General features: G+C 67.2%; 100 protein-coding genes, 1 pseudogene and 1 riboswitch (2 of these 102 running past the window's edge). Of the genes and pseudogenes, 52 read left to right on the top strand and 49 right to left on the bottom strand.

Translation table 11 applies throughout. From position 1 onward, the window contains the following. The 5 genes in view from hpaH to AC4EEV_RS09600 are tightly spaced (at most 30 nt apart) and all read right to left on the bottom strand, a layout consistent with a single transcriptional unit that may run on beyond the window. Window positions 1-344, bottom strand: the 5' end (the start) of a protein-coding gene (hpaH, locus tag AC4EEV_RS09620) for a 2-oxo-hept-4-ene-1,7-dioate hydratase (protein ID WP_109045524.1). Its footprint begins 442 nt before the window's first position; only the first 344 of its 786 coding nucleotides appear in the window; its start codon is at window positions 342-344; its stop codon lies beyond the left edge, outside the window. Window positions 345-346: 2 nt separating this feature from the next. Then, window positions 347-1,432, bottom strand: a complete 1,086-nt coding sequence (gene hpaD, locus AC4EEV_RS09615; protein ID WP_285320250.1) for a 3,4-dihydroxyphenylacetate 2,3-dioxygenase — start codon at window positions 1,430-1,432, stop codon at window positions 347-349. Window positions 1,433-1,462: 30 nt separating this feature from the next. Further along, window positions 1,463-2,974 (bottom strand): 5-carboxymethyl-2-hydroxymuconate semialdehyde dehydrogenase, encoded by a 1,512-nt coding sequence (hpaE, locus tag AC4EEV_RS09610; RefSeq protein ID WP_491330772.1) that lies wholly within the window; start codon window positions 2,972-2,974, stop codon window positions 1,463-1,465. A gap of 21 nt (window positions 2,975-2,995) precedes the next feature. Continuing rightward, window positions 2,996-3,676 carry a GntR family transcriptional regulator gene (locus AC4EEV_RS09605; RefSeq protein ID WP_491330771.1) on the bottom strand — a complete coding sequence of 227 codons (681 nt, stop codon included), beginning with the start codon at window positions 3,674-3,676 and terminating at the stop codon, window positions 2,996-2,998. Beyond that, window positions 3,669-5,132, bottom strand: coding sequence for a fumarylacetoacetate hydrolase family protein (locus AC4EEV_RS09600; protein ID WP_056391897.1), 1,464 nt, complete (start codon window positions 5,130-5,132; stop codon window positions 3,669-3,671). The genes AC4EEV_RS09605 and AC4EEV_RS09600 overlap by 8 nt, the downstream gene beginning before the upstream one ends. A gap of 231 nt (window positions 5,133-5,363) precedes the next feature. On the opposite strand from AC4EEV_RS09600, the gene AC4EEV_RS09595 reads away from it, so the two are divergent. Then, entirely contained in the window at window positions 5,364-7,286 is a 1,923-nt protein-coding gene (locus AC4EEV_RS09595) for an FAD-binding monooxygenase (protein ID WP_491330770.1), read from the top strand. On the opposite strand, the gene AC4EEV_RS09590 is transcribed toward AC4EEV_RS09595, so the two are convergent. From AC4EEV_RS09590 to AC4EEV_RS09560, 7 genes are all read right to left on the bottom strand, one after another. Further along, window positions 7,259-8,113 carry a prephenate dehydratase gene (locus AC4EEV_RS09590; RefSeq protein WP_491330769.1) on the bottom strand — a complete coding sequence of 285 codons (855 nt, stop codon included), beginning with the start codon at window positions 8,111-8,113 and terminating at the stop codon, window positions 7,259-7,261. The genes AC4EEV_RS09595 and AC4EEV_RS09590 overlap by 28 nt on opposite strands. A 53-nt stretch (window positions 8,114-8,166) precedes the next feature. Beyond that, on the bottom strand, window positions 8,167-10,080 hold the full coding sequence (locus AC4EEV_RS09585) for an amylosucrase (protein WP_491330768.1): 1,914 nt from the start codon (window positions 10,078-10,080) through the stop codon (window positions 8,167-8,169). A 62-nt stretch (window positions 10,081-10,142) separates the two neighbouring features. Continuing rightward, a complete protein-coding gene (ppgK, locus tag AC4EEV_RS09580) occupies window positions 10,143-10,961 on the bottom strand; it encodes a polyphosphate--glucose phosphotransferase (protein WP_491330767.1) in 819 nt (272 codons plus the stop codon). Further along, window positions 10,949-12,664 carry a glycoside hydrolase family 13 protein gene (locus tag AC4EEV_RS09575; RefSeq protein WP_144600125.1) on the bottom strand — a complete coding sequence of 572 codons (1,716 nt, stop codon included), beginning with the start codon at window positions 12,662-12,664 and terminating at the stop codon, window positions 10,949-10,951. The genes ppgK and AC4EEV_RS09575 overlap by 13 nt, the downstream gene beginning before the upstream one ends. 45 nt (window positions 12,665-12,709) lie before the next feature. After that, on the bottom strand, window positions 12,710-13,600 hold the full coding sequence (locus tag AC4EEV_RS09570) for a carbohydrate ABC transporter permease (protein WP_142070541.1): 891 nt from the start codon (window positions 13,598-13,600) through the stop codon (window positions 12,710-12,712). Further along, entirely contained in the window at window positions 13,597-14,535 is a 939-nt protein-coding gene (locus AC4EEV_RS09565) for a carbohydrate ABC transporter permease (protein WP_026265892.1), read from the bottom strand. The genes AC4EEV_RS09570 and AC4EEV_RS09565 overlap by 4 nt, the downstream gene beginning before the upstream one ends. A 43-nt stretch (window positions 14,536-14,578) precedes the next feature. Continuing rightward, window positions 14,579-15,856, bottom strand: coding sequence for an ABC transporter substrate-binding protein (locus tag AC4EEV_RS09560; protein WP_196804766.1), 1,278 nt, complete (start codon window positions 15,854-15,856; stop codon window positions 14,579-14,581). Between the two features lie 89 nt (window positions 15,857-15,945). On the opposite strand from AC4EEV_RS09560, the gene AC4EEV_RS09555 reads away from it, so the two are divergent. After that, a complete protein-coding gene (locus AC4EEV_RS09555; RefSeq protein ID WP_166673105.1) occupies window positions 15,946-17,151 on the top strand; it encodes an ROK family transcriptional regulator in 1,206 nt (401 codons plus the stop codon). 20 nt (window positions 17,152-17,171) lie between these two features. Here AC4EEV_RS09555 and AC4EEV_RS09550 read toward each other — a convergent pair whose 3' ends face one another. After that, the gene (locus AC4EEV_RS09550; protein ID WP_082581758.1) at window positions 17,172-17,831 is read right to left on the bottom strand and encodes a GntR family transcriptional regulator; all 660 of its coding nucleotides are present in this window, start codon (window positions 17,829-17,831) and stop codon (window positions 17,172-17,174) included. Between the two features lie 135 nt (window positions 17,832-17,966). Between AC4EEV_RS09550 and glyA the strand changes: the two genes are divergently transcribed. The 8 genes from glyA (at window position 17,967) to AC4EEV_RS09510 (ending at window position 28,666) form a co-directional block, all read left to right on the top strand. Then, window positions 17,967-19,307 carry a serine hydroxymethyltransferase gene (gene glyA, locus AC4EEV_RS09545; protein WP_018770028.1) on the top strand — a complete coding sequence of 447 codons (1,341 nt, stop codon included), beginning with the start codon at window positions 17,967-17,969 and terminating at the stop codon, window positions 19,305-19,307. Continuing rightward, complete coding sequence (locus AC4EEV_RS09540) at window positions 19,304-20,524, top strand: sarcosine oxidase subunit beta family protein (protein ID WP_491330766.1); 1,221 nt, start codon at window positions 19,304-19,306, stop codon at window positions 20,522-20,524. Before glyA ends, AC4EEV_RS09540 begins: the two co-directional genes overlap by 4 nt. A gap of 29 nt (window positions 20,525-20,553) precedes the next feature. Further along, window positions 20,554-20,967: a sarcosine oxidase subunit delta gene (locus AC4EEV_RS09535; protein ID WP_018760772.1), complete on the top strand. Its 414-nt coding sequence runs from the start codon at window positions 20,554-20,556 to the stop codon at window positions 20,965-20,967. Beyond that, the gene (locus AC4EEV_RS09530; RefSeq protein ID WP_491330765.1) at window positions 20,964-23,918 is read left to right on the top strand and encodes a sarcosine oxidase subunit alpha family protein; all 2,955 of its coding nucleotides are present in this window, start codon (window positions 20,964-20,966) and stop codon (window positions 23,916-23,918) included. The genes AC4EEV_RS09535 and AC4EEV_RS09530 overlap by 4 nt, the downstream gene beginning before the upstream one ends. Further along, a complete protein-coding gene (locus AC4EEV_RS09525; protein ID WP_109045540.1) occupies window positions 23,911-24,555 on the top strand; it encodes a sarcosine oxidase subunit gamma in 645 nt (214 codons plus the stop codon). Before AC4EEV_RS09530 ends, AC4EEV_RS09525 begins: the two co-directional genes overlap by 8 nt. Continuing rightward, a complete protein-coding gene (locus AC4EEV_RS09520) occupies window positions 24,555-25,985 on the top strand; it encodes an L-serine ammonia-lyase (RefSeq protein WP_109045541.1) in 1,431 nt (476 codons plus the stop codon). Before AC4EEV_RS09525 ends, AC4EEV_RS09520 begins: the two co-directional genes overlap by 1 nt. A gap of 3 nt (window positions 25,986-25,988) precedes the next feature. Further along, window positions 25,989-26,885: a formyltetrahydrofolate deformylase gene (gene purU, locus AC4EEV_RS09515; RefSeq protein ID WP_491330764.1), complete on the top strand. Its 897-nt coding sequence runs from the start codon at window positions 25,989-25,991 to the stop codon at window positions 26,883-26,885. 305 nt (window positions 26,886-27,190) lie between these two features. Continuing rightward, on the top strand, window positions 27,191-28,666 hold the full coding sequence (locus AC4EEV_RS09510) for an APC family permease (RefSeq protein ID WP_491330763.1): 1,476 nt from the start codon (window positions 27,191-27,193) through the stop codon (window positions 28,664-28,666). Here the strand turns inward: AC4EEV_RS09510 and AC4EEV_RS09505 are convergent. Continuing rightward, a complete protein-coding gene (locus tag AC4EEV_RS09505) occupies window positions 28,659-29,288 on the bottom strand; it encodes an AmiS/UreI family transporter (protein WP_491330762.1) in 630 nt (209 codons plus the stop codon). The two genes, AC4EEV_RS09510 and AC4EEV_RS09505, sit on opposite strands and share 8 nt — an antisense overlap. A gap of 128 nt (window positions 29,289-29,416) precedes the next feature. Continuing rightward, window positions 29,417-30,388 (bottom strand): AraC-like ligand-binding domain-containing protein, encoded by a 972-nt coding sequence (locus AC4EEV_RS09500; RefSeq protein ID WP_491330761.1) that lies wholly within the window; start codon window positions 30,386-30,388, stop codon window positions 29,417-29,419. A 247-nt stretch (window positions 30,389-30,635) separates the two neighbouring features. Between AC4EEV_RS09500 and AC4EEV_RS09495 the strand changes: the two genes are divergently transcribed. After that, on the top strand, window positions 30,636-31,229 hold the full coding sequence (locus AC4EEV_RS09495; RefSeq protein ID WP_491330760.1) for a DUF1345 domain-containing protein: 594 nt from the start codon (window positions 30,636-30,638) through the stop codon (window positions 31,227-31,229). Window positions 31,230-31,311: 82 nt separating this feature from the next. Here AC4EEV_RS09495 and AC4EEV_RS09490 read toward each other — a convergent pair whose 3' ends face one another. Together AC4EEV_RS09490 and AC4EEV_RS09485 are read right to left on the bottom strand one after the other, a co-directional pair. After that, window positions 31,312-31,488, bottom strand: coding sequence for a CsbD family protein (locus tag AC4EEV_RS09490; RefSeq protein WP_018760781.1), 177 nt, complete (start codon window positions 31,486-31,488; stop codon window positions 31,312-31,314). A gap of 85 nt (window positions 31,489-31,573) precedes the next feature. Continuing rightward, complete coding sequence (locus tag AC4EEV_RS09485) at window positions 31,574-32,179, bottom strand: TetR/AcrR family transcriptional regulator (protein WP_491330759.1); 606 nt, start codon at window positions 32,177-32,179, stop codon at window positions 31,574-31,576. Between the two features lie 123 nt (window positions 32,180-32,302). Between AC4EEV_RS09485 and AC4EEV_RS09480 the strand changes: the two genes are divergently transcribed. Next, window positions 32,303-34,255 carry a primary-amine oxidase gene (locus AC4EEV_RS09480; protein WP_491330758.1) on the top strand — a complete coding sequence of 651 codons (1,953 nt, stop codon included), beginning with the start codon at window positions 32,303-32,305 and terminating at the stop codon, window positions 34,253-34,255. Continuing rightward, the gene (locus AC4EEV_RS09475; RefSeq protein ID WP_491330757.1) at window positions 34,242-34,730 is read left to right on the top strand and encodes a hypothetical protein; all 489 of its coding nucleotides are present in this window, start codon (window positions 34,242-34,244) and stop codon (window positions 34,728-34,730) included. Before AC4EEV_RS09480 ends, AC4EEV_RS09475 begins: the two co-directional genes overlap by 14 nt. A gap of 68 nt (window positions 34,731-34,798) precedes the next feature. On the opposite strand, the gene AC4EEV_RS09470 is transcribed toward AC4EEV_RS09475, so the two are convergent. From AC4EEV_RS09470 to AC4EEV_RS09455, 4 genes are all read right to left on the bottom strand, one after another. Then, the gene (locus tag AC4EEV_RS09470) at window positions 34,799-35,173 is read right to left on the bottom strand and encodes a cupin domain-containing protein (protein WP_018760785.1); all 375 of its coding nucleotides are present in this window, start codon (window positions 35,171-35,173) and stop codon (window positions 34,799-34,801) included. A 153-nt stretch (window positions 35,174-35,326) separates the two neighbouring features. Further along, window positions 35,327-36,085 carry a ThuA domain-containing protein gene (locus AC4EEV_RS09465; protein WP_491330756.1) on the bottom strand — a complete coding sequence of 253 codons (759 nt, stop codon included), beginning with the start codon at window positions 36,083-36,085 and terminating at the stop codon, window positions 35,327-35,329. Next, on the bottom strand, window positions 36,085-37,218 hold the full coding sequence (locus AC4EEV_RS09460; protein ID WP_491330755.1) for a Gfo/Idh/MocA family protein: 1,134 nt from the start codon (window positions 37,216-37,218) through the stop codon (window positions 36,085-36,087). Before AC4EEV_RS09460 ends, AC4EEV_RS09465 begins: the two co-directional genes overlap by 1 nt. Before the next feature lie 142 nt (window positions 37,219-37,360). Further along, window positions 37,361-38,359, bottom strand: a complete 999-nt coding sequence (locus AC4EEV_RS09455; RefSeq protein WP_491330754.1) for a LacI family DNA-binding transcriptional regulator — start codon at window positions 38,357-38,359, stop codon at window positions 37,361-37,363. A gap of 317 nt (window positions 38,360-38,676) precedes the next feature. Between AC4EEV_RS09455 and glnT the strand changes: the two genes are divergently transcribed. The 8 genes from glnT (at window position 38,677) to AC4EEV_RS09415 (ending at window position 47,749) form a co-directional block, all read left to right on the top strand. Further along, entirely contained in the window at window positions 38,677-40,074 is a 1,398-nt protein-coding gene (glnT, locus tag AC4EEV_RS09450; RefSeq protein ID WP_491330753.1) for a type III glutamate--ammonia ligase, read from the top strand. A gap of 24 nt (window positions 40,075-40,098) precedes the next feature. Continuing rightward, entirely contained in the window at window positions 40,099-41,007 is a 909-nt protein-coding gene (locus tag AC4EEV_RS09445) for a class II glutamine amidotransferase domain-containing protein (protein ID WP_491330752.1), read from the top strand. Next, complete coding sequence (locus AC4EEV_RS09440) at window positions 40,995-41,714, top strand: protein glxC (protein ID WP_491330751.1); 720 nt, start codon at window positions 40,995-40,997, stop codon at window positions 41,712-41,714. Before AC4EEV_RS09445 ends, AC4EEV_RS09440 begins: the two co-directional genes overlap by 13 nt. A gap of 9 nt (window positions 41,715-41,723) precedes the next feature. After that, window positions 41,724-43,094 carry an FMN-binding glutamate synthase family protein gene (locus AC4EEV_RS09435; protein WP_285320265.1) on the top strand — a complete coding sequence of 457 codons (1,371 nt, stop codon included), beginning with the start codon at window positions 41,724-41,726 and terminating at the stop codon, window positions 43,092-43,094. Continuing rightward, window positions 43,094-44,254, top strand: coding sequence for an FAD-dependent oxidoreductase (locus AC4EEV_RS09430; protein ID WP_491330750.1), 1,161 nt, complete (start codon window positions 43,094-43,096; stop codon window positions 44,252-44,254). The genes AC4EEV_RS09435 and AC4EEV_RS09430 overlap by 1 nt, the downstream gene beginning before the upstream one ends. Before the next feature lie 11 nt (window positions 44,255-44,265). Further along, window positions 44,266-45,537 (top strand): allantoate amidohydrolase, encoded by a 1,272-nt coding sequence (locus AC4EEV_RS09425; RefSeq protein ID WP_285320267.1) that lies wholly within the window; start codon window positions 44,266-44,268, stop codon window positions 45,535-45,537. 57 nt (window positions 45,538-45,594) lie between these two features. Next, window positions 45,595-46,206, top strand: a complete 612-nt coding sequence (locus AC4EEV_RS09420) for a helix-turn-helix domain-containing protein (RefSeq protein ID WP_285320268.1) — start codon at window positions 45,595-45,597, stop codon at window positions 46,204-46,206. Between the two features lie 250 nt (window positions 46,207-46,456). Continuing rightward, window positions 46,457-47,749, top strand: a complete 1,293-nt coding sequence (locus AC4EEV_RS09415) for an ammonium transporter (RefSeq protein WP_018760789.1) — start codon at window positions 46,457-46,459, stop codon at window positions 47,747-47,749. Window positions 47,750-47,900: 151 nt separating this feature from the next. On the opposite strand, the gene AC4EEV_RS09410 is transcribed toward AC4EEV_RS09415, so the two are convergent. Both AC4EEV_RS09410 and AC4EEV_RS09405 read right to left on the bottom strand, forming a co-directional pair. Further along, a complete protein-coding gene (locus AC4EEV_RS09410; RefSeq protein WP_155845096.1) occupies window positions 47,901-48,929 on the bottom strand; it encodes a glycoside hydrolase family protein in 1,029 nt (342 codons plus the stop codon). A 47-nt stretch (window positions 48,930-48,976) separates the two neighbouring features. After that, entirely contained in the window at window positions 48,977-52,444 is a 3,468-nt protein-coding gene (locus AC4EEV_RS09405) for a DEAD/DEAH box helicase (protein ID WP_491330867.1), read from the bottom strand. Window positions 52,445-52,664: 220 nt separating this feature from the next. Here AC4EEV_RS09405 and AC4EEV_RS09400 point away from each other — a divergent pair, with 220 nt between their 5' ends. From AC4EEV_RS09400 to AC4EEV_RS09385, 4 genes are all read left to right on the top strand, one after another. Continuing rightward, window positions 52,665-53,510: a DMP19 family protein gene (locus AC4EEV_RS09400; RefSeq protein ID WP_018760792.1), complete on the top strand. Its 846-nt coding sequence runs from the start codon at window positions 52,665-52,667 to the stop codon at window positions 53,508-53,510. Between the two features lie 160 nt (window positions 53,511-53,670). Continuing rightward, window positions 53,671-54,369: a protein tyrosine phosphatase gene (locus AC4EEV_RS09395; RefSeq protein WP_491330749.1), complete on the top strand. Its 699-nt coding sequence runs from the start codon at window positions 53,671-53,673 to the stop codon at window positions 54,367-54,369. A 167-nt stretch (window positions 54,370-54,536) separates the two neighbouring features. Next, the gene (locus tag AC4EEV_RS09390) at window positions 54,537-55,115 is read left to right on the top strand and encodes an RNA polymerase sigma factor (RefSeq protein ID WP_018760794.1); all 579 of its coding nucleotides are present in this window, start codon (window positions 54,537-54,539) and stop codon (window positions 55,113-55,115) included. After that, window positions 55,108-55,869, top strand: a complete 762-nt coding sequence (locus AC4EEV_RS09385) for a hypothetical protein (RefSeq protein WP_491330748.1) — start codon at window positions 55,108-55,110, stop codon at window positions 55,867-55,869. Before AC4EEV_RS09390 ends, AC4EEV_RS09385 begins: the two co-directional genes overlap by 8 nt. Before the next feature lie 23 nt (window positions 55,870-55,892). On the opposite strand, the gene AC4EEV_RS09380 is transcribed toward AC4EEV_RS09385, so the two are convergent. After that, the gene (locus tag AC4EEV_RS09380) at window positions 55,893-56,441 is read right to left on the bottom strand and encodes a COG4315 family predicted lipoprotein (protein WP_491330747.1); all 549 of its coding nucleotides are present in this window, start codon (window positions 56,439-56,441) and stop codon (window positions 55,893-55,895) included. A gap of 190 nt (window positions 56,442-56,631) precedes the next feature. Here AC4EEV_RS09380 and AC4EEV_RS09375 point away from each other — a divergent pair, with 190 nt between their 5' ends. Both AC4EEV_RS09375 and AC4EEV_RS09370 read left to right on the top strand, forming a co-directional pair. Beyond that, a complete protein-coding gene (locus AC4EEV_RS09375; RefSeq protein ID WP_018760797.1) occupies window positions 56,632-57,132 on the top strand; it encodes a sigma-70 family RNA polymerase sigma factor in 501 nt (166 codons plus the stop codon). Further along, window positions 57,129-57,785: an anti-sigma factor family protein gene (locus AC4EEV_RS09370; protein WP_018760798.1), complete on the top strand. Its 657-nt coding sequence runs from the start codon at window positions 57,129-57,131 to the stop codon at window positions 57,783-57,785. Before AC4EEV_RS09375 ends, AC4EEV_RS09370 begins: the two co-directional genes overlap by 4 nt. On the opposite strand, the gene AC4EEV_RS09365 is transcribed toward AC4EEV_RS09370, so the two are convergent. Together AC4EEV_RS09365 and AC4EEV_RS09360 are read right to left on the bottom strand one after the other, a co-directional pair. After that, window positions 57,772-58,275 (bottom strand): SRPBCC family protein, encoded by a 504-nt coding sequence (locus AC4EEV_RS09365; RefSeq protein WP_018760799.1) that lies wholly within the window; start codon window positions 58,273-58,275, stop codon window positions 57,772-57,774. The two genes, AC4EEV_RS09370 and AC4EEV_RS09365, sit on opposite strands and share 14 nt — an antisense overlap. 29 nt (window positions 58,276-58,304) lie before the next feature. Next, window positions 58,305-59,123 (bottom strand): DUF1206 domain-containing protein, encoded by an 819-nt coding sequence (locus tag AC4EEV_RS09360; protein WP_018760800.1) that lies wholly within the window; start codon window positions 59,121-59,123, stop codon window positions 58,305-58,307. 253 nt (window positions 59,124-59,376) lie between these two features. Here AC4EEV_RS09360 and AC4EEV_RS09355 point away from each other — a divergent pair, with 253 nt between their 5' ends. Both AC4EEV_RS09355 and AC4EEV_RS09350 read left to right on the top strand, forming a co-directional pair. Beyond that, window positions 59,377-60,957, top strand: a complete 1,581-nt coding sequence (locus tag AC4EEV_RS09355; protein ID WP_109045560.1) for a fimbrial protein — start codon at window positions 59,377-59,379, stop codon at window positions 60,955-60,957. 4 nt (window positions 60,958-60,961) lie between these two features. Next, complete coding sequence (locus AC4EEV_RS09350) at window positions 60,962-61,408, top strand: hypothetical protein (RefSeq protein WP_018760802.1); 447 nt, start codon at window positions 60,962-60,964, stop codon at window positions 61,406-61,408. 45 nt (window positions 61,409-61,453) lie between these two features. Here the strand turns inward: AC4EEV_RS09350 and trmB are convergent, their stop codons facing one another. Then, window positions 61,454-62,377: a tRNA (guanosine(46)-N7)-methyltransferase TrmB gene (trmB, locus tag AC4EEV_RS09345; protein ID WP_109045562.1), complete on the bottom strand. Its 924-nt coding sequence runs from the start codon at window positions 62,375-62,377 to the stop codon at window positions 61,454-61,456. 141 nt (window positions 62,378-62,518) lie between these two features. Here trmB and AC4EEV_RS09340 point away from each other — a divergent pair, with 141 nt between their 5' ends. After that, window positions 62,519-63,874: an MFS transporter gene (locus AC4EEV_RS09340; protein WP_491330746.1), complete on the top strand. Its 1,356-nt coding sequence runs from the start codon at window positions 62,519-62,521 to the stop codon at window positions 63,872-63,874. Next, window positions 63,874-65,280 (top strand): MFS transporter, encoded by a 1,407-nt coding sequence (locus AC4EEV_RS09335; protein WP_491330745.1) that lies wholly within the window; start codon window positions 63,874-63,876, stop codon window positions 65,278-65,280. The genes AC4EEV_RS09340 and AC4EEV_RS09335 overlap by 1 nt, the downstream gene beginning before the upstream one ends. Here the strand turns inward: AC4EEV_RS09335 and AC4EEV_RS09330 are convergent. Then, window positions 65,277-66,032: a class I SAM-dependent methyltransferase gene (locus AC4EEV_RS09330; protein WP_491330744.1), complete on the bottom strand. Its 756-nt coding sequence runs from the start codon at window positions 66,030-66,032 to the stop codon at window positions 65,277-65,279. The two genes, AC4EEV_RS09335 and AC4EEV_RS09330, sit on opposite strands and share 4 nt — an antisense overlap. Window positions 66,033-66,348: 316 nt before the next feature. On the opposite strand from AC4EEV_RS09330, the gene AC4EEV_RS09325 reads away from it, so the two are divergent. Further along, entirely contained in the window at window positions 66,349-68,244 is a 1,896-nt protein-coding gene (locus tag AC4EEV_RS09325) for a DEAD/DEAH box helicase (RefSeq protein WP_109045565.1), read from the top strand. A gap of 90 nt (window positions 68,245-68,334) precedes the next feature. On the opposite strand, the gene AC4EEV_RS09320 is transcribed toward AC4EEV_RS09325, so the two are convergent. Together AC4EEV_RS09320 and AC4EEV_RS09315 are read right to left on the bottom strand one after the other, a co-directional pair. Further along, window positions 68,335-68,985, bottom strand: coding sequence for an MBL fold metallo-hydrolase (locus tag AC4EEV_RS09320; RefSeq protein WP_491330743.1), 651 nt, complete (start codon window positions 68,983-68,985; stop codon window positions 68,335-68,337). 20 nt (window positions 68,986-69,005) lie between these two features. Further along, window positions 69,006-69,182, bottom strand: coding sequence for a putative quinol monooxygenase (locus tag AC4EEV_RS09315; protein ID WP_491330742.1), 177 nt, complete (start codon window positions 69,180-69,182; stop codon window positions 69,006-69,008). Window positions 69,183-69,596: 414 nt separating this feature from the next. On the opposite strand from AC4EEV_RS09315, the gene betT reads away from it, so the two are divergent. The 3 genes from betT to AC4EEV_RS09300 are packed head-to-tail and all read left to right on the top strand — an operon-like array spanning window position 69,597 to window position 74,853. Beyond that, the gene (betT, locus tag AC4EEV_RS09310; protein ID WP_491330741.1) at window positions 69,597-71,771 is read left to right on the top strand and encodes a choline BCCT transporter BetT; all 2,175 of its coding nucleotides are present in this window, start codon (window positions 69,597-69,599) and stop codon (window positions 71,769-71,771) included. After that, window positions 71,768-73,264 carry an aldehyde dehydrogenase family protein gene (locus AC4EEV_RS09305; RefSeq protein WP_491330740.1) on the top strand — a complete coding sequence of 499 codons (1,497 nt, stop codon included), beginning with the start codon at window positions 71,768-71,770 and terminating at the stop codon, window positions 73,262-73,264. The genes betT and AC4EEV_RS09305 overlap by 4 nt, the downstream gene beginning before the upstream one ends. 5 nt (window positions 73,265-73,269) lie before the next feature. Beyond that, window positions 73,270-74,853 (top strand): GMC family oxidoreductase, encoded by a 1,584-nt coding sequence (locus tag AC4EEV_RS09300; RefSeq protein WP_491330739.1) that lies wholly within the window; start codon window positions 73,270-73,272, stop codon window positions 74,851-74,853. Window positions 74,854-74,922: 69 nt separating this feature from the next. Here the strand turns inward: AC4EEV_RS09300 and AC4EEV_RS09295 are convergent, their stop codons facing one another. From AC4EEV_RS09295 to AC4EEV_RS09275, 5 genes are all read right to left on the bottom strand, one after another. Beyond that, a complete protein-coding gene (locus tag AC4EEV_RS09295; RefSeq protein WP_491330738.1) occupies window positions 74,923-75,936 on the bottom strand; it encodes an aldo/keto reductase in 1,014 nt (337 codons plus the stop codon). Between the two features lie 42 nt (window positions 75,937-75,978). Further along, window positions 75,979-76,605, bottom strand: a complete 627-nt coding sequence (locus AC4EEV_RS09290; RefSeq protein ID WP_491330737.1) for a nucleoside/nucleotide kinase family protein — start codon at window positions 76,603-76,605, stop codon at window positions 75,979-75,981. A 9-nt stretch (window positions 76,606-76,614) separates the two neighbouring features. Continuing rightward, on the bottom strand, window positions 76,615-76,974 hold the full coding sequence (locus AC4EEV_RS09285; RefSeq protein ID WP_018760815.1) for a DMT family transporter: 360 nt from the start codon (window positions 76,972-76,974) through the stop codon (window positions 76,615-76,617). A gap of 2 nt (window positions 76,975-76,976) precedes the next feature. After that, window positions 76,977-77,300 (bottom strand): DMT family transporter, encoded by a 324-nt coding sequence (locus AC4EEV_RS09280; RefSeq protein ID WP_018760816.1) that lies wholly within the window; start codon window positions 77,298-77,300, stop codon window positions 76,977-76,979. Between the two features lie 10 nt (window positions 77,301-77,310). After that, window positions 77,311-77,376, bottom strand: a riboswitch (guanidine-III (ykkC-III) riboswitch). Window positions 77,377-77,450: 74 nt separating this feature from the next. Further along, on the bottom strand, window positions 77,451-78,035 hold the full coding sequence (locus AC4EEV_RS09275; RefSeq protein ID WP_018760817.1) for a HutD/Ves family protein: 585 nt from the start codon (window positions 78,033-78,035) through the stop codon (window positions 77,451-77,453). Between the two features lie 115 nt (window positions 78,036-78,150). On the opposite strand from AC4EEV_RS09275, the gene AC4EEV_RS09270 reads away from it, so the two are divergent. Together AC4EEV_RS09270 and AC4EEV_RS09265 are read left to right on the top strand one after the other, a co-directional pair. Then, window positions 78,151-78,762 (top strand): phosphoribosylanthranilate isomerase, encoded by a 612-nt coding sequence (locus AC4EEV_RS09270; RefSeq protein ID WP_491330736.1) that lies wholly within the window; start codon window positions 78,151-78,153, stop codon window positions 78,760-78,762. 70 nt (window positions 78,763-78,832) lie between these two features. Next, window positions 78,833-79,234: a YccF domain-containing protein gene (locus tag AC4EEV_RS09265; protein ID WP_491330735.1), complete on the top strand. Its 402-nt coding sequence runs from the start codon at window positions 78,833-78,835 to the stop codon at window positions 79,232-79,234. Window positions 79,235-79,237: 3 nt separating this feature from the next. Here the strand turns inward: AC4EEV_RS09265 and AC4EEV_RS09260 are convergent, their stop codons facing one another. Then, entirely contained in the window at window positions 79,238-80,059 is an 822-nt protein-coding gene (locus tag AC4EEV_RS09260; RefSeq protein WP_491330734.1) for a 2-phosphosulfolactate phosphatase, read from the bottom strand. After that, on the bottom strand, window positions 80,056-80,925 hold the full coding sequence (locus AC4EEV_RS09255; protein ID WP_491330733.1) for a DUF4031 domain-containing protein: 870 nt from the start codon (window positions 80,923-80,925) through the stop codon (window positions 80,056-80,058). The genes AC4EEV_RS09260 and AC4EEV_RS09255 overlap by 4 nt, the downstream gene beginning before the upstream one ends. Before the next feature lie 117 nt (window positions 80,926-81,042). On the opposite strand from AC4EEV_RS09255, the gene AC4EEV_RS09250 reads away from it, so the two are divergent. The 6 genes from AC4EEV_RS09250 (at window position 81,043) to clpB (ending at window position 87,532) form a co-directional block, all read left to right on the top strand. Beyond that, on the top strand, window positions 81,043-81,453 hold the full coding sequence (locus AC4EEV_RS09250; protein ID WP_491330732.1) for a TOBE domain-containing protein: 411 nt from the start codon (window positions 81,043-81,045) through the stop codon (window positions 81,451-81,453). Beyond that, a complete protein-coding gene (gene modA, locus AC4EEV_RS09245; protein WP_491330731.1) occupies window positions 81,450-82,286 on the top strand; it encodes a molybdate ABC transporter substrate-binding protein in 837 nt (278 codons plus the stop codon). The genes AC4EEV_RS09250 and modA overlap by 4 nt, the downstream gene beginning before the upstream one ends. Window positions 82,287-82,409: 123 nt before the next feature. Continuing rightward, window positions 82,410-82,844, top strand: coding sequence for an SRPBCC family protein (locus AC4EEV_RS09240; protein WP_491330730.1), 435 nt, complete (start codon window positions 82,410-82,412; stop codon window positions 82,842-82,844). 26 nt (window positions 82,845-82,870) lie between these two features. Continuing rightward, entirely contained in the window at window positions 82,871-83,713 is an 843-nt protein-coding gene (locus tag AC4EEV_RS09235) for an ABC transporter permease (protein WP_491330729.1), read from the top strand. Then, window positions 83,710-84,759: a sulfate/molybdate ABC transporter ATP-binding protein gene (locus tag AC4EEV_RS09230; protein WP_491330728.1), complete on the top strand. Its 1,050-nt coding sequence runs from the start codon at window positions 83,710-83,712 to the stop codon at window positions 84,757-84,759. Before AC4EEV_RS09235 ends, AC4EEV_RS09230 begins: the two co-directional genes overlap by 4 nt. 130 nt (window positions 84,760-84,889) lie before the next feature. Continuing rightward, a complete protein-coding gene (gene clpB / locus AC4EEV_RS09225) occupies window positions 84,890-87,532 on the top strand; it encodes an ATP-dependent chaperone ClpB (protein WP_491330727.1) in 2,643 nt (880 codons plus the stop codon). A gap of 44 nt (window positions 87,533-87,576) precedes the next feature. Here the strand turns inward: clpB and AC4EEV_RS09220 are convergent, their stop codons facing one another. Continuing rightward, window positions 87,577-88,254, bottom strand: coding sequence for a septum formation family protein (locus AC4EEV_RS09220; protein ID WP_491330726.1), 678 nt, complete (start codon window positions 88,252-88,254; stop codon window positions 87,577-87,579). A gap of 272 nt (window positions 88,255-88,526) precedes the next feature. Between AC4EEV_RS09220 and AC4EEV_RS09215 the strand changes: the two genes are divergently transcribed. Further along, window positions 88,527-88,760: a DUF3073 domain-containing protein gene (locus AC4EEV_RS09215; RefSeq protein WP_018760828.1), complete on the top strand. Its 234-nt coding sequence runs from the start codon at window positions 88,527-88,529 to the stop codon at window positions 88,758-88,760. A 208-nt stretch (window positions 88,761-88,968) separates the two neighbouring features. Beyond that, window positions 88,969-89,739 (top strand): VOC family protein, encoded by a 771-nt coding sequence (locus AC4EEV_RS09210; protein WP_491330725.1) that lies wholly within the window; start codon window positions 88,969-88,971, stop codon window positions 89,737-89,739. 51 nt (window positions 89,740-89,790) lie between these two features. Here AC4EEV_RS09210 and purM read toward each other — a convergent pair whose 3' ends face one another. The 3 genes from purM to AC4EEV_RS09195 are packed head-to-tail and all read right to left on the bottom strand — an operon-like array spanning window position 89,791 to window position 92,975. Continuing rightward, window positions 89,791-90,936, bottom strand: coding sequence for a phosphoribosylformylglycinamidine cyclo-ligase (gene purM / locus AC4EEV_RS09205; RefSeq protein ID WP_491330724.1), 1,146 nt, complete (start codon window positions 90,934-90,936; stop codon window positions 89,791-89,793). Continuing rightward, window positions 90,933-92,603: an amidophosphoribosyltransferase gene (gene purF, locus AC4EEV_RS09200; protein WP_491330723.1), complete on the bottom strand. Its 1,671-nt coding sequence runs from the start codon at window positions 92,601-92,603 to the stop codon at window positions 90,933-90,935. Before purF ends, purM begins: the two co-directional genes overlap by 4 nt. Before the next feature lie 57 nt (window positions 92,604-92,660). Then, window positions 92,661-92,975 (bottom strand): hypothetical protein, encoded by a 315-nt coding sequence (locus AC4EEV_RS09195; RefSeq protein WP_018760832.1) that lies wholly within the window; start codon window positions 92,973-92,975, stop codon window positions 92,661-92,663. Window positions 92,976-93,286: 311 nt separating this feature from the next. Here AC4EEV_RS09195 and AC4EEV_RS09190 point away from each other — a divergent pair, with 311 nt between their 5' ends. From AC4EEV_RS09190 to AC4EEV_RS09180, 3 genes are all read left to right on the top strand, one after another. Further along, window positions 93,287-94,393, top strand: coding sequence for an S-(hydroxymethyl)mycothiol dehydrogenase (locus AC4EEV_RS09190; protein ID WP_491330722.1), 1,107 nt, complete (start codon window positions 93,287-93,289; stop codon window positions 94,391-94,393). Then, a complete protein-coding gene (locus AC4EEV_RS09185; RefSeq protein WP_109045586.1) occupies window positions 94,390-95,010 on the top strand; it encodes an MBL fold metallo-hydrolase in 621 nt (206 codons plus the stop codon). Before AC4EEV_RS09190 ends, AC4EEV_RS09185 begins: the two co-directional genes overlap by 4 nt. 96 nt (window positions 95,011-95,106) lie before the next feature. Then, window positions 95,107-97,461 (top strand): FdhF/YdeP family oxidoreductase, encoded by a 2,355-nt coding sequence (locus AC4EEV_RS09180; RefSeq protein ID WP_491330721.1) that lies wholly within the window; start codon window positions 95,107-95,109, stop codon window positions 97,459-97,461. Between the two features lie 145 nt (window positions 97,462-97,606). Here AC4EEV_RS09180 and AC4EEV_RS09175 read toward each other — a convergent pair. Beyond that, window positions 97,607-98,120, bottom strand: a pseudogene (locus AC4EEV_RS09175) (HNH endonuclease signature motif containing protein); the annotation flags it as partial. A 233-nt stretch (window positions 98,121-98,353) separates the two neighbouring features. On the opposite strand from AC4EEV_RS09175, the gene AC4EEV_RS09170 reads away from it, so the two are divergent. The 3 genes from AC4EEV_RS09170 to fdhA all read left to right on the top strand — a co-directional run bounded on the left by AC4EEV_RS09170 (window position 98,354) and on the right by fdhA (window position 102,419). Continuing rightward, window positions 98,354-99,658, top strand: coding sequence for an aromatic ring-hydroxylating oxygenase subunit alpha (locus AC4EEV_RS09170; RefSeq protein ID WP_109045588.1), 1,305 nt, complete (start codon window positions 98,354-98,356; stop codon window positions 99,656-99,658). Continuing rightward, window positions 99,655-101,067, top strand: a complete 1,413-nt coding sequence (locus AC4EEV_RS09165) for a ferredoxin reductase (RefSeq protein ID WP_018760838.1) — start codon at window positions 99,655-99,657, stop codon at window positions 101,065-101,067. Before AC4EEV_RS09170 ends, AC4EEV_RS09165 begins: the two co-directional genes overlap by 4 nt. Window positions 101,068-101,204: 137 nt before the next feature. Then, complete coding sequence (gene fdhA, locus AC4EEV_RS09160) at window positions 101,205-102,419, top strand: formaldehyde dehydrogenase, glutathione-independent (RefSeq protein ID WP_018760839.1); 1,215 nt, start codon at window positions 101,205-101,207, stop codon at window positions 102,417-102,419. 175 nt (window positions 102,420-102,594) lie between these two features. Here fdhA and AC4EEV_RS09155 read toward each other — a convergent pair whose 3' ends face one another. From AC4EEV_RS09155 to purU (AC4EEV_RS09130), 6 genes are all read right to left on the bottom strand, one after another. Next, window positions 102,595-105,102 (bottom strand): GcvT family protein, encoded by a 2,508-nt coding sequence (locus tag AC4EEV_RS09155; protein WP_491330720.1) that lies wholly within the window; start codon window positions 105,100-105,102, stop codon window positions 102,595-102,597. A 238-nt stretch (window positions 105,103-105,340) separates the two neighbouring features. Then, window positions 105,341-106,747, bottom strand: a complete 1,407-nt coding sequence (locus AC4EEV_RS09150) for an MFS transporter (RefSeq protein ID WP_491330719.1) — start codon at window positions 106,745-106,747, stop codon at window positions 105,341-105,343. A gap of 418 nt (window positions 106,748-107,165) precedes the next feature. After that, window positions 107,166-108,071: a bifunctional 5,10-methylenetetrahydrofolate dehydrogenase/5,10-methenyltetrahydrofolate cyclohydrolase gene (locus tag AC4EEV_RS09145; RefSeq protein WP_109045593.1), complete on the bottom strand. Its 906-nt coding sequence runs from the start codon at window positions 108,069-108,071 to the stop codon at window positions 107,166-107,168. Beyond that, window positions 108,068-108,694 (bottom strand): cyclodeaminase/cyclohydrolase family protein, encoded by a 627-nt coding sequence (locus AC4EEV_RS09140; RefSeq protein WP_491330718.1) that lies wholly within the window; start codon window positions 108,692-108,694, stop codon window positions 108,068-108,070. Before AC4EEV_RS09140 ends, AC4EEV_RS09145 begins: the two co-directional genes overlap by 4 nt. Window positions 108,695-108,698: 4 nt before the next feature. Beyond that, window positions 108,699-111,191 carry a GcvT family protein gene (locus tag AC4EEV_RS09135; protein WP_491330717.1) on the bottom strand — a complete coding sequence of 831 codons (2,493 nt, stop codon included), beginning with the start codon at window positions 111,189-111,191 and terminating at the stop codon, window positions 108,699-108,701. Between the two features lie 50 nt (window positions 111,192-111,241). After that, window positions 111,242-112,147 carry a formyltetrahydrofolate deformylase gene (gene purU, locus AC4EEV_RS09130; protein WP_491330716.1) on the bottom strand — a complete coding sequence of 302 codons (906 nt, stop codon included), beginning with the start codon at window positions 112,145-112,147 and terminating at the stop codon, window positions 111,242-111,244. Window positions 112,148-112,272: 125 nt separating this feature from the next. Between purU (AC4EEV_RS09130) and AC4EEV_RS09125 the strand changes: the two genes are divergently transcribed. After that, the gene (locus tag AC4EEV_RS09125) at window positions 112,273-112,953 is read left to right on the top strand and encodes a GntR family transcriptional regulator (protein WP_491330715.1); all 681 of its coding nucleotides are present in this window, start codon (window positions 112,273-112,275) and stop codon (window positions 112,951-112,953) included. A gap of 89 nt (window positions 112,954-113,042) precedes the next feature. Here AC4EEV_RS09125 and AC4EEV_RS09120 read toward each other — a convergent pair whose 3' ends face one another. Next, window positions 113,043-114,129, bottom strand: the 3' portion of a protein-coding gene (locus tag AC4EEV_RS09120) for a BCCT family transporter (RefSeq protein WP_018760847.1). Its footprint extends 830 nt past the window's final position; only the last 1,087 of its 1,917 coding nucleotides appear in the window; the start codon falls outside the window, past its right edge — the gene reads right to left on this strand; the stop codon is at window positions 113,043-113,045.

The raw sequence follows: 114,129 nt of genomic DNA, 5'->3' as shown, positions 1-114,129 counted from the left end.
TCCTTGAGGACAAACGCCAGCTCCACCTCCACGCGCGGGTGGGTGTACTGGTCCCACCGAACGGAGCAGCCGGTCTCCAGCACCATGTCATCGAAGATGGCGCCGTAGTCCGGTTCGGTGATGCCGGTGGCGGCCTGCATGGCCTTGGACGTGAGGCCGATCTTGCGCCCCACCAGGGTCCGGCCGGCGTCCTCGTTGCGGCGCCGCCACAGCTGCTGCACCGCGTAGGAATCCTCCACCGTCATCTCCGGGTACCGGGCGGTCAGGCGGGGGACAGGGGTGCGGGTCCGGCCGGCTTCCACCAGCTCGTCCGCGATGGCCTCAATCGTCGTGGGCTCCAGCATGGCTAGACCTGGACTCCCAGCTTGAAGCCCGTCCGGTCGCCTTCGGGCGAGCCGTCCTTGCGGGTGTAGGAGAAGCCGTCGGCGCCCACCGTGACCGCCATCTCGGACTTTTCCTCGCGGACGATGACCGGCTGTGGGTTGCCGTCCAGGTCCAGGACCAGGGAGGCCTCGGTGTACCAGGAGGGGACCACAGGGTTGCCCCACCAGTCGCGGCGCTGGTTGTCGTGGACGTCCCAGGTGATGGTGGGGTTGTCCGGGTCGCCGGTGTAGTAGTCCTGGGTGTAGATCTCGATGCGGTGGCCGTCCGGGTCCAGGATGTAGAGGTAGAACGCGTTGGACACGCCGTGCCGGCCGGGGCCGCGTTCGATCCGGTCGCTGATGCGCAGGGCGCCCATCTTGTCGCAGATTTGGATGATGTTGTGCTTCTCGTGCGTGGCGAACGCGACGTGGTGCATGCGGGGGCCGTTGCCGCCGGTCAGGGCGGTGTCGTGCACGGTCTGCTTGCGGTGCATCCAGGCGGCGTAGGTGACGCCGTCGGCATCCTTGATGTCCTCGGAGACGCGGAAGCCCAGGTCCTCCAGGTATGCCCGGCCGCGCGGGACGTCCGGGGTGACCTGGTTGAAGTGGTCCAGGCGGACCAGTTCACCGGCGGAGTAGAGGTCGTAGCGCTGGGTGAGCCGCTCCACGTGCTCCACGTCGTAGAAGAACTCGTACGGGAAGCCCAGCGGGTCCTCCACGCGCACGGAGTCGCCCACGCCCTTGGTGAAACCGTCCTTGCGGCGTTCCACCCGGCAGCCGAGTTCGCGGTAGTAGGCCTCGGCGGCGTCCACCTCGGCGGGGGACTTCACCCGGTAGGCGAAGGCGGCGACGGCGGCGATGGGTCCCTTGCGGAGCACCAGGTTGTGGTGGATGAACTCCTCCAGGGACCGCAGGTAGATCGCGTTGTCGTCTTCCTCGGTGACGTGCAGGCCCAGGACGTCGACATAGAACTCGCGGGACCTGGCGAGGTCGGTGACCACGATCTCCATGTAGGCGCAGCGGACAATGTCCGGTGCCGGGACGGTGGGGGTGGGAACGAAGTTGGTCATGGGAGTCTCTCTTCTTTGAAAGGGGGCTGGCTAGGCGCCGAATTTGGGGGTGTGGACGGTGCCGAGGGTGATGTGCACGGCCTGCTGGTCGGTGTAGAAGTCGATGGAGCGGTAGCCGCCCTCGTGGCCCAGGCCGGAGGCCTTGACGCCGCCGAACGGGGTGCGCAGGTCGCGGACGTTGTGGCTGTTCAGCCACACCATGCCGGCTTCGACGTTCTGCGAGAAGTTGTGGGCGCGGGTCAGGTTCTGGGTCCAGATGTAGGCGGCGAGCCCGTACTTGGTGTTGTTCGCCAGGGCGAGGGCTTCGTCGTCGGTCTCGAACGGGGTGATGGCCACGACGGGTCCGAAGATTTCCTCCTGGAAGATCCGGGCGTCAGGGGCGACGTCGGCGAACACCGTGGGTGCGATGTAGTTGCCTTCGGGCAGGTGGTCGGGGCGGCCGCCGCCGGCCAGGAGCCGGCCTTCGGACTTGCCGATCTCCACGTAGGAGGCCACCTTCTGGTAGTGCTCGGGGTGGACCAGGGCGCCCACCTGGGTCTTGGGGTCGTGCGGATCGCCCACCACGATGTTCTTTGCCCGGGCGGCGTACTTCTCGCAGAATTCGTCGTAGATGGCGCGCTCCACCAGGATGCGTGAGCCGGCGGTGCAGCGCTCGCCGTTGAGGGAGAAGACCCCGAACAGGGCGGAGTCGATCGCGGCGTCCAGGTCGGCGTCGGCGAAGACGACGCAGGGGGACTTGCCGCCGAGCTCCATGGAGAGGCCCTTCAGGTTCGCGGCGGCGTTGCGGAAGATGGTCTGGCCGGTGGTGGTCTCGCCGGTGAAGGAAATCAGGGGAACATCCGGGTGCTTGACCAGGGCGTCGCCGGCTTCTTCGCCGAGCCCGTTGACCAGGTTGAAGACGCCGTCCGGCAGGCCCGCATCCTTGAAGATGGTGGCCCACAGGGAGGCGGACAGCGGGGTGAACTCGGCGGGCTTGAGGACCACGGTGTTGCCGGCGGCCAGGGCCGGGGCGAGCTTCCAGGACTCCAGCATGAACGGCGTGTTCCACGGGGTGATGAGGCCGGCCACGCCGATCGGCTTGCGGTTGACGTAGTTGATCTGCGAGCCGGGGACCTTCATGGCGTCGTCGAACTGGGCCACGATCAGGTCCGCGAAGAACCGGAAGTTCTCCGCCGCACGGAGGGCCTGGCCCTTGGCCTGGGTGATGGGCAGGCCGGTGTCGAACGTTTCCAGTTCGGCGAGCCGGGCTTCCTGGGCCTCGACGGCGTCGGCGATCCGGTTCAGGATGCGGGCGCGTTCCCGGGGCTTCATCTTCGGCCATGGGCCGTTCTTGAAGGCTTCGCGGGCCGCGGCGACGGCGAGGTCGATGTCCTCTTTCTGGCCGGCGGCGGCGGTGGCGTAGTTCCGGTTGGACACCGGGTCCAGGACGTCGAAGGTCGCCCCGCCCACGGAGTCCACGAACTTCCCGTTAATGAAGTGCTGGATATGGGTGGGCAGGTCCTCAGGGACGTAGTGCGTGCTGGTTTCTACCGAGGTCGTCATCGTTGAAGTCCTATCTGGGGGTCAGGGGTTGTTGGCCTGGGCGAGGTAGGCGTCCAGGGTGGCGGAGCGGTGGAGCCGGGCCGCCTTTTCGATCTGTTCTGCGTCCGCGCCTGTTTCGATGAGCTTCAGCAGGTTCTCGTGTTCCTCCACGGAGTCGCGGGCGCGGCCGGGGACAAAGCGGAAGGTGGAGGACCGGAGCGAGGCGAGCCGGTTCCAGCCGCGGTGCACCAGGTCCAGGATGTGCGGGTTGGGGCAGTGCTCGAACAGGACGCTGTGGAAGTCCTGGTTCAGCCGGGTGAACCGGACAGGGTCGAAGTGGTCCAGGCACTCGCGCATTTCCTGGTTCACGGCGCGGGCCCGGGCGATGGCCGCCGGGTCGATCAGCGGGGCCGAGAGGGCTGTGGCGGCACCCTCGACGATGCTCAGGGTCTGCATCGTGTAGAGGTATTCGGTGGGGTCGATGCCGGCCACGGTGGCGCCGACGTTCCGCTCGAACGTCACCAGGCCCTCGGCCTCGAGCCGGCGGATCGCTTCCCGGACCGGAACCACGCTGAAGCCCAGGTCCTTCGCTATGGCACCCAGGACCAGCCGGTAGCCGGGAGTGTAGGTGCCTTCCACGATCCGTGCCTTGACGGCCTGGTAGGCCTGTTGGGACTTGCTGCCGGGAGTGGCTGCCACGCCGGCCACGGCGGTTTCAGTCATGGCGGTTGCCTGCCCATTCCTTGTACCGGGCCTGCCATTCGGCGTTCATCGGGTAGAGGCCGTCCACGCTGTTGCCCTGCTTGACCATCTCGAAGATGAAGGTTTCCTCCTTTTCCTGCTGGATGCAGTCCTCAACGAGTTCTTCGGCGATGGCGGGCGGGATGACCAGGATGCCGTCGGAGTCGGCCACGATGATGTCGCCGGGCTGGACGGTGGCTCCGCCGCAGGCGATGGTGATGTCCGTGTCCCACGGGATGTGCCGGCGGCCCAGCACGGCGGGGTGCGGGTTGGCGAAGTACGTGGGCATTTCCAGGCCGGCCACCGCGGTATAGTCGCGGACGCCGCCGTCGGTGATGATCGCTGCCGCGCCGCGGACCTGGGCGCGCAGGGCCAGGATGTCGCCCACGGTGCCGGTGCCCTTTTCCCCGCGGGCTTCCATGACCAGGATTTCGCCTTCGTTGACGGAATCGATGGCGCGTTTCTGGGCGTTGAAGCCGCCGCCATGGGTCTTGAAGAGGTCTTCCCGGTTGGGCACGTAGCGCAGGGTCCGGGCCAGTCCCACCACGCGCCGGTCCGGGCGGGTGGCCTGGAGGCCGTCGATGCTGACGTTGTTAAGGCCGCGCTTGCGCATCTGGGATGACAGGGTGGCGGTGGCGACCGACTCGAGCTTGGCTTTCAGTTCCGGGGTGAGGGCGCTGTCAGGAGCAGGGAGCCCTGCGGCTTCGCGGGATCCGTAGGCCTCCTCCCGCTGCAGGTCGTCAACCTTGGGCTGGGCGCCAAAGTCCGCGAACGCCGTCGTGCCTTGCTCAACGGTGGTGACCAGGCGTCCGGTGGTGAGGGTGCCATCAATCGTGCCCGCCTCAACCTCCAGGACGTCGCCCGGTGCGGCCACGGAGGCGCCGGCAGGGGTGCCGGTGAGGATGATGTCGCCCTCCTCGAGGGTGAGGAGCTGGGACAGGTCCGCCACCAGCCGGGCGAAGGGGAAGAGCAGGTCAGCGGTTGTGTCGTCCTGGACCAGTTCACCGTTGTGCCAGGTGCGGATGCGAAGTTTGGAAGGGTCGACGGCGTCTGCCGGAAGAAGTGCCGGGCCCACAGGGGTGAACCCGTCCCCGCCCTTGGACCGGAGGTTGGAGCCCTTGTCCGCGTAGCGCAGGTCGTACACTCCGAGGTCGTTGCTGGCGGTGACGGCGGCAACGTGGCTCCAGGCCTCCTCGACCGTGACGCGGCGGGCGGCCTTGCCGATGATGAGCGCAATCTCGCCTTCGTAGCCGAGCAGTTCGCAGCCGGCCGGGCGCTCCACGGGGCTTCCGCTGAGCGCCAGCGAGCTGGAAGGCTTGAGGAAGTAGGACGGTTGGGCCGGGGTGCGGCCACGCTGGGCGGCCCGGCTGGGGTAGTTGATGTGCACCGCGACCACCTTGCGTGCTGCTGCCAGGGTGTCGCCGTTGACCTGCTCCAAAACGTCTCCTCATCAGGTACGAAATCGTATACGATCACTATCCATAGATTTGCAGCTTCCGTCAACCCCCTTGTTTCGGCTGTTTTTGCGGCACTTCCGGAGCCACTTGTCGCCCGCGTCACAACCGGCGTACAGTGGAAAACAAGTTTAGAGTTTTCGATTATCGAATCTACTGTTCTGATATAGAACACGAACTGATGTGAATCATCCACAACGAAGTGAGGAAAGCCCGTGCAGTTCCACCACCACGGATACGTATCCGGTGACCCGCGCATCAAGCCGGCAGCCGGCGTCGGACTGAACCGCCCCGAGGAGCTCCCGGAGGAAGTGGACGTGCTCATCGTCGGCACCGGCCCAGCCGGAATGCTCGCCGCCGCGCAGTTGTCCATGTTCCCCAATGTCACCACGCGGATCATTGACCGCCGGCCGGGCCGCCTCGCTATTGGGCAGGCTGACGGGATCCAGGCGCGCAGCGTCGAAACCTTCCAGGCCTTCGGGTTCGCAGAGCGGATCATCGCCGAGGCCTACCGGATCACGGAGATGGCGTTCTGGAAGCCGGACCCTGCCAACAACGCCAACATCATCCGCGCTGCACGCGCCGTCGACGACGAAACAGGGATCAGCGAGTTCCCGCACCTGATCGTCAACCAGGCCCGCGTGCTGGACTACTTTGCCGAGTTTGCGGCGAACTCACCCACCCGCCTCAAGCCCGACTATGGCTATGACTTCCAGGGCCTCACCGTCGCCACCGAGGGCGACTACCCGGTCACTGTGACGCTGCTTCACACCGCCGGACCCAATGAGGGCCAGGAGCGGATTGTCCGTGCAAAGTACGTGGTGGGGGCCGACGGCGCGCGCAGCAAGGTTCGCCAGGCGATCGGCTGCACGCTGGCAGGGGACCAGGCCAACCACGCCTGGGGCGTCATGGACGTCCTGGCCGTCACCGACTTCCCTGACATCCGCACCAAGTGCGCCATCCAGGCCGAGAAGGGCAGCATCCTGCTGATTCCGCGGGAAGGCGGCTACCTGTTCCGCATGTACGTGGACCTGGGCGAAGTGGATCCTGCCACCCACCACGCCGTCCGCAACACGAGCATCGAGCAGATCATCCACAAGGCAAACGAGATCCTGCACCCCTACACCCTGGATGTACGCAACGTGGCGTGGCACAGCGTGTACGAGGTGGGCCACCGCCTCACGGACAGGTTCGACGACGTCCTGCCCGCGGACCGCGGCACCCGCACCCCGCGGGTGTTCATCACCGGCGATGCCTGCCACACCCACAGTGCCAAGGCCGGCCAGGGCATGAACGTCTCCATGCAGGACGGGTTCAACATCGCCTGGAAGCTGGGGCATGTGCTGGAGGGCCGCAGCCCCGAGAGCCTGCTGACCACCTACTCGGAGGAGCGGCAGGTGGTGGCCAGGAACCTGATCGACTTCGACAAGGAGTGGTCCACCATGATGGCCAAGAAGCCCGAGGAGTTCGAGCACCCCTCGGACCTTGAGGACTTCTACGTGCGGACCGCCGAGTTCCCGGCAGGTTTCATGACCCAGTACGCGCCGTCCCTGATTGTTGGCGGCACCGACCACCAGGACCTGGCCGCCGGCTTCCCCGTGGGCAAGCGTTTCAAGTCGGCACCGGTAGTCCGCGTGGGCGACACCAACCCCATCCACCTGGGCCACCACGCCACGGCTGACGGCCGCTGGCGGATCTATGTCTTCGCGGATGCGGCCCAGTCCGGAACGGACTCCACCACGGACAAGCTCGCCGAGTGGTTCGCGCACTCGCCGGAATCACCCCTGGCAGCAACACCCGCGGACGCCGACCCGGACGCGTGGTTCGATCTGAAGGTCATTTACCAGCAGCCGCACACCGCCGTCGACATCAATGCCGTCCCCTCCGTCTTCAAGCCGCAGGTGGGCCCGTTCAAGCTCACCGACTACGAGAAGGTGTACGCAACCGATCCCACGGCGGACATCTTCGACCTGCGCGGACTGGACCGCAACGGCGTCGTCGTGGTGGTCCGCCCGGACCAGTACGTGGCCAACGTCCTGCCGCTGACGGCAACCGCCGAGCTCGGCGCGTTCTTCGCGCCGCTGCTCAAGGCCGCGCCCGCACAGCCACGTCAGGCGGTGGCTGCCGCCGCCCGGTAGTCAGCCGCGGGGTACACGCCGAGGATCCGCACCTCGGTGGTGAAGAAGTCCAGTTCCTCGAGGGCCAGCTTCAGCGGCAGGTCCTCGGGGTGGCCCTCGACGTCGGCCATGAACATGGTGGCGGCAAACTCGTTGCCCACCATGTAGCTCTCCAGACGCGTCATGTTCACGCCGTTCGTGGCAAACCCGCCCAGCGCCTTGTACAGGGCGGAGGGGACGTTGCGGACGCGGAACACGAAACTGGTGACTGCCGGTCCGGGAAGATCCTGCCGGGCCGGCAGTGCCGTTTCCCGGGCAAGGACCACGAAGCGGGTGGTGTTGGAGGGGTCGTCCTCCACGCGGCAGGCCAGCACCTGGAGGCCGTAGATCTCCGCGGCCAGCGGGGGAGCCAGCGAGAGCTTGCGGGGGTCATTCCACTCGGCCACCTCCCGGGCGGACCCGGCGGTGTCGCCGGCGATGACCGGCTTGAGGCCGTGGTCGCGGATCAGCTTCCGGCACTGGCCCAGGGCGTGGATGTGGCTGTGCACCTCGGTGGCGCCCTCAATGGTGCTGCCCGGAATGCCCAGCAGGTCGAAATGGATGGGCAGGAAGTATTCGCCCACGATCTGCAGGTTGGACTGCGGCAGCAGGATGTGGATGTCCGCCACCCGGCCCGCGATGGAATTCTCGATGGGGATCATGGCCAGGTCCGCTTCGCCGCCGGCCACCAGTTCGAAGGCGTCCTCGAAGCTGGCGCACGGGACGCTTTCCATGTCCGGGAACATCTGCTGACACGCGATATTGGAGTTGGCGCCGGGCTCACCCTGGTACGCAATCTTGGAGGCCATGGTCCGTATGCTTTCACGCGCGCGGGCCCGTTGTGAAAACGGGCCCGCGAGTGCTACGCGGGGGTGACGCGCAGCCAGAGGTACTGCCGGGGGAGGAGGGTGATGCCGTCGTCCAGTTGCAGGGTGGCTTCGGAGAGAAGGTCGACGGCGGCAGGGGAGTACCCGCTAAAGGTTTCCGCCGGGAGGGTCTGGGCGGAGTCGCTGAAATTGGCGAGGGCCAGGACGGTGCTGCCACCGTCCGGACCGCCCGGGCGCTGGTAGCCGAGCACCGAGCGGTTGTTCGTACGGAAATCCACCAGCGTGGTTCCGGCAAATTCAGGAGTGCCCGCCCGGACCTCGATCATGCGCTTCAATCCGGCGTAGACGGCCCCCTCGGGGGTGGAGGGATCGTCACGGCGGGCGTATTGTTCGGCGGGAAAGTGCGGCCGGTGCACCCAGCGGCTGTCCTCCTCGTGGCCGGGCTCGGACGCGTAGGAGTAGTCGTTGACCTGCCCCACTTCGTCGCCCAGGTACAGCAGCGGGATGCCGCCGGTGCTGAAGGGCACCGAATGGGCCAGGAGGATCCGTTCCACCGCCTCCGCCGGGTCAACCTCCATCCCGCACAGGGACGCCGTCGTGCCGGAAATCCGGCAGTCACCCGTCTTGGGGTTGTCCTGGAAGGGGACGCCGCGGGCGAAGCTGCCCGGGAACCGGTTGACGTAGAAGGAGTTCAGGAAGCGGCGGTGGTCAAAGCCGTTGATGCCCAGCTCGGCCGCGTCCTCATCGGCGAAGGTCCAGCCGATGTCGTCATGGCTGCGGACGTAGTTCACCCATGCCGTACCGTCGGGGATGTTGTGCCTGCGCTCCAGCGCCTGTGACAGCAGGGACACGTCCCTGGTGGCCAGGGACTCCCAGATCAGGGCCATCTGCAGCGGGTTGTAGGAAAGCTGGCATTCCGCGGGGTCGATGTACAGTGCCACCTCGTCGGGGTGCACGATGGCCTCCGACTTGAACAGCAGCGACGGTGCCGCCAGGCGGCAGACCGCGTTGAACGCCCGGAGCAGCGTGTGCGCCTGGGGGAGGTTTTCGCAGGGCGTCCCCAGCTGCTTCCAGATGAAGGCGACAGCGTCCATGCGCAGGATATCCACCCCCTGGTTGGCCAGGAACAGCATCTCGGCGGCCATGGCCCGGAAAACGCCGGGGTTGGAGTAGTTCAGGTCCCACTGGTAGGTGTGGAACGTGGCCCACACCCACCGGCCGTCCGCCATCTGAATGAAGGACCCCGGATGGTTCTCCGGGAAGATCTCGCGGACACTCGCCTCAAAGGCGTCCGGCATGGTCCGGTCCGGGAAGATCCAGTAGTAGTCGCTGCACTCGGGATCGCCCGCGGCTGCCTTCCGGGCCCATTCGTGCTCGTCCGAGGTGTGGTTGAAGATGAAGTCCACCACCAGGCTGATCCCGTTGGCGCGCAGTTCGGCGGCGAGGGAGCGCAGCTGTTCCATGGTGCCCAGCTTGGGGTTGACCTCCCGGTAGCTCGACACGGCGTAGCCGCCGTCCGAATGCGGTTCGGGCGCCAGGAACAGCGGCATCAGGTGCAGGTAGGTGAGGCCCAGCTCCTTGAAGTAGGGAATGCGGCTGCGCACTCCCTCCAGGCTTTCGGCGTAGCGGTCCACATAGCAGACGCCGCCCAGCATGCCGTTGGACTGGAACCAGTCCGGCGCCTCCTCGCGTTCGGCGTCCAGCGCCTTCAGCTCCGGGGAGCGCTCCTGCCACGACCGCGCGCTCTGCACCACCAGGGCGGACAGCTGCTCCAGCCAGTCCTGCCGGGCGCCGTAAAGCGAGTGGAACAGGCTGCGGAGGGTGGGGAAGTGCTCATCCAGCCGCCGGTCAAAGTCCGGATCCGCAGGGAGGCCGAGGTCCCGTTGCCGGGCGAGTGAAGCGATGACGGCCTGGCGCGCCTCTTCGTCCTCGTTAACGGTTTCCTGCATGCCACTGCCCCTTCCAGCCGCCGCCGAGATGTCCGGCCGCACATGTACTGAAGTATTCCATGTCACACATACTGAGCCTGTCCATCCTTGAGCCGCCTGCCGGCAAGGGCGGCGCCCACAACGCCCGCGGCGTTCTCGAGGCTGGCCGGAATGACCGGGGTGCGCAGTGAGAGGCGAGGGAGGTATTCGGTACTGCACGCTGAAATGCCCCCACCGATGATGATGAGGTCGGGCGAGAAGAGGAACTCCACGTGCGACAGGTACTGCTGCAGCCGGTCGGCGTACTCCACCCAGGTGAGGCCTTGGTTCTCCCTGACGACGGCCGATGCCCGGGACTCTGCCTTGCAGCCGCCGATTTCCAGGTGGCCCAGCTCGAAATTGGGAACGAGCCTGCCGTCCACCAGCAGTGCGGATCCGATGCCCGTCCCCAGGGTCAGGACCAGGACAACGCCGCGCTGGCCTTTCCCGGCGCCGTACAGGGCTTCCGCCGTACCGGCAGCGTCTGCGTCATTCACGACGCAAACGGATCGTCCAAGCCGGGACTCCAGGTAGGACTGGACATCAAGTCCCACCCAGCTGCCGTCCATGTTTGCTGCCGACAGCGCCACTCCGCGCTGGACAATCGAGGGGATGGCGACGCCGGCAGCCAGGTTCCCGTGCCCGGGGCTTTCGGATTCGAGCTCACTGATGAGCTGGTCCAGGGTGTCTGCCACGTCATCCACCCTGCCGCTGGACGGGGTCCGCAGGCGGCGGACACCGCCGGCCGGGGTGCCGCTGACCAGGTTGACGAGTGCACCCTTGATCCAGGTCCCGCCAACATCGATTCCTATTCCGAAATCCAGTCCGGAGCCGGCGTCGGCAGGGGCGCTCACCGCAGCCACGCCGTGGCAGCGCCGGGCAGCCGGCCTGCTTCGAGGGGCGAGCTGGAGACCAGCAGCTGGCCCGCGGGCAGCTCGAAGGGTTCCGTACCGAAGTTCGTTATGGAGGTCCAGCCGTTGGGGCGCCGGAAGGCCAGGACGTCATCCCGGCCGGTTTCCAGCAGCTCCAGCGCTTCTGTTGTTTGCAGCTGCGACCGCAGGGCGAGTGCCCGGCGGTAGAGGGACAGGGTTGAATCCCCCTGGCCCTCCTGGGCCTCCACTGAGCTGCCCGCGAACCATTCCGGCTGCGGCAGGTGGGAGCCGCCGGGGCCGAAACCGAATGAGCTGCCCGCCGAGGTCCACGGCAAGGGGACGCGGCAGCCGTCGCGGCCGATCTCCACGCCCTTGTTCCGGAAGAAGGCCGGATCCTGCCGGGCGGAGTCCGGGATTTCACTGCCGACTTCCTGCAGTCCCAGTTCCTCGCCTTGGTACAGGTACGCAGAACCCGGAAGGGCGAACATCAGCAGGGACGCGGCTCGGGCGCGGCGCAGGCCGAGTTCGGCGTCGACATCTTCCTGCCTGCCGCCGGCCAGAAGCCACCGCTTGCCCGCCTGCCCGGCCATGATGTCACCTCCGGCCGAAGGCTCGGACGCGGGGAGGCCGTAGCGCGTGGCATGCCGGACCACATCGTGGTTTGAGAACACCCAGGTGGACGACGCGCCGGATGCTTCGGCCTCTGCCAGGTTCTTGATGATCGTCTTCCGGAACTGGGCGGCGTCGAAGTCCGCCTGCAGCAGGTCGAAGTTGAAGGCCTGGCCCAGTCCCTCCGGGCTGGCGTAGCGGGCGCGACGGTCGGTATGGACCCAGGCTTCGGCGACGGCGGTGCGCGGCGGGTTGTATTCATTGAACAGGCGGCGCCACTCGGCGTAGATTTCGTGGACCTCGTCGCGGTCCCAGTACGGGTGCTGCCCCGTGAGGTACAGCGCCTCGCCCTGGGCCTCGAGGTCCGCCTTGGTGGGCAGGGTTTCTTCCAGGTTCTTCGTCAGGGCGTGGGCGACGTCGATGCGGAAGCCGTCCACGCCCCGGTCCGACCAGAAGCGCAGGGTTTTCAGGAAGTCTTCGCGGACTTCGGGGTTGTCCCAGTTGAAGTCGGGCTGTTCCTTGGCAAAGATGTGCATGTACCACTGCCCCGGGCTGCCGTCGGGTTCGGTGATGCGCTCCCAGGCGGGGCCGCCGAACACCGAGTCCCAGTCCGACGGCGGCAGCTCGCCTTTTTCGCCCAGCCCGTCGCGGAAGATGTACCGGTTGCGCGCCGCGGACCCCCTGGGCGAGGCGAGGGCTTCCCGGAACCACTGGTGCCGGTCCGACGAGTGGTTGGGCACGATGTCCACGATCAGCTTGAGGCCGGCGGCGTGCAGGGCGTTGGCCATCGCGTCGAAGTCCTCCAGCGTGCCCAGCAGCGGGTCCACGTTGCGGTAGTCGTCCACGTCGTAGCCCCCATCGGCGAGTGCGGAGGGGTAGAAGGGGCTCAGCCAGACGGCATCGATGCCCAGGTTTTTCAGGTACGGAACCTTGGCGGTGATGCCGTTGATGTCGCCGATGCCGTCGCCGTTCGAGTCCGCAAAGCTGCGGGGGTAGATCTGGTACACGGAGGCCTGACGCCACCAGTTGGGGTCGGCCGTGGGGGCGGGGTGGCTTTGGGTTGCCTGGGTGGCGGTGGTGGGCAAGATTGCTTCCTCAGTTTCAGCTGTATCAGGTGTGTGGGTCCGGAGTTACTTGACGGCGCCCTGGGTGAGGCCGGACATGACCCAGCGCTGGGTAAACAGGTAGACGATGATGGCGGGGGCCATTGCCATCAGGTAGGAGGCGAAGGCCACGTTGTAGCTGTTGCTGAACTGCGTCTGGAAGATCTTTTGCAGCACGGGGATGGTCTGCAGTTCAGGATCGGAAATGATGAGTGACGGCATCATGAAGTCGTTCCATGACGCGATGAAGGCGAAGATGCCCACGGTTGCGCTCATGGGCCCCAGCAGGGGGAAGATGAGCTTCCAAAACACCTGCCACGTTCCCGCGCCGTCCATCCGCATGCTTTCCTCCAACTCCAGGGGGATCGAGCGGAGGAAGGCGGTGAAGAGCATGGTGTTGAAGGCCAGGGCGAAAACGATGTGCAGGATGGCTACCCCGAGCGGGTTGTCGAGTCCGACGAGTCCCGTGAGCTGGATCTGCGGCAGCGCCACCACGGGGAACGGGATGAACATTGCCGCGAGCAGGTAAAAGAAGGACCAACGGAAGAGACGACGGTCCCAGTTGCGGACGATGGCGTAGGCGGCCAGGGCCGAAACGATGATCTCCCCTGCAACGGCGATCACCGACACGAACACGGAAATTCCAAAGCCGCGGGGGAAGTTTGTGAGCGTCCAGGCCTGGGCAAAGCTGTCGAAGGTCAGGGGGCTTGGCAGGGAGAAGGCGTTGCCGTCCACTGCCTGGCCAGTGGTTTTGAAGGCCATGCTGACCGTGACGTAGAGCGGGACGAGCACGCTGAGCGTGCAGACAATGAGGATGATGGTGGCGGGCCACTGGATGCGTTCGGGCCCGGCGGGTAGCCGGCGGCCCTTGGCGGCCGCCGCGGGTTCTGCCTGGATGATGCTGGGTGCGCTGCTCATGCTGCGATCCCTCCCTTGCCACGTGTGAAGCGAAGTTGGACGAGTGCGATGACGATGCTGATGAGGAAGAAGATCACGGCGTTGGCCATCTGGTAGGCATAGTCGCCGCCTTCGAAGCCGCGGAAGATCGACATCGCGACGCTTCGTGTGGCCACGCCGGGCCCGCCGTCGGTGAGGCCGATGATGATGTCGTAGGCGTTGAGGTAGTTCTTGAAGCCGAGGACCGTGTTGATCACGGCGTACCCCGCAATGAGCGGCAGGGTGATGTGCCGCAGGTTCTGCCAGGGCGATGCCCCGTCGATGGAACTCGCCTCGTAGACCTCGGCGGGGACCGTGAGGAGCCCTGCGATGTAGATCAGCATGGCACTCGGGATGGACTGCCACGCCGTGACGAAGACGATCGCAAGCCACGCGAGCTGGGGGTTTGCGAGAAGGCTGGTGGCCAGCGGCTCGATTCCCATGCTTTTGCCGGCAAGGGGCAGCGAGTTCGAGAAGAGGTACTGGAACACGAACGCGATGACGATGCCGGAGATCACCATGGGGATGACGAAGACGGTGCGAAGCGCGGCACGGAAGCGGACGCGGGACGTGAGGCCCAGGGCCAGGAGGAAGGCCACGGCATTCACGACGATGACGGTGACCAGCGAGAAAACGAGGGTGAAGCCGTAGGCGCCGAGGACTCCTTCATCACGGAACACCGCAATGAAGTTCCGGATGCCGATGAAATCAAAGTCACCGAAGCCCACGGAGTTCGTGAAGCTGTAGATGAACCCGAGAACGGCGGGCAGCGTGACGGCCAGCGTGAAGATCACCAGCGAGGGCAGGAGGAAAACATAGTAGAGCGGATCAACGCGGCTTTTGCGCACGCGTGTGGTTCCAGCCGCTGCCGGGGCCGTCACCTCCACCCTGGTGGAAGGTCTCGTCATTGATGACATGGATGGTCCTCGTTTCGTGCTTTGAGAGATCGAAAGTGTGGGTCTAAGCGCGGAAAGCCAGGCGGGCCCAGTCGGCGTCCATCCTGCGCAGCGTGCTCTCGGCATCGGCGCCGCCGATGATCGACTGGATGTAGTTGGCGGCCGGAATCGAGTTCGGAATGAACTGTGAGGCGCCCATGTAGAAGCGGCCCTCGTCGTAGTACTTCTGCATCTCGACGATTCGTGGGTCGGTCACCGGTGGCGCGTCCTTGGTCGTCCCGAAACCCAGGAATTTGGCGTTGTAAGGGTTCTGGATCTCCGGCCGCATCAGGTACTGCAGGAAATCGCGGGCACCCTGCTGCCCGTTGGCGACCTCGGGAACCCAGAGCGAGAGGTCGATGTTGACGCGGACTTTGAGATCTGCGGGATCACCGGTCATGGGCAGCGGGAAAGTTCCCAGATCCAGGTCTTTGCCGGCCTTTTCGATCTCGCCAAAGGCCCAGGGTCCCTGGAAGTACATGGCGGCCTGGCCCTGGGCCATTGCCGTGTTGCCGTCTCCGTAGCCGCGGCTTGCCGCATCGGGATTGACGTATTTGGTCAGTTGGACCATGCGCTTCACCGGCTCGAGCATCGTTTTCTGGAACGAAACTTCCGAATCCGGTCCGACGTTTTCGCCAATCCCATGCATTTTCTGATAGAAGTCGCGCACGTTGACCATGCCGCCCACCGTGTAGTCGAACAATCCCTGTGCCACGGTCCAGGGGTCGCGGAAAGTGCCGTAGATCGGCGTGATGCCTGCTGCCTTGAGCACCTCGCACACCTCGATCAGTTCATCCCAGGTTGTTGGGACGGCCACCCCGTTCTCTTCGAAGATGCGGCGGTTGTAGATGACCGAGGCCGCCATGACCGAGTAGGGGATGACGCTGGTGCGGCCGGCATAGGTTGGATACCAGTTGGTGAGGTCCAGCACGTCGTCCCGGATGGAGGCCGCTGCCGGGAGGTCGGAAAGATCCGAGAGCGCCCCGCGCTCCATGAACCGCGCCATCTCCAGGTTGTAGTTGAGGCATCCGAGGTCCGGGGGACTGCTGCGGACGAAGCTGGCAGAGAGATTTGTGGCCATGTCATGCAGGACGCGCACCCGGTCCTGCGAGTCGGTGAACTTCGCAGCCAGGTCCCGGAAGTATGGAACTGCCTCCGGCTTTGACTGGTGGAACGTGATGGTGGGCCTGGCACTGGCCGGGGCGCAGCCGGCCAACCCGAAAGCGGTGAGCGCACCTCCCGCAGCGGCAAGGAAAGTGCGCCGGGAAACGTGTCTCCCGGCGGACGTCAAAGGTGGCAACATCGGCTCCTCTTGGACTCTCGGATAATTTATATGGGTCTTATATTTAGGACCTATATGAGGATGGGGGACGCAGGGGCTATCGTCAAGGGGTGGACGGAAATACGGCGAGCTCGACACAACTGTTACGGCAGATCAACTCGGAGGCGCTGTTGCGCTTCGCCCTCCAGGAACAGGTGTTTACTGCCGGAGAAGCCATGGCTGCCACCGGGCTTACCCGCGCCACGGTGCTCGGGGTTTGTGACGGCCTGGTTGATGCGGGCTGGCTGGAGGAATTGACTGACGCCCGTACCGAGGCCGGCAGGCTCAAGGGCAGGCCGGCGCGGCAGTACCAGCTGCGCGAAGCTGCGGGTGTGGTTGTGGGCCTGGATGCCGGGGAGGGCTACTTCACAACCATCGTTGCCGACCTGCGCGGCCGCGAGCTGGGCAAGCGCCGCCAAAGCATTGATTCGCACGCGCTGGGACGCGCCGGCCGCGTGGCGAATGCACGGGAGCTGATCCGCCTGACCCTTGAGGATGTTTCATGCACCCCGGAGGATGTCCTGCTCACGGCCGTCGGCGTCCCGGCGCCCATTGACGCGAACGGCGCGTCTCCCGCCGGAGGAGAATTCTGGCAGTTGATGAATTCCGGCTTCGCAGGGCACCTTTGGGGCACTGTCATCGTCGAAAATGACGCCAATCTCGCCGCCATCGCGGAGCAGGCACAGGAGCCGTCAGCCAACGTGGCCACCTTGCTGTCGGGTGAGCGGTTTGGTGCCGGCCTGATTGTCGATGGGCGCCTGCTGCGGGGTCGCCAGGGGGGCGCGGGGGAGATGCGGTTCCTGGATGAGCTGGACAGCAAGTTCGTGCCGGATGAGGGGAGCTCGGACGGGTTCGGAGCACTTGCGCGGAAGTGGGCGCGTGCCCGCATCCATTCCTACGATGGCGAGACGGTGCTGCGGCAAATACCCGAGGAGGACATCAACGCCGAAGATGTCTTCCAGGCGGCCCGCGCGGGAGACCCGCTGGCACAGGACATCATCGCCAGGCTCGGGGTGCGGCTGGCGCGAATCGCTGTGGTGCTCTCCAGCCTTCTTGACATTGAGCGGGTGGTCATCGCCGGCGCGATCTCACGCGCCATCGAACCGGTCCTGGAGCACGCCCGCAGCCTGCTGCCCACGGATTCCGGCCTGCCGCTGCCGGATCTGGTTGCGAGCACTCTCGGGGCGGAATCCGTAGTCCGGGGTGCCATTGAGTCGGCGCTGATGCGGATCAGGCGTGAACCCTCAGCGTTCATTCCGCGGGCGCCCCGTTCCTGAAAGGCGGGCGGGCGGACAGCCTAAAGCACGCTGCGGATGGCCTGCTCGAAACTGGTCACGTGCTCAAGGGCCAGCTTGCCCGCCCGGTCCGAGTCGCCGTCGGCCACTGCCTCCAGCAGTTCCACGTGTTCGGCGATGTGCTCCGCCACTGACGGCACCTTTTCCAGCACCATGCACCAAATGCGGGTGGCCAGGTTGTCGTAACGGATCAGCACGTCCTCGAGGTGGGTGTTGGCGGCGGCCCGGTAGATGAGGCGGTGGACCTTGATGTCATACCGCATGAGGTCATAGGGATCGTCATCCGCCCCCATCCTGGCAATTGCCGCCGCGGTTTCCCGTATTTCCTTGCGCAGGGCAGGGGTTGCCAGCTTGGCGGCCCGGCGGGCTGCCAGGGGTTCCAATGACTCCCGGAGTTCGGAGACGTCCGCGAGTTCGGTGATGTCGACGACGGTGGCGAACGTTCCACGGCGGGGGTACGACACGACGAGGTGGTCACCTTCCAGGCGCTTGAGCGCTTCCCGGACCGGCGTGCGGCCGATCCCGAGCTCGGCGGCGAGCTTGCCGTCGTTGATGGCCTCACCCGGCCGGATGTCGAGCATGATGAGCCGGTCCCGGAGGTGCCGGTAGGCCTGCTCGGCGAGCGAGAGGTCGCCTTCTCCGGCCAGCTGGTTCTCTGTCATTACGCTCATTCCGAGCTCTCCCAAGGTAGCTATTGACTGCCGCGTGATCTACAACATACTATTACGTCAGTTCTAATATATCAGTTACAGATCAGTTATGGATCAGTAACTCCGAAGGGCCCCAGAAGGAGAACCATGCAGGATGTACTGAACGCCTCGCTCGCCACGGTTGACGCCGACGTCGCCGCCGCTGTGGCACGGGAACTGCACCGCCAGCAGTCCACCCTTGAAATGATCGCGTCGGAGAACTTCGCTCCGTCAGCCGTGATGGAAGCCCAGGGCTCGGTCCTGACCAACAAGTACGCCGAAGGCTACCCGGGCAAGCGCTACTACGGCGGCTGCGAGCACGTGGACGTCATTGAACAGCTCGCCATCGACCGCGTCAAAGCCCTCTTCGGCGCCGAATTCGCCAACGTCCAGCCGCACTCCGGCGCGCAGGCCAACGCCGCCGCCATGTTCGCCCTGCTGAACCCGGGTGACACCATCCTTGGCCTCTCCCTGGCCCACGGCGGCCACCTGACCCACGGGATGAAGATCAACTTCTCCGGCAAGCTCTACAACGTGGTCCCCTACCACGTCCGCGAATCAGACCTCCGCGTGGACATGGCCGAGGTGGAAGCGCTGGCCCTGGAACACAAGCCCAAACTGATCGTGGCCGGCTGGTCCGCCTACTCCCGCCAGCTGGACTTCGCCGAATTCCGCCGTATCGCCGACCTCGTGGGCGCCTACCTCATGGTGGACATGGCCCACTTCGCCGGCCTGGTGGCTGCAGGCCTGCATCCCAACCCCGTCCCGTACGCCGACGTGGTCACCACCACCACCCACAAGACCCTTGGCGGACCCCGCGGCGGCGTCATCCTCGCCAAGGAGGAATACGCCAAGAAGATCAACAGCGCCGTGTTCCCCGGCCAGCAGGGCGGACCGCTGGAGCACGTGGTTGCCGCCAAGGCGGTGGCCTTCAAACTTGCCGCTGCTCCTGAATTCAAGGAACGCCAGGAGCGCGTCCTGCAGGGAGCAAAGCTGCTGGCAGAGCGACTCCTCCAGCCGGACGTCCAGGCCGCAGGCATCTCCGTGGTCAACGGCGGCACCGACGTCCACCTGGTCCTGGTGGACCTGCGCCACTCCGAACTGGACGGCCAGCAGGGTGAAGACGCCCTCCACAAGATCGGCATCACCGTCAACCGCAACGCCGTCCCGTTCGATCCCCGCCCGCCGATGGTTTCCTCCGGCCTCCGGATCGGCACCCCCGCCCTGGCCGCCCGCGGATTCGGCGCCGCCGAGTTCACCGAAGTGGCCGACATCATCGCCTCCGCGCTGATCGCATCGGCCGGCACGGGCACCCTGCCCGGGGACACCGCCGTCGAACTCCGCGAACGCGTGACGGCCCTGGCCGAAAAGTTCCCCCTTTACCCGCACCTCACCGCCGACGCCGGCCTGGCCGACGCTGAAGCAGACCTGATTGGAGCCGCCCAGTGAGCACCCAGCACCTTCCGGAGCACCCGGACTTCCTCTGGCGGAACCCGGAACCCAAGTCCTCCTATGACGCCGTGATCGTGGGCGGCGGCGGGCACGGCCTGGCCACCGCCTACTTCCTGGCCAAGAACCACGGGATGACCAACATTGCCGTCCTGGAAAAAGGCTGGCTGGCCGGCGGCAACATGGCCCGCAACACCACCATCATCCGCTCCAACTACCTCTGGGATGAGAGTGCGGCCATCTACGAGCACGCCCTCAAGCTCTGGGAGATCCTGCCCGAGGAACTCGAGTACGACTTCCTGTTCAGCCAGCGCGGCGTGATGAACCTGGCCCACACCCTGGGCGACGTCCGCGAAAGCATCCGCCGCGTGGGCGCCAACAAGCTCAACGGCGTGGACGCCGAATGGCTGGACCCGCAGCAGGTCAAGGAACTCTGCCCCATCCTGAACATCCGCGACAACATCCGCTACCCCGTCATGGGCGCCACCTACCAGCCGCGCGCCGGCATCGCCAAGCACGACCACGTGGCCTGGGCCTTCGCCCGCAAATGCGACGAAATGGGCGTTGACATCATCCAGAACTGCGAGGTGACCGGCTTCCTGAAGGAGGGGGACCGCGTGGTGGGCGTCAAGACCAACCGCGGCACCATCAACACCGAAAAGGTGGGCCTCTGCGCCGCAGGCCACAGCTCGGTCCTGGCCGAAATGGCCGGCTTCCAGCTGCCCATCCAGTCCCACCCGCTGCAGGCGCTGGTGTCCGAACTGCACGAGCCCGTCCACCCCACGGTGGTCATGTCCAACCACGTCCACGTCTACGTCTCCCAGGCCCACAAGGGCGAACTGGTCATGGGCGCCGGCGTCGACTCCTACAACGGCTACGGCCAGCGCGGCTCCTTCCACGTGATCGAGCAGCAGATGGCGGCCGCCGTGGAGCTCTTCCCGATCTTTGCCCGGGCCCATGTGCTCCGGACCTGGGGCGGCATCGTGGACACCACCCTGGACGCTTCCCCGATCGTGGGCCTGACCCCGGTGGAGAACATGTTTGTGAACTGCGGCTGGGGGACCGGCGGGTTCAAGGGAACCCCCGCCGCCGGCATGACCTTCGCGCACACCATCGCCACCGGCACCCCGCACCGGCTGAACAAGCCGTTCTCGCTGGAACGCTTCGAAACCGGCGCGCTCATCGACGAACACGGCGCCGCCGCCGTGGCCCACTAGCCGCTGCCACCAGAAAAGGACTTACGCACATGCTGCTGATCCCATGCCCCAACTGCGGCCCGCGGGACGAAACCGAATTCCACTACGGGGGACAGGCCCACGTGCCCTACCCGGAGAACCCGAACGAGCTGACCGACACCGAATGGTCCCGCTACCTCTTCTACCGGGAGAACCCGAAAGGCATCTTCGCCGAACGCTGGGTCCACAGCACGGGCTGCCGCCAATGGTTCAACATGCTCCGCGACACCGTCAGCTACGACATCCAGGCGGTCTACCCGATGGGTACGCGCCGGCCGGACCTTGCCGCTGATCCGGCCGTCGAGGCAGGCACCGCCAGTACAGCCGCCGACAGCACCACCACCGGTACCGCGGCACCCAGCCTCTCAGCAACCAGCCTTGCCGCCAGCCCTACCCGCACCGCCCCGGAAGGAGCCACCAAGTGACCTCGCAGAACGCCCGCCTGGCAACCGGCGGCCGCATCGACCGCACCATCTCCTGGCGCTTCATCGTGGACGGCGAGGAATTCACCGGGCACCCCGGCGACACGCTGGCCTCGGCCCTGCTCGCCAACGGCCGCATCGCCGCCGGCAATTCGCTCTATGAGGACCGGCCCCGCGGCATCATGTCCGCCGGAGTGGAAGAGGCCAACGCCCTGGTCCGCATCGAGGCCCGCTTCCCCGGCCACGTCGCCGAATCCATGCTGCCTGCCACCACCGTTTCCCTGGTGGACGGGCTCCAGGCCACCCGGCTCAACGGCCTGGGCAAGCTCGACCCGGAAGATGACCGCGCCGAGTACGACAAGAAGTACGTCCACACCGACATCCTGGTCATCGGCGGCGGCCCCGCCGGACTTGCCGCAGCCCGCGAGGCCGTCCGCAGCGGCGCCCGCGTCATGCTCCTGGATGACCAGCCCGAACTGGGCGGCTCCCTGCTCTCCGGTTCCACCGCGCCCGGCCTGGCCGAGACCATCGAGGGCAAGCCCGCCCTGGAGTGGGTGGCGGACGTTGAAGCCGAGCTGGTGTCCGGCGCCGAATCCACCGTCCTGAACCGCACCACCGCATTCGGCGCCTACGACGCCAACTACGTGATCGCCGTCCAGAACCGCACCGACCACCTCTCCAGCCCCGCCGCCCCCGGCGTGTCCCGGCAGCGGATTTGGCACATCCGTGCCAATCAGGTGGTCCTGGCCCCCGGCGCCCACGAACGCCCCCTGGTGTTCGAGAACAACGACCGCCCGGGAATCATGCTGGCATCGGCCGTGCGCACCTACCTCAACCGGTACGGCGTGGCCGCCGGAAAGCGCGTGGTCATCGGCACCACCAACGACAGTGCCTACGCCGCCGCAGCCGATCTCGCCGCCGCCGGGGTCAAGGTTGCCGCAGTCGTGGACGCCCGCCCCGCGCTGACCGCCGTGGCAACTGCCGCCGTCGAATCCGGAATCCGGGTGCTGATCGGCAGCGCGGTGGCCAACACTTCCTCCTCCGGAGAAGGCGCAGCCGACGGCCGGTTGGACGGCGTCACCGTCCGCAGCATCAACGACGACGGCGAGCTCACCTCCGGCGTCGAACAGATCGCCTGCGACCTGCTGGCTGTGTCCGGCGGCTGGAGCCCGCTGGTCCACCTGCACTCCCAGCGCCAGGGCAAGCTGCGCTGGGACGACGGACTGGCAGCCTTCGTCCCCAGCACCGAAGTGCCCAACCAGCAGACCATCGGCTCCGGCCGCGGCTCCTTCGCCACCGCCGACTGCCTTGCCGAGGGCGTCTCCGCCGGCGCGCGGGCCGCCATCGCAGCGGGCTTCGAATCCGCCGTCGAACCGTCAACGTTCGGTGAGCCCAAGGCCGCCGCGCCCACCCGCCAGCTCTGGCTGGTGCCGGGCGAGAACGGCACCCCCGACGACTGGCACCACCACTTCGTGGACTTCCAGCGCGACCAGTCCGTGGCTGACGTACTGCGCTCCACCGGGGCCGGCATGCGTTCCGTCGAGCACATCAAGCGGTACACCTCCATCAGCACCGCCAACGACCAGGGCAAGACCTCCGGCGTCAACGCCATCGGCGTGATCGCCGCGGCCCTCCGCACGGCCGGCGAAGCCTCCCGCGGCATCGGCGACATCGGAACCACCACCTACCGTGCACCGTTCACCCCGGTGGCCTTCGCGGCACTGGCCGGACGCCAGCGCGGCGAACTCTTCGACCCCGCCCGCATAACCTCCATCCACCCCTGGCATGTGGCCAAGGGTGCGCTCTTCGAGGACGTCGGGCAGTGGAAGCGCCCCTGGTACTACCCGCAGGACGGGGAGGACATGGACGCCGCAGTGCTGCGCGAGTGTGCCGCTGTCCGCGAGTCCGTGGGCTTCATGGACGCCACCACGCTGGGCAAGATCGAGATCCGCGGCAAGGATGCGGGGGAGTTCCTGAACCGGGTCTACACCAACGCGTTCAAGAAACTCGCCCCGGGCTCGGCCCGCTACGGCGTGATGTGCACGCCGGACGGAATGATTTTCGACGACGGCGTGACCCTCCGCGTGGACGACGACACCTACTTCATGACCACCACCACCGGCGGCGCCGCGAAGGTCCTGGACTGGCTGGAAGAGTGGCTGCAGACAGAGTGGCCGGAACTGGACGTCAAGTGCACCTCGGTGACGGAACAGTGGAGCACCATCGCCGTCGTCGGCCCCAAGTCCCGTGAAGTCATCGCCAGGGTCGCACCGGAACTGGCTGCCAACGGCGGCCTGGACGCCGAGGCGTTCCCGTTCATGACCTTCCGCGAAACCACCCTGGCCTCCGGCGTCCGCGCCCGGATCTGCCGGATCTCGTTCTCCGGCGAACTGGCCTACGAGATCAACATCCCGGCCTGGTACGGGCTGAACACCTGGGAAGCCGTGGCCGCCGCCGGAGCCGAGTTCAACATCACCCCGTACGGCACCGAAACCATGCACGTGCTGCGCGCCGAAAAGGGCTACCCGATCGTCGGCCAGGACACGGACGGCACCGTCACCCCGCAGGACGCCGGCATGGAGTGGATCGTTTCCAAGGCCAAGGACTTCATTGGCAAGCGGTCGTACTCCCGCGCCGATTCCAGCCGCGAGGACCGCAAGCACCTGGTCAGCGTCCTTCCCGTCGACGGAACGCTCCGGCTGCCTGAAGGGACCCAGCTGGTGGAAAAGGGACGCTCCACCAACCCGGCCTACGGGCCGGTTCCGATGGAAGGCTTCGTCACCTCCAGCTACCACAGCGCAGCGCTGGGCAGGTCCTTCGGCCTGGCCCTGATCAAGAACGGCCGCAACCGCATCGGCGAAACACTGGTGGCCGCCGCCGGCGACCAGCTGGTGGACGTGGTTGTTGCGGAAACAGTGCTTTTTGACCCAGAAGGGACCCGTAAAGATGGCTGAAACAGCAGCATCCCCCACCCAGAGCTCCGCAGAGCAGAACCTCTCGGCACGCGTCAGCCCGGCACGCCAGCTGGCGGAAGCCTTCACCGCAGGCTCCCTGGCCGGCACCGTCGAACTGTCCGAGCTCCCCTTCCTGACCATGGTGGGGCTGCGGGCAGACGCCGGCTCGGAAACGGCGCAGCGGCTGGCCGCCGCCACCGGCGGACTGCCCGCCGCCTCCGGTGCTGTGGCAACCACCGGGGACACCTCTGTCCTGTGGCTGGGGCCCTCCGAGTTCCTGGTGGTGGCACCCACCGAGGCGCACGAATCCCTTGGCGGGGACCTGATCCCGGCCCTCCGCGAAGCGCTGGGCAACGACGCAGGCCAGGTGGTGGACCTGTCCGCCAACCGCACCACGTTCGAACTGGTGGGCCCCCGGGCCCGCGCCGTCCTGGAAAAAGGCTGCTCGCTGGACCTGCACCCCCGGGTGTTCAAGGCCGGTACCGCCTTCTCCACCGAAATCGCGAACATCCCAGCGATCCTCTGGAAGACCGGGGAGGACTCCTTCCGGATCTTCCCCCGGGCATCGTTCGCCGAGTTCCTGGGCCGGTGGCTCCTGGACGCCATGCGGGAGTACGCCTCACCCGAGGTACCCTGATGGCGCTCAGCGTCCTTGACCTGTTCTCCGTTGGCATCGGGCCCTCGTCCTCACACACGGTGGGCCCGATGCGGGCTGCCAAGCTCTTCGCCGACGGCCTGAAGGGCGACGGCCAGTTGGCCTCCACCGTGCGTGTCCAGTCGGAACTGTTCGGTTCCCTGGGCGCCACGGGCCGCGGCCACGGCTCCGACAAGGCGGTGGTCCTGGGCCTGCAGGGCCTGGAGCCCGAAACCGTGAACACGTTCACCGCTGACGACCAAGTGGCAGCAGCGGCCTTGAACGCCGAGCTGCACATCGCCGGCAGCCACCGGGTGGACTTCAACTGGGAAGAGGACGTGGTGCTGCACCGCCGCAAGTCCCTTCCCGCGCACCCCAACGGCATGACCTTCCGCGCCCTCGACCACACCGGCGCCGTGCTCAGCGAACGCAGCTACTACTCCATTGGCGGCGGCTTCGTGGTGGACGGCGACGCCGAAGGGGCCGACAAGGTGGTGGCGGACGACACCGTCCTGCCTTACCCGTTCGCCACGGCGGACGAGCTCCTGCAGATCTGCAGCCGCGAGGGCATGTCCATTTCCGATGTCATGCTGGCCAACGAACTCACCTGGCACAGCGAGGCAGAACTCCGGGAGAAGCTGCTCGGGCTCTGGGCCGTGATGCGCGAATGCGTGGAGAACGGCTGCAACGCCGAGGGCATCCTGCCGGGCGGCCTGAAGGTACCCCGGCGCGCACCGGCGCTGTTCCGCACCCTGACGGCGTCCGCTGCGGCATCGGCGGAGGCCTCCGCCCAGGCGGCGGCAGCAACGCCGTCGCCCGTCCAGGCACCGGCGGACCCGCTGCTGGCCATGGAATGGGTCAACCTGTTCGCACTCGCCGTGAACGAGGAGAACGCCGCCGGCGGGCGGATCGTCACGGCTCCCACCAACGGCGCGGCCGGGATCGTGCCGGCCGTCCTGCACTACTACGTGAAATTTGTTCCGGGAGCAGACGACGACGGCGTGGTCCGCTTCCTGCTGGCGGCGGCCGCCGTCGGAATCCTTTTCAAGACAAATGCGTCCATCTCCGGCGCCGAAGTGGGCTGCCAGGGTGAGGTGGGCTCCGCCTGCTCCATGGCCGCGGCCGGGCTCTGCGAAGTGCTCGGCGGGACACCGGCGCAGGTGGAAAACGCCGCGGAGGTGGGGATCGAGCACAACTTGGGCTTGACCTGCGATCCCGTGGGCGGCCTGGTGCAGATCCCCTGCATCGAGCGGAACGCGATCGCCAGCGTAAAGGCGATCAACGCAGCCCGGCTGGCCCTCCATGGGGACGGCAGCCACAAGGTCTCGCTGGACAAGGCCATCAAGACCATGCGCGACACCGGAGCCGACATGAAAACCAAGTACAAGGAAACCTCCCGAGGAGGCCTCGCCGTGAATGTGATCGAGTGCTGAGCCATGACTGTTACTGAGACCCGGATGCCTGCCCCGAAGGCGTCCACCACCGTGGAGCACGTCCTGACCCTCGACTGCGCCGAGGGCCCCGGCATCGTGCACGCCGTCTCCGGCTTCCTGCTGGAACACGGCTGCGACATCATCGACAACAAGCAGTTCGGTGAGCGCTCCGAAGGCCACTTCTTCATGCGGGTGCACTTCGTTTCCGAGGGCGACGATTCCACCGTGGAAGTCCTGCGGGACTCGTTTGCCCCGGTCGCGGACAAATTCGGCATGCGGTGGCAGCTGGAACGCCAGGGCTCCAAGCGCAAGGTTCTGATCATGGTGTCCAAGTTCGGACACTGCCTCAACGACCTGCTGTTCCGTGCCCGGATCGGCGAACTTCCCGTTGACGTGGTGGCCGTGGTGTCCAACCACCGTGACCACCAGGCGTTGGTCGAGTGGCACGGCATCCCGTTCCACCACATCCCGGTCACGGCTGACACCAAGCCCGAGGCCGAGGCGCAGCTGATGGACCTGGTTGACGGGCTGGAGGTGGAACTGGTGGTGCTGGCCCGGTACATGCAGGTGCTCAGCGACGACCTGACCCGCAAGCTGGACGGCCGGGCCATCAACATCCACCACTCATTCCTGCCCAGCTTCAAGGGCGCGAAGCCGTACCACCAGGCCTACGCGCGTGGCGTCAAGACCGTGGGCGCCACAGCCCACTACGTCAACGCTGAACTGGACGAAGGACCCATCATCGCCCAGCAGGTGGTGGAGGTGGACCACACCTACGGGCCAGAGGACCTGGTGGCCGCCGGCCGCGACACCGAATGCAAGGCCCTCTCCAACGCGGTGAAATGGCACTGCGAGGGCAGGGTCCTGCTGCAGGGCAACCGCACCGTGGTGCTGCGGTAACCCCAGATAACTGAATTACGACGGCGTGGCCGGCTTCCTTCCAGGGGAGGCCGGCCGCGCTTTATTGTGCCCGGCTGATTCTCCCCATGTTTGGGCTCGCCCGACGGCGTGTCCCCGCCACACGCCGCCGGCTGCGAGTGATGCGGGCGGAAAGGTGGGGAAATTCAGCGGCGGGAGGATGCCCGGACCGGCGCTGCGCGGACCGACAACAACTGATCGCTGGTGGACAAAGCGGAATTCCCTGCCGCTGCCAAGCTGGATCCCACAGCAATTTTCCCGAGCTCATGACCGTTAAGAAGGATCCAATGAGTATTTCGAATTCCGAGACCCGGACCGCTGACGCTCCGGCCAAGGAGCATTCCACCGCCCTCCGCGCCGGCAGCATCGGCGTGCTCGGCATCCTGTTCTTCGTCCTGTCCGCCCAGGCGCCCCTGACGGGGATCGTGGGCGCGGCGCCGCTGGCGGCGGCCCTGGGCAACGGCGCCGGTGCCCCCGGCGCGTACCTGATCGTGGGCATAGTCATCGTGGTTTTCGCCGTCGGCTTCGTTGCCATGAGCCGCAAGATCCAAGCGAACGGCGCCTTCTACGCCTACGTGACGGCAGCTTTTGGCAGGCGGACCGGAGCCGGGGCGGCCTGGCTGGCCCTGCTGGCCTACAGCACCGTCCAGGCCGCCATGTACGGGCTGTACGGTGCGGCCTTCTCCGGGCTCCTGGCCTCGACCGGCCTGGACATTCCCTGGTGGCTGCTGGCCCTGGCCACCATGGCGGGAGTCCAGGTACTGGGCTCCCTCAACATCGAAATCGGCGCCCGCGTCCTGGCCGTGCTGGTGGGCCTGGAGGTGGCCATCCTGCTGATGTTCGGCTTCACCGTACTGTTCCACGGCGGCGGCCCGGAAGGCATCAGCGTTGCGGCGTCCTTTTCCCCCGAAGCCATTGGTGCAGGTGCCCCCGGCGTTGCCATCATGTTCGCGGTGGCGTCCATGTTCGGCTTCGAGTCCACCGCCATCTACTCCGCCGAGGCCAAGGACCCGCACCGCACCGTCGCCCGGGCCACCTACCTCTCGGTGGGGGTGATCTCGGTATTCTTCGCCTTCATCTCCTGGATGCTGGTGAGCTACTACGGGCCCTCAAGCGTCATGGACGCCGCGGGCGCCGCCCTCGAGTCGGGGGATGCGACGTCCTTCGTGCTGGGTCCGCTGGTGGAACTGTTCGGCCCCTGGGCGGGCATCGTGGCCGGCATCCTGCTGGTCACCTCGTTGCTCGCCGGCATCATCGCCTTCCACAACGGCATCAACCGCTACCTCCACTCCCTGGCCCTGCGCGGTTCCATGCCCGCCGTCCTTGCCCGGACCAACCGGCACCGGGCTCCTGCCGTTGCCGCCTGGATCCAGTCCGCCACCGCCGTCGTCCTGGTGGTGCCGTTCGCCATCCTGGCGATGGACCCTGTGCTGACCCTGTTCTCATGGTTCAGCGGCCTTGCTGTGGCAGCTCTCCTGGTGCTGTACATGCTCTGCTCAGCCGCCGTCGTCGCGTTCTTCCGACGGGAACATGCCGGCGCCGGGCTGTGGCAGACCCGGATTGCCCCGGCCCTGGCGGCAGTCCTGCTGGCATGGGTCCTCTACCTGGTGGTCAGCAATTTCACCGCCCTCATTGGCGGCAATGCCGAGACGGCCACGGCCCTGCTCGCAACGGTCCCGGCGGTCTTCCTGTCCGGGGTGCTGGTGGAATGGGTCATCGAGCGGCGCCACCATTCAGCTTCCCCGGGCCACGTGCTTACCTAGCTGGCGCGGGATCTCCGGCACTGGCCCGGCGTGGAACCTTTGGTCCGCGCCGGGCCAGTGCGCGTGCCGTGACGAACAGGATGGCCACGACCAGCGCGCCACCCCACGCCGCGGCCGGAGAAGCGGGCCAGAACCCTGCCAGGCCAAGGAGTGCCGGAATTGTGGCCGACGCCGGAGCAGCCAGCACCAGGGCCCAGCCCGTGAACCGTTCAAGCCGCACCGCGCCCAGGGCCAGGCAGGCGAACAACAGGGCCCACAGCACGGACCAGCACACCCACAGCACCGCGAGCAGGGGGTCTGTGCCCAGCCAGGCGGTGGCCAGCAGCGCGCCGCATAACGCCACCAGCCCGCAAAACCAGCCCAGGCCGCGTGACCCGAGCCCCAGCAGCACATCCAGTCCCGAGTACAGATAGGTGGATCCGAACAGGAACATGCCGGCGGCCGTGAGGAGCGGCGCCGGAGCGTCCCCGGCGGCAGAGACATAGACGACGGCGAGCACCAGTTGGGTGCCGCCCACCAGCAGGTTGAGGGCCGCGGCGTCGCGGCGGGGAACGTGCCCGAGGGTCGCCAGCCCGTTGGCCAGCAGCGCGGCACCGGAGAGCAGGAGGCATATGAAAGGCATCAGCGGCCCTCTTCCCGGAAAACTAACGCAAGGCGGAACTTCTTTGTCACCTGACGGACGTTAGCGGAAGCGGAGGGGCGGTGCCCAACGGGCCCTGGTCGTAATTGGTGGGGACGGCCGGGTGCGGCCTAGGCGCTTTTGCGCCACTCGCTGGGTGAGACGCCGAAGGCGTCGCGGAAGGTGCGGCTGAAGTGGGCTGCGTCCAGGAAACCCCAGCGGCCCGCAATCGTGCCGACGGACTGCCCCGCGTTCAGCGGGTCGCGGAGTTCGCGGCGGGCGCCCTCAAGCCGTTGGGTCCGGATCCAGCTGGCCACCGTGGTCCCGGACTCGTGAAAGACGTTATGCAGGTGCCTGGTGGAGATGAAGTGTGCGGCTGCAATGCTCGCCGGGGACAACAGCGGGTCCGAGAGGTGCGCCTCGATGTACTCGCGGACCGAGACGGCCAGCAGCGCCTGCGGCTTCATCCGGTCCGGCCTAATATCCATTTCGGCATGCAGCATGGTGGACACCAGGTCCAGGGCATTCGTTGCCAGCCGGGACCCGCTGGGGCCGTTCAGGACGTCCAGGTTTTCCGACAACTGGCGGATGAACTGACCCACGAGTCCGCTCAGGCCTCCGCTGCCCATCCGCACCGCCGCCAACTGTCCCACATAGTCGGCGGGCAGGGACACGGCGTCGCAGGGGAACATCAGCACCATGATGCGGGTCGTGTCCTCGAAGGCGAGGGTGTAAGGCCGGTTGGTGTCGTAAATGGCCAGGTCGCCGGGCTGGAGCACGGCTTCGCGGTTGTCCTGGATCAGCAGCCCGGTGCCCTCCAGTTGCAGGTTGAGCTTGAAATAGCGTTCGTGGGCCTGTGCGATCAGGGCGGGGGTGCGGTGCACTTCGTGCGAGGTGGCGGTCACTTCAACAACGGACATCCGGTCCAGCACCCGGGAGCGCATCCGGCCCTGGAACCCGTCCACGTCAGCTGTCTGTGCGGTGAGGGGCACGAAGGACTCTGCCACCAGGTGCTTCCAGTGGTCGAAGGACGCCGCAACGCTCGCAGTAACGTGCTGGCGTTCGGGCCGGGTAACTTTTCCGGCTGTAGCTGTTGCTGGCATGGATGTTCCTTGCGACAGATGGCCACCTGATGTCCCCCCCGGACTGTGTCCTGCGACACAGTACGTTCAGGGTAGCGCGGGCCGAATCTTTTTTCAACGGTTGGCGAAAAAAGAATGGCTCGGCTGCCTGTCAGGCATTTCCAAGCTTCCCGTGGCATGATCCGCGCATGAACGCCGTCGCCGCTTCACAGGACCGCCACCGCAACTTCAATTCCCCGCGCATCATTCCCGGCTGCGGATGGTGGTGATGCTCGCTGTTGGCGTGGTGGTGGCACTTGGCGTGGGTGCGCTGGGGCACTGGACCTATGCGCCCGCCCTCGGCTGGGCGGCCGCCTCGGCCACGTACCTGGTCTGGGTCTGGAGTGTGATCCGGCACCTGGGGCCCGGCGCAACCGCCGCCCATGCCCGCCGGGAGGATCCGGGCCGGGTCTTTTCGGACACGATGGTCCTCAGTGCCACGGTGGCCAGCTTTGCCGGAGTGGCCCTGATCCTGCTGGATGCCTCCAGCTCGCAGGGCATGAGCAAGGATGCCACGGTGGCCATGGCCCTGGGCAGCATTGCCCTGTCGTGGTTCCTGGTCCACACCCTGTTCACGCTCCGCTACGCGGCCATCTACTACCGCGACGGGACCGGCGTCGATTTCAATGAGGAAACCCAGCCCCGCTATGCGGACTTCGCGTACCTGGCGTTCACCGTTGGCATGACCTTCCAGGTATCGGATACGGACCTGAAGACCAACGCCATCCGCTCCACGGTCCTCCGGCAAGCCCTGCTGTCCTACCTGCTGGGGGCCATCGTCCTGGCCACCACCATCAACCTGGTGTCCGGCCTCATCCACTAAACGCCCGCGTGAGCGGGTTGGCTCCGTTAACGCCAATGGGTGCAGCCCCTGCGGGAGCTGCACCCATTGTGGGAGGCGTCAATTAATCCTTCTTGAAGGCATCCTTGACTTTTTCGCCGGCCTGCTTGAGGTCGGCTTTTGCCTGGTCGCCCTGGCCCTCAGCCTTCAGGCTCTCATCGCCCGTGGCGCTGCCGGCAGCTTCCTTGCCCTTGCCGCCAAGCTTCTCTGCAGCGTTGCCGATCTTGTCGTCCAAACCCATGGAGATGCTCCTAACAATTCGTGCTCGCTCCGGTCTGCACCAGAACCTGACCAGTCAATAGTAAGCATACTTTCGAGTTTAGGGCTCATTTGCTGCCTGGAATTTTGCCAAGCAGGGCGAGGTAGCCTTCCAGCTGCGCGGCGTGGCCGAACTCCACTTGGCCCTCCGGCGCAAGGGCGGCCTCGACCTGGGCTCCCAGCAGCATGTTCAGCAGCTGGCCGGCAAGGACGGAGTCGGCGACGTCGGCGTTGACGTCCCCGCTGTTCCGTGCCTCTCCGAGGTAGCGGCGGATGGTGGCCAGCCATTCGGCCATGGATTCGCGGTGGATGTCAGCCTTCCGTGGATCGCTGACTGCCTTCTGCCAGAACGGGATGACCACGCGCGCTTCATTGATGCGCTCTTCATCGAGGGGGAGGACCTCCAGGCAAAAGGACCGCAGCGCCTCCAATCCGGCCTTGCCTGCCGTCACCTGGGCGATGCGTTGATTGGTCCGGTTGAACACATGGCTGAAGGCGAACTCAAGCAGCGTGTCCTTCGTGGGGAAGTATGGCTTCAGGGCGCCGTTGGCGAAGCCGGCCTCCATGGCAATCTCGCGCATGGTGGCACTTTCAAGCCCCTGCCGGGCGATGATCCGCCACGTGGCATCCACGAGTTCCAGGCGGCGCTCGTCATGGTCAACAATCTTCGGCACGGCGGCCACTCCCTGGAAATTTCTTTGCCCAACCTCTTGTGAGCCATGTTACGGACGTTTATTCTCTACAACTATAGAAAATAAACCCAATGGCCGGCGACGGCCCGGACGAAGGTTTACTCCATGACGCTTGCACCCACCGACACTGCATCAGCCTCTGCGTCGGCCTACCGGCTGGCCACGGCGCAGGAAATCCTGGACGTGCGCTCCATCCTGCAGTCGGGAGGCCACCTCGGCCCGCAGCACAGGATCGCCTACCTGGGCCAGCTGGATCCTTCGCGCGGCACCGATCCAGCGCCGGCCGACCGACGGTTCCGCGTCTTCATCCACGATGTCTCAGGCGCTGCGCCGCGCGATGTCGTGGTCTCCACCACCCGGCACGAGGTGCTCTCCGCCGTCGAACTGGACACCGCGGTGACCGGCGAGCTTCCGGTCCTCGAGGAGGAGTTCGAGGTGGTGGAGGCGCTGCTGGCCACGGACGAACGGTGGCTCAAAGCGCTCGCGGACCGCGGGCTGGATGTCGGGAAGGTCCGGGTGGCCCCGCTGTCCGCCGGGGTCTTCGAATACGCCGAAGAGAAGGGCCGCCGGATCCTCCGCGGGCTGGCATTCGTGCAGGAGTTCCCGGAGGACAGCGCCTGGGCGCACCCCGTGGACGGGCTGGTGGCCTATGTGGACGTGGTCAGCAAGGAAGTCACCCAGGTCATCGACCTCGGCGCCATGCCCATCCCCGCCGAGCACGGCAACTACACCGACCCCGAACTGACCGGACCCATCCGCGACACCCAAAAGCCCATCAGCATTACCCAGCCCGAAGGCCCCAGCTTCACTGTCGCCGGCGGCAACCACGTGGAGTGGGAAAAGTGGAGCGTGGACGTTGGCTTCGATGTCCGCGAAGGGGTTGTCCTGCACAATCTCGCCTTCCAGGACGGCGGCCGGAAGCGGCCCATCATCAACCGGGCGTCCATTGCCGAGATGGTGGTTCCCTACGGCGACCCGTCGCCGGTCCGGTCATGGCAGAACTACTTCGACACCGGCGAATACCTGGTGGGCCAGTACGCCAACTCCCTGGAACTGGGCTGCGACTGCCTGGGCGAGATCACCTACCTCAGCCCCGTCATCTCCGACGCGTTCGGCAACCCGCGCGAAATCCGCAACGGCATCTGCATGCACGAGGAAGACTGGAGCATCCTCGCCAAGCACTCGGACCTCTGGAGCGGCGTCACCTACACCCGCCGCAACCGCCGCCTGGTGATCTCCTTCTTCACCACTATCGGCAACTACGACTACGGCTTCTACTGGTACCTCTACCTGGACGGCACCATCGAGTTCGAAGCCAAGGCCACCGGCGTCGTTTTCACGTCCGCGTTCCTGGCGGGCGGCTCGGACAACATCTCCCAGCTGGCCCCGGGCCTGGGCGCCCCGTTCCACCAGCACCTCTTCAGCGCCCGGCTGGACATGGCGATCGACGGCTTCACCAACCGGGTGGAGGAGGAAGACGTGGTCCGGCAGGCCATGGGGCCGGGCAACGAGCGCGGCAACGCCTTCTCCCGCAAGCGCACCGTGCTGGCGCGGGAATCCGAGGCCGTCCGCGAGGCCGACGCCCGCGCCGGCCGCACCTGGATCATTTCCAATCCCGAATCCCGCAACCGGCTGGGTGAGCCCGTGGGCTACAAGCTCCACCCGCACAACCAGCCCACGCTCCTGGCCGATCCGGACTCCTCGATCGCCCGCCGCGCAGCCTTCGCCACCAAGGATCTCTGGGTCACCCGCCACGCAGACGGGGAACGCTACCCGACGGGCGACTTCGTCAACCAGCACGCCGGCGGCGCGGGCCTGCCCGCCTACGTGGCGCAGGACCGCGACATCGACGGCCAGGACATCGTGGTCTGGCATACCTTCGGCCTCACCCACTTCCCCCGGGTGGAGGACTGGCCCATCATGCCCGTGGACACCGTGGGCTTCAAGCTCCGGCCGGAAGGTTTCTTCGACCGCAGTCCGGTGCTGGATGTCCCGGCCAACCCGAACCGGCAAGCCGCGTCCTGCCACACCGAGGGCGGCAGCGGTGGCTGCCACTAGCGCCGCCCCTGCCCCGGCGCCGGCAGCAGGCAGGGCGGCAGCAGCAGGAAGGACGACGGCGGCGGCCCGGGCCCGTGCCGGCGGTCCGGTGGTCCACCCTCGGCTCGCGGCCGTGGTCACCGCCGTTTCCTGCGCCACGCACGTCTGGCTGGCCGCCACAGGCACCCACGGTGCCTGGCTTAGCGCCCTCATGCTGGCCCTTGCCGCGGTCTGCGTGCCCTGTGCCGTCCATATCTGGCGGTACGGCGGGGTGGCCGCACTCCACCGGGTCACCGCGGCCGCCGTGGCCATGGCCGCCGTCCATGCGGGCCTCCTGCTGGGAGCCGGCGGTGCTGGCCACGCGCACGGCGCAGTGCCGTCGTCGTCCGCTGGTGCTGAGTCCGGCGGCAGCGCCCGGCTGCTGCTGGTCATTGGCCTGGAGCTGGCCACCGCCCTGGTGGCCGCCACGTTGGTGGCGAGGCTGCGCCGGCGGTAGGCGGCGCAGAAACGCCAGGCTGCGTGCCGCGAAAGGTGGCGGCGCGCGGCCTGGCGCTTGTCCGGTTGTCAGGCGGGCTTGGCGTACTCGGCCGCGCTCATGACTTCATAACCAACGAACGTCTCGTCGTTTTCCACCCAGGCGTCGTGGCCGGCCGGAATGGAGTAGGCGTCCCCCGCGTGGATGGTGGTGCGGGTGCCGTCGTCCAGCTGGACGGTCAGGGTCCCGGCGGTGCAGAAGCCAAGGTGGTTGTTTTGGCAGCTGTCCGTGTGGACCACGGTTTTGACCGTTTCGGACCAGCGCCAGCCGGGCTCGAAGGTAAGCCGGCCCAGGGTGGCGCCGCCAATGTTGACTACGTCCACCTGGGTCTTGGGCGGACGGCGCTTTTCGTCGGCGTCGTTGAAGGACTTGGTTTCAAGGTCCTTGACCGTTATTGCAGGCATTTCTGGCTCCTCGAAAGGGAGTGGTTATGAAATTCGCCCACGGGCGCTGAGCCGCTCAGGGAATGACGGTCCGGCGGGGCGGGAAGTGCCCGTCCGGAACCCGCCGGACCTTGCGTCGCAACGATTTCAATCTGCTCTCCGGCGCTGGCGATGTCAATGCCGGGCGGCCCATTCGAACCATTCCCGGGCCGGGTTGGTCACAGCGGGGGCCGAGCGGTCCAGCCCTGGCTGCGCCGCCCACCTCACGCCGTTGGCGAGCACCCGCTGGACCTGCGGATGGTGGTACACGGGGTACTCCTGGTCGCCGGGGCTGAAGTAGAAGATCCTGCCCTTGCCCCGGGTGAACGTGACGCCGGAACGGAACACTTCGCCGCCGGCGAAGGAACTGATGAAGATCAGGTCGTCGGGGTCCGGGATGTCGAACAGTTCGCCGTACATTTCCTGCTCGGGGATGACGATGGGGCTCTCCACGCCTTCCGCGATGGGATGCGACGGCTTCACCGTCCACACCAGCTCGCGCTGGCCGTCGTTCCGCCAGGCGAGGGAGCAGCTGGTGCCCAGCAGCCTGGTGAAGATTTTCGCGAAGTGCCCCGAGTGGAGCACGATCAGTCCCATCCCGCCGAGCACGTGCCGGTGGACGCGTTCGACGACGGCGTCACTCACCTCGTGGTGGGCGATGTGGCCCCACCAGAGCAGGACGTCCGTTTCCGCGAGCACCTCCTCGTCCAGGCCGTGGTCGTCGTTGCTGGCGAGCACCGCCGTCGTAATGTCCGCGTCCGGGTAGTAGGGCCGGAGCCCCGCGGCGATGGCGCCGTGGATACCATCCGGGTAGATATCGCCGATATGGGCGGGCTCGTTGTTGGCCTCGTGGACGCCCTCATTCCAGACCCGGATCCTCAGTTTTCCGTTCATTAGAGCCTGACCTCCCTCTGCTCGAGTGCCGACTGGTAGCAAGCGTCGATGACCTGTGCCCGGTAGAGCGCCAGGGAGCCGTCGTGCTCGGCCCAGGCCGCTTCACCGTCGCGGACTGCGGTCACGAAGTCTTCCACCACGGCGTCGTGGGCGCGGCCGGGCAGCACCGGCGGCACGTAGTCGGCTGACTCGCCGTCCGTGTCCGTGAACACCCGGAGCTGGCCCACGGGCGGGAACGGAGCCCCGTGCACCTTCAGTTCGGCGCCGCCGTCCGTGCCGTAGACCGTGAAGTCGAGGAGATCGTCAGTTTCCCGGTATGTTGCCCAGCCGGCCTCGATCAGCAGCGTTCCGCCGCCCTCAAGGCGGAGGAACGCAGAGGCGAAGTCCTCCACTTCGAAGGCGTGGCTCGTGGCCTGGGCCGAGTACCTGCTGCCGCCGCCGCGTCCCTGCGGGCCCAGTTCCGAGTGGGTGGCGGCAGAGACGGCCACCACCTTCGGTTCTCCGAGCAGGTGCAGGGCGTAATCCAGTGCGTGGACGCCGATGTCCGCCAGCGGTCCGCCGCCTGCGAGCTCGGGGTTGGTGAACCAGCTGCCCAGGGTGGGGATGCCGGAGCGGCGGAGCCAGGAGGCCTTGGCGTAGTAGGGGCGGCCCAGGCCGCCGGCGTCGATGACGTCCTTGAGGGCCTTGATGTCGCCGCGGCGGCGGTGGTTGAACGCCACATCCAGGACCCGTCCGGCCTTGCGGGCAGCATCCACCATGGCCTGGCCCTCCACGGCGTTGCGGGCGATCGGCTTTTCGCTCAGCACATGGATTCCCCGCTCCAGGGCCGCGATGGCAATGGGGGCGTGCAGGAAGGTGGGAACGGCCACGCTGACGGCGTCCAGGCCGCCGTGGTCCAGCATGTCCTGCCAGTCGGCGAAACCGTTGGGAATGGCGTATTCGGCTTGCAGGTCCGTCCGGAGTTCCTGCTCCATTCCTGCCAGCGAGACGATGCGGATGCCCTCCAGGTCGCTGTAGGCCTTGAGGTGCTGCTGGCCGGCCCAGCCGATGCCGACGACGCCGACGCGGAGATCCTTGGCCGGGGCCTTTCCTGGTTCCGGGGGCTGCGGGCCGGGGGGTTGCTGGTTGTTCAAGGGTGCTTCCTTTTCGGTGCCGGGCTGGTGCTGGACTGGGTTTTTGGAATCGATTCCAAAATGATCAGCAATGAATGCTGAGGAGTGTTTGGAATCGATTCCAAAAGCTTGTCAGGAAGAGCGCGGGGACGTCAACCCCCTGTCAGTTCTTCGTGGAGTCCCTGATGACCAGTTCGTGCGGGAGGAACATCCGGCCGCGGCGGTGCACCCCCGGCTCCGTCATCCGTTCCAGGAGTGCCCCAAACGCCACACGGCCCATCTCATAGGCGGGCTGCCGGATGGTGGTCAGTTCCGGAACGCACATCTCCGCCTGGATGGAATCGTCGAAGCCGGCAACGGCCAGGTCCTCGGGAACCCGGAGGCCGGCGTCGGTGATTTCGCGGACGCAACCGGCCGCCACCGTGTCGCTGCCACAGAATACGGCGTCGGGAAGGTTGTCCGCGGCGAGGAGTTCGCGGGTGAGCTGACGGCCGGCGTGGAAGTCGAAGTCCCCGGCGGCAAAGAGGCTCTGTGCCGCCTCCAGGCCTGCCTCGGACAGGGCTTCGCGGAACCCCTGTTCGCGCAGCCGCCCGGACCGGGCCGCCCGGTTGCCGATCATGGCAAGCCGCCGGGCGCCGGTTCCGATGAGGTGCCGGGTGATGTCGCGGGCGGCCTGCCGGTCGTCGATCGAGACGCCGAAGGCTGCTTCCGACTCCGCTATTTCACACAACTGCACCACGCTCAGCGAGGTTGCAAGGGCTTCCACATCGTCGTCGGGCATGGTGGGTGAAAACAGGACCAGCCCGTCCACGGACCCGTTCCGGAGCATGTCCACCAATTGCTGTTCGCGATCCGGGCTTCCGGCGGTTGGGGCAATGAGGCTCACGTAGCCGGACTGTGCCGCGGCGTCGCCCACCCCGCGGAAGGCTTCGCTGATGACCGGGGACTCGAGGTTCTTGGCGAGGGCCAGGATGCGCATGGTCCGGTCGCGGCGCAGGTCGCGCGCGGAGGCGAGGGGCCGGTAGTTGAGCTCCCGGATCGCCCCGGCCACTTTTTCCCGGCTGGAGGCGCTCACCGCGGGACTGCCGTTGAGGACGCGGGAGACCGTGCCCACGGAGACTCCTGCCGTTTTGGCGACGTCCTGCACGGTCGCTCGAGCCATACCGATGTGTCCTTCCGGGGCCGGGCCCTGCCGTATTGGAGTGTTTTTTCAGCTTAGCCGCCACCTGGCCGCCGGAAGCGTGCGCGCGGCGTCACGCGGAGCACGCTTTCGTCCCGCCGCGGCCCCGCGTTCCGCACAATCCCGGCTCTCCGCCGTCGGACGTTCCCGTAAAGCGTGCCAAGCGTGACGCCGCCCGGCGTCCCCGGTCCCGAAACATGCAATTAACACGCCGGCCGGACGCGCGAAACGTCCCCGTGGCTAATCTGGTGCAACAAGGTTTACTCTTAGCTAACACCGACCCGGACAGGAATGTTTCGATGACCAGTGTCGCAACCCCTGCTGTAACCCCCGCGCCCGCAGCCGCTCCCGCAGCCCGTGCGGATGCCGCCGGGATTTCCCTCAGGGACATCGCCCGAGCCCACGATGTCCGTTTCCTGCTGGCCACGTTCGTGGACATGACCGGCAAGCCCTGCGCCAAGCTGGTACCCGTGGAAGCCGCCGACCAACTCGAGGGCGGGGCCATGGGGTTCGCCGGCTACGCCGCGGGCCTCATCGGCCAGAATCCCCAGGACGCCGACCTAATCGCGATTCCGGATCTCGCCTCCTTCACGCCGGTGCCCTTCATCAAGGAAGGCCTGGCCATCGTCCACTGCGATCCCCACGTTGACGGCAAGCCGTGGCCCTACGCGCCGCGGGTCATCCTCAAAAACGCCCTTGCCCGCCTGGCGGGCCACGGGATGCAGGCCAAGGTGGGCGCCGAGGTGGAGTACTTCCTGGTGAACAGGAACGACGACGGGACGCTGAGTACCGCCGACACCCGCGACGATTCGCCGCGCCCCTGCTACGACGCCCGCGGCGTGACCCGCATGTACGAGCACCTGGCATCCATCAGCACGGCGATGAACAACCTGGGCTGGGGCAACTACGCCAACGACCACGAGGACGCCGCCGGCCAGTTCGAGCAGAACTTCAACTATGCGGACGCCCTCACCACCGCAGACCGCGTCATCTCGCTCCGCTACATCCTGAACATCCTGGCCGAACAACGGGGCATGACCGCCACCTTCATGCCCAAACCGTTCACGGACCGCACCGGCACCGGGCTGCACTTCCACCTCTCGCTGTGGTCCGGTGCGGAGGCGCTGTTCCCGGCCGCAGGGGGAGCGGACGATGACGGCCGCGGCCTTGGGCTGTCAGGCCTCGCCTATTCGTTCATCGGCGGGATCCTGGACCACGCCCCGGCCTTGCAGGCCTTCCTCGCCCCCACCGTGAATTCCTACAAGCGCACCGGCGCCACGACGAGTTCCTCGGGTGCCACCTGGTCGCCCCGGAAGGCGTCCTTCGGCGGGAACGACCGCACGCACATGATCCGCGTCCCGGACAACAACCGGATCGAGTTGCGCTCCGGCGACGGCTCGGCAAACCCCTACCTGGCCATCGCAGCAGCCATTGCGGCCGGCCTGGACGGGGTGGAGATCTCCGCCGACCCCGGCATGCCGTCCGGCCCCGGCGAGTCCAAACCGGACGCCCACTTCCTGCCGGCCACCCTGCTGCACGCCGTCGAAGCACTCCGCCGGGACCCGGTGGTCCTGGCCAGCCTCAGCGGCGATCCGGAGATCGGCCTGTACTACGCCAACGCCAAGGAAGAGGAGTTCCTGAGCTGGCACAACCAGGTCAGCGACTGGGAAATCCGCACCTACCTCACCTCCATCTGATCCCTACTTAGCAAAGGACTTTCCATGTGCGGAATCGCCGCGCTGCAGCTGCGCAATCCCTCGCTGCACCCCCAAATGGGCGCCCTGCTGTCCTCGATGCTGTGCCAGATCGTGGACCGCGGCCCTGACTCCGCCGGCCTCGCCGTCTACAACACCCCCGGACTGGTGTCGCCGGGCAGGTCCACCTTGAGCCTGCTCGGCCGGGACCAGGGCGTGGCGACGGCGGCCATCACCGGCGGCGTCGCGGCGCTCCTGCCGTCGGATGCGGCCCCAGCCGTGCAGGTGGTGGGCGACACCACGCTGGTGAGCGCCGCCGTCGGGACCGACCTGCTGGTGAAGGCCGTCAGCGAAACCGTGCCCGGTGCCACCATCATTGGACGGGGTGAGCATGTGGCCGTGATGAAGAGCGTGGGCCACCCGATGGAGATCGCCGCCGGGCACGGACTGGACGCCATGGCCGGCAGCCAGGGCCTGTCCCACACCCGGATGGCCACCGAATCCGCCGTCACTGCCGGCGGCTCGCACCCCTTCTCCGTGGCCGACGACCTCTGTCTGGTGCACAACGGCTCGTTCTCCAACCACGCCACGGTCCGGCGGAACCTGAAGCGTGAGGGCGTGGTGTTCGACTCCGAGAATGACACCGAGGTGGGTGCCCGCTACGTGGCTTCCCGGCTGAAGCAGGGCGACACCCTCGAAGAAGCGCTGGTGAACCTGGGCAAGGTCCTGGACGGCTTCTACACGCTGGTGGTCACCACCGCGGACAGCATGGCCGTCGTCCGCGACCCGATCGCCTGCAAGCCGGCCATCATCGCCGAAACAGACGACTACGTGGCGATGGCCTCCGAATACCGCGCCCTGGCATCCCTGCCCGGCATCGAAACAGCCCGCATCTTTGAACCCGAACCCGGAAAGGTCTACACATGGTCACTCTGACAGCCCCCGAAGCCTTGGCACCCGCCGCAACGCCCGCGGTGCTCGACCTCGCAGAGGTCCCGGTCCGCGAACTGAACCAGGCCCTGCACAACGCCGTGGACGGGCAGTCCTGGACCGTCACCAATCCCGGCGGCAAGCACAGCCTCGCCGTCGGCATCGACGCGGACGTCGCCGTGACCATCGACGGCCATGCCGGGTATTACGCCGCGGGGATGCACCAAAAGGGGAGCGTGGCCATCAACGGCAATGCCGGCGTGGGACTTGCGGAGAACATCATGTCCGGCCGCGTCCACGTGAAGGGCGATGCGTCCCAGTCGGCGGGCGCCACCGGCCACGGCGGCCTGGTGGTCATCGACGGCAACGCCGGTGCGCGCTGCGGGATCTCCATGAAGGGCGTGGACATCGTGGTGGGGGGCAACATCGGCCACATGTCGGCGTTCATGGCGCAGGCCGGCCGGCTGGTGGTCTGCGGCGACGCCGGTGATGCACTGGGCGACTCCATCTACGAGGCCCGGATCTACGTCAAAGGCTCCGTCGCCTCCCTGGGCGCCGACTGCGTCGAAAAACCGCTCCGCGAAGAGCACCTGGCCGAACTCGCGGAACTGCTCGCCGCCGCCGGCCGCACCGACAACCCTGCCGATTTCAAGCGCTACGGCTCCGCCAGGAACCTCTACCACTTCCACGTCGACAACTCGACCGCCTACTAGGAGGCTCCCGTGACCATCACTTCCCTCCCCGCACCCGCACAGGCTCCTGCGCCCGCCCAAAACGCCGAACTTGGCCTGAGGGAGTCCGCCACCTTCGACCGCGCCACCATCGCAGACATCCAGCGCGCCGCCGCCACCGGCGTCTACGACATCCGCGGCTGGGGCGCCAAACGCAAAGTCCCGCACTTTGATGACCTGTTGTTCCTCGGCGCCTCCATGTCCCGCTACCCGCTGGAGGGCTACCGCGAAAAGTGCGACACCGACGTCATCCTCGGCGACCGCCACGCGAGCCGGCCGCTGCACCTGCAGACCCCGGTCACCATCGCCGGCATGAGCTTCGGCGCCCTGTCCGCGAACGCCAAAGAAGCTTTGGGCCGCGGCGCCAGCGAGGTCGGCACGTCCACCACCACGGGCGACGGCGGGATGACGCCGGAGGAGCGCGGCCAGTCCAAGCACCTGGTGTACCAGTACCTGCCGTCCCGCTACGGCATGAACCCGGACGACCTCCGCAAGGCCGACGCGATCGAGATTGTGCTCGGCCAGGGCGCCAAGCCCGGCGGCGGCGGCATGCTCCTGGGCCAGAAAATCACCGAACGCGTGGCCGGCATGCGTACCCTGCCGGTGGGTATCGACCAGCGCTCCGCCAGCCGACACCCGGACTGGACCGGCCCGGACGACCTGGAAATCAAGATCGGCGAACTCCGCGAGATCACCGACTGGAAGACCCCCATCTACGTCAAGGTCGGTGCCTCCCGGCCGTACTACGACACCGCGCTTGCCGTGAAGTCCGGCGCGGACGTCGTGGTGGTGGACGGGATGCAGGGCGGCACCGCCGCCACGCAGCAGGTGTTCATCGAGAACGTGGGGATCCCCACGCTGGCCGCCATCCCGCAGGCGGTCCAGGCCCTGCAGGAGCTCGGTGTGCACCGTAAGGTCCAGCTGATCGTTTCCGGCGGCATCCGCACCGGGGCAGATGTTGCCAAGGCCATGGCCCTGGGCGCGGACGCCGTCGCCATCGGCACCGCCGCGCTGATCGCGCTCGGCGACAACGACCCCCGCTACGCCGCCGAATACGCCGCCCTGGGCTCCGCGGCCGGTTTCTACGACGACTTCCAGGACGGCCGCGACCCCGCCGGCATCACCACCCAGGACCCGTCGCTTGCTTCACGGCTGGACCCGGTGGCCGCGGGACGCCGGCTGGCCAACTACCTCCGCGTGCTCACGATGGAAGCCCAGACCATCGCCCGGGCCTGCGGAAAATCGCACCTGCACAACCTGGAACCCGAGGACCTGGTGGCGCTCACCATCGAGGCTTCCGCCATGGCCCGGGTGCCGCTGGCCGGCACCAACTGGATCCCCGGAGCCCAGGGGAGCTTCTGATGACGGACCCGTCCGACTACGTGGTGGTGGGCGCGGGCCTTGCCGGCGCCGCCACCGCCTGGCAGCTGGCGTCCCGCGGCCACCAGGTCACGCTCCTGGAACGCGACGTCCCGGCCGCACATGACGGCAGTTCCCACGGCTCGGCACGCATCTTCCGCTACGCCTACCCGGACCTGTTCTACACCCGTGCCGTCCTGGAAGCGAAGGCACTCTGGGACGGACTCGCCGCCGAGGCCGGCACCGTACTGATCACCCCCGCCGGAGCGGTGGACTATGGCCAGAAGCGGAATCCGGCGCAGCTCGCGGAGGTACTCGGCGCCGCCGGAATCGACCACGAACTGCTGACCGCCGCCGACGCCCGGAACCGCTGGCCGCACATCGCGTTCGACACCGAGGTGCTTTGGCACCCCGGCGCCGGCGTGATCGACGCCGAAACCTCCGTGAACGTGATGGTGGACCTCGCCGTCCGCAACGGTGCCCGGGTCCTCACCGGCTGGAACGTGGCCGGCGTGGAAAACCACGGCACCGGCTACCGCGTGCGCTCGGCGGCCGGCAGGACCATCGACGCCGGCAACATCGTGGTCAGCGCCGGGGGCTGGTTGCCGCAGATGCTGGACTCGCTGCCGCTTCCGGCGGCCTTCCTGGCCGGACTGCCCGAATTCACCGTGCGGCAGGAGCAGGCCTTCCACTTCCGGTACAGGGATGACGACGGCGGCACGGGCGCGGGTGCCCCCGCCTGGCCCACCTTCATCCACAAAGCCTCCGGCATCCAGGCCTACGGGCTGCCCGGCGGGCGGGACGCCGGCTTTGCCGGGCAGAAAGTGGCCGAGTACAACGGCGGCCCGCGCATCCCGTCGGCAGCAGCCCAGACCGGCGCGGTGGACCCGGCCAACCGCGCCCGCGTAACGGAGTACGTCCGCCGCTACCTGCCTGGCCTGGACCCGGAACCGTACGCCGAAACCACCTGCCTGTTCACCAACACCCCCACCGAGGACTTCCTCATTGACCGGGCGGACAACCTCACCGTCGTCTCACCCTGCTCGGGCCACGGGGCAAAATTCGCGCCGCTGATCGGACAGTGGGCCGCGGATCTGGCCACCGGTGCCGGGTCAATTCCGGACCGTTTCCGGAGTGCATCCTCCCCGGCGCTGACCACGTAGAACGGAACATCGTGAGCCTTTTCCGAACAACAACTGAACCAGCCGTCCCCGCCGAAACCAGCGCACCCACCGTTACCGGGCTCCTGCAGGATATCTCCACCATCGGCCGGGACAACACCCGCGGCGGCTACTCCCGCCCTGTGTTCTCCACCGCCGAGACCGACCTGCGGGCCTGGTTCATCGAGCAGGCCGGCCGGCGCGGCCTCGATGTCCAAACCGACCACAACGGGATCATCTGGGCCTGGTGGGACACCGCAACAGGGGTGCGGGAGGACGCCGTCGCCACCGGCAGCCACCTCGATTCCGTTCCCGGCGGCGGTGCGTACGACGGGCCCCTGGGGGTCGCCTCGGCGCTGGTCGCCGTCGACCTTCTCAAAGCCCGGAACTTCCGGCCCCGGCGGCCGCTGGTGATCGCCGTCTTCCCGGAAGAGGAGGGGTCGCGGTTCGGTGTTGCCTGCCTCGGCTCACGGCTCCTTACCGGCCAACTGGACGCCACCAAAGCCCGCAACCTCAAGGACCCGGCCGGCAACACCTACGCCGAGGTGGCCGCCGCGAACGGCCAGGACCCCCGGTTCATCGGAGCGGACCACTCGGCCCTTCAGCGGCTCGGAATGTTCGTCGAGCTGCATGTGGAGCAGGGGAGGGGGCTGATCGACCTCCACCAGCCCGTGGCCATCGGATCATCCATCCTGGGGCATGGCCGCTGGAAGCTGGGCATCACGGGGGAGGGGAACCATGCCGGCACCACGCTCATGGCGGACCGCAAGGACCCCATGGTTGCCGCCGCCAAGGTGATGGTTTCCATCCGGGATACCGCCCGCAAATACCGGGACGCCCGGGCCACCGTGGGCAGGGTGCAGCCCGTCCCCGGCGGCACCAACGTCATCGCGTCCCGGGTGGACCTGTGGATCGACGTCCGCCACCCGGAGGACTCGGTCACCGCCGCACTGGTGGAGGCGATCGGACAGAACGCCCAGGTCCTCGCCGCGGAAGAAGGCTGCACAGCCAGCCTGGGTACGGAGTCGCTGAGTCCCACGGTGCATTTCGACGGCGGCCTCCGGGACCGGCTGCAGCAGCTCCTGCCTGCCGCCCCGGTGCTGGACACCGGCGCCGGCCACGACGCCGGTGTGCTGGCCGCACACCTGCCCACAGCCATGCTGTTTGTCCGCAACCCCACTGGCGTTTCGCATTCGCCGGACGAACTGGTCGACGACCGAGACGCCGAAGCCGGCGCACTTGCCCTGGCGGACTCCCTTGCCGGACTGCTGGGCGAGGCAGCGTGACCGGCCAGGACCGTCGTCGTACGCCGGGCCTCCCGCCGCCCGCCTAAGATGGCAAACATGACCGAAGAGGCCGGGGACCAGGCAGCCGAACAGCCCGCAGAGGACGTTGCCGGCCGTCTGGAGCAGGTCATCGCGGCGCAGGTCCGGCACTACCGCACGTCGGCCGGATTGTCGTCGGCCGAGCTCGCAGCCCGGACCGGCCTGTCCAAGGCCATGATCTCCCGGGTGGAAACCGCCACCACCTCCTGCTCCCTCACCACCTTGCAGCGGCTGGCCGACGGACTGAAGGTTCCCGTCACTGCTTTGTTCCGGGGCGCGGACACCGACCGGGACGCCACCTTCACCAAGAGCGGCCAGGGCAGCCTCACCGTCCGCAGCGGCACCCAGCACGGCCACGAATACCGCGTCCTGGGCACGTTGAAGGGCCGCAGCGACGCCATCGAACCCACGCTGGTGACCCTCACGGACGCTTCCGACGTCTTTCCCCTGTTCCAGCACCCGGGCACGGAGTTCATCTACATGCTCTCCGGCCGGATGGTCTACGGCCACGGGTCCTATGAGTACGTGATGGAGGCCGGGGACTCGCTGCTCCTGGACGGTGAAGGCCCGCACGGCCCGCTGGAGTTGCTGGACCTTCCCATTCAGTTCCTGGCGGTCTCCGCCAAATAGCGCCGCCCGTGACGGGTGGCTCCTGCAGTAGCTTCCTGCGTGCTGCGTGACCCCTGAAACTCGCCTGTGGATGACCGAAACGATCATTTAACACACCGGAAACCCACCCGGGAATTGCCGCCATACAGTTGGAATCAGACGGCAACAGCCGCCCCACCCGCTGAACGTGGTTTCTCCGGCCACGTCCCTCCGCAGAGCGGCTCTGACGGCAAACGACCGTTCTCTCTTCGCATCACGAAAGGGGTTTCCCATGGATTCGGGAAATGTCGCTTGGATTTTGGCCAGCTCGGCGCTGGTGTGCATGATGATCCCCGCCCTGGCCCTGTTTTACGGGGGCATGGTGGGGTCGCGCCGCATTCTCAACATGATGATGATGTGCTTCGGCGGCGCCAGCCTGGTGGCCGTCCTCTGGGCCCTGTTCGGCTACTCGATGGCCTTCGGCAACTCCGTGGGCGGCCTGGGCCTGATCGGTGACGTCACCGAATTCCCCGGCATGGGGCAGCTGCTGGCCAAGGATGACTCCGCGTCCATCCCCGTCATCCTGTTCGCAGCGTTCCAGCTGTTCTTCGCCTGCGTCACCACCGCACTGGTTGCCGGAGCCGCCGCCGGGCGGATGAAGTTCGGCGCCTGGATGGTGTTCGCCGGCATTTGGGCCACTGTGGTCTACTTCCCCATCGCGCACTGGGTGTTCGCGTTCGACTCTGCGGACGGCAGCACGGTGGGCGGCTGGATCGCCAACGGGATCAAGGCCATCGACTTCGCCGGCGGCACCGCGGTGCACATGAACGCCGGCGCTGCCGCCCTGGCCCTGGCCCTGGTCCTGGGCAAGAGCTCCGGCTGGCCGAAAATGGAACACACGAAGCCGCACAGCCGCCCCTTGGTCCTGGTGGGCGCAGGCCTGCTGTGGGTGGGCTGGTTCGGCTTCAACGCAGGCTCCGCGCTCGCCGCCGGCCAGTCCGCGGCCGTCGTCTTCCTCAACACCGCCGTCGCCGCCTCCGCCGGCCTGCTTGCCTGGGCCCTCGTGGAGCGGGTCCGCCACGGCGCCGCCACCAGCATGGGCGCCGCCTCGGGCCTGATCGCCGCGCTGGTGGCCATCACCCCGGCCTGTGGCGCCGTCAGCCCGCTGGGCGCCCTGGCCATCGGCGCCATCGCCGGGGCCGTCTGCTCGCTGGCCATCGAATGGAAGTTCCGCCTCGGCTTCGACGATTCGCTCGACGTCGTGGGCGTCCACCTGGTCGGCGGCATCCTGGGCACCCTGCTGATCGGCCTTTTCGCCACCGACAAGGCCCCGAACGGCGTCAGCGGCCTGTTCTACGGCGGCGGCTTCGACCTGCTCGGCGTCCAGGCGATCGCGACCGTCAGCGTCCTGGCCTACTCCTTCGGGATCACCTGGCTCCTGGCCAAGATCCTGGACAAGGCCATGGGGGGCCTGCGCATCAAGCCCGAGGACGAATTGCGCGGCATCGACCTCGCAGCCCACTCCGAGCTCGCCTACCTTACGGATGAGGACCCGGTGGAACTGGGCTCGCCGCAGCGGGTGTAACCGCCGCAACGCGCCGGGCGCCCGCCTGCTGGGGGCGGCGCCCGGTGGACGCTTCCGCGTCGCGGGTCCCAGCGCACGAGTCAGGGCCAAACCTTGGACCGGTGCCGGCAACCGCCGGCTTATAGTTCCAGGGTTTGGCCCTTCGGCGTGCCTACTGTTCCGTGCAGGCCAGGATGCCGCCGCGCACTTCGAGCACCGCGGCACGGACGTGGCTGAGGCGCGTCCGCGGGTCCGGCGACATGGTGCCGATGTCCTCACCGTCCCAGCAGGGATGCGTGAAGTAGACCAGCAGCGCCCGCTCCGCGCCGCCGTCGCCCGGGTCCCCGCCAAGCGGCACCACATCCGCGTGGCGTCCGACGACGGGCCGTCCGTCCCAGGACTCCGGCGCCGTGAGGATCAGCCCGCCCAGGTGCTCCTGCCGGGTCCAGTTTCCGGTGCCGTCCACCGAGCGGTACACCGCCTGGCCGCGCCATTCGTCCACGATCATCCAGTACCAGCCGCCCAGCACGAAGACCTTGGGGCCTTCGTGCGGCCGCCCCGGGATGGCCACCCCTTCAAGGACCCACGACGACGGATCATCCGGGGTGTCGCTGACCGCGCTGAAGGTATTGGAGCCGCGGGTTTCGTCCTTGTACCAAAGCCGGTACCGGCCGTCCCCGCACCCGGCGACGGCGGCGTCAATGACCCGCGGTGAATCCAGGTCCACAGCGCCCAGGTACTCCCACTTCGCCAGGTCATGGCTGGCGAACTGCACGATTTCAGCTTTCCCGCTCCAGTCCGTCCGCCGCCCGCCCAGCACCGTCAGGTACATGATCCACCGTTTGCCGATGCGGACGACGTCGGGAGCCCAGAGGGTTGCCGGTGGTTCCGTTCCGGGCGGGATGAGTCCCTCAACGGTGCCCTGGTAGCGCCAGGTGGCGCCGCCGTCGGACGACCTCGCAGCGCCGATGCCGGTCCCATGAACCCACTCGACGCCTGTCAGCCCGGGCGCTGTGGCGCGCCGCTGGGTGTAGAGGAGGACCCACTCACCGTTGAGGTGGTCGGCCACGAGGATGGGGTCCGTGGGTCCATCCCATACCGGATCCCGGTACGGGAGGGTGAAGGCGTCCGCGCGCAGGGGCGGTGCTGTCAGGGCAACGGTTTCCTGGGCGGCCGGCTGCTGGTGCACAGTCTTCTCCAACGTTGTAGTTTTGTGGTGGAGTCCATCATATGCGTCAAAACCGGGTGCTACTCCTTGAACAACCCCGCCAGGTCCTCCGCCGTGATGGCGCCGCCGGCCAGGGCATCGCCCTCCATGACGTCGGCGAACAGCTGGGACTTCCGGGTCTTCAGCGCCATGACCTTCTCCTCGATGGTGTCCTTGGCCACCAGCCGGTACACCATCACGTTCCGCGCCTGCCCGATCCGGTGGGTCCGGTCCACGGCCTGCGCCTCCGAGGCAGGGTTCCACCAGGGATCGAGGAGGAAGACGTAGTCGGCCTCGGTGAGGTTGAGCCCGAATCCGCCGGCCTTGAGCGAAATCAGGAACACCGGCGCGCTGCCGTTCTTGAATTCGCTGACCACGTCGGCGCGGTTCCGGGTGCCGCCATCGAGGTAGCAGTACTCGATCCCTTCCTCGTCCAGCCGCTCCCGGACCTTGCCCAGGAATCCGGTGAACTGGCTGAAGATCAGGGCCCTGTGCCCCTCTGCCACGAGGTCCTCGAGCTGCTCGAAGAGGACATCCAGCTTCGAGGACCGCACCGCGGACAAGGCAGGATCCACCAGTGAGACGTCCAGGCTGAGCTGCCGCAGCAGCGTCAGCGACTGGAAGATGGTGACCCTGTTCTTGTTGACGTCCTCGATCAGCCCCAGGATCTTCTGCCGCTCGCGCTGCAGGTGCGTCTGGTAGACCTTCTGGTGCCTCGGGTTCAGCACCACTTCCAGGATCTGTTCCTGCTTGGGCGGCAGGTCCTTGATCACCTGGTCCTTGGTGCGCCGCATCATCAGCGGCCGGACCCGCCGCCGGAGCTTCTCCAGCTGCGCTTTGTCGCCGTTCTTTTCCACCGGCTTCTGGTAGTACTCCGCGAAGCGCTTGGGGCTGGAGAACAGGCCGGGCGCCACGATGGACGTCAACGCCCAGAACTCCATCAGGTTGTTCTCCAGCGGGGTGCCGGTGATGGCCAGCTTGAAGACCGCCGGCAGCTTCCGGGCGCACTGGTAGGCCTTGGACTGGTGGTTCTTCACGAACTGCGCCTCGTCCAGGACCAGCCCTGCCCAGGACCGGGAGGCGTAGGCCTCGTAGTCGATGCGGAACAAGGCGTAGGAGGTGATGACGACGTCGGCCCCGCCCAGGGCCTCGGCCACGTCCTGGCCGCTCTTCCCGAACGTCTCGCCCACCGTGCGCACGGTCAGGCCGGGCGCGAAGCGGGCGGCTTCGAGCGCCCAGTTGCCCACCACGCTGGTGGGTGCCACCACCAGGAAGGGCGCGACGCCGGCGGGTTGGGTTCCAGGGCCGGCGGCAGCTCCGCCGTCGTGCCGGTCTCCGGACGGCTGCTCCCCGGACGCAAGCCCATGGTCCTTGGCAGCGCACATCAGTGCCAGCGCCTGCACGGTCTTGCCCAAGCCCATATCGTCGGCCAGGACGCCTCCCAGCCCGTGCTTGTACAGGAAGCTGAGCCAGTTGTAGCCTTCCAGCTGGTAGGGGCGCAGCTCGGCGTTCAGGGACGCCGGCAGCGGCAAACCGTCCACCCCGCCCTCCAGGAGCCCGCCCACGGCCGAGCGCCAGGCGGCGGCCTGCTGCTCCACGATGCCCAGCTGCGCCAGTTCGTCCCAGAGCCCTGCCTGGAAGCGGCTGATCTGCAGCGGCGCATCCTTGTTGTCCTGCAGCGAACGGGCTTCCTCGATCAGTGCCCGCAGCTGGTGCAGTTCCGGCAGGTCGAGCGAGAAGTAGGCGCCGCTGGGCAGCAGCATCTTGGTCTGTCCGGAGGCGAGCGCGGAGAACACGGCTGCGAAGGAGACGGGCTGGCCTTCCAGGGAGATCTGGATGCCGAGGTCGAACCAGTCCCGCTGTTCGGTGGCCTTGGTGGAGATCGACACCACCGGTGCCTCCTCCGCTTCGCGGTAGTCGGCGATCTCGCCCACGGTTTCCACGTCCACGTCCGGGGCTTCCCGCAGCCTGGGCAGCACCTCTTCGGTGAACGCCAGCGTATCCAGGCCCTTGAGTTCCACCGACGCCGCCAGGCGCGGAGTGCCCCAGCCGCCGGTGGCGGACTCGCCCAGGGCGGCCACGGTGTCCCAAGGTTGGCCGATTCCTTCCAGGATGCGGGACTCGGCGGTGTCGTCCCGGTAACCCTGATCGCCGGGGTGCCGCCACAGGGGCTGCGCCGTGACCAGTTTTCCGGTGCGGTAGTGCCACTCCCAGTGCAGCCGCACCCGGTGGTCCGCCCCGTAATTGGCCAGCAGGGACAGGGTGGGGACGGCCAGCTCGGGGAGCTCCACGGACTCGTCCCGCGCCGTGACCCGGGCAGCCTGCTTGAGTTTGGGGTAGAAACCCGTGAGGAACCGCGATTCATCCTTGGCGGGAATGTGGAGGGTGCTGCCGGCCGTGACGAATGCCAGGAGCTCTTCGCTCAGCCCGTTCTCCAGCGGCGCCAGCGTTATGGCGCCGTCCGGATCCGGGACGCCCGGCAGTGCGGCCTCACCGGAGGTGAAAAAGAGGCCGTGCGCGGGCCGGCCGATGGTGCCTACCGCTGCCGGATCAACCTCTTCCCCCGCCACGGTGATGGTGGGCGACAACTCCAGCCCGGCGTCGGACACTGGATTTCCGGAGCCGCCGGGATCCGCCGGCGCCCCGAACCTGCTCAGGGAAAGCCCGACGGCGGCGGGGTCCTCCGTGACCCGGACCGGCTCAGCGCCGCGCGAGTGGACCAGGGCCAGCCCGATCTTGCGGGCATCGGAAAGCAGGCCCCACAGGTTCTTCCCGGCATAGGAGTTCAGGCCCAGCCACAGGCCGGAAGAATTGTGCATCCGGCTGGCGGACGGCGAGTGCCCGGCCAGGAACTCCTGCATCCATTCCACGTGCGCGTGGTTCGATTCGCGCCGGAAGTTCAGGTAGCTCAGCGTGTTCCAGGAAACGTCCCCGCGGATCCACTTGCCCTTGGCCCCCATGATGACGGGCCGGACTTTGAGCTGGCGCACGCCGCGCACCGGGTCGCGGCGGCCGGTGTAGGAGAAATGCGGCGGCGGCTCTTCAACCTCGAACTGCAGTGCCAGGGGAACACCGCTGGTCGAAGGCGCGGCGCCGGGCTGGGAAATCAGCGGGCTGAGGGCCTGCTCCCAGTCCGAGAGGGCCGCGGAGGGGGCGCGGGAGACCTGCGTGGCCGTGGACGGGGCCAACAGCTGCATCCGGATGGCCGGGTTGTCCTCCGCCGCGAAGAGCAAGGCAGCCACATGCTTGCAGTCCTTGCGCACGGGGCAGCTGCAGACGCCAACGGTGCAGCTCCAGCCGCCCGCCTTGCGGACCAGCTTGGCGGTAGTGGAATACGGAACTTCCGCGCCGCCCCGGACCTTGCCCAGCATGAGCCCGGTACCGGCGTCGAACGACATGCCCGAAACCCTGCTGGCCATGGCATACGCCAGCCCGGCCGCGAGGGAACGGTCGTTGATGGCGGGTGTCTGTATTGCCAGTGCCGCACTTTCGTCCGGTTGGGATGGCATGGTGCGCGCTACTTTCGGCAGGCCACGGCGGAGCCGGGTCCGGTGGGTGGTTATCTGATCCATCTTAGTTCTCCCGGCAGCAGGCCCATGTCCCGCGCTCTTTCTTGGGCCGCCTCGAAAACTTCGCTTGACGTTCACTTCCTCCTCAATGCTGCCGTGAACTGGCCCCCGTAGCGTGAACAGCGTCCGGAGCACCACCACCCCAGCAGCGAGGAATTCCATGATCACCACGCCCCAGCCCGTCGTCCTGACCAGCAGCAGCATTGAAGCGAGCGATGAGGAAGCGGTCCAGGCCAACGTCACCGTCATCGACGCCATGCATACGGCCCTGCTCCGCACCGAGGAAATGGCGCCGGTGGCTGTCCGCAGCTACTACGTCGATTTCTACCTGACGCAGGCGCTGGAAGGCGGCTTCGCGCAATACGCCTTCCTGGCGCTCGACCGCACCGCGACGGACACGCTCATCCGCGAGGGCATGGCGGGCATGGGGGCCACCGCGCACTTGGAACTGTTCAACCGCGCCGTCGAATGCTACGACGCGCTGTCCGGGGAGGAAACGGAGCTCTACCTCGACGGCAGCGTCGATGACAGCGGCGATGTCCCCGACGCCGTCCTCCGGATGGAGGAGCTGGACGGCGAATTCGAGGAGCTGCTGGAGCAGGAGAACATCACGGCGCTCAACGCCGGCTGGCTCCGCCGCCAGGCAGACCTCGTGGTGCTCGACGACGAGGAGGTGGGGCCATACATCCAGGGCCTGGTTGCGCACATCCCGGACCTGCCGGAACGCCGCGCCCAAGCCGATGCAGAAGCCCTCGAGGACGCGCCGGACTTCGAAGTGGTCATCCGCGAACTGTGCGACATTGCCGGCGTCGAGCTCACGAAGATCACCATGGGCGACCCCAACTACATTCACGACGGCGAAAAGACCCTGGCGTGGCACTTCAGCACCGACAACGGCGACTTCCTCATGGTGGAAGAGGAGGACGAGGCTTTCATGATCAATCCCGAGACCCAGGAGATCGTGGCCGCCGTGGAATTCGAGGACGCAGACCTGGTGGAGGCCTAGCAGCGCGGGTGGCCGCTCCGTTCCCGGCGCGGCCACCCGGGGAGGCCGGAAATAAAAAAGCAGACACCCGTAACCTCCGCCACGTCCCCGGCGATGTAGTCAGTGATGGGTCCGCCCGCCGGGCCCAATCGGACGTGTTGTCTAGGTTTGGAGAAGTTAAATGTCTGTGTTCACCGTGCTCGCCACCAGCAAAGTCGCCGCCGGAGTCCTGGCTGCAGGAACCCTGGCCGTTGGCGGAACCGGCGCCGCCGCCATCTCGGGCGTCCTGCCCACCCAGGCCCAGCAGACGGCCCATGAAGTCTTCGGCGCACCGGCCCCCAAGCTCGGCGCCGACGCCGCGGCCAACGGCCAGGCCACCCCGGCGCCCACCGCCACCGCCGCCGTTTCCGACGCCCTGAAGACCGCTGACGCTTCCGCGGACGCCGGCGCCAAGGCCACCGGCACCGCTGCGGCCGGAGACGAAAAGGTCTCCGCCACCACCACCACCACCGCCTCCGCCGACGCCAAGACCGCTGTAGACGCTGCCGGTCCGGCTGCCCTGGGCCTCTGCACCGCCTTCGCCAATGGCGGACTGAACGCGTCCTCGACGGCGTTCTCCTCGCTGTCCATCGCCGCCAAGGGTGACGCGAACATCAAGAGCTACTGCGCTGACGTCGTGGCCAAGGCCGACGTTGCCGCCAAGGCTGCTGCCGCAGCCAAGGGTTCAGCCTCGGTTGAGGCCGAAAAGCCCGCGGTTCCGTCCGTGCCCGCCGTCCCTGCCGTTCCGGGCGCCGAAGGCAACACCACCGTGCCCGCCGTTCCGGCCGTTCCGGCAGTGGGTGGCAACACCGCCCACGCCCCTTCAGTTTCGGTCCGCTAAGGCAGTTGGCTAGTCTGGACTGCGGCTGCGGCCGCAGTCCGGGCACCCGGGCGGGGTGCGCATGCCTGGGACAGCACCCCTGAACCACCCGCAACAAGGCAGCCGGAAGACCACGGAAACTGGCAGTCCATACCGCAAACCGGGAAAGCCGCGAACCGGATCCCGGGATGGAGGAGCCGCTGGTGCTAGACACTTTGGCCCAAGAAGAGTCCGACATATTCGACAACGCAGCCGGAACGGATCCGGCCGCGTTGTTCGCTGCTGCCTACAGAACCTTTGCGGGGCCGGTGCAGGGCTACCTCAAAGCACGCGGACTTGATGACCCCGAAGCCGTCACCCAGGACGTCTTCATGGCGTTCTATCCCAGGATCGGCAACCTCACCGGCGGGCTGCAGGGCGCCAAGTCGCTGCTCTTTTCCATCGCCCACGCCCGCATGGTGGACTACTACCGCCGGCTGGAGCGGCGCCCCCAGCTGACACCGTACGACCCCCAGCACGACGGCCGGACAACCCCGTCCGCGGAGGACCACGCCGTTGAACTGACCGGCGGAGCCGCCGCCATGCTGGAAGGACTCAGCGAAGAACACCAGGAGGTCCTGGCCCTTCGCGTCGTGGCTGACCTGTCCATCGAACAGGTGGCCGCCATCATGGGCAAGAGCGCCGGAGCCATCAAGCAGCTCCAGCGCCGCGCCCTGCAGAACCTTAAGGCCCAAACGCTCAAGAGAAACCAGGCGAATCATGAGTGACACCGCAGGACCCCGCAACGACGGGGTGGTTGACGAACTCCTGCTGGAGGCAGGCCTCGACGACGACGGCCAGCTCCGTGACGTCCTGCTCGACCTGCGTTCGCTGGCAGCCGGGACACCGGAGCCTTCAGCCGGAATCGCCGCCCTGATGGCCGGCGCGGCAACCGCCGCCCCGGCCACCACCGTGCTTCACGCCGTGGCCCCGGCAACGGCGGCGCTTCCTGCGGCCAAACCGGCAGATGAACTGGCCGCCCGCCGCAGGGCCAAGCGTCGTATTACGCTCACCACGCTCTCCGTTGCCGCGTCCCTCGCGGCCGGCGGCGCGGTCGCCGCCGCCTCCGACCAGGGATTGCGTGATTCGTTCAGCCAGCTGAACCAGGCAGTCACCTCCTTCGTGACCGGTTCCACCGCCGCACCCGCTGGCACCAAGGGCGGGGAAGTGCCGGTGCCTGGCCCCGCGCCGACCCGGCCCGCGGCCGCCAGCCCGGAGGCCGTTCCAGCGGCACCTGCAACCGCTCCGGCACCCGCCGGCGGGGCGTCGTCGTCGGCTGCCTCGCGGCCGGGCAGCACCCCCAGCCACGGATCGTCCGCGTCCCCGGCCCCGAAGCCGGCCGGGGTGCCGGCGGAGCCGTCACTGCCCACGGAGGTCCCCGGGGACGTCAGGAAGGGCCTGGAGCAGGCACCGAAACTCCCCGTCCCCGTCCCCACCGGGGTCCCGCTTCCCGGCAAAGCCACAGACGTTCCCCTGAAGTAAGCCGGACTGCCGTCGAAGGCCAATCAGTAGGCCTGCCCCGCCGCCTTGGCCATGGCACCTGACGGATCGGACAGGAACCATACGCCGCCGACGCCCTGGCCGAGGGTGTCTCCGGGTTTGGTGTCCTTGGCGAAGTAGTACAGGGGCATGCCGTTCAAGGTCACCTGCTTCTTTCCGTCCGCGCCCGTGATGGTCCCCAGCTTGCCGGTGACCCCCTCCGCGGTGGGCGTCCCGGATGTGGTGGTCAGCGGCGGCCACTGGACGGCGCAGGAGCCGGTGCACGCGCTGGTGCCGGAATCCCTGGTGTCCTTCGTGAAGAGGTAGAGGCTCATTCCCTTTCCGTCCACCACAATGCTGCCCGCGGCTGAGGAGGACGCCGTCTTAAGCTCGACGGCGGCCCCGGCCGGCGAGGATGATGCGGAGGACGAAGGCGAGGAGGCGGAGGACGCGGAAGCCGCGGTGCCTGTTGCCGGGCTGGTGGCAGCCGGCGCGGTGCCGGAGCTGCTGCCGCAGCCGCTGAGGGCTGCGGCGAGGGCCAGGATGGCGAGGCCCGGCCCGAGATGGTGCTTCATGGTGTGCTCCCTTGGCTGGTTCTTTCCTTGGTAGGGCCCGGCGTCGGATCACCGGACGCTAACCCCTACGACGCCTTCGGGTGAAGAATGGTTCACACGATGCGCGCGATTGAACCTTTTCCGCCCCGCGGGCGTCGTAACAGCCGGAAGCGCAGGGTTTCGGCGACAAGCCAGGTGACGGGAGGGTGGGATGCCGCTCGATGACGGCGTGGTGGAGGCAATCTACCGCGAACACGGCAGCGCCCTGCGCCGCTTCGTGCTCAGCGCAATCCGGGATCCGCAGCTGGCGGAGGACGTGGTCCAGGAAACTGTGCTCCGCGTCTGGCAGCACGCCCCGGACATCAACGGCAGCTTCCGCAGCTACCTGTACCGCACAGCCAGGAACGTCATGATCGACAACTATCGCCGGAGCCAACGCCGGCCGGCTGAGGCCCTCGGAAGCGGCCTCGCAGATCCCGTCGAGGTGGTGGGACGCGTCGACGACATGCTTAACCGGGTGTTGATGGAGGAAGCGCTGTTGAGGCTGAGCAAGGAACACCGTGAGGTCCTGGTGGCCCTGCACTACCGCCGGTTCACGGTCAACGAGGCGGCCGCCCAGCTCAATATCCCCAGCGGCACGGTCAAGTCCCGCGCGTACTACGGGCTCCGGGCCCTGCGCACCATCCTGGACGAGATGGGGGTGGAACGGTGAGCGCCAACCCGCACCACCTGCTCGGCGCCTACGTCCTGGGCGGGCTCGATCCCCAGGATGTCGCCGTCTTCGAAAGCCACCTCCAGGACTGCGCTGCCTGCCGCAAGGAGCTGGCATCGCTGGAAAAGGTGCCTGTGCTCCTGGACGCCCTTCCCGTCCCTGACGCCCTGGCGCTCACCGCGGTACCCGGTGGGCGCGAGGATGCCGGAAGCAACGTTCCCGCCCGCCTTTTCGAGGAACTGTCCCGCCGGCGTCGGAATGTACGACGGCGGTGGGTGGCTTTGGCGGGCGCCGTTGCGGCCGCGTGCCTGGCAGTGGGCCTTGCGGTGGGGCCCTTGCTGGTCAGGCCGCCGCAGCCGGATGCCACTTACTCCGTGGCTTCCGGGGACGGGCTGCAGGTCCACATCGACATGGCGCGCAAAGCCTGGGGGACCGAGCTCGCCGTGAGCGGCAGCAGCTTGCCCGCGGACGGGACGCTTTCGCTGTGGGTCCGCGACCGCGCCGGGGGCGAGGACCGTGCCTGCGCCTGGTCGGCCACCCCCACGGGGAAGGTCAAGGTCACCGGGGCAACGCCCATCCAGCTGGCCAGCATCTCCAGCGTGGAACTGCGCGACGGCGCCCAGCACGCGGTGGCGGTGATTACGGTTCCGTAGGCCCACCCTGCCCGGCGTTCATCGCCCGGAACTCTGCCACCAGCGCCTCGTCCTCGCAGGCGCGGGCGAAAGCCTCGATCCGCCGTTCGATCTCGTACCCGAGCAGCCGGCTGCCGATCCGCTCCATTGCTGCCCGGAGGACGGCCGGCCGGCAGGAAAAGGTGTACTTCCAGACCGCCCGTGTGCCGCCGTCGTCCGCGGTGAAGCGCCAGCCGCCGCCGAAATTATCGAAGAACCACGGACCGGACACCATGGTCATCCCGACGCTGCGCGGCGGCGCGAACGAGACATACTGGCTGACCATGGACAGGCCCAGCCGCGACCTTGTGCGGGTCCGGACGCCTTTTCCGGGAGCCCGGGCGCCGTCCAGGAACCCCTGCGCGGAAATGAAGGGATCCCACTTCAGCCGGAAGGTCCCGGTGGTTTGGGAGAAGGCAAAGGCAGTATCCGGGTCGATGCGGATGAAACGTTCGGCTCGTACCTGGGGCATGCCCCAACCCTAGCCACCCGCACCGCCGTTTACTTGCTCATTTTTGCCATCCGGGCGCGCATTACCATGTACGCGCCGTAGCAAATCAGGCCCGCCCCCACCGCGGCGAGGAGGTACGGGCCCAAGGGCTGGTCGCGGAGGGCGCGCAGGCCGCCATCGAGGCCCGTGGAGTCCTCCGGGTGCTGTTTCACGGTGGCCACGACGATCAGCAGGCCGGCGAGCAGCAGCACCGTTCCCTTCGCCAGGTAGCCGGTCACACCCAACGCGGTGACCGCCGTCCTGGCCGGGCCGGGAGCGGGCATCCGCAGCTGTTTCTGGAAGGACTTCTTGGGTCCCCTGATGCCGTACACCACGCCCGTGACCGCCACCGCCACGCCGATCAGCACCAGCAACGCCACACCGCCGGGCGCCACCATCATGGAAACGGTGAAGTCGCTGGTGGCCTTGCGGTTGTCGCCGCCGGAGCCGGTGCCGGTGACGAAGTGCCACAACGTCAGGGCCAGCACGGCGTAGACGATGGCCTGCAGGACGGCTTTGGCCTTGTTCTTCGCTTTGGTCTTGGTGGGCTGGTGGTTGAAGTCGAAGATCGCATCGCTGGTCTGCCACAACGACAGGGCGGCGCACGCGGCGAAGCTGCCCCACAGCAGGAAGGGGCCAACGGGCATGGTGGCCAACTCGGCCACGGCCCCACTGAAATCGGCGCTGCCGGTACCGCCCACGGCGAGCCGGATGGCAATCGCCCCCACCAGCAGGTGCAGGATGCCGCTGACCGCGAAACCCAGCCGGGCAAGAATTTCCAGGACACGCGAATTCGTGACGTCTTCGGCCTTGTCAACGGCCTGCTGCAATTCTTTTTTGATCGTCGTTCCTTTGGCCAAGCGCGGTGGTGCGCTGGTGTGCGTGCCCTTCTTACAAGGGCAATCGTGCCACGCCGGCCCGGTCCGGAACAGCCGGCCCCGCAAGCGTCCGCCGGCCGCCGCACGGCCCAGCCGTTGCTCCCGAGTACGGGGATGGGGAGGGATCCCCATCGCCGGGCCCGGCCACCTGTGCAACCATAAGGACCAGCGATTCACACGCACTGCACACTTTCCGGGGGAAACCATGACTTTTTACGGCGCTGACGTCAGCCAGTTGCGGGCTCTGGCCAAGGCAGCGGACCAGGCGGCGTCTCTTTTGAGCAGCCGGGCCGGCACCCTGCACAGCCAGATCCAGTCCGCTCCGTGGAAGGGACGGGACGGTGACCGCTTCCGCCAGGAGTGGAGCGGAAGCCACCGGCCCAGCCTGGACAAGGTGGTGGCCAGCCTGCGGGAGAACTCAAAGGTCCTGATGCGGCAGGCCGACGAGCAGGAAAAAGCCTCCACCGCGGGTTCCGGCGGTTCCGGGACCAGCACCTGGGACCGGCTGACCTCGCTGGCCGCCCAGGCCCGGGAGTGGCTGAAGGAGAAGGCCGAGGCGGCCAGGGCGGCAGCCGAGCACCGCCAGGAACTCGAAGCCGGGCTGGAGCGCATGGTCAACGCCAGCCCGGAAGAGCAGGCCAAGTGGTGGGACAGCCTGTCAGCGGCAGACCGCAAATACCTGATAGAAGGCGAAGGCAGCGACGGGCCCTTCGCCGAGGACCTGATGCGCATGGACGGCGGCATCCCGGCCGCAGCCCAGCAGTTGGCCAAGCAGCACCTCCAGGAGCTTGCCAAGGCGGATATCCCGATCTACTCGGAGACGGGCAAGGCCTCCATCGAGGCCCGGGTGGCCTGGGTCCACGGCGGCGCCGAAGTGGGCACCGAAGTGGTGGAGAACGCCGACGGTTCCGCCACCATGAAGGTGTACGGAAACATGGGCCTGGGCGTGAACGACACCACCGGCACGGCAGGAGCCACCCTGACCGGGGAAGTATCCCGTGAGTACACGTTCGCCAGCGTGGAGGAAGCCATGGCGGCCCGTGAGCAAATGTACAAGGACCTGCCGCCGGACAGCATCGGCGATATCAAGGACGTGGCCGGAAACCCGCCCGGCTACATCCTGGACACCATCAACGATGCCGCCCACGACAACGGCTCCACCGGCCAGACGGACAAGGCCAAGGGAACGTTCTCGCTGGAGGCCTCGGGCGAATCCGGCCCGGCGTCCGGCTCGGCGAAGCTCGACCTCGCGTACGAGCGCAACCTGACGGACGGAACGTCAACGGCCAGCGGCGAGGTCTCGGCACAGGGCAAGCTCAACCTGGACGGCCGTGTCTTCGAGGCCTCCGGCAAGGGCGGCCTGCAGGTCAATATGGACAAGGGCAACAACATCGATTCGGTGTCCGTCTCCATGGACGGGACCGTGGCCCAGGGCGTCACCGAAGGCGTGGACGGGAAGGCCGCCAAGTTCGACTCGACCGTGACCGCGGGTACCCAGGGAACGGTCAAGATCAACGTGGATTACTCCCCGGAAAACCGGCCCGTCATCGACAGCTACCTTCGCAACGTTGCCCTCGGCAATGAGGCCGGTGCTGCCCGGGACGCCGCCAGGTTGTACGAGGCCGGCTCCGCCACCGTCCAGGTGAACTCCGTGGTCACCGCCACCAACGAGGCGGGGTTCGACGTGAAGCTCGGCGAGGTGGAAGTGAAGACCGAGAACCAGGCCACCACCAACGTCTCCACGTACTATAAAGTCCCCAACGACACCAAGCTCGAGAGGCTCTGAAACCATGTCAGTGCACATCGAATCCCCGCTGGGCTTCACCGCAGACTTCCCCGAGCACACCCAGGTCCTGGACGACTCCACCGCCGGGCCCAACAGCGAGCAGTACGGCCTGCTGGGCGGCGTCCTGGTCACCGTGATCAAGGACGACACCTCCGTCCAGGATGCGCCGCAGGCCAACGGCTGGGCCCACCTGATGTCCGACTTCTACCGTGAGGAGCGCGGCGGCACCCTGCTGGCCGAGGGCGAGCTGAACCTCCCCGGCAAGTCCGCGTATGGCGTGGTGGTGGGTTATGACGACGCCGAAGGGGCGGCCAAGGTGGCAGCCACGGTAGGCGTGTGGGAGAGCGGCCGGTTCATCGGCGTGGTGGTCATCTGGCCGTACCTGAACGCTGAGGCGGAGCCCCGGCTGGACATGCTCAAGGAGATCGTGGCCGCCATTAACGTGGGATAACGCGCCCGCGCTGCAGCAGCCGGGAGGGCCTTGCCGTTCGGCGTGTCAGCGGCGGCGGTAGCAAAGATCGAAGATCAGCCGGCCGGCCTCGTGGGCCTTCGCCTCGAAGCTGGTCCGGATCCTGCCTTCGAACCGTGGCGCCCAGCCGCCGGTTTCGTCCACGCCTTCATTGGGACCGGTGTGCCCGGTGCTTACGGGCGCCCGTCCTTCCCTGACCGGTGCACCGCCCACCAGTGATTCGACGCCGGACTGCCACACCTGGGTGAGCGGGCTTTCAGGTCCGCGGCGCTCGCCGGTGTGCAGGTTTTCGAAGTCCGCCGAGCCCGCCATGACGTCCCGGACGTGGATGGCGTAATTGGACCAGTCGGTGGCGATCCGGAACAGGCCGCCTGGTTTCAACGCCTTTGCCGCCAGGGCGGCGAACTCTGGCTGGATGAGGCGGCGCTTGTGGTGCCGCGACTTGTGCCACGGGTCCGGGAAGAACACCCACAGTTCGCTGACGGAGCCTGCGGGAAGCATGGTGGCCAAAACCTCCGGGGCGTTGGCCTCCACCACGCGGACGTTGGTCAGGCCGCGGCTGTTGATCTTGATGATGGTGTTGGCGAGCCCGGGCGTGTAGACCTCGACGGCCAGGAAGTTCGTGTCCGGGTTCTGTTCTGCCGCGTGGCAGATGGCATCGCCCAGTCCGGACCCGATCTCGACGACCAGCGGGGCCTCGCGGCCAAACTCGGCCGCTGCGTCGAAGGTGTAGTCGGGGTGGACCGAGGTGTTGGCCACGTGCCGGGGAACGTCCACGGCCCACCGCTCCGCATGCTCGGCCCAGGCGGCCTGGCGGCGGCCCTGCAACCGGGTGCCGCGGCGCACGAAACTCACCGGCCGGCCGCCGTAGGTACCGAAGGAGGCTTGGGTTCCGGGCGTGACGGGCCTGGGGACATGCGGCTGCTGGGGGTTTTCAGGGGATTCGCTCATCCCTTCCAGAATAGCGCCGCGAAGAGAACGGCGGTCAGGGCATCCTTCGGGCAGCCCGGCGGCCTTCGACGGCAACCGCCTCAGCGGTGCCCCCGCAGGTGGATAACTCCCGGCGCAGCGCGCTCCTGCAAGAATGGGCGGATGACGGACGCAACGAATGCCGACGCAAGGAAGCAACGGCGAGGGGCTGTCTCCGAAGAAAGCCAAAGACGTCCCAGGACGGGCAGCAGCCTGGTGGATCCGGGTACTTTGGTGGACGCGGAGGTTGACGAACTTCCCGCGCCCGGGCCCACCCGTGTGGGCGGCCGCCGCGACTTGGCTTATCTGGGTGTGTGCCTGGTGCTGATCGGCTTGAACCTGCGGAGTGTCTTTTCCAGCCTGTCTGCTGTGTTGCCGGAGGTGACCGCGCAGGCGGGGCTGCCTGGCTGGTCCGTGGTGGTGTTAACCACGGTTCCGGTGACGTTGCTGGGTGTCTTTGCCCCGGTGGCCCCGGTTTTGGCGCGCCGGTTTGGTGCTGAGCGGGTGCTGTTGGGGGCCATGGCCTTGCTGACGGCGGGCTTGTTGCTGCGGCCTGTGGACGCCGGGGCGGCGATGGGTGGGGCCGGGCATTTGCCTGCGCTCCTGGCCGGCACGGCGGCGTGCGGTGCGGCGATCGCGTTGTGCAACGTGCTCCTGCCGGGCCTGGTCAAGCGGGACTTCCCGCACCGCCTGGGCCTCATGGGCGGCCTGTACACCACCGCCATCTGCGCGTCCGCGGCGCTCGGGGCCGGGTTCACCTACCCGGTGTACACGGCGACGGGGGAGTGGACCAGGGCGCTGTGGGTCTGGGCGGTGCCGGCCGCCGTCGTGCTCCTGCTGTTCCTGCCCGTTGCCGTGCGGCAGGGGACGGTCCGGCACCACGTGGTCAGGGACGGCGTCAACGTGTGGCGCTCCTCCGTCGCCTGGCAGGTGACCATCTTCATGGTGCTGCAGGCCATGATGTCCTTCAGCGGTTTCGCCTGGCTGGCACCCATCCTCCGGGAAAGAGGCGTTGACGGGGCCACGGCTGGATTGATCGTTGCCGTGTGCATCGTGCTGCAGATGCTGGGGTCCCTGTTCGCCCCTGCGCTGGCCGCGCGGTTCCGCGACCAGCGGGCCATCAATACCGTGGTGGCGTTGATGACCGGGAGCGGGTTCGTGCTGAGCATTGTGGGCCCGCTGGATCTGGTCTGGGTCTGGGCGGGGCTGCTGGGCCTGGGCCAGGGAAGCCTGACCGCCTGTGCGCTGACCCTGATCATGCTCCGGACCCGGGACGGGCACACCGCCGCGCACCTGTCGGGCATGATGCAGGGCGTTGGCTACGGGGTGGGTTCCACCGGAACGCTCCTGGTGGGTCAACTCCACCAGGCCACCGGGTCCTTCGTTCCCGCCGGCGTCCTGTTCACGGTGGTGGGCCTGCTCGCGGCGGTCTTCGGCTACCGCTCCGGCCGGAACCGGCATGTGGGCGAGGAAACGTAATGCAGGACCCCACGCTTCCGGCCGTCCACCATGCCACCGGAATCTTCCGGCCACCGTATTTCTGGGTGACAGTGGGCACCTGCGCCCTGGTGTTCCTGGCCGCCTTCGAATCCCTCGCCGTAACCACCATCATGCCGCTGGTCAGCAGGGAACTGAACGGCGGAAACCTCTATGCGCTGGCCTTCGCAGGGCCCCTGGCCACCGGTGTCATCGGCATGGTGGGCGCCGGCAACTGGTCCGACAGGCGCGGGCCCGCCCTGCCGCTGTATGCCTCCGTAGCGCTGTTCGTGGCCGGCCTGCTGGTCGCGGGCACCTCGGTTTCCATGCCCATGCTGGTCTCGGGCCGCCTGGTCCAGGGCTTCGGCGGGGGCGCCCTCACCGTGGCCCTCTACGTCCTGGTGGCGCGGTTCTACCCGGGCACCCTGCATCCCCGGATTTTCGCGGCGTTTTCGGCCGCCTGGGTGGTGCCCTCACTCGTGGGGCCCGTCGCGGCCGGTGTGGTGGCGCAGGTCTTCAGCTGGCACTGGGTGTTCCTGGGCGTGGTGGGGCTGGTCATTCCGGCGCTCGCGATGATCGTGCCGGTCCTGCGCGGACTGGACCCGCCGGAACCAGCCGGCGGAGCGGAAGGAAACCTCCCGCCGTGGGCTCCGGCCCGGCTCGGCTGGGCGGCGCTGGCAGCCCTTGCCGTCCTGGGGCTCAACCTCTCCGCCGGCCTCAGCATCCCCGCCTTCCCGCCCGCCAAGGCACTCCTGGCCGTTGCCGCCGTCGTCCTTGCCCTGGCAGCGGTCCGGCCGCTGGTGCCCGCCGGGACCCTTAGGGCACGGCGGGGACTGCCCAGCGTGATCCTGTCCCGCGGCCTCGCCTCGGCGGCCTTCTTCGGGGCGGAGGTCTACCTTCCCTACCTGCTGATCGACCAGTTCGGCTTCCCGCCCACCTTGGCCGGTGTCACCCTCACCGGCGGGGCGCTGGCGTGGGCCGGTGCCGCGGCGGTCCAGGGCCGCATGGGCCCGCGGCTGGAGCACCGGAGGGCTGTGCGGGTGGGCTCGTTGATGGTGCTCGCTGCCATCCTCCTGGCCCTGGCCACGGCGGGACTGCACTGGCCGGCCGCCGTCGCCATCGCCGGGTGGGTGCTGGCCGGCGGCGGGATGGGCCTGCTCTACCCCCGGCTGAGCGTGATGACACTGGCACTGTCCAGCAAGGACAACGAGGGCTTCAACAGCTCCGCCATGTCAATCGCCGACTCGCTGGGCGGGGCTCTTTCACTCGCCGCCACCGGGATAGTCTTCGCGGCATTTACCACGGCGGTCCAGTCCTTTGCCGGCGTCTTCGCCTTCACCGCGGCCCTCGGGCTGGCCGCGGTGCTGGTGGCGCCGCGGGTCACCGGCAGGCAGGGTCCGGCGGGCTAGGGAAGGCGGGTGGCGCGCAGGACGACGTCGGCAATGGTCGCCTCCTGCCCGTCCGGCCCGGTGACAGGGCGCGCCCGGCTTGTGAGGACTTCCAGCTGCCAGCCGGGGCCGTCCAGGGCCAGTTCACGGACCAGCTGGTCTCCGGTGTAGAACATGTCCAGGTGCTGGTGGTGGTCGTTGCCCCATGGCGGCAGCCGGTCCGGGTGGTGGCCCACCACCAGCAGGGTCCCGCCGGGCTTGACGGCAGCGGCGGCTGCCCGCAGCGGGACCCGCCAGTCGAGTTCCTGCGAGTGCAGGAACTGTGAGGTCACGAGGTCGTAGGAACCCTCGGGCTGCCACGTCGTGAGGTCCGCTTGCTGCCACGTGATCCGGCTGCGGATGTCCCCGCTGGATGTGTTCACGCTTTCGCGTGCCAGCTCGGCCAGTTCGTGCGAGTGGGCCCGTTCCAGCGCCACGGCGGAAACATCGACGGCGGTGACGGACCAGCCTTGCCGGGCAAGCCAGATGGCGTCGGCGCCCTCGCCGCACCCGAGTTCCAGTGCCTTGCCGGGGCGCAGGCCGCCGGCCTCATGGACCAGTTGGGGGTTCGGCTTTCCGCTCCAGAGCCGGGCTTTGCTCCGGTACCGCTCGTCCCAGACCGCCCCGGGGTCGACGCCGCTGCCCGCTTCCGGCGACCCGCCGGCGTCGTGCGCGTGCTGCCGGTGCGCTTCCTCCTGGTGCGTGTCTTGGCCCTGCCCCGGGTGTTCACTCATGCTCCAACACTGCCCCGCCATGACCCCGTTGGCAACGCCGCGGACGGCCGCCCGGCCTCGGGATGCTAGACTGGAGGAACTTGATGTGCAGTGATGCCGCCTGCTCCGGATCTGGAGTTCCTTCCAGGGAGTGGGCTTTCTTCATGTGAGAGGCACATCCTGCGTCGATGAACGCGTTCCATTTGGTCCCGGCCGGCTGTCCCTATGTGCAGCGCCCGGTTGATCACCTGACTTTTCTTCGGCGAAACCCCTGGGCCAACCGGCACCGGGGGCCGATATCCGCCCGGATACCGCCAGAAAGACCGTAAAAAACTACATGACTACTTTTGCTGCCCTCGGTACTCCCAAGGCCCTTGCAGACACCCTCACCGCGCAGGGAATCGTTGAACCGTTCCCCATCCAGGTGAAGACCCTCCCGGACACCTTGTCCGGCCGTGACGTCCTTGGCCGTGGCCGGACCGGATCCGGTAAAACCATTGCTTTCGCTATCCCGCTTGTAGCAAGACTCGCTGAGCGGGAAGCCAAGTACTTCCGCAAGCCCGGGCGCCCCATGGGCCTGGTCCTGGCACCTACCCGTGAACTGGCGACCCAGATCAACGCCACCATCGAGCCGCTGGCCAAGGCCGCCGGTTTGAACACCACCGTGATCTACGGCGGCATCTCCCAGGCCCGGCAGGAGAAGGCGCTGCGCGCCGGTGTCGACATCGTCATCGCCTGCCCCGGCCGCCTGGAGGACCTGATCCGCCAGCGCATCCTCACCCTCGAAGGCGTGGAGATCACGGTCCTGGACGAGGCCGACCACATGGCCGACCTCGGCTTCCTGCCCGTGGTCAAGAAGCTCATGGACATGACCCCCAGCCAGGGTCAGCGCCTGCTCTTCTCCGCCACCCTGGACAACGGCGTGGACAAGATCGTCCAGCGCTACCTGTCCAACCCGCTCACCCACTCGGTGGACGACCCGCAGGCCGCGGTGACCACCATGGAGCACCACGTGCTGGTGGTCAACGACCAGACCGTCAAGAAGCAGCTGATCGTTGAGCTCGCTTCGGGTGCCGGCCGCCGCGTCCTGTTCATGCGGACCAAGCACCACGCCCGCAAGCTGGCCAAGACCCTTACCGACGCCGGGATCCCCGCCGTGGACCTGCACGGCAACCTGTCGCAGAATGCCCGTGACCGCAACCTCGCCGAGTTCTCCAACGGCGACGTCCGCGTCCTGGTGGCCACCGACGTCGCCGCCCGCGGTGTGCACGTCGATGACGTCGAGCTGGTGATCCACGTGGATCCGCCCACCGAGCACAAGGCGTACCTGCACCGTTCCGGCCGCACCGCGCGCGCCGGCTCCGACGGCACTGTGGTCACGCTGACCCTGCCGGAGCAGCAGTCCGACGTGAAGAAGCTCATGAAGGCCGCCGGCGTTGACGTCAGCTTTGAACGCGTCACCGCCAGCTCGCCGATCGTGGCGGAACTCGTGGGCGACATTGCCGAAAAGGTCGATCCCCGCACCCGCGCCGCACTGCTGGCGGCCAAGGCCCCCAAGCAGGGTGCCGGCACCTCCACCGGTGCCAACGCCGAGCGCAAGCGTGCACGCCGCCAGGCTGCGCCGAGCGCCGGTGGCCGTGGTGGCCGCGGCGGACGCGGCAAGGTTTCGGCCGAGCCCGCCCGCAGTGACGCCCCCCGTGCTGAGCGCCGCGCAGCAGCCTTCGAAGGCCGGACCGAAGCCCGCGCCGCCTTCGACCGGAACGCGGAGCAGAACGAGGACCGCGCTGTGGCAGCTGCGGCTGCCCGCCGCAATGCCCGCGGCCGCGGCACCGCCTCAACCCACCGCAACGACGTTCCCGCAGCAGGTGGCCGCTCATCGGCCGGCCGCGGTTCCGACGGCCGTGCAGCGGAGGGCCGCGGGGATTCCCGGATCACCCGCAGTGATGCCCCGCGCGGCGGCTCCGGCCGCCCGGCCTCAGGCGGACGCCCCGCGTCCGGCGGGGGCCAGCGCAGCGGGCGCCCGGCAACCGGCCAGCGTGCAGCGGCAGGTGCCTCCGGCCAGCGTTCTTCAGGCACCGGCGGCAGCAAGGCCGTCTGGTCCTCCAACACCGGCGGAACCTCAGGCGGATCCTACGGCTCCGGCAGCGGTGGCAACGGCGGCTCGGGCCGTCCCGCCCGCAGCGGCCCCCGCCGCGCATCGGCTCCGGCGTCGAACGAGCGCCGCGGCCGCTAGAAGCGCTCCTTAAAGTACAGCGGTGGTTGAGCTTGTCGGTTCCGACAGGCTCAACCACCGCTGTGTTTTAACCCAAATAGCCGCCTGGTTTTACCAGCCGCGGGCACGCCATTCGTCCAAGTGCGGACGTTCGGCACCAAGCGTCGTCCGCTTGCCGTGGTCGGGGTGCACGACGGCGGAGTCCGGGTAGGCGTCGAACAACCGCTCCGTGACGTCGGACAGGAGCTGGGCGAACCGTTCCGGGTCCTTCTCCGTGTTGCCCACCCCGCCGGGGAACAGCGAGTCGCCTGAGAAGATGTGCGCCGGTCCTTCCGGGTCCTGGTACACAAAGGCGATCGAGCCCGGCGTGTGGCCGCGCAGGTGCACGGCGGTGACGTCGAAGCCGTCGAAATTCCCGACGTCCCCGTGGCTTAGCCGGACGTCCACCGGAACCGGCAACGCATCGGCGTCGTCCGCTCCCGCCGCTGTCCTGGCCCCGGTGGCGTCCACCAGTTCCTTCAGCGCCCGCACGTGGTCCCAGTGCTGGTGCGTGGTGGCGATCAGGGCCAGCCGCGGAGCCGCGGCTGTGTCCGCGGCGCCGTCCGCGAGCAACTGCCGGATGGCCGGAAGGTCGTCAGCGGCGTCAATGAGCAGCTGCGCGCCGCTTTCCTTGGCGGTCAGCAGGTACACGTTGTTGTCCATTGCGCTGACGGAGATGCTGCGGATGGTGATGGCCGGCAGGTCGTAGAGAAGTGAGTCCATGGCTTCAGTCTAGGGACGGGCTACAGGCCCAGCGGCAAGGCAGTGGAGTAGACCTGCTTGGACGGCGGGCCGGCCAGGATTTCGTGCAGCGCGTTTTTTCCTTCGGGTGTAGTGCGCCAGGCGGCGTAGTCGTCGTGGTCCTGCGTGGTGGCCCAGGTTTCCACGACCAGGATGTGGCAGGGGTCCGCGTCATCCACCAACGCCTCGATGCCCTGGTTACCAGGTCACGCGCGGGTGGCCGCGAGCGTTTCGGACAAGTACTTTGCGGCGTCGTCGCGGCGGGCGGGGTCGATCCGGACTTCGAAGTGGACGATGGCAGGCATGAGGCTCCTTGGCATGGGCATGGCACGGCCGGCTGACCGGTACCCACTGCGTGCAACACGGCTGCGGACCGCTTTCTTCCCGCCCTTGCCGGACCCAAATCCCGGTGTGACCTGCGGCTGCATCCGCCGTGAGGAGATTCATAAAAGTGGGCCTTATGCAGTTCCGGTTGTTAGCGTCGGAAGTCAAGCCAGACTTTTTGCGACGCCGGCTGAGTGCTTTTCCCCAGTCAGTACCAAGCACGTGGAACCGGCGTCCGGACCGCAGCCTCAAAACTGAAATGGGATCCAATGAGCCAAAAAGCAGCACCCCCCGTGGGCACCGCGGGGCGTGAAACATCGGAACAGAAGCCGCCGGCAATGGCCGGAACCGGCCACGGAACAGGCAGCCCGGAGGCCAGGACCCGGGTCAACAAAACTGTCTTCCTCGGCTCCGCCATCGGCGTGGTGGGCATCGCGCTTTGGGCGATTCTTGCCAAGGACAACGCCGACGCCGTCATCGGGTCCATGGTGGGCTGGGTGTCCACCAACATGGGCTGGTACTACTTCCTGATCGTCACCGCCGTGGTCATCTTCGTCCTGGTCGCCGCGCTGTCCCGGGTGGGCAAGACCAAGCTCGGGCCGGACCACTCCAAGCCACAGTTCGGGATGTTCACCTGGGCGGCCATGCTGTTCGCGGCAGGCATCGGCATCGACCTGATGTTCTTTTCCGTGTCCGAACCCGTCAGCCAGTACCTTGCCCCGCCGCAGGGCGAAGGGGGTACCGCGGAAGCCGCACGCCAGGCCCTGGTGTGGACGCTGTTCCACTACGGCGTCACCGGCTGGGCCCTGTACGCCCTGATGGGGCTCGCCCTGGGCTACTTCTCCTACCGCCACAACCTGCCGCTGAGCATCCGCTCGGCGCTCTACCCCATCTTCGGCAAGAAGATCGAGGGGCCCATGGGGCACGCGGTGGATATCGCCGCCCTGCTCGGCACCATCTTCGGCATCGCCACATCCCTGGGCATCGGCGTCGTCCAGTTGAACTACGGGCTGAACTTCATGTTCGGCATTCCGGAGAACCTGGCCGTGCAGATCGGGCTGATCGTGCTGTCCGTGGTGATGGCAACGGTCTCCGTGGTGTCCGGCGTCGAAAAGGGCATCCGCCGGCTCTCGGAACTGAACGTCGTCCTGGCGGTGGCGCTGATGCTGTTCGTGCTGGTAACCGGGAAGACCAGCTTCCTGCTGGACGGGATCGTCCAGAACGTCGGCGACGTCATGAGCCGGTTCCCGGGCATGACTTTGGATACCTTCGCCTATGACCGTCCCACCGACTGGATGAACGCCTGGACCCTGTTCTTTTGGGCGTGGTGGATCGCCTGGGCCCCGTTCGTTGGCTTGTTCCTGGCCCGGATCTCCCGTGGCCGCACCATCAGGCAGTTCGTCCTGGGCACCATGACCGTTCCGTTCATCTTCATCGTGCTGTGGATCTCCATCTTCGGAAACTCCAGCCTCGACTTGATCATGAACGGCAACGCAGCGTTCGGCGAGGCGGCCATGAGCCACCCGGAGCGCGGCTTCTACAGCCTGCTGGAGCAGTTTCCGGCCGTCCCGGTTACCGCCGCCGTGGCCACGTTCACGGGCCTGCTGTTCTATGTGACCTCTGCCGATTCCGGCGCGCTGGTCATGTCCAACTTCACCTCGCACCTGAAGGACGCGGACTCGGACGGTCCCGAGTGGATGCGCGTGTTCTGGGCCGTGGCCACCGGCTTGCTGACCTTGGCCATGCTGACCGTTGGCGGCGTGACCACGCTGCAGAACGCCACGATCGTCATGGGGCTGCCGCTGTCCCTGCTGCTGGTGCTGATCATGCTGGGCCTGTACAAGGCCCTCCGCGTGGAGAATTCGCTCAACGACAGCTACCGGGCGAGCCTGCCCGGCATCATTACCGGCCGGGCGGCGGACCAGCGTGCCGGCCGGACCTGGCGGCAGCGGCTGGTCCGGGCCATGAACTATCCCGGCCGCAAGCAGACCATCCGGTTCGCCGAAACCGTGGCCATTCCGGCGCTGGAGGAAGTGGAAGCGGAGCTGCGCGAGCAGGGCGCCGAAACAACCCTGGCCATCACCACGGTGGAGGCCTGCGGGATTCCGAGCATCGACCTGCAGCTGGCCATGGGGGAGGAACGGGCGTTCAAATACCAGATCTACCCGGTCCGGTACGAGACCCCCAGCTACGCCACCCGCCGGGCGGATCCGGATGACCACTACTACCGGATGGAAGTGTTCGCACAGGAGGGAAGCCACGGCTACGACCTCATGGGCTACACCAGGGAACAGGTCATCACGGATGTCCTGGACCACTACGAACAGCACCTCGAATTCCTGCACCTGAACCGTGCAGCGCCCGGAATCACCCTCCTCGTGGAGGACCAGGTGGCAAAAGACAATTGGGAATCCGACTTCGACATGCAGGAGGAAACTAAGTGAGCACGTCAACGCTTTTCATCGGCGGCAGTTGGGTTGCAGCGTCCGACGGCGGCACCCGGGACATCCACTGCCCCGCGGACGGGCAGCTGGTCGGGACCGTTGCGGAAGCAACAGCAGGGGACGCCGAGCGCGCCGTGCACGCGGCCAGGACGGCGTTCGACGCCGGGGAATGGGCAGGCACCTCGGCACTGGAGCGGGGCTCGTTCCTGCTGGGGGTCGCCGCCAGGCTGCGGGAACGGAAGGATGACTTCGCCCGCGCCGAGACGCTGGACACCGGCAAGCGACTGGTGGAAAGCGAAATCGACATGGACGACATCGCCAACTGCTTTGAGTACTTCGGCAAGCTGGCCGGCCAGGACTCCGGACGGGTGGTGGACGCGGGCAGCCGCACCGTGGTCAGCCGGATCGAATACGAGCCCGTGGGCGTGTGCTCGCTGATCGCGCCGTGGAACTACCCGCTGCTCCAGGCCGCCTGGAAAATTGCGCCCGCCCTGGCCGCCGGCTGCAGCTTCGTCCTCAAACCCAGCGAACTGACGCCGCACACCTCCATCCTGATGATGGAAGTCCTGCAGGAACTGGGCCTGCCCGCCGGCGTCGCGAACCTTGTCCTGGGCGACGGCAAGATCGTGGGGCCCGTCCTCTCCGGCCACCCTGAGGTTGACCTGGTCTCCTTCACCGGCGGCCTGGAGACCGGGAAAGCCATCGCGGCCTCGGCAGCTGCCACCGTCAAGAAAGTGGCGCTGGAACTGGGCGGCAAGAATCCGAACATCATCTTCGCGGACGCCGACTTCGACGCTGCCCTGGACAACGCGCTCAACGCCGCGTTCGTGCACTCCGGGCAGGTCTGCTCCGCCGGTGCACGCCTGGTGGTTGAGGAGTCCATTGCGGAGAAGTTCGTGGCCGAACTGGTCCGCCGGGCCGAAAAGATCCGGCTGGGTGGTCCGTTCGATCCCGACGCCGAGACCGGCCCGCTGATCTCTGCCGCGCACCGGGACAAGGTCACCGCCTACGTGGAGAAGGGCATCGCCGAAGGCGCCCGGCTGCGGTGCGGCGGCGCCTGGGGCGGCGGGGAGCTCGAAAAGGGCTTCTACTACCTGCCCACCGTCCTGGACCAGGTCAAGAGCGGCATGTCCGTGGTGGTTGACGAGGCGTTCGGGCCGGTGGTCACGGTGGAAACCTTCAACACCGAGGCGGAGGCCATCAAGATCGGCAACGACACCCACTTCGGCCTGGCCGGTGCCGTCTGGTCCCAGGATGCCGGGAAGGCCCAGCGGGTTGCCCGGGCGCTGCGCCACGGAACCATCTGGATCAACGATTTCCACCCCTACCTGCCGCAGGCGGAGTGGGGCGGCTTCGGCCAGTCGGGCGTGGGCCGCGAACTGGGCCCCACCGGCCTGGCCGAATACCAGGAAGCCAAGCACGTCTACCAGAACATCGATCCGCAGGTCACCGGCTGGTTCAGCGACCATGCCGCCGCTGCAGAGGGGAAGTAGGACACATGGCAAGCGAAGCAAAGACAGAGTTCGACTACATCGTGATCGGCGGCGGTTCCGCCGGCGCCGCCGTGGCATCCCGCCTGAGCGAGGACCCGTCGGTGGACGTTGCCCTGGTGGAAGCCGGGCCGGATGACCGCAACATTCCCAAGATCCTGCAGCTGGACCGCTGGATGGAGCTGCTGGAATCCGGCTACGACTGGGACTACCCCATCGAGGAGCAGGAGAACGGCAACTCCTTCATGCGGCATGCCCGCGCCAAGGTGATGGGCGGGTGTTCCAGCCACAACTCCTGCATTGCGTTCTGGGCGCCCCGGGAAGACATTGACGAGTGGGAGAAGAAGTTCGGCGCCGCCGGCTGGAACTCCGAGACGGCCTACCGGCTGTACAAGCAGCTGGAAACCAACGAGGACGCCGGCCCGGACGCGCCGCACCACGGCGACAGCGGCCCCGTCCACCTCATGAACGTTCCGGCCACGGACCCCACCGGCCGCGCCATGCTGGAAGCCTGCGAACAGGCGGGCATCCCCAAGGCACACTTCAACACCGGCGACACCGTGATCAACGGAGCGGGCTTCTTCCAGATCAACCGCCGCGCCGACGGCACCCGGTCCTCCAGCTCGGTGTCCTACATCCACCCGATCATGGACCGGAAGAACTTCACCCTGCTGACCGGGCTGCGCGCCAAGGAACTGACGTTTGACGGGACCAACCGCTGCACCGGCGTGGCCGTGGTGGACAACGCCTTCGCCAAAACACACCAGCTCACCGCAAGGTCCGAAGTGATCGTCTCCACCGGCGCCATCGATTCGCCCAAGCTGCTTCTGCTGTCCGGGATCGGCCCGGCCGCGCAACTGGAAGAGTTCGGCATCCCCGTTCGCGTTGATTCCCCCGGCGTGGGCGAGCACCTGCAGGACCACCCCGAGGGCGTCATCCAGTGGGAGGCCAAGCAGCCCATGACCAAGACGTCCACCCAGTGGTGGGAGGCCGGCATCTTCACCACCACCGAAGAGGGCCTGGACCGGCCGGACCTGATGTTCCACTACGGGTCGGTTCCGTTCGACATGCACACCCTGCGCCAGGGCTTCCCCACCACGGAGAACGGCTTCTGCCTGACCCCCAACGTCACCCACGCCCGCTCCCGCGGGACGGTGAAGTTGCGCAGCAAGGACTTCCGGGACAAGCCCAAGGTGGATCCGCGCTACTTCACCGATCCGGACGGCCACGACATGCGCGTCATGACCGCGGGAATCCGCAAGGCCCGCGAGATCGCCGCGCAGCCTGCACTCGCCGACTGGGTAGGCACCGAGCTGTACCCGGGCGACGCCATCCAGACCGACGAGGAGATCGCCGACTACATCCGCAAGACCCACAACACCGTGTACCACCCCGCGGGGACGGTGCGGATGGGAGCGGCCGACGACGACATGTCGCCGTTGGATCCCCAGTTGCGGGTCAAGGGCGTCACCGGCCTCCGGGTGGCCGATGCGTCCGTGATGCCCGAGCTGACCACCGTGAACCCGAACATCACCACGATGATGATCGGCGAACGCTGCGCGGAACTGGTCCGCGCGGCACGCACCGCCTGATCCACACGGCCTGGCCAAAAGGGCGGCTCCCTCCGGGGGAGCCGCCCTTTGCCGTACCCGGCCGGCCGGCTATTCGCGCCCTTCGGACACCCAGGTGGGGTTCGCGGACCGGGACCCGACGACGGCGTCCGACGCCGCGGCAAGGACGGCCAGGTGGGCCGGGGTAAGGTCCAGGCCCAGGGCGCCAAGGTTCTCGTCGATCCGGGCCGCCTTCCGGGTCCCGGGGATGGGGACGACGGGCAGGCCAAGCTGCTTGCCTTGGGCGAAGAGCCACGCCAAGGCAACCTGCGCCGGCGTGGCGTTCAGCTGTTCCGCGACGGACCGGACGGTGTCCACCACTGCCTGGTTGGCGCTTGCGGCATCGGGGGCGAAGCGCGGGATATTCCGGCGGAAATCCTTCTCGCCCAGGCTTGACGTATCCACGGTGCCGGTGAGGAAGCCGCGGCCCAGCGGGGAGTAGGGGACAAAGCCCACACCCAGCTCTGCTGCGGCAGGAACCACGTTGCGTTCCACATCCCGGCTCCAGATGGACCACTCGCTCTGGACTGCGGAGATCGGGTGGACGGCGGAGGCGTCCCGGAGTTCCTGCGCCGTCACCTCGGACAGGCCCAAGTGCTTGACCTTGCCCTGCTCCACCAGCTCCGCCATGGCGCCCACGGTTTCCTCGATGGGGACCCTGACGTCGCGGCGGTGCATGTAGTAAAGGTCGATGACGTCGGTGCCCAGCCGCTGCAGGCTGCGGTCCACAGCCTGGCGTACGTATTCCGCGTCGCCCCGGATGTCCGTGTAGCCGTCCGCGGGGGTGCCCACCAGCGCGAACTTGGTGGCCAGCTGGATCTCGGCCCGCCGCTCCTTGAGGAGCTGGGAGATCAGCTCCTCGTTGCTGCCTCCGCCGTAAATGTCCGCGGTGTCGATGAAGCTGACACCGGCATCGACGGCGTGGTGCAGCGTCCGGAGCGCCTCAGCGGGGTCAACGTCGCCGTAGACCGGGGTGAGGGCCATGCCGCCGAAGCCCAGGGGGCTGACGGCCAGGCCGTCGCCGAGCTGGACCGGGTGGCCGTGGTCAGTGGGGGTGTGTGCCATGGGTGCTCCTGTTCGGTTCCTGCAGTGTGGAGTGGTGGTCGTTTACAGCCAGGGGATGATCCGGTCGGCCGCCTGCCGGTCGACCTGGATCAGCCGAGCGTTTGCTTCATCGGGTCCGGTGGCCCAGGCCAGGGCGGCCGCACGGTCCATGCCGAATGACACGTGCCGGTCCACCAGCCGCTGCAGGCGGAGTGCGGGCGGAGTTTCGAGGAACCATACTTCGTCCAGCTGCGCCCGCACCTCCTTCCACGGCTCCTGCCCGGCCAGCAGGTAGTTGCCCTCGGTGATGACCAGCGGGACGTCCGCGGGCACCGCAATCGAGGCAGCCACCGGCTCGTCCAGGGTGCGGCGGAACTCCGGTGCGTACACTACGGCCTCGTCCCGGCGCGCCAACCGGCGCAGCAGCGAAAGGTAGCCCCCGCCGTCGAACGTATCAATGGAACCTTTGCGCTCCCGCAGCGGCGTCCCCTCGATGATCGCGTTGCCCAGGTGGAAGCCGTCCATCGGGACCACCACCGCCGTGCCGGGGCTGAACTGCTCCTGCAGCCACGCGGCAAACGTGGACTTCCCGGATCCCGGCGCGCCGGCGATGCCCAGGATGGTGCGCGTCTCCGGGGCCAGCCTGCGCCGGAGCGCATCGACTGCCTGCACGATCTCGGGGGAGTCCATGGCAAGAGCCTAGTCACTGCTGCGCGCGGCTGCCTGGTCCTTCGCGGGAAGCGCCTTCAGGCCGGCGGCACAACCCACGATGCCGGCAATGAACAGGAGCTTCAGGACGCTGAAGGGCTCCACGCCCGTGATCATCGCCCAGCCGACCGTCAGTGAAGCACCGATGCCCACCCAGACCGCGTAGGCCGTGCCAAGTGGAATGCTCCGGATGGCCATGCCCAGGCCCAGCATGCTCAGGGCCGCCGTGACGGCGAAAACGACGGTGGGGAGGGGCTTGCTGAAGCCCTCGGACAAGCCCAGGGCGGTGGCCCAGACAGCTTCCAGGACCGCGGAGGCCAGAAGGACCAGCCAGGGAACTGAGCGTTTCACGGTTACGCCACCACCTTCAGGCCGACCACGCACGCGGCGATGCCGGTGAGCAGCGCCAGCCGGGCCGCCGTCGGGCGTTCAACCCTGGTGGCCATGGCGTAGGCGGAGGTCAGGACCACGCCGACCCCTACCCAGACGGCGTAGGCCGTTCCGGTGGGGATGGACTGCATGGCGATGGCGAGGCCGCCGGTGCTCGCCGCGACGGCCAGCAGGAACACGGCCGCGGGCGCGATGCGGCGGCGGCCGGAAACCTGGGCGGACCGGTGCAGGGCGGCTGCCCAGACGGCCTCGAGGGCGCCGGAAAGAAGAAGGATTATCCACGACATGACCAGATCCTTTGGCCAGTCTTGTCGCGTGCCGGGTACTGAACCGTCGTCCGGAGGCTCTGGTGCGGAGCCTTGGATTCCAGCGTAGCAACGCACGACGCCGGGGGGCCAGCGATGGTGCCCAACCTCACCATGCGGGGGGAGGGGGCTTTACCCGGCGGGCTCCAGCGGGTCGACCGACACCACTGCCAGGAAGCCCCGGCCCAGGATCTCCGGGCTGTTGTCGTCCGAACCGGCCACGGCGTCGTAACGGCCCAGTTCCACCGGGTTGGTGTCCGCCTGCCCGCTGCCGCCTTCACTCACCACAGCCTGACCCTGCAGCAGCACCGCCAGTTGGCCATCGAACACCGGATGCGCCCGCTTCTTGGACAGCTCGATGATGGAGGTGTACCCCTTGTATGCCGCGGCGCGGGTGATGACGTTCAGGTCGCGGATGTCTCCGGTGGGCAGTGACCCTGTTGTGGCCGCGCCGCCGTCGAACCGGAAGGGACGGTATTTCTCCAACGGCTGCTCTGCTCCGTCCACCGTGAGCAGCAGCAGTTCACCCTCGATCACGGTCAGGACCCGTTCCATGCCGGGGAACGCGGAGAAGTCACCTGCCTTGGTGACGTCCGCGATGCTCACCCGCCAATCCCAGCCGCCGTCGGACGAGCCCTGGCGCGCGATTTCCCTCGTCACCCCGCCCCCGTTGCGCCATGGTTCGGCCTTGAGCCCTGCGAAGCGGATGATCTGCATCCGCCCAGCCTAGTTCCCAAGCCCGGCAGGTTCAGGGTCCGGCGTCGCAGGTTGCGTCCCGTCCTGCTAATCTCCTCCGGGGGGTCATCACGAAAACAGCCTGAAGGAGCCGGGAATGTTCGTCAAAGTGTGTGGTCTCAGTACGCCCGAATCGGTCCGCGCGGCGGTGGAAGCAGGGGCCGACGCCGTAGGTTTCGTGCTCACCGCCAGCCCCCGGGTGGTCTCGCCCTCCCAGGCCGCCTCCCTCTTGTCGGAGGTGCCCGCTGGAGTTCGCCCGATTGGCGTGTTCCGCGACGAACCCGTGGTGGACGCCGTCGCCATTGCCCGGGCGGCGGGCCTTGAATGGATCCAGCTGCACGGGAACCGTTCCCGGGCGGACGTGGCAACGGTGCATAATGCCGGCATGAAGCTGGTCCGGGCCATCACCATGGGTGCCTCCGACGATGAATTCGAAGACTGGGGCGAGGACCTGCTCCTGATCGATGCGGCGGCGCCGGGCTCCGGCGAGTCCTGGGACTACGCCTCCGTGGCGGCGTTGCCGGTGCTGCAGGGCCGGGACTGGCTGCTTGCCGGCGGCCTGGACGCGGCCAACGTTGGCCAGGCCTCGGCCGCTGCCCAGGCCTGGGGCGTGGACGTCTCCTCGGGCGTCGAAGCGACCCGCGGCGTGAAGGACCTGGCAAAGATCCGTGCCTTCGTGCAGGCCGCCAAGGCACCTGCCGCGGTATAGCGCTGCGCTCAGGGCAAGATCAGGGGAGTCCCCTACCTTTTTGCCGGAGGTCCGGGGGCAGAATGGGTTCATGAAGACACTTCTGAACATCATTTGGCTTGTTTTCGGCGGCTTCTGGCTTGCCTTGGGCTATTTCCTTGCGGGCGTGGTCTGCTGCCTGCTGATCGTCACCATCCCGTGGGGCATCGCGTCCTTCCGGATCGCGGCCTACACGCTCTGGCCCTTTGGCCGGATGGTGGTTGACCGGCCCGGCGGCAACGGTGTCTTCTCGCTGCTGGGCAACGTGATCTGGTTGCTCGTTGCCGGCATCTGGATCGCCGTCGGCCATGTGCTCACGGCGTTCGCCATGGCCATGACCATTGTGGGCATCCCGCTGGCCATCGCCAACCTCAAGCTGATCCCGGTGTCCCTGATGCCACTGGGCAAGCAGATCGTGCCTTCCAGCAGGCCGTTTGCCAGCAACTACCGCTAAGGGTCAGTGCTCCGGCGGCAGTGGCCGGAACGCCCCGTTCCGCAGGATGGCCACGGACCCGCTGTCATCCAGTTCGGCCGCGATGTCCACGTCCTCCGTGTAGCCGGCACCTGTCAGTTCGCGGCCGCTGGAACACCGCAACAGCACCTCACGCAGCCGCGGCTCGGCGGCTTCGAAAACGGCCATCGCCGCCACGGCTTCCGGAGCATAGCCGTGCCTGCCGTCGCCGGCTTCGTAGCCGCCCTTCCCGGCGGCTGCCAGCCCTGCGATGAAAGCCCCGGCCCCGATCTGGTCTTCCACGGCGGCCCGAAGGGTTCGGTCCTGCCACCGCTCACCGGCCGCAACCACCGCCACCACCGCGTCGCCGGGAAGGTTGGCCGCGACCCAGTCCGCCGTGGCCGCGGCGTTGCGGAGGCATACCGAGGCCACCAGTGGAACCTCGCCTGCCAGCTCATGGCACAGTTCAGAGCCGTTGGGGGATGGCAGGACGATCCGGTCCAGCGTTTCTGCGCTGCGCAGGCTTGCCGGTGAGAGGCTCAGCCCGCCGCCGTCCCGGGGGCCCGCCAGCTGGGCGTGGTGGTGGGCGGCGAAGTCTTCGGCCCGGGTATCGCGCCACGGGAAGGGGAAGACCTCGGCCTTCCGGTCCAGGGCCACGCTGACGCAGGTGCTGAAGGACAGGACGTCCACCACCACCGCGATGTCCGCTCCCGGGGCCACGGTCCTGGCGCCGTTCAGTCCCCAATCAAGCCGCACCTCGAAAGGGAGCTGACGGTGCGCGGCGTTCGCCGAGTGCGTGTGCCGCGGCGTGGAGCGGGGAGCGTTCATGCCAGTTCGCCTTTCAGGTTGCGGTGCGCGGCGTGCAGCCACAGTTCCTTGGCGCGGCGGTGGTGGAAGAGCGGGTCCAGTTCCAGCAGGTGACGCACGACGGCGGTCCGGCCGGCAGCGAAGTCGGCGTCACCGACGTGCGCGTAGTCCTTCCTGACGGCCGCGACGTAACGGGCGTACTCCTCCGGGTCCCCGCCCAGGACTGACAGGTCCGCGTCACTAAGGAGGGCGCCGTCGTCGTCGCCGGGTTCGGGCCGGTGGTCCGATGTCAGCAGGACCAGCCGGACCACCTCTGCCACGTCCGACTCCGGCAGGCCGGCCGCGGTGAGCCGGTCCTCGGCCAGCCGGGCGGATTCTTCCTCGTCCTGTCCCGGCGTGCCCCGGTACACGGCGTCGTGGAACCAGGCTGCCAAGAGCACGGTGCGCGGTGCCTCGGCCGGCTCGGTGAGGAGGTCCAGTGCCTCCAGGACGGAGAGCAGGTGGGTGCAGCCGTGGTAGTGCCGGTGGGGTTCGCTCCAGCGGTCCAGCAGGTCCAGGAAGAGGGCATCGTGCCCGGGCATGATGGCTTCCCAGCGGTTCAGCAGCGGAACTTTCAGCGATTTGTTCCGCCGGCGTGCCGGTATCCGCAGTCCGCTGGCGATCAGCTTGCGGACCAGGAGCCGGGCTTCCACCGGGACGGCCCCCGCCGCCACCAGTTCATCAAAGCGGCGCTCCGGCACGTCGTAGTGGTCGCCGTCGAACGCCCGCTCGGGGATTCCCGAGGCGGCAGCGAACACATGCAGCTCGTCCAGCGATGTGTCGGACACCAGGTGCGAGAAGTGCGTACCGTGTGCAGGCCACAATGGCGGGTCGATGTAGATGGCCATGGAAGGAGTCTAGTGCTGGCGCGTGGCGGTTATCCGCTGGACCGGCACGCCAGCCATATTACTCATTTGCGCCGCGATAGCACTCAACTAGTTGCATTTGCGGACTAAGATTGCCGCATGGCCCTTATCCGCGTTTCCGAAGCCGCCCGTTTCCTGGGCGTGAGCGACGATACCGTCCGCCGGTGGACGGACCACGGAACACTGACGCCGTTCCGGGACGACTCCGGCCGGCTCGCCGTCGACGGACTGGAGCTTGCCACGCATGCACGGAAGCTGGCCCAGCTCCCGGATGATCCGCAACGCGGCGGCAGCTCGGCCCGCAACCGGTTCGTCGGCCTGGTCACGAACGTCATCGCCGACAAAGTCATGGCCCAGGTGGAGCTGCAGTGCGGGCCCTTCCGGGTGGTATCCCTCATGAGCAGCGAGGCGGTGCGCGATCTGGGGCTGGAGCCTGGTGCCGTCGCCACTGCAGTGGTCAAGGCAACAACAGTCATCATCGAATCCCCGAAAGGCCGGGCCACCGCATGAGCAAGCAAACTGTCCGCCCAGCCGGGTCCACCATCCGGGCCGCCGTCCTCCCGCTGGCGGTACTCTTACTGGCCGTCCTCTCCGGCTGCGCGCCGGCAGGCGGCCCGGCCACCGGCACCACTTCCGCTGCGGCTGCCGGCTCCGGCCCGCCAACAGGAGCCATCACGGTCTTCGCGGCAGCCTCCCTCAAGGCCACCTTCACCGAGCTGGCGCACACCTTCGAAAAAGAAAACCCCGGAACCACGGTCACGTTGAGCTTCGCGGGATCCTCTGACCTTGCCAGCCAGATCAACCAGGGCGCCCCCGCGGACGTCTTCGCCTCGGCGGACACGGCCAACATGAAGAAACTGCAGGACGCCGGCCTGGCTGACGGCGCACCCCGCAACTTCGCCACCAACACCCTGGCCATTGCGGTTCCGCCGGGCAACCCGGCCGGAATTTCGGCGCTCAAGGACCTGGCACGGCCGGGCATCAAGCTGGTGGTCTGCGCCACACAGGTCCCGTGCGGGGCAGCGGCGGCAAAGGTGGCGGGCACGGCAGGAATTACGCTGGCTCCCGTCAGCGAGGAAAACGCCGTCACCGACGTCCTGGGCAAGGTCACGTCGGGCGAGGCCGATGCCGGCCTGGTGTACGGCACGGACGTCAAGGCAGCCGGCGCCAAGGTGGACGGCATCGAATTTCCGGAGTCGCAGGGCGCCGTCAATACGTACCCCATCGCCGGTGTGGCCAGTGGCCGGAACAAGGCCGCAGCGCAGGCCTTCATTAGCCTGGTGACCGGCGCGGAAGGGCAAAAGCTCCTCGCTTCGGCTGGATTCGGGCCCGGTGGACAGTAATGACCGGAACCACCCGCGCGGCAGTAGTGTGGGGCCAGGCACACACCGTGCGCTAAGCCGGGGGCGCCCCCGGTACACCCGTCCAGATACCCGTAGTTCCAATCCAACGTCCGGAGGAAACGCATGGCCCACGCGGAGAACAGCATCGTCATCGACCGGCCTGCCGGGGAGGTCTATGACTTCCTCGCCGACGGCCTGAACAACACCGCATGGCGTGAGGGCGTGAAATCCATCTCCCTCCGGGAGGGCGGTGTGGGTGAAGTGGGAGCCGTCTACAACCAGACCCTGTCCGGTCCCAAGGGCCGTCCCATCCAGGGTGACTACAGGATCACGGCGGCCCAGCCCGGGCGCCTGCTGGCCTTCGAAGTGGTGGCCGGTCCTGCCCGCCCCACCGGCACGTACACCCTCGCCGGGGACGGCGGCAGGACGACGGTAACGTTCAGCCTTGAGGCCAAGCTGCCGCTCCTGATGCGGGTCCTGGATTCGATGGTCACCAGGACCATGGAAGCCGAGGTCGCCCAATTGTCCAAGCTCAAGCAGGTACTCGAAAGCCGCTGAGCCAGGCAAACACGAAAGGTACCAAAGTGGTCGGGCAAGGCTATTCCGGCGTTCCCGGCTGGGTCCGCGCACTGGCTGTTGTTGCCGCCGTCGTAGTGCTGCTCCCGCTGCTCGCCATGGTGCTGCGGGTGGACTGGGCCCGGTTCATTCCGCTCGTGACCTCGGACTCGTCCCTGACGGCGCTGGGACTGAGCCTGCGGACCTCCGCGGCCAGCACCCTGCTGTGCATTGTGCTGGGGGTCCCCCTGGCGTTGGTCCTCGCCCGGGATACTTTCCGGCTGCAGGGGCTGCTGCGTTCGCTGGTGCTCCTGCCGCTGGTGATTCCCCCCGTGGTGGGCGGCATCGCGCTGCTTTACACGTTCGGCCGCCAGGGCCTGCTGGGGCAGGCCCTGGACGTGCTGGGCCTGCAGATTGCCTTCTCCACCACCGCGGTGGTCCTGGCGCAGACGTTCGTGGCGCTGCCCTTCCTGGTGGTCAGCCTGGAGGGAGCCGTGCGCACCTCAGGCTCCCGCTACGAGGCCGTGGCCGCCACCCTGGGCGCGCGCCCGGGCACCGTCTTCCGGCGGGTCACGCTGCCCCTGGTCCTGCCCGGACTCGCTTCGGGCGCTGTCCTGTCTTTCGCCCGCAGCCTGGGTGAGTTCGGTGCCACACTGACGTTTGCAGGCAGCCTTCAGGGGGTGACCCGCACCCTGCCGCTGGAAATCTACCTGCAGCGGGAAACCGACCCGGACGCGGCCGTCGCCCTGTCGCTGGTGCTGGTGGCCGTAGCCGTGGCGGTGGTGGCGCTCGCCTATCGCCGGCCTGCAGCCCGCAACGGAGCGGGAAAACGGACGACGACGCCGGCGCCGGCAGGAGGGAACGGCCGGTGACGTTGTCCTTCCGGGCAGCCGTGGCCGGGCGGGGATTCGACGTGTCCTTGACGGTCGGGCCAGGCGAAACCGTAGCCGTGATGGGTCCCAACGGCGCCGGAAAGTCCACCCTGCTGTCCAGCATTGCCGGGCTGCTGCGGCCGGACAGCGGCAGGGCAGAACTCAACGGAAAGGCACTGTTCGACCTCGACGGCGGCAACCGCACCTGGGTGCCGCCGCACCATCGCGGAACCGCCCTGCTCGCCCAGGAACCGTTGCTCTTTCCGCACCTGAGCGCGGTGGACAATGTCTCCTTCGGGCCCCGCAGTGCCGGCATTCCCAAACGGGAAGCCCGGCAGCGTGCCCTGGGCTGGCTGGCCGACGTTGAAGCAGAAGGCCTGGCTGGCCGCCGCCCCGCCGAGCTCTCCGGCGGCCAGGCCCAGCGTGTTGCCGTGGCACGCGCGCTGGCCGCGGATCCTGCGCTCCTCCTGCTGGACGAACCCCTCGCCGCCCTCGACATCCACTCCGCCCCGCTGTTGCGCCGCCTGTTCAAGCGCGTCCTCGCGGGACGGCAGGCCATCATCGTCACCCATGATGTCCTTGATGCGCTGATGCTCGCGGACAGGGTGGTCATCCTGGAGAACGGCAAGATTGCCGAGGATGGCCCGACCCGGGACGTGCTGGAACGCCCGCGCAGTGCGTTTGCCGCCGGCCTGGCCGGGCTGAACTTCGTCCCCGGAACGCTGGACGGGGCCGGGGTGCGCACGGAGGAAGGCCTGCGGATCGCCGGCCACGGCGATGAACAGGTGCCTTCCGGGCAGGCCGGGGTGGCCGTGTTCCCGCCGTCGGCCGTTTCCGTGTTCCTCACCGACGCGCACGGCAGCCCCCGCAATTCCTTCGCGGTGGCCATCAGCGACCTTGAGCCGCACGGCGACCAGATCCGCGTCCGGGCCGGCGGCCTGGCTGCCGACATCACGCTGGCGGCGTCGGCGGACCTCGGCCTGGTGCCGGGGATGACGGTGCACTTCGTGGTCAAGGCGGCCGCCGTTTCCGTCTACGGGACCTAGCGCTGCGTGGCAGGACCTCCGGCTCTGGACAGCAGTTTCGCCGTGGGCAAACATGGCTGGAGAGCCTCGTCCTGAAAAGTTGAGCGTAGTACACTCAACTTAGTTATCAAGCCCCCGAAAGGAGCCCTCTTTGGACGTCAAATTCACCACCAAGAGCCAGGAGGCTCTTTCCGCTGCGGCAATGAATGCCTCCACCGCCGGCAACCCGCAAGTGGAACCGGCCCACCTGCTCAAGGCGCTGATGGACCAGCGGGAGGGTGTGGCCGTCGCACTCCTCCGCGCCACCGGTGCCGATCCCGACGCCGTCAGCGTCCAGGCCAGCAGCGCCATCAAGGCCCTGCCCGCCACGTCGGGGGGCTCCAGCCAGCAGGCGCAGCTGAGCAGGCCGGCCCTGCAGGCCATCCAGAACGCGAAGGAAGAAGCGGACCGGCTGGGCGACAGCTTCGTGTCCACCGAGGTGCTGCTGCTGGGCCTCTCGGCCGGCAATGACGCCGCCGCCCGGCTGCTCCGCGACGCCGGCGCCTCCCGTGAGGCACTCCTTGCTGCCTTGCCGGGGGTCCGGGGGGACCGCAAAGTGGACAGCGCCGATCCCGAAAACACCTTCCAGGCCCTCGAAAAGTACGGCACGGACCTCACTGCCATGGCCCGGGCAGGGAAGCTTGACCCGGTGATCGGACGCGATTCCGAGATCCGGCGCGTGGTCCAGGTCTTGTCCCGGCGGACCAAGAACAACCCGGTGCTGATCGGCGAGCCCGGCGTCGGAAAGACCGCAGTGGTGGAAGGGCTGGCCCAGCGGATGGTGGCCGGCGACGTTCCCGAAAGCCTGCGCGGCAAGACGCTCATCTCCCTGGACCTCGGATCCATGGTGGCCGGCGCGAAGTACCGCGGTGAGTTCGAGGAGCGGCTCAAGGCTGTCCTTGAGGAGATCAAGGGCTCCGAGGGCCAGATCGTCACCTTCATCGACGAGATCCACACGGTGGTGGGTGCCGGCGCCACCGGCGATTCCTCCATGGATGCCGGCAACATGCTCAAGCCCATGCTGGCCCGTGGCGAGCTGCGCCTTATCGGCGCCACCACGCTGGACGAATACCGCGAAAACATCGAAAAGGATGCCGCCCTGGAACGCCGCTTCCAGCAGGTCTACGTCGGCGAACCCAGCGTGGAGGACACCATCGGCATCCTCCGCGGCCTCAAGGAACGCTACGAGGCACACCACAAGGTGTCCATCGCGGACTCCGCCCTGGTGGCCGCCGCCACCCTGTCCAACCGCTATATTTCGGGCCGCCAGCTGCCGGACAAGGCAATCGACCTGGTGGATGAAGCCGCGTCCCGGCTGCGCATGGAGATCGACTCCGCTCCGGAGGAAATCGACCAGCTGCGTCGCCAGGTGGACCGGCTCACCATGGAGGAGCTTGCGCTGGAGGGAGAGACCGACGCCGCTTCGGTGGAACGGCTCGCCGCGCTCCGCGCCGACAAGGCGGACAAGGAAGAGGAACTCTCGGCTCTGAACGCGCGATGGGAGGCCGAGAAGGCCGGGCTCAACCGGGTGGGCGATTTGAAGGCCAAGCTGGATGAGTTGCGCTCCGCAGCTGACAAGGCCCAGCGCGAGGGCGACCTGGAGACTGCCTCCCGGATCCTGTACGGCGAGATCCCGGCACTCGAGCGCGAATTGAACGCCGCGGCCGAGGCGGAGGCGGCCGTGACAGACAAGCCGGCGCAGATGGTGGCCGAGGAGGTGACGGCGGAGGACATCGCCGAAGTCATCTCGGCCTGGACCGGCATTCCCGCCGGCCGGATGCTGCAGGGCGAAAGCCAGAAGCTGCTCCACATGGAGGAGGAGCTGGGCAGGCGGTTGATCGGCCAGTCCAAGGCCGTGGCTGCTGTCTCCGACGCCGTCCGCCGCGCCCGTGCCGGGATCAGCGACCCCAACCGCCCCACCGGCTCTTTCCTGTTCCTCGGTCCCACCGGCGTGGGCAAGACCGAACTGGCCAAGGCCCTGGCGGACTTCCTGTTCGACGACGAACGCGCCATGGTGCGCATCGACATGTCCGAGTACGGCGAGAAGCACAGCGTGGCCAGGCTGGTCGGGGCGCCTCCGGGCTACGTCGGCTACGAGGAAGGCGGACAGCTCACCGAGGCGGTCCGCCGCCGCCCGTACTCCGTGGTGCTGCTGGATGAGGTGGAGAAGGCGCACCCCGAGGTGTTCGATATCCTCCTGCAGGTGCTCGACGACGGCCGCCTCACCGACGGCCAGGGACGCACCGTGGATTTCCGCAATGTCATCCTGGTGCTGACGTCCAACCTGGGCAGCCAGTTCCTGGTGGACCAGACCCTGGACCCCGAAACCAAGCGCAATGCCGTCATGGCCACCGTCAACGCGTCCTTCAAACCCGAGTTCCTTAACCGGCTCGACGAAGTGGTCCTGTTCGACGCCCTCACGGTGGAGGAACTCGCCCACATCGTGGAGCTGCACGTGGCCGAACTGGGACGCCGCCTCTACGAACGTCGGCTCACGCTCGAGGTCACCGACGGCGCCAAGGCGTGGCTGGCCCTGTCCGGCTACGATCCGGCGTACGGTGCCCGCCCGCTGCGCCGCCTGGTGCAGCGCGAGATCGGCGACCGGCTGGCCAAGGCCATCCTGGCCGGGGACATCAGCGACGGCGATACCGTCCTTGTAGATACCGCGGCGGACCTTGGCGAACTCACCGGGGGTGCGGTGGACACGCTGACGGGCGCCCCCAGCTCGGGTTTGTCAGTTCGGCGGAAAGACTAGCCGGCAGGCTCACGCACAGGCGTGCTGCCCGGACGGATGGACCGTCAGGGCAGCACGCTGGCGGTGATCACGTTGCCGGTATCGGCGGTGACGTAGCAATCCACCCGGCGGTCGCCCGAATCCCAGCTGGTGGTGCTGGGGAAGCTGCGCTGGTAGTTCAAGTGGAACTGGTTGGCTGCGGGTCCGAGCGTGGCCGCCTGGCAGGCCTCCAGGGCCTTGGCCTTGAGCGGGTCAGCCCCCGGGTAGGCGGCTGCGGCGGGGTAGCGGTACGTTGCCACCAACTGTGCCGAATGGCCGGTATCGCAGGCGACGACGGTGGAGGCCAGGGCTTCCGGATCGAAGTCCTTGAAGCAGTCGCCCACGGCATAGGCGGCGGGGGCCACTCCGTCGCGTGGAAGAGGCTGGGGAGTGGCCGGTGTTGTAGGGGTGGTTTGCAGCACTCCCGGCGCGTCGGCGGCGGATTTGTCCGTACCGGAGGATGAGTTCAACCACACGGCAAGCCACGTCAGCGAGCCGGCGACGGCTACGATCACGACGACGAGGAACACCTTCCAGGAGGTGGCCCTGTTGGCTGGGCGGTGCTGCGGGGGTTCCGGCACCCGTTGTGACCAGGTCACAGCTTCCGGGGCAGGCGCCGAACCATTGCCCCCGCTTGGGACCGCCGGCAGGCTGCCGGTGTGCGGCGGCGAGGCAGGCTTGGGCGGGATGTCCTGGTGGTTCACTGGTGCGCATCCTCCTGGGTTTGTGTTCCGCGGCTGGCCAACGGCCGGGCAAAACAGCCACTTCTTAAGTGACTCTACCGAAGAAAAATCCCGTGTTCCTGCGGGTCGAAGTGCATCATGGTACCCCACACCCCGCCCCGGGGCCCTGGGCGGCAAGCAGGGGCAGCCGAAAGCATGTAATCTAGGTGTACGACAAATTGACCAAACATTCCGGGGCCTCACCGATCGCCAAGGTGACCACCTCCGGTCCAAGTACAAAAGGGGGTCACGCCATGGGGCGCGGCCGTCAAAAGGCAAAAGCTACCAAGCAGGCTCGGGACATCAAGTACTACTCCCCGAACACTGACTACTCGGCACTTCAGCGTGAGCTGACGGGCCCAGGCAGTCGTTCAACGAGCCATTACTCGAATGAACCGGTCGAGCCGGACTATTCGGCTTATGTGGATAAGTACGCGGATGATTTGGATGACGATGACGACGAGGTTGACAGCCGTCGCATCGGTTAGTTGTCGTATAGCCGCCGTGGCCCCCGGTTTTCCAGGCCCTACCGCAGCTACGCGCTAACAAGCTCCGCAGGTGCTTTCCCGCAGTACTGGGATGGCACAGGACCTCCTTTTTAGTACCCGTTTTCGGGTGACCGCTGACATGAGGAAGCCCGCTGCTCTCCGGGATACCCGGTGGCAGCGGGCTTTCCCGCGTTGGTACCCTGACCGGATGACTGTTCGGACTACTTACGCCAATGGCGAGCCCTGCTGGGCGGATCTGCAGACCCCCGATGTCGCCACCGCCAAGGACTTCTACGCCAGGGTGTTCGGCTGGACCTACCAGGACTTTCCCACCCCGGACGGCCGCAGCTACGCGCAGGCCTTCATGAACGGCCGGCTGGTGGCCACCATCGCGCCGCAAGGCCCTCTGCAGCCGTCCGGCACGCCGGCCCGGTGGAACATCTATTTCGCGGCGTCGGACGCCACAACCCTCCTTGACGATGCCGCTTTTGCCGGCGGGACCGTCGAGTTCGGGCCGGAGCAGGTGGGCTCTACCGGAGTGTTGGCTTTCCTCGCCCCGCCCGGCGGCGGCACCACCGGGATCTGGCAGGCCGGTACCCACCACGGAAGCCACCTCTTCAACGAGCCGGGTGCGCTGGCCTGGGCCGAACTGTCCACGCCCGGGCCGCAGGCCGCCGTCGGCTTCTTCCAGCAGCTGTTCGGGCACGAGGTCACCGAATATCCCCAGGACGACGGCGGCAGCTACAGCACGCTGCTCATCAACGGTGCCGAGGTGGCTGGCGTCGTTCCTGCCGAAGAAGGCGAGGAAGCGACCTGGCAGATCTACTTTGGCGCAGCGGACGTCTGCGCTGCGGCCGCGGCAACGGTCCAGGCCGGGGGAGAGGTGCTCGTGGAACCGGATGAACATCCGGCTGACGGTTCACTGATCACCATCAGTGACCCTCAGGGCGGCATCCTCAGCCTGATCCAGGCCAGTTAACAACAATGGGGTCCCCCACCGTGCGGTGCGGGACCCCAAATGCTTGCGGCTTTAGGCGTAGGCGTTGACCATGCGGACGGCGCCGCCATCCACGCCCTTGGCGCCCTGGACGTAGTCGGGGCCGGACTTGGAAATTGCATCCGAGTCCTCCGTAACCGTGCCCATGACCCAGGATGGCAGGCCACGGTCGTTCAGGCGCGCCACTGCGGCGTCGGCGGCGTCGGGGGACACGATGGCCACCATGCCCACACCGAGGTTCAGGGTGCGCTCGAGATCGGGCAGCGGAACATTGCCCAGTTCGGACACGAGCTTGAAGATCGCGGGCAACTCCCAGGTGGCGCGGTCCACCGTGGCTACCAGGCCCTGCGGGAGGACCCGTGCCAGGTTGGCGGCCAGGCCGCCGCCGGTGACGTGGCTGAAGCCGTGGACGGCGGCGCCGGCGCTGACCGGGAAGGCACGGGCCAGGTCCAGGCAGTCGGCTGCGTAGACGCGGGTGGGTTCGAGGAGTTCCTCGCCCAGCGTGCGTCCCAGTTCGGATACCTGGCGGTCCAGTGCCCAGCCGGCGTGGTTGATGACGCGGCGGACCAGCGAGTAGCCGTTGGAGTGCAGGCCGGAGGAGGCCATGCCGATCACCACGTCGCCGGCGCGGACGCGGTCCGGGCCAAGGAGTGCGTCGGCTTCCACGACGCCGGTGGCTGCACCGGCGACGTCGTATTCATGTTCGCCCAGCAGGCCCGGGTGCTCCGCGGTCTCGCCGCCCACCAGGGCGGTGCCGGCCACGGAACAGGCTGCGGCAATGCCGCGCACGATGTCCGCGATGCGTTCGGGGACCACCTTGCCGCAGGCGATGTAGTCGGTCATGTACAGCGGCTCGGCGCCTACCACCACGATGTCGTCCACCACCATACCCACCAGGTCGAAGCCGATGGTGTCATGGATGTCCATGGCCTGGGCGATGGCCACCTTGGTGCCTACGCCGTCCGTGGAGGTGGCCAACAGGGGCTTCTTATAGGTCAGGAGCCTGGAGACGTCGTAGAGGCCGGCGAAGCCGCCCACCCCGCCGATCACCGAGGAGTTGTGGGTTGCCTTGACGGCATCCTTCATGAGCTCGACGGCGCGGTCCCCGGCTTCAACGTCCACGCCGGCGGAGGCGTAGGTTATGCCGGAGTTCTCTGCGGCGGTGTTGGCGGAAGTCATACGGAGTCCTTCTTGTCGGCGCTGGTGGCGGCGTGTACGTCGGGCACGAGGTCGGCTTCGGTCAGCAGGTTTTCGAATTCGGCGTCCGGTCCGGAATCGCAGCCGGTGGCGCCGGCTTTCTCTGCCGGATCCTCCGCGGCATCAACGGCCAGGGCGGCCGTCTCGCCGGGAAGGGCGGCCGGAGACGGCTTGAGGCCGCCAAGGTCCGTGCGCTCCAGCAGGTTCTTGCCCAGCTTGTCGGCGTCCGGCAGCTTGATGGGGTACTTGCCGGTGAAGCAGGCGGTGCAGAGCCGTTCGCGGGGCTGCCGGGTGGCCCCGATCATGCCGTCCTCGGAGATGTAGGCCAGTGAGTCCGCACCGATGGCCTGGGAGATTTCCTCGATGGTGGCGCCGTTGGCGATGAGTTCCGCGCGTGAGGCGAAATCGATGCCGTAGAAGCAGGGCCACTGCACTGGCGGGGAGGAGATTTTGACGTGGACGGCTGCGGCGCCGGCTTCCCGGAGCATCCGCACAATGGCGCGCTGGGTGTTGCCGCGGACGATCGAGTCATCCACCACCACAACCCGCTTGCCGCGGATCACGGACTCGAGGGCGTTGAGCTTGAGGCGGATGCCGAGCTGGCGCAGGGTCTGCGAGGGCTGGATGAACGTGCGGCCCACGTAGGAGTTCTTGACGAAACCGTGCGCAAAGGGGATGCCGGATTCCTCGGCGTAGCCGACGGCGGCGGGGGTACCGGATTCCGGTACGGGAATGACGATGTCCGCCTGCTGCGTGTTTTCCCGGGCCAGCTGGCGGCCCATCTCCACGCGGGACTCGTAGACGGAGCGGCCGGCGATGGCGGCGTCCGGGCGGGCGAGGTAGACGTACTCGAAAACGCAACCGGCCGGCGTCGGCTCCGCGAACCGCTTGGACCGCACGCCGTCCTCGTCGATGGCAATGAATTCGCCCGGCTCGATCTCCCGAATGAAGCTGGCGCCGACGGTGGCCAGGGCGGACTGCTCGGAGGCCACCACCCAGCCGCGCTCCAGCCGGCCGAGGACCAGCGGACGGATCCCGTAGGTGTCGCGTGCGGCGTAGAGGGTTCCTTCGTCCATGAAGACGAAGCAGAAGCCGCCCTTGATCTTGGGCAGGAGTTCCGTGGCGGTTTCTTCGAGGGTCTTGCCCGGCTCGCCTTCAAGCAAAGCGGTGACCAGGGCGGTGTCGGAGGTGTTGCCCTGCTTCATTTCGCCGGTGAGCTGGCCGCCGTTGCGTTCGTTGATCATGGCGTTGAGCTCGGCGGTGTTGGTCAGGTTCCCGTTGTGTGCCAGGGCAACCGTGCCGGTGGAGGTGGCGCCGAGGGTGGGCTGCGCGTTGGCCCAGTGGCTGGCGCCGGTGGTGGAGTAGCGGCAGTGGCCCACGGCCAGGTGCCCGGTCAGGGTGTTCAGGGTGGTCTCGTCGAAGACCTGGGAGACGAGTCCCATGTCCTTGTAGACGTTGATCCGTTTGCCGTCGCTGGTGGCTATGCCAGCCGACTCCTGACCGCGGTGCTGCAGTGCATACAGCCCGTAATAGGTAAGTTTTGCTACTTCTTCGCCTGGTGCCCAAACGCCGAAGACGCCGCAAGCGTCCTGCGGGCCTTTTTCGCCGGGGAGAAGATCATGGGAAAGTTTTCCATCGCCGCGTGCCACTGATCGATTATCGCACGATATGGGGTAGGACTTTTCCGGCTGCCCGATTGTGACCTGCTAGGCCTGGGGGTCGGTATCCGGTTCGGAATCCGGCACGGCTTCCACCACCGCCCGCTGCTGGCGCTTCACGCTGCGGCGGTCCAGCACGAGGGCCAGCCCGGCGCCCAGGATGGCCCCTGCGGCCGCGAACATCACCAGGAAGAAACCGAACACCGCACCGGGGTCGAAGGTGGTGTCCCCCGGCACCCCGTACGCCACCACCGCGGCAGCGACGGCTCCCAGCAGCGCTCCGACCACCAGGAAGGGAACGTACTTGGGTGCCCGGCGGACGGTAACCTCGCGCCGCTCGGCGGGGGTTTCTTCAAAAGACATGCCATCCAGCCTACTGCCCACTGTTTTGCTCCGGGAAACGGGTGTCTGGGGATGCCTGGCGCTCCCGGCCCGGAGAGGCGGGAGTGGCACACTGGTAGGCAACTGCTCGGAGACTGATATATCTATTGACATGGAGTCTTGTCGCTGCCATATTCTGCTGTAGGCACTATGTGCATTCTGTTGTTTATTATGCAACTCAATGCGCTTCGAACGCTGAGGCGCCGTGGTCCCCGGGCCGGGCCTGTCAGTTAGATTGGCAGTTGGTGCCGACTCACGGATCCGGGCGGATCCAGGAAAGGAACACAAGAACCATGGTTCACAAAGTTCAAGCAGTTGTTGTCCGGGAGAAGAACGCCCCTGTGTCCTTGGAGACCATCCTGGTCCCGGATCCCGGGCCGGGGGAGGCGCTGGTGGACATCCTGACCTGCGGTGTCTGCCACACGGATCTGCACTACAAGCAGGGCGGTATCGGTGATGACTTCCCTTACCTGCTCGGGCACGAGGCCACCGGGGTTGTCAGTGCCGTTGGCCCCGATGTGACCCAGGTGGCCCCGGGCGACCGGGTGATCCTGAACTGGCGCGCGGTCTGTGGGGAGTGCCGTGCGTGTGCCAAGGGCCAGCCGCAATACTGCTTCAATACGCACAACGCCACGCAGAAGATGACCCTTGAGGACGGCACCGAGCTTTCGCCTGCCCTGGGCATCGGTGCTTTCGCGGAAAAGACCCTGGTGGCAGCCGGGCAGTGCACCAAGGTGGACCCGGAGGTTGATGCTGCCGCGGTGGGCCTGCTGGGCTGCGGCGTGATGGCAGGCATCGGTGCCGCGATCAACACCGGAGAGGTCAAGCGTGGCGAGTCCGTGGCAGTGATTGGCTGCGGCGGCGTGGGGATTGCCGCGATCGCGGGCGCGAAGCTCGCGGGGGCGACGACGATCATCGCCGTGGACATCGACGACAACAAGATCGGGATGGCCAGGTCCCTCGGTGCAACCCACGGGGTCAACTCCAAGCAGGAGGACGCCGTGGAAGCCATCCGGACCCTCACCGGAGGCCACGGGGCGGACGTGGTGATAGACGCCGTCGGCCGGCCCGAAACGTACAAGCAGGCCTTCTACGCCCGTGACCTTGCCGGCCGCGTGGTGCTGGTGGGTGTTCCGACGCCGGAGATGACGCTTGAACTGCCGCTGCTGGACGTCTTTGGCCGCGGCGGCTCGCTGAAGTCCTCCTGGTACGGCGACTGCCTGCCCTCCCGCGACTTCCCCATGCTCGTCTCGCACTACAAGCAGGGCAACCTGGACCTGGACGCGTTCGTGTCCGAGCGCATCACGATCGACCAGGTGGAAGAGGCCTTCGAGCGGATGCATGGGGGCAAGGTGCTGCGCTCCGTCGTCGAGGTCCAGCCTGCCGGGGCGTCCGCATGAGCGTCACCATCGAGAACCTGGTCACCTCGGGAACTTTTTCGCTCGACGGCGGCACCTGGGACGTTGACAACAACGTCTGGATCGTGGGCAATGACGAGGAATGCATCATCATCGATGCGCCGCACGACGCAGCGGCGATCATCAACCAGGTCCGCAGCCGGAAGGTGAAGGCCATCCTGCTCACCCACGCGCACAACGACCACATCGGTGCCGCGCGTGAGGTGGCGGACGCCTTGGAGGCACCGATCCTGCTGAACCAGGAGGACCTGGTGCTTTGGGAGCAGGTATACCCGGACGCGAAACCGGACCGCTACCACTCCGACGGTGACGTGTTCGAGGTGGGCGGGGCGGCCCTGCGTGCGATCCACACTCCGGGACACTCGCCCGGGTCCACTTGCTTCTACCTGGAAAGCGAGGGAACGGTGTTCACCGGCGACACCCTGTTCAACGGCGGCCCGGGTGCCACCGGGCGGTCCTACAGCGACTACCCCACCATCCTGGCGTCCATCCGTGAACGGCTGCTGACACTGCCCGCCGACACTGTGGTCCGCACCGGCCATGGGGACAACACCACCATCGCCGCCGAGCAGGAAACGCTGGCGAAGGTGACGCAGTAACCAGAAGTCAAGAAAGCGCCCGGCGGAGGCGCTGGGAGGACCCGGCGCGCCTCCGCCGGCGATCCATCAGCACAAGCCGGTTAGGAAGTTGGAACGATGAAGTTCGGCAAGCAGCCCGCCCCCGTTGCGGACATCAATGAGGACGATCTTTCGGTCCACAAACCCAAAACGGAGGCGGCCGGGGTCAAGGCCGTCATGGTTGCGCTCGAGCGTGCGGTGGCGCAGGCGGGTGTGGCCCGGACGGCGCAGTCGCTGCTGCGGCTGAACCAGCGGGGCGGTTTCGACTGCCCCGGCTGCGCGTGGCCGGAATCGGACAAGAAGCGAAAAGCAGCCGAGTTCTGCGAGAACGGCGCCAAGGCGGTGGCCGAGGAGAACACCTTGCGTACAGTCGGCGCGGAGTTCTGGGCCCAACACTCCATCGCCGAACTCTCGGAGAAGACCGAGTACTGGCTGGGCAACCAGGGCCGGTTGAGCGAACCGGTGGTGATCCGCGAAGGGGAGACGCATTACTCGCCGATCTCATGGGCTGACGCGTTCGAGCTGATCGGTGAACACCTCCGGGCGACCACCCCGGAGCGCAGCGTCTTCTACACCTCCGGCCGCACCGCGAATGAGACCGCATTCCTGTACCAGCTCTTCGCACGGTCCCTGGGCACCAACAACCTCCCCGACTGCTCCAACATGTGCCACGAGTCCTCCGGCTCGGCTTTGAACCCGACCATCGGCATTGGCAAGGGCACGGTCTCCCTGGATGACATCCACGACGCCGAACTGATCTTCGTGGTGGGCCAGAACCCCGGCACCAACCATCCACGGATGCTGTCCGCGTTGAAGGAGTGCAAGGACAAGGGCGGCAAGGTGGTGGCCGTGAACCCGCTGCCCGAGGCCGGCCTGTTCAACTTCAAGGACCCGCAGACCGTTTCCGGGGTGGTGGGCGGCGGGACGCCGTTGGCCGATGAGTACTTGCAGATCAAGGTGGGCGGGGACTTGGCGCTGTTCCAGGCGCTGGGCCACCTGCTGCTGGAGGCCGAGGCAGCCAACCCGGGGACCGTCGTCGACCATTCCTTTATTGCCGCCCAGACGGACGGGTTCGATGCCTACCGCGACGCCCGGCGCACCTTGGACTGGGATGAAACCGAGAAGGCCACCGGCCTCACCCGGGGCCAGATTGAGAAGGTCGCGGCGATGCTGGGGGCGTCCAAGGCCTCGATCTTCTGCTGGGCGCTGGGCGTGACGCAGCAGCCGCATTCGGTGGACACCATCAAGGAAATGGTCAACGTCCTGCTGCTGCAGGGCAACTTCGGCAAGCCCGGCGCCGGCGCCTGCCCGGTCCGCGGGCACTCGAATGTCCAGGGCGACCGGACCATGGGCATCTGGGAGAAACCCAAGGAGTGGCTCCTGCAGGCCTTGGACGCCGAGTTCGGCATCACGTCTCCGCGGCACCACGGCTACGACGCCGTGGAGTCGATGGAGGCATTCGAACGGAACGAGGTGGACGTATTCGTGTCCATGGGCGGAAACTTCTCGCTCGCCTGCTCTGACACCGAGGCGCTGGAAGCGGGCATGCAGCGGATCGGGCTGACCGTGCACATCAGCACCAAACCCAACCGCTCGCACGTGGTGCACGGCCGCACGTCACTGATCCTGCCCACCCTGGGCCGCACCGACAAGGACGACAAGCATCCCAACGGCGCACAGTTCCTCTCCGTGGAGGACTCGATGTCCGTGGTCCACTCCACCCAAGGCCGCCTCACCCCAGTCTCCGAGCACCTGCTGGCTGAGCCCGTCATCGTGGCACGGATGGCGGAGGCCACCTTTGGCCCGGACCACCCAGTGGACTGGAAGGCAATGGCCGAGGACTACGACGTGATCCGCGACCACATCGCCCGGGTCCTGCCCGGCTTCGAGGACTTCAACGCGCGGGTGCGGAGCAAGAACGGCTTCGTGCTGCCCAACCCGCCCCGCGACACCCGCTCCTTCGCCACCGACATCGGCCGCGGCCGGTTCACCGTCAGCCCGCTGGAATACCTCACCCCGCCGCCGGGGCACCTGGTGCTGCAGACCATCCGCAGCCACGACCAGTACAACACCACGTTCTACGGCCTGGACGACCGCTACCGCGGCATCTCCGGCGGCCGCCGCGTGATCCTCATCCACCCTGAGGACCTCGCCGAGCAAGGATTCCAGGACCGGGAACTCGTGGACGTCGTCAGCACCTTCCAGGGCGTGGACCGCCGGGCAGACAAGTTCCGCCTGGTGGCCTATCCCACCGCCAAGGGCTGCGCGGCCGCGTACTTCCCCGAAGCCAACGCACTGGTCCACAAGGAAAACGTGGCCCGCGTATCCAACACCCCCGGCTTCAAAGCCATGTTCGTCAGGTTCGAGCCGCACCGGGGAGAGCCTGCGGTTGCCGGGGAATCTGCAGGGGAGCTGGCCGGAACGCACGCCTAGCCCCACCGGATGGGTAAGGTGCGCCGGTGCGGGCAATGACGACGGCGGCAGTCCGGCAGGTGCCGGGTGCCGCCGTCGCCGTTCCCCACACAGGTTTTTATGCCGGGTGGTTCCCGTCGGGACCGGCTTTCGGGTCAAGGTCCTTGCCACGAGCGATCGCGGTGAGCCGGTTCCACCCCGCCAGGGCCTGGTCCGCGGGAAGAAACGCGGAGAGCCAGGCCATCCCGTCCTGGTCCGCCCGGAATTCTACCCGCCGATCTGACACCCCCTCGACGTGGCGTTTCTCGATGCTCTCGGCGTGGTGGCGTTCCCGCCAGGTCCGGGCCTTGGCTTTGAACCGGTGCGCCGGCAACCGCCCCACCGGTCATCCCCGCACCGGGTCCGGGGCGTCATGGTCCAGGAAGTGGGCTTCCAACCCGGCCGCCCCCGCGGCATCAAGGTACGCGTCTCATCCGCCATCACCACCGCATGCTGCCACGACAGGGTCCCGGCCTGCAGCCCCTCCAATGTCTTCGGCAATGAGGTAACTACGCCGTGCGAGGCCGTCAGGAACGACGACACGGCGCGCGGACCCAGGGCCAAACACACCCGATCTCCGCCGCGACCGCCATCTCCTGCGCCTGCACCGGCGCATCCGGCCCCGCAACCATGTCGGCCATGCTTTTTCGTCATATCCGAAATTGATTGACAGTGAGCGTGGCTGGAGTCACACTGTTGCATATGGTGATCGTTGTTGCGTTAGGCGCTTCAGTTTTATTCCGGAGTTGTCGCTTCTGTTGCTGATGAACCTCCCCACATTCGTTGACAGAACGTCTTGAACACCCCTTGTGCCCCACCTGCTCCGTATCCACCCACAAATCGCCCCATGCCCAGCCCTATCGGGAGGAAACACATGACTACCTCAGTGAATGCGCCCCTCAGCGCACGCGGAAAGCTCGCCTCAACATTGCCTGCCGAGCAGCTGGCCGAAATTACCGAGTTGTTTGCTTTGCGGCGCACCGGCTACTCCCTTGATGCCCCGTTCTACACTGACCCGACAATCTTCAAGCTCGACATGGAAGCCATCTTCGGCCAGCACTGGATCTTTGCCGGCAGCGTTGCCGAGTTGCCGGAGCCGGGCGACTACATCACGGTCGACTACGGACCCTACTCCCTGATCGTGCTGCGCACCGACGAGGGCGGCGTCAATGTCCTGCACAACGTCTGCCGCCACCGCGGTGCCCGCGTCCTGACCGAAGCCGCCGGTTCCACCGGAAACCTGGTCTGCGGCTACCACTCCTGGACGTATTCCCCCGAGGGCAACCTGATCCACGCATCCGCCCCCGGCGAAGCCAAGTTCGACAAGAACTGCTTTGCCCTCAAGCGCGCCCACAGCCGCGAGGTTGCCGGGCTCATCTTCGTCTGCATTGCTGACGAGCCACCCGCAGACTTCGACGAAACCGCCAAGATTTTCGAGCCCTACCTCGCGCCCCACGACCTGTCCAAGACCAAGATTGCCTACCAGCAGAACATCATCGAAGAGGGCAACTGGAAGCTCGTCATGGAGAACAACCGTGAGTGCTACCACTGCGACGGCCACCCGGAACTCGCCTGCTCGCTCTTCCCCACGTGGGGCCTGACCGAGGGACTGATCCCGGCCCACCTGGAAGAGGTCTGGGACCGCAACAAGGAAGCCCAGTCCTCCCTCGAGGAGCGGTGCCGCCGCTACGGCCTGCCCTACGAGGTGGTGGAGGAACTCGACACCCGCATTGCCGGTATCCGCATCTCGCGCGAATCCCTGGACGGCGAAGGCGAATCGTTCTCCGCAGACGGCCGCAGGCTCTCCAAGAAGCTGCTCGGCGACCTTCGGGACTTCCGCCTGGGCCGCTGCTCGATGCACTTGCAGCCCAACAGCTGGTTCCACTTCCTGGGTGACCACGTCATCACGTTCGGGGTTTTCCCCATCAACGAGCACCAGTCCTTGGTCCGCACCACCTGGCTGGTGGCTGACGACGCCGAGGAAGGCGTTGACTACGACCTCGAAAAGCTCACCTACACCTGGAAGCAGACCAACCTGCAGGACAAGGCGTTCGTTGAGCTGTGCCAGCAGGGTGCTGCCAGCCCCGCGTACGAGCCCGGCCCTTACATGAAGAGCGAATACCAGGTGGAGGCCTTCATCAATTGGTACGTCCAGCGCGTGCAGGAGCACTTGGCATGATTGACGTCCTCACTCAGGCGCCGGTCCGGGAACCACAGCGCATCCGCGGCCTTGAAATGCCGTGGAACAGGGTGATGGGCAGCATGGAAGGCCCGGCCAGTGCAGCCAAGGCGCTGGGCCCGTGGCATCCGCAGGAGTTCATGGCCGAATGCGTCGAAACCGTTCCCGAAGCCGGCGGCATGATGACCTTCGTCTTCCGCCGCTGCGACGGTGCGCCCCTGGCGTTCCGCGCGGGCCAGTACGTGAATATCGCTTTCCCCGTGAACGGCGAGGACCAGGAACCGGTGGACCGCAGCTACTCGCTGTCCAGTTCACCCACGGAACCGTGGACTTTCAGCGTCACCGTCAAGCGCGACCCGGGCGGACTGGTTTCCCCGTGGGTGCACGGGAACGTCAGGCCCGGAACTGTCCTGGACATGCTGGGACCTGTCGGGGCATTCCACCTGCCTGACGCCGATCGGCGGGCACGGTACCTCTTCCTGGCCGCCGGCGCAGGCATCACCCCCATCATGTCGATGCTGCGCACCATCCACTCGTTGCCCGGAACCGCCGATGTGGTGGTGCTTTACCACGGCGCGGAAGCCGGCGGCTTCGCCTTCCACCGGGAATTGGCCTACATCGCGTCGGTGGACTCGCGCGTCAAGGTCTTCTACGCCCTGGGCGACCGCGGCAGGCCCGAGGACTGGGAGGGCTTCACCGGACGGCTGACGGCGGCCATGATCGACGAGGTGGCGCCGGACGCCAACGGCCGGCAGGTGTACGCCTGCGGACCCGAGGGGTACTTGAACACCGCCACTGAACTGCTCAAGAACGTGGGCGTCGACGATACCTCCATCTACATGGAGTTCTTCTCCGGCGACCGGCAGACCCTCCTCGAATACCAGGCCGAGCTCGCCCTGGCGGCGGACATCGCCGAGGAAATCGCCGACGAGATCGCGGAGTCCGCCGAGGACTACTTCGAGGGCCAGCCGGCGGCGTTCGGGATCTATGAGCCCGGCTACGACGAGGATGGAACCCTGCAGGCCACGGGGCTGGCGCTGGAAGCTGCAGCCCCGGCCTCCGCGGAAGCCGCCTCCGCGGAAGCCGCCGAAGCCGCAACCGAAGCCGCCACCCCGGATGCGTCAAGCTTCGACACCGTGGGAACTGGCAGCCTCACCCTGTCTTTCATGCGCACCGGAATCAATGTGCGGATCGACCCGCAGGAACCCATCCTGGGTGTGGCCCAGCGGGCCGGTGTCCGGATCGGCGCCAACTGCAAGGAGGGCATGTGCGGCTCCTGCAAAGTGGTCAAGCTGTCCGGGGAGATCGACATGAACCACCAGGGTGGAATCCGCAAACGGGAAATCGATGCCGGCAAGTTCCTTCCCTGCTGCTCCACCGCGCGCACCGACATGGTGATCGACGCTTAGCCGCTTCCCTGAGCCGCCGGCACCGCGCGCCGTCCCACGTTTTACCGCAAGTGAAAGTCATAACCACACGGAGGGTCTGATGCAGCCGGCGTCAGGCCTTCCGTGGCAATTGAACCCTAACCATAGGAGCCACGCCCATGTCAGGTAACAAAGCCGTTGCGTACAAGGAGCCCGGGGTTGTCGAGGTCATCGATACCCCGTATCCGTCGTTTGAACTGAAGGCCGGCCCCGGTGTCAATCCCGCCAACGTCGGCCGGAAGGTGCCGCACGGGGTCATCGTGCGCACCGTGAGCACCAACATCTGCGGCTCGGACCAGCACATGGTCCGCGGCCGGACGACGGCCCCTGCCGGCCTCGTCCTGGGCCACGAAATCACCGGCGAAGTCATTGAGACCGGACCCGACGTCGAATTCATCAAGGTGGGGGACATCGTCTCCGTCCCGTTCAATATCTCTTGCGGGCGCTGCCGGAACTGCAAGGAGCGCAAGACCGGGATCTGCCTGAACGTGAACCCGGACCGTCCCGGCTCTGCCTACGGTTATGTCGATATGGGCGGTTGGGTGGGTGGGCAGGCGGAATACGTCCTGGTTCCCTACGCCGATTGGAACCTGTTGCGGTTCCCGGACCGGGACCAGGCCCTGGAAAAGATCATGGACCTGACCATGCTTTCCGACATCCTCCCCACCGGCTTCCACGGCGCAGTCACGGCAGGCGTCGGCGTCGGGTCCACCGTCTACGTTGCCGGTGCCGGCCCCGTCGGGCTTGCCGCGGCCGCCAGCGCCCAACTGCTGGGAGCTGCGGTGGTCATCGTGGGCGACCTCAACGAAGACCGCCTGGCCCAGGCCCGGTCCTTTGGCTGCGAAACCGTCAATGTGGCCAACGGCGACCCGGCAGACCAGATCGAGCAGATCCTCGGCGTCCGGGAGGTCGACTCCGGCATCGACGCCGTCGGCTTCGAGGCACGCGGCCACGGCCACGGCGCCCAGGAAGCACCTGCCACCGTGCTGAACTCGCTGATGGACCTCACCACCGCCGGCGGCTCTGTGGGTATCCCCGGCCTCTACGTCACGGGGGACCCGGGAGCCGCGGATGAAGCCGCACGGAAGGGCAGCCTGTCCCTGTCCCTGGGAACCGGTTGGGCGAAGTCCCTGTCCTTCACCACGGGCCAATGCCCGGTGATGAAGTACAACCGGCAGCTGATGATGGCCATCCTCCATGACCGGATCCAGATCGCCAAGGCGGTCAACGCCAAGGCCATTTCGCTCGACGACGCCCCGCGCGGGTACGCGGAGTTCGACGCCGGCGCGGCAACGAAGTACGTCCTGGACCCGAACGGCTACCTCAACAACTGATGCGCGGTTCCCGTTTGTGAAGAACGGCAAGGTTCCAACGGCGGCGCCCCGCTCAGCAGGGGTGCCGCCGTTGGCATGCCGGGGTGGAACAGCGCGCGCTCCGCGGGCAACAAAAGAGGTGGTTGGGCCTGCAGGTCTCAAGCAGGCCCAACCACCTTTGTGGTGGATGGGCAGATCAGCCGCGGAGGCGCTCCATGCCCGGGTCAAAGAGCGGCTCGGCGCTGACCGTGGCGGCTACGCGCCGGCCGAAGTACTCGATCTCCACGGCGTCCCCCTCGGACACCGATGAGGACAGCCAGGCGTAGGCAAGGGGCTTGCCGACGGTGAAGCCATACGCCGCGCTCGTGACGTAACCAGCGGCTTCCCCGGCCACGTACACCGGTTCCTTGCCCAGCACCACTGACGTGCCGTCGTCGACCGTCAGGCAGCGCAGCATCTTCGCCGCAGGCTGCTCGCGGAGCGACGCCAGGGCCTCGGCGCCCACGAATCCGGTCTTTTCCTTGGCCACGGAGAAACCGAGGCCCGCTTGGTACGGGTGGTGCTCGGACGTCATGTCCGTGCCCCACAGCCGGTAGCCCTTCTCAAGGCGCATGCTGTTGAAGGCGCCGCGGCCGGCAGCGATGATGCCGTGCTCCTGGCCCGCCTCGAACAGCAGGTCCCAGAGCTTCAAACCGTACTCGGCGGTGGTGTAGAGCTCCCAGCCGAGTTCGCCGACGTAGGAGAGCCGCATGGCCGTGACGGGGATGCCGCCCACGGAGATCTCCTTGGTCCGGAAGTACTTCAGGCCGTCATTGGTGAGGTCGTCGGTGCTGACCTTGCCAATCACTTCGCGGGCCAGCGGACCCCACAAACCGACGCAGCAGGTGCTGCCGGTGATGTCGGTGACGTGGACCCACTGGCCGGGGTCGGCGGCGGACTGCCGGCGAGCTTCCACCCGGAGGTAGTCGAAGTCGACGTTGCTGTTGACGCCCAGCTGGAACTCCTCCTCGGCCAGCCTTGCCACGGTCACGTCACTGCGGATGCCGCCGTCGTCCGCCAGCAACAGGCAATAGGTCACGGCGCCCGGCTTCTTGGCGATGTTGCCCGTGCTGAGCCGGTGCAGGAGTGCCTGCGCGCCCGGGCCGGCGACGGAGAGGCGCTTCAGCGGCGTCATGTCGTAAAGTCCGACGGCGGTGCGCGTCTTCCACGCTTCGGCTGCGGAGATGGGGGAGTGGAACATTGCGGACCAGGAGTCCCGCTCCGGGGTCTGCCATTTGGCCGGAAGTTCTTCGAGGAGCGCGCGGTTGGCTTCGAACCAGTGCGGGCGTTCCCAGCCGGCGGATTCCAGGAAGAACGCGCCCAGCTCCTTTTGGCGGACGTTGAAGGGGCTGACCCGCAGGTCGCGCGGGGATTCTCGCGGCTGCAGCGGGTGCATGACATCGTAGATCTCCACGAAGTTCTGTTGCGAGGTTTCGCTGACGTAGGCGTCCGAGGTCTGCACCTTCTCGAAACGGGTCAGTTCGCAGCCGTGCAGGTCTGTCTGCGGCTGGCCGTCGATGATCAGCTCTGCCATGGCCTTCGCAACGCCGGCGGAGTGCGTGACCCACACGGCTTCGGCCACGAAGAAGCCCTCGAGGTCCGGTGCTTCGCCCATGAGCGGGCCGCCGTCGGGGGTAAAGGAGAAGATGCCGTTGAAGCCATCCTGGATTTCGGTGCTGCGCAGTGCCGGCAGCAGGTCCTGGCTGTCCTCCCACGCGGGAACGAAGTCTTCCAGGGTGAAGTCCAGCCGGGAGGGCATGCGGTGGTCGGACATCTCCCCGGCCGGGACCTTCGGCAGTGCGGACATGTCCACCGGCATCGGCCGGTGGGCGTAGCTGCCGATGCCGATGCGGTCGCCCCATTCGCGGTAGTACAGGTCCTTGTCCTGGTAGCGAAGGATGGGCTTGCCGGCGCCGTTGGGAAGCTCGTTGACGCCCTCAAGTTCGGCGAGGGGCGTGGTGACCGCGTACTGGTGGGCCAGCGGCAGCAGCGGCACCTCCAGGCCCACCATCTTGCCGAGCTCACGGCCCCAGAACCCTGCGCAGGACACCACGATATCGGCAGGAATGAGTCCGGCGGAGGTCTCGACGCCGGTGACCTTGCCGCCCTCACGGGCGATGCCGGTGACGGTGGTGGACCCGCGGTAGGTGACGCCGTGTTCGCGCGTGCGCTCGATCAGCAGCTGGACGGCGCGGGCCGCCAGGGCGAGGCCGTCGGTGGGGATGAGCAGGCCGCCCAGGACTTCCCGGCCGCCGCTGAGCTTCCCCGTGGTCAGCAGGGGGTAGATCTTTTCGCACTCGTCGGCATCCACGATCCGGCTTTCGACGCCCCAGGAGGTCATCACGCCCATCTTGCGTTTGAGGTCCGCCAGGCGCTCCGGAGTCGTTGCCAGTTCAAGGCCGCCCACCTGGTTGAAGCAGGACTGGCCATCCTTGCCCAGGGCGAGCAGCTTGTTGACGGTGTAGGTCGCGAATTCCGTCATGGTCCTGGACGGGTTGTTCTGGAATACGAGGCCCGGAGCGTGCGACGTGGAGCCGCCTGCCAGCTCCAGCGGGCCCTGTTCGACGACGGTGATGTCATTCCAGCCGCGGCTTGCCAGCTCGTCGGCGAGGTTGGTGCCGACAATGCCGGCTCCGATGATGACGACGCGGGGTGATGCGCTCATGGTTCGTGGTTCTCCTGGTTGGTGCGTGGCTCCGCGCTTCGCTATAAGCAACCCGCAGCACTATATGCAACACGGTGGCGTAGCTCACAAGGAATGTCAAGGGTTTCCGGCATTGTTGCTGCGGCTGCCGTCACTGTTTCAGCGGGCCCAGGCTGGCTCCGGGAAGGGCGGGCATGACGGAGGCCTCCGCCGCTGGTGCGGCGAAGGCCTCCTGTGGGTTGCGGCCGGTTGCCCGGTGTCAGTGCGAGAAGTTGGTTGAGATCTCGGCGAGGGTGCGCCCCTTCGTCTCAGGCGCGAGCCATTGCGAGAGTATTGCGCCGAGTAATGCGACGGCGGCTGCCACGACCATGCTTGGGCCCATGCCGATGTTGCTGATCGCCCACGGCAGGGCGAAGGTGCCGAGTGCGGCTCCGATGCGGCTGAAGGCCGCGGCGAAGCCCATGCCGATGCCGCGCAGGTCGCCGGGGAATACCTCGGCCGGATAGACCTGGGTCAACGTGGTGTAGCCCGCGTTGAAGAAGGAGAAGGCGAGGAACAGGGCCAGCACCAGGATTGCCGGCGCGTCAGCCCAGACCCCGATGACCAGCAGGATGCCTGCGCAGAGCCACTGCCCGGGCACGGTGAGGATCCGGCGGCCGAGCCTGTCGATCAGAAGCACGCTGGTGACGACACCCGCGGCCGCAAGGGCGGACAAGCCCACTCCACCGGCCCAGCCGCCGCCGAAGCCGAACTGCGTGAGCACGTCGTCGGCGAAGGTCGCGATCGCGAAGTATGGAGTGACCGCGCAGAACCAAAAACCGGAAGTGAAGACGGTGGCGCGCCAGTGTTCCTTCGAGAACAGCATTCCGAAGGAGGCGTTCTTGATTTTGGTCCTGCCCTTTGAGGCTTGGGCCTCCTGGATCATCCGCAGGTCGATCTCCTCGGTGATGCTGTCGTGCATCTGCGGCGATTCGACATACTTGTGGGCAATCGCCAGTGCTTCGTCACGCCGTCCCTTGGTGATGAGCCAGCTTGGCGATTCGGGGAGGCCGATGCGGGCGAGGAACAGGACGAACGCGAGGATGGTGCTCGTCCCGATGACGAGGCGCCAGGGGGTGCCGGCCTCGTGCAGGAGCGTGCCGATGATGAATGCCATCATGAAACCGACGTACCAGGCGATCAGGGTCAGCCCGAGCAACCGCCCGCGGAGCTTTGGAGGAGAGAACTCCGACAGCAAGGGGCCGCCGATCGAGTACTCGCCGCCGATCGCGACACCCATCATGAACCGGATGATGGCCAGCTGGATCACGGCACCGTCTCCGGAGGTTACGAAGAACTGGGCCGCTGAGGCAACCAGGAACAGGCCCATGTCCACGAGGAACATGGGCTTGCGTCCGAACTTGTCAGTAGCCCAGCCGGCCAGCGGGGAGCCGACGAAGATACCGGCCAGCGGGCCTGCGGCGATCATGCCCAGGGACAGTGCGTCGAGCTGGAGGTCTGACCGCATGGGGCCGGTGACGGGTCCGATGATTCCGAGGATGTAGCCGTCGAGGAACATCCCGCCGATGAAGACAGCGACGAGCCGCACCATGAAGCGGCGTTTGAACTTCGAGCTGGTCCCTTCGGCACTGCTTTGATCGATGGTGCTGGCACCTTTGATAGTCATAAACAGTTTCCTTTAGTGATCTGGCGCTGCCGCGTGGATGCGGCAGCGTGTGCGGCCGAGTTGCGGGCCGGGCTCCCCCTCGGATCGGCCTTCATAAATTCTGTCCGGCTGCTTCCATGCCATCGCGGGTGGCCTCGGAAGGGCGGGAGGAGCATATCCAGGAGATTTACGTTCCGTGATGATCAACAACGTTCGCTGTATGCAACAAAATCGTGCGCTAGCCCACACCCAATGTCAAGAGTGTGTCCTGAGAAAGACGTAGCCCGTAAGCGTTCCTGTTGCGCGCTCCGGGCACGGCTGTTGCGGGGTCCCGTTTTCCGAAAACGGTGCTTCGATGAGGAATACCTCCCCAGGTCTTAGGCCCATCGAAGCACCTTTCACGGAGAACGGGACGCCCGTTGCCAACGCTGTGGCGTTCCTAGCCTGCGGCTTCCAGGACCTGGAGCTCCGGGGCCTCGGGCGCCAGCGGCGGGGATGACACTTGCCTGCGTGCTGCCTCTACGGTGTGAAGGAGCAGCAAAACCGTGGTCACTGAGCCCACGCCGCCGGGAACCGGAGTGAGCGCTGCTGCTGTCCCGGTGACGCTGGCTTCGTCTACGTCACCCACCAGCGAGCCGTCGGGAAGGACGTTCGTGCCGACGTCGACCACCACTGTTTGGGAGGAGACGTCGCTGCCTCCCAGCAGTCCGGCGCGGCCGGCGGCGACCACCACCACATCGGCATCCTTCGTATAGCGCGCCAGCGGCCCGGACCTGGAATGGCAGACCGTCACGGCGGCGTCGCGTGCCAGCAGCAGGAGGGACAATGGTTTGCCCACCACGGCGGACCGGCCCACCACCACAACGCCCTTGCCCGCCAGCGGAATCCGGTAATGCTCCAGGATTTCGACGACGGAGCGCGCGGTAGCCGGTGCAAAGGCCGGCTGGCCGACGGCAAGGCGTCCCAGGCTCAGTGGATTGGCGCCGTCAATGTCCTTTTCCGGGGCGATGAGGCCCACCAGGTTGTCGGTCCGGACTCCCGGAGGCAGGGGTGTTTGCAGGATGATGCCGTTGACGGAGGGTTCGGCGCTGAGGTCCCGCAGGATGCCGGCCAGGACCGGCTCCGTTGCGTCGTGTCCCAGGTCGATGATCCGGCAGCCGACTCCGGCGCGCTCTGCTGCCCGCTGGATGGAACGGACGTACCAGTGCGTTGATTCGTCGCCGGTTGCCATGACCACTGCCACGACCGGGCGGACGCCCTCAACTTCCAGCGACCTGACCTGTGCCTGGACCTCCTGGTGGAACAAACCGGCCAACGGCTTCCCGGAAAGTACTGTGGTGCTCAACCAAGGATCCTTTCGCGCACGCGGGCCGAGAGGGCATCTGCCGCCAAGACCACCTTTTCCTCAATGCCGTCCGTCTGCCGCGCAAGCCGGGCGCGTGCCTGCGGATCCTTGACTGCCACAACGTTGATGTCGATGTTCACGCGGGCAGTAGTGGCGGCTGCCCTGGCGGCATCTGCGGCCGCTGCCACGTCGCTGATGACGTTGGCGTTGGCGACGTCGTACAGCTCCGTGGCCAGGTCCACAATCTCGCCGGACAACGTGACCAGCCGGGCGGGTGTTTCAGCCGCCTGGATGAGTGCGGACTGGATCCCGGCTGCACGGGCGGCCTTGAGCTCAGCCGTGCCGGACGGCAGTTTGTAGGAATCGATGACTGCCTGGAAGGCCACTTCGTCCGCCTCGGCCAGGTGCAGCGCTTCGTCGATAAGGCCGTCGGCTGCCGCCGTAATGCGCTGCACCAGGGGTGCGTGCGGCTCATACTTGGCGCCGGTGGTGTAGCGCGCCACCATGGCCACCAACGCTGCACCCTGGGCCGCGTGCAGCGCCGCGGCAGCACCGCCGCCGGGCGTCGGCTGCTTGGCGGCCAGCCTAGTGAGGTAGCTGCCGATTGACTCCGAGCTGATCATGGCCCTACCCGCGGAGCCGGGTCATGGTGGGGTCGTACAGGGGGTCCTGCGTGACCGTGGCGACGATCCGGCGCCCGAAGTATTCGATCTCCACGGAATCGCCGATCGAAACGTCGGCGGGCAGGTAGGAGTAGGCGATCGGTTTCCTGACCGAGTAGCCGTAGGCGGCGCTGGTCACGTAGCCAACTGCCTGGTCCTTGTAGAACACCGGTTCCTTGCCAAGCACCAGGCTGCGGCCGTCGTCGACCGTCAGGCAGCGCAGGTGCCGCGCTGAGTTCTCTTCGGTGCGGCCTTCCAGGGCAGCCTTCCCGACGAAATTGTCCTTGGCCATCTTCACCGCGAAGCCCAGGCCGGCCTCGAAGGGGTCGTGCTCGGTGGTCATGTCCGTGCCCCAGGAACGGTAGCCCTTTTCCAGGCGGAGCGAGCTGAACGCTGCCCGCCCGGCTGCGATGACGCCGAACGGCCGGCCCGCCTTCCACAGTGCATCCCAGAGCCGCTGGCCGTTGTCGGCGCTGGTGTACAGCTCCCAGCCAAGCTCACCGACGTAGGACAGGCGCATGGCGGTGACCGGCACGCCGCCGATAACCACCTTCTTGGCACGGAAGTATTTCAGGCCGTCGTTGGAGAAGTCGTCGCTGCTGACGGTGCTGACCAGGTCGCGTGCCAGCGGACCCCACAGGCCGATGCAGCAGGTGCCGCCGGTGGTGTCGCGGACCTGGACCCAATCGCCGGCGCCGCCGCCTTCGGTCTGGTGCCGGGCGGCGCGTTCGAAGTAGGCGGTGTCGATGTTGCCGTTGGCGCCCAGCTGGAAGGTGTCCTCGGACAGGCGGGCCACGGTGATGTCGCTGCGGATGCCGCCGGCATGGTCAAGCAGCAGCGTGTAGGTGACCGCCCCGGGTTTCTTGTTCAGCTCGGCGGTGGTGAGTTCCTGGAGCAGCTTCAGGGCGCCGGGGCCGGAGATTTCGAGGCGCTTCAGCGGAGTCATGTCGTACATGGCGACGGCGGTGCGCGTCTTCCAGGCCTCGGCCGCGGCGATGGGGGAGCTGAACATCCCGGACCAGGCATCGCGTGCCGGGGGCTGCCAGTCGGCGGGCATTTCCTTGAGCAGTTCGGCGTTGGCCTCGAACCAGTAGGGCCGTTCCCAGCCGGCGCCTTCGAGGAAGTAGCCGCCCAGTTCCTTGTGCCGGGCGTGGAAGGGGGAAACGCGCAGGTTGCGCGGGGAGAGCTTGGGTTGCAGCGGGTGGAGGACGTCGTAGATCTCCACGAAGTTCTGCTGCGAGGTTTCGCTGACGTATTCGGGCGTCAACTGAACGTCCTCGAAGCGGTGGATGTCGCAGTCGCCCAGGTCGATGGAGGATTTGCCGTCCACCAGGAGTTCGGCCACAGCGCGCGCGATGCCGGCGGAGTGGGTCACCCAGACGGCTTCGGCAACGAAGAAGCCGTCGAGTTCCCTGGACTCGCCAACGAGGGAGCCGCCGTCAGGGGTAAAGGAGAAGATGCCGTTAAAGCCGTCTTCGATTTCGCTTTGGCGCAGGGCGGGGAGCAGCTGTTTGGTGGCCTCCCAGGCGGGGAGGAAGTCCTCCACCGTGAAGTCCAGCCGCGACGGCATGTTGTGCTCGCTGATTTCGTCCGGCTTGAAGGTGCCGAGTTCGTCAAGGTCCACGGGCATGGGCTTGTGGGCGTAGGAACCGATGCCGTACCGGTCCCCGTGCTCGCGGTAGTAGAGGTCCTGGTCCTGGTGGCGCAGGATGGGCAGCGATGCGCCGTTGGGCAGCTCGTTCTTGCCCTTCTGATCCGGGACCGGGGTGGTCTTGACGTACTGGTGGGCCAGCGGGAGCAGCGGGACGGTCATGCCGATCATTTCGCCGATCTTTGCACCCCAGAAGCCGGCGCAGGAGACCACGATGTCTGCCGGGACCACCCCGTCGGAGGTCTGGACGCCAGTGACGCGGCGGCCGGACTGTTCGATGCCGGTGACGGTGGTGTTGCCTTGGTACTTCACGCCGGCAGCCTCGGTGCGCTTGATCAGCAGCTGCACGGCCCGCGCCGCGCTGGCCAGGCCGTCGCTGGGGACGTGCAGGCCACCCAGGATCTCCTCCTCGTTAATGAGGGGGTACAGTTCCTTGCACTCCGCCGGGGAGAGGATCCGGCCGTCGATGCCCCAGGCGGAGGCGTAACCGAGCTTGCGCTTCAGGTCCGAGAGGCGGGTTTCGGTGGTGGCAACTTCCAGGCCGCCCACCTGGTTGAAGCAGCTGGTGCCGTCCTCGGTCAGGGACAGCAACTTTTCCACGGTGTACTTGGCGAACAGGGCCATGGACTTGGAGGGATTGGTCTGGAAGACCAGTCCCGGGGCGTGCGAGGTGGAGCCGCCGGGCATGGTGAGGGGCCCCTGGTCCAGGACGGTGATGTTGTTCCAGCCCCGCGTGACGAGTTCATCCGCGAGGTTGGTGCCGACGATGCCGGCTCCGATAATGACAATGCGTGGCGACGATTCCAAGGTAGTCTCTCCTGCTGCTTTACGGATTGTGCCTGGGTAAGGGCCGGTGCTCACCGGAACACCACGGTGCTGGTCTGGTCCAGCAGCACACGGTGCTGGCAGTGCCAGCGGACGGCGCGGGAGAGGGCCAGCGCTTCGGCGTCCTGGCCCACGGTGGACAGTTGCGCCGGACCATAGGTGTGGTCCACGCGGATGACTTCCTGCTCGATGATTGGACCCTCATCCAGGTCCGCCGTGACGTAGTGGGCGGTGGCACCCACCAGTTTTACGCCGCGGTCGTAGGCCTGGTGGTAGGGACGTGCGCCCTTGAAACCGGGGAGGAACGAGTGGTGGATGTTGATGGCCCGTCCCTCCAGTGCCCGGCAGAGGTCGTCCGAGAGCACCTGCATGTAGCGGGCCAGGACCACGAGGTCGGCGTTGAACTCATCCACCAGCTCCAGGAGCCGGCGCTCGGCGTCGGCCTTCGTGTCCGGGGTGACGGGGATGTAGATGAAAGGCAGCCCTGCGGCTTCCGCCATGGCGCGGTGGGTTTCGTGGTTGGAAACCACCGCCACCAACTCTGCGCCGAGGCTGCCGCCGCGCCAGCGGAAGATGAGGTCGTTCAGGCAGTGGCCGAACTTGGACACCATGACCAGGACCCGCTTGGGGGTCTGGTCGTGGAAGCTGGATTTCATGTCGAAGCGGCTGGCGATGCCGGCGAACTCTTCTTCGAGCATCGCCGACGTGTAGTCGTGGGAGCCGGAGAACGCGGTGCGCAGGTGGAGTGTCTCACGCAGGCTGTCATCGAACTGCTGGTGTTCGTCGATGTTGAAGCCACGCTCAAAGAGGAATGTGGTCACGGCCTGCACGATTCCGGCCTGCTCGCGGCAGGACAAGGTCAGAACGAACTTCCGTGCCGGCTCTTCCTTGAGCGCCGGCAGGGTAGCGGTTGCTGAAGCTGTTGCGATGAGGGTCATGTCCCTCCTCCTTCTGCTAGATATATTCAAAAGCTGCGGACTGATATATTAGATTGGATGTCAGCGTATACTGGTCCATAGGCGAGGTCAATAGTTTTTTCCAGGTTGCGAAGAAGGGGCTCAGCATGGCGATCGAAGCTTTGGCGGTGGCGGACGACGCCGGCAGGAAATCACTGGCGGACGTCGCCTACGAGAGCATCCGCGACTGGTTGCTTATGCTGGAAATCAAACCCGGCGAGCTGCTCAACGACGAACTCCTTGCCAAAAACCTGGGCATGGGGCGGACTCCGGTGCGCGAAGCCCTGAAGCGGCTGGAGCTGGACCGGCTGGTGAAGACCTACCCGCGGCGGGGCACTTTCGCCACCCGGGTGGACGTGACGGACCTTTCCTTCATCTCGGAGATCCGTGCCCAGCTTGAGCCCCTTGCGGCCGCCCGGGCCGCACGGGTGGCCTCCCCTGCGGTCCGGGACGGGTTGCGGGCCACGCTCGAGAAGGTCGAGGAATTCGACGTTGCCGCGGCAACCGTAACCGAGACGCTGCAGCTGGATGCCCGGGTGCACCAAGGCATCTATGCCGCCGCCGCCAACCCGCACCTGGAGGACATCCTGATCCGGTACGACAACCTGGCAACGCGGATCTGGTGCATGGTGATCGACCGCCTGCCGGACCTGTCGCACCACGTGCGCGAACACCTCGATCTGCTCCGGGCCGTTATCGACGGCGACGAGGAGCGGGCTTCCGAGCTTGCCAAGGTGCACGTGAGCGGATTCGAACATGCGGTGCGCGAGGCACTCTTCAACGCCTAGCTTCTTGGTGGCCGCAGAGCCCCACCAGCAGGGCCAGTGAAGGATTGGCCCCGGCGCATGCTGCGCCGGGGCCAACTCCGGGTGTTTCCCTACGGTGCGGCTGCCTTCTCCAGATCCGGCCCCTTGCCTTGGCACGGCTGGCCGTCGGCGCATCCGTCCGGGCACTCGTGCTTTGTCACAAAGTCGAACTGCGCGCCCCGGTGTTGCTCCACTCCGGTCCGGATAGCCCGCTCCACCACAGAGTCCGCCAGCCGGCGGCGCAGGGAAAGGGGGTCTCTGCGCAGGTCCTTGGTGAGGGCGAAGCAGAGCAGCAGCATCACGATGACAAAGGGCAGGGCCGCGACGATGGTGATCCGCTGCAGGCCCGACAATGCTTCGGAGGGTTGGTCGCCGCCGGCCAAAAGCATGACGGCGGCCACGGCGCCGGTGAGGGCACCCCAGAAGATGACCAGGGCACGTTTGGGTTCGGAGCTGCCGTTGGAGCTCAGCGACGCCATGATCAGGGAGGCGGAGTCGGCGCCGGTAATGAAGAAGATTGCAACCAGGACCATGGCCAGGACGATCACGGCCGCAATCATCCACCCCGGCAGGGGGAGATTCTTCACCAGGTTGAACAAGGCCCCATCAAAATCGATGGTTGCTTTGCCGTCGGTGACGGTCATCAGGCCCGGCGTACCGGCTTTGTCGGCTTCCTGCTGGATGTGGAAGGCCGTCCCTCCGAAGATGCCGAACCAGATGACACTGACGAGGCTGGGCACCAGCAGAACGCCGGTGACGAATTGCCGGATGGTCCGGCCGCGGCTGATCCGTGCGATGAACATGCCCACGAAGGGCGTCCACGAAATCCACCAGGCCCAGTAGAAGATCGTCCAGCCGGACATCCAGGTCCGCAGCGCCTCGTCGCCGACGGCCTCGGTGCGGGAGGACATCTCGGCCAGGTCGCGCAGGTAGTCGCCAATCGCCGAGGGGATGAGGTTAAGGATGAAGAGAGTGGGGCCCGCCACGAACACGATGACGGCGAGGACCACGGCAAGGACCATGTTGACGTTGGACAGCCACTGGATTCCGCGGCTGATGCCGGATACGGCGGAGGCGATAAAGCATGCTGTCAGGATCGCCACGATGGCCACGAGTACAGGTGTTCCGACCTCGCCTGTCCAGCCGTTCGACGTAAAG

Source organism: Pseudarthrobacter sp. MOO14 (assembly GCF_058267675.1).
Note: the sequence above shows the minus strand (reverse complement) of the source record. Positions and strands in the feature narration are given on the sequence as shown.

Bases quoted from the DNA above. Each gene is read 5' to 3' on its own strand.
- hpaD (WP_285320250.1), bottom strand. From the start codon at position 1,432: ATGACCAACTTCGTTCCCACCCCCACCGTCCCGGCACCGGACATTGTC.
- hpaE (WP_491330772.1), bottom strand. From the start codon at position 2,974: ATGACGACCTCGGTAGAAACCAGCACGCACTACGTCCCTGAGGACCTG.
- AC4EEV_RS09605 (WP_491330771.1), bottom strand. From the start codon at position 3,676: ATGACTGAAACCGCCGTGGCCGGCGTGGCAGCCACTCCCGGCAGCAAG.
- AC4EEV_RS09590 (WP_491330769.1), bottom strand. From the start codon at position 8,113: ATGGCCTCCAAGATTGCGTACCAGGGTGAGCCCGGCGCCAACTCCAAT.
- AC4EEV_RS09585 (WP_491330768.1), bottom strand. From the start codon at position 10,080: ATGCAGGAAACCGTTAACGAGGACGAAGAGGCGCGCCAGGCCGTCATC.
- AC4EEV_RS09570 (WP_142070541.1), bottom strand. From the start codon at position 13,600: ATGAGCAGCGCACCCAGCATCATCCAGGCAGAACCCGCGGCGGCCGCC.
- AC4EEV_RS09565 (WP_026265892.1), bottom strand. From the start codon at position 14,535: ATGTCATCAATGACGAGACCTTCCACCAGGGTGGAGGTGACGGCCCCG.
- AC4EEV_RS09560 (WP_196804766.1), bottom strand. From the start codon at position 15,856: ATGTTGCCACCTTTGACGTCCGCCGGGAGACACGTTTCCCGGCGCACT.
- AC4EEV_RS09550 (WP_082581758.1), bottom strand. From the start codon at position 17,831: ATGACAGAGAACCAGCTGGCCGGAGAAGGCGACCTCTCGCTCGCCGAG.
- glyA (WP_018770028.1), top strand. From the start codon at position 17,967: ATGCAGGATGTACTGAACGCCTCGCTCGCCACGGTTGACGCCGACGTC.
- AC4EEV_RS09535 (WP_018760772.1), top strand. From the start codon at position 20,554: ATGCTGCTGATCCCATGCCCCAACTGCGGCCCGCGGGACGAAACCGAA.
- AC4EEV_RS09525 (WP_109045540.1), top strand. From the start codon at position 23,911: ATGGCTGAAACAGCAGCATCCCCCACCCAGAGCTCCGCAGAGCAGAAC.
- AC4EEV_RS09520 (WP_109045541.1), top strand. From the start codon at position 24,555: ATGGCGCTCAGCGTCCTTGACCTGTTCTCCGTTGGCATCGGGCCCTCG.
- purU (WP_491330764.1), top strand. From the start codon at position 25,989: ATGACTGTTACTGAGACCCGGATGCCTGCCCCGAAGGCGTCCACCACC.
- AC4EEV_RS09510 (WP_491330763.1), top strand. From the start codon at position 27,191: ATGAGTATTTCGAATTCCGAGACCCGGACCGCTGACGCTCCGGCCAAG.
- AC4EEV_RS09505 (WP_491330762.1), bottom strand. From the start codon at position 29,288: ATGCCTTTCATATGCCTCCTGCTCTCCGGTGCCGCGCTGCTGGCCAAC.
- AC4EEV_RS09500 (WP_491330761.1), bottom strand. From the start codon at position 30,388: ATGCCAGCAACAGCTACAGCCGGAAAAGTTACCCGGCCCGAACGCCAG.
- AC4EEV_RS09495 (WP_491330760.1), top strand. From the start codon at position 30,636: ATGCTCGCTGTTGGCGTGGTGGTGGCACTTGGCGTGGGTGCGCTGGGG.
- AC4EEV_RS09490 (WP_018760781.1), bottom strand. From the start codon at position 31,488: ATGGGTTTGGACGACAAGATCGGCAACGCTGCAGAGAAGCTTGGCGGC.
- AC4EEV_RS09480 (WP_491330758.1), top strand. From the start codon at position 32,303: ATGACGCTTGCACCCACCGACACTGCATCAGCCTCTGCGTCGGCCTAC.
- AC4EEV_RS09470 (WP_018760785.1), bottom strand. From the start codon at position 35,173: ATGCCTGCAATAACGGTCAAGGACCTTGAAACCAAGTCCTTCAACGAC.
- AC4EEV_RS09465 (WP_491330756.1), bottom strand. From the start codon at position 36,085: ATGAACGGAAAACTGAGGATCCGGGTCTGGAATGAGGGCGTCCACGAG.
- AC4EEV_RS09455 (WP_491330754.1), bottom strand. From the start codon at position 38,359: ATGGCTCGAGCGACCGTGCAGGACGTCGCCAAAACGGCAGGAGTCTCC.
- glnT (WP_491330753.1), top strand. From the start codon at position 38,677: ATGACCAGTGTCGCAACCCCTGCTGTAACCCCCGCGCCCGCAGCCGCT.
- AC4EEV_RS09445 (WP_491330752.1), top strand. From the start codon at position 40,099: ATGTGCGGAATCGCCGCGCTGCAGCTGCGCAATCCCTCGCTGCACCCC.
- AC4EEV_RS09440 (WP_491330751.1), top strand. From the start codon at position 40,995: ATGGTCACTCTGACAGCCCCCGAAGCCTTGGCACCCGCCGCAACGCCC.
- AC4EEV_RS09430 (WP_491330750.1), top strand. From the start codon at position 43,094: ATGACGGACCCGTCCGACTACGTGGTGGTGGGCGCGGGCCTTGCCGGC.
- AC4EEV_RS09420 (WP_285320268.1), top strand. From the start codon at position 45,595: ATGACCGAAGAGGCCGGGGACCAGGCAGCCGAACAGCCCGCAGAGGAC.
- AC4EEV_RS09415 (WP_018760789.1), top strand. From the start codon at position 46,457: ATGGATTCGGGAAATGTCGCTTGGATTTTGGCCAGCTCGGCGCTGGTG.
- AC4EEV_RS09405 (WP_491330867.1), bottom strand. From the start codon at position 52,444: ATGCCATCCCAACCGGACGAAAGTGCGGCACTGGCAATACAGACACCC.
- AC4EEV_RS09400 (WP_018760792.1), top strand. From the start codon at position 52,665: ATGATCACCACGCCCCAGCCCGTCGTCCTGACCAGCAGCAGCATTGAA.
- AC4EEV_RS09395 (WP_491330749.1), top strand. From the start codon at position 53,671: ATGTCTGTGTTCACCGTGCTCGCCACCAGCAAAGTCGCCGCCGGAGTC.
- AC4EEV_RS09390 (WP_018760794.1), top strand. From the start codon at position 54,537: ATGGAGGAGCCGCTGGTGCTAGACACTTTGGCCCAAGAAGAGTCCGAC.
- AC4EEV_RS09385 (WP_491330748.1), top strand. From the start codon at position 55,108: ATGAGTGACACCGCAGGACCCCGCAACGACGGGGTGGTTGACGAACTC.
- AC4EEV_RS09380 (WP_491330747.1), bottom strand. From the start codon at position 56,441: ATGAAGCACCATCTCGGGCCGGGCCTCGCCATCCTGGCCCTCGCCGCA.
- AC4EEV_RS09375 (WP_018760797.1), top strand. From the start codon at position 56,632: ATGCCGCTCGATGACGGCGTGGTGGAGGCAATCTACCGCGAACACGGC.
- AC4EEV_RS09365 (WP_018760799.1), bottom strand. From the start codon at position 58,275: ATGCCCCAGGTACGAGCCGAACGTTTCATCCGCATCGACCCGGATACT.
- AC4EEV_RS09355 (WP_109045560.1), top strand. From the start codon at position 59,377: ATGACTTTTTACGGCGCTGACGTCAGCCAGTTGCGGGCTCTGGCCAAG.
- AC4EEV_RS09350 (WP_018760802.1), top strand. From the start codon at position 60,962: ATGTCAGTGCACATCGAATCCCCGCTGGGCTTCACCGCAGACTTCCCC.
- trmB (WP_109045562.1), bottom strand. From the start codon at position 62,377: ATGAGCGAATCCCCTGAAAACCCCCAGCAGCCGCATGTCCCCAGGCCC.
- AC4EEV_RS09340 (WP_491330746.1), top strand. From the start codon at position 62,519: ATGACGGACGCAACGAATGCCGACGCAAGGAAGCAACGGCGAGGGGCT.
- AC4EEV_RS09335 (WP_491330745.1), top strand. From the start codon at position 63,874: ATGCAGGACCCCACGCTTCCGGCCGTCCACCATGCCACCGGAATCTTC.
- AC4EEV_RS09330 (WP_491330744.1), bottom strand. From the start codon at position 66,032: ATGAGTGAACACCCGGGGCAGGGCCAAGACACGCACCAGGAGGAAGCG.
- AC4EEV_RS09325 (WP_109045565.1), top strand. From the start codon at position 66,349: ATGACTACTTTTGCTGCCCTCGGTACTCCCAAGGCCCTTGCAGACACC.
- AC4EEV_RS09320 (WP_491330743.1), bottom strand. From the start codon at position 68,985: ATGGACTCACTTCTCTACGACCTGCCGGCCATCACCATCCGCAGCATC.
- betT (WP_491330741.1), top strand. From the start codon at position 69,597: ATGAGCCAAAAAGCAGCACCCCCCGTGGGCACCGCGGGGCGTGAAACA.
- AC4EEV_RS09300 (WP_491330739.1), top strand. From the start codon at position 73,270: ATGGCAAGCGAAGCAAAGACAGAGTTCGACTACATCGTGATCGGCGGC.
- AC4EEV_RS09295 (WP_491330738.1), bottom strand. From the start codon at position 75,936: ATGGCACACACCCCCACTGACCACGGCCACCCGGTCCAGCTCGGCGAC.
- AC4EEV_RS09290 (WP_491330737.1), bottom strand. From the start codon at position 76,605: ATGGACTCCCCCGAGATCGTGCAGGCAGTCGATGCGCTCCGGCGCAGG.
- AC4EEV_RS09280 (WP_018760816.1), bottom strand. From the start codon at position 77,300: ATGTCGTGGATAATCCTTCTTCTTTCCGGCGCCCTCGAGGCCGTCTGG.
- AC4EEV_RS09275 (WP_018760817.1), bottom strand. From the start codon at position 78,035: ATGCAGATCATCCGCTTCGCAGGGCTCAAGGCCGAACCATGGCGCAAC.
- AC4EEV_RS09270 (WP_491330736.1), top strand. From the start codon at position 78,151: ATGTTCGTCAAAGTGTGTGGTCTCAGTACGCCCGAATCGGTCCGCGCG.
- AC4EEV_RS09265 (WP_491330735.1), top strand. From the start codon at position 78,833: ATGAAGACACTTCTGAACATCATTTGGCTTGTTTTCGGCGGCTTCTGG.
- AC4EEV_RS09260 (WP_491330734.1), bottom strand. From the start codon at position 80,059: ATGAACGCTCCCCGCTCCACGCCGCGGCACACGCACTCGGCGAACGCC.
- AC4EEV_RS09255 (WP_491330733.1), bottom strand. From the start codon at position 80,925: ATGGCCATCTACATCGACCCGCCATTGTGGCCTGCACACGGTACGCAC.
- AC4EEV_RS09250 (WP_491330732.1), top strand. From the start codon at position 81,043: ATGGCCCTTATCCGCGTTTCCGAAGCCGCCCGTTTCCTGGGCGTGAGC.
- modA (WP_491330731.1), top strand. From the start codon at position 81,450: ATGAGCAAGCAAACTGTCCGCCCAGCCGGGTCCACCATCCGGGCCGCC.
- AC4EEV_RS09240 (WP_491330730.1), top strand. From the start codon at position 82,410: ATGGCCCACGCGGAGAACAGCATCGTCATCGACCGGCCTGCCGGGGAG.
- AC4EEV_RS09215 (WP_018760828.1), top strand. From the start codon at position 88,527: ATGGGGCGCGGCCGTCAAAAGGCAAAAGCTACCAAGCAGGCTCGGGAC.
- AC4EEV_RS09210 (WP_491330725.1), top strand. From the start codon at position 88,969: ATGACTGTTCGGACTACTTACGCCAATGGCGAGCCCTGCTGGGCGGAT.
- purM (WP_491330724.1), bottom strand. From the start codon at position 90,936: ATGACTTCCGCCAACACCGCCGCAGAGAACTCCGGCATAACCTACGCC.
- AC4EEV_RS09195 (WP_018760832.1), bottom strand. From the start codon at position 92,975: ATGTCTTTTGAAGAAACCCCCGCCGAGCGGCGCGAGGTTACCGTCCGC.
- AC4EEV_RS09190 (WP_491330722.1), top strand. From the start codon at position 93,287: ATGGTTCACAAAGTTCAAGCAGTTGTTGTCCGGGAGAAGAACGCCCCT.
- AC4EEV_RS09185 (WP_109045586.1), top strand. From the start codon at position 94,390: ATGAGCGTCACCATCGAGAACCTGGTCACCTCGGGAACTTTTTCGCTC.
- AC4EEV_RS09180 (WP_491330721.1), top strand. From the start codon at position 95,107: ATGAAGTTCGGCAAGCAGCCCGCCCCCGTTGCGGACATCAATGAGGAC.
- AC4EEV_RS09170 (WP_109045588.1), top strand. From the start codon at position 98,354: ATGACTACCTCAGTGAATGCGCCCCTCAGCGCACGCGGAAAGCTCGCC.
- AC4EEV_RS09165 (WP_018760838.1), top strand. From the start codon at position 99,655: ATGATTGACGTCCTCACTCAGGCGCCGGTCCGGGAACCACAGCGCATC.
- fdhA (WP_018760839.1), top strand. From the start codon at position 101,205: ATGTCAGGTAACAAAGCCGTTGCGTACAAGGAGCCCGGGGTTGTCGAG.
- AC4EEV_RS09155 (WP_491330720.1), bottom strand. From the start codon at position 105,102: ATGAGCGCATCACCCCGCGTCGTCATCATCGGAGCCGGCATTGTCGGC.
- AC4EEV_RS09150 (WP_491330719.1), bottom strand. From the start codon at position 106,747: ATGACTATCAAAGGTGCCAGCACCATCGATCAAAGCAGTGCCGAAGGG.
- AC4EEV_RS09140 (WP_491330718.1), bottom strand. From the start codon at position 108,694: ATGATCAGCTCGGAGTCAATCGGCAGCTACCTCACTAGGCTGGCCGCC.
- purU (WP_491330716.1), bottom strand. From the start codon at position 112,147: ATGACCCTCATCGCAACAGCTTCAGCAACCGCTACCCTGCCGGCGCTC.
- AC4EEV_RS09125 (WP_491330715.1), top strand. From the start codon at position 112,273: ATGGCGATCGAAGCTTTGGCGGTGGCGGACGACGCCGGCAGGAAATCA.